This window comes from Exiguobacterium sp. s35 (assembly GCF_018617535.1).
Lineage (GTDB): Bacteria > Bacillota > Bacilli > Exiguobacteriales > Exiguobacteriaceae > Exiguobacterium > Exiguobacterium aestuarii.
On the sequence record NZ_JACSKI010000001.1, the window covers coordinates 403,583 to 518,925 of the forward strand.

The 115,343-nt window shown below is 48.5% G+C and carries 120 protein-coding genes, 1 riboswitch and 1 other annotated feature (2 of these 122 running past the window's edge); of the genes, 117 read left to right on the top strand and 3 right to left on the bottom strand.

Going from position 1 to position 115,343, the window contains the following annotated elements:
- The 22 genes from ftsZ to KNO75_RS02180 all read left to right on the top strand — a co-directional run.
- On the top strand, nucleotides 1–861 hold the 3' portion of the coding sequence (ftsZ, locus tag KNO75_RS02075) for a cell division protein FtsZ (protein ID WP_214691765.1). Its footprint begins 282 nt before the window's first position; the window shows 861 of its 1,143 coding nt (coding positions 283–1,143); its start codon lies beyond the left edge, outside the window; its stop codon occupies nucleotides 859–861.
- A 53-nt stretch (nucleotides 862–914) separates the two neighbouring features.
- Nucleotides 915–1,676: a peptidoglycan editing factor PgeF gene (pgeF, locus tag KNO75_RS02080; RefSeq protein WP_214819599.1), complete on the top strand. Its 762-nt coding sequence runs from the start codon at nucleotides 915–917 to the stop codon at nucleotides 1,674–1,676.
- Nucleotides 1,673–2,326, top strand: coding sequence for a YggS family pyridoxal phosphate-dependent enzyme (locus tag KNO75_RS02085; protein WP_214819600.1), 654 nt, complete (start codon nucleotides 1,673–1,675; stop codon nucleotides 2,324–2,326). Before pgeF ends, KNO75_RS02085 begins: the two co-directional genes overlap by 4 nt.
- Nucleotides 2,327–2,349: 23 nt before the next feature.
- Nucleotides 2,350–2,820: a cell division protein SepF gene (locus KNO75_RS02090; protein WP_214819602.1), complete on the top strand. Its 471-nt coding sequence runs from the start codon at nucleotides 2,350–2,352 to the stop codon at nucleotides 2,818–2,820.
- A 4-nt stretch (nucleotides 2,821–2,824) separates the two neighbouring features.
- Nucleotides 2,825–3,094 (top strand): YggT family protein, encoded by a 270-nt coding sequence (locus KNO75_RS02095; protein ID WP_214745583.1) that lies wholly within the window; start codon nucleotides 2,825–2,827, stop codon nucleotides 3,092–3,094.
- A gap of 3 nt (nucleotides 3,095–3,097) precedes the next feature.
- On the top strand, nucleotides 3,098–3,868 hold the full coding sequence (locus tag KNO75_RS02100) for a YlmH family RNA-binding protein (RefSeq protein WP_214819604.1): 771 nt from the start codon (nucleotides 3,098–3,100) through the stop codon (nucleotides 3,866–3,868).
- 19 nt (nucleotides 3,869–3,887) lie between these two features.
- Complete coding sequence (locus KNO75_RS02105; RefSeq protein ID WP_074034869.1) at nucleotides 3,888–4,436, top strand: DivIVA domain-containing protein; 549 nt, start codon at nucleotides 3,888–3,890, stop codon at nucleotides 4,434–4,436.
- Nucleotides 4,437–4,439: 3 nt separating this feature from the next.
- Nucleotides 4,440–4,659: a binding site (T-box leader), on the top strand.
- 53 nt (nucleotides 4,660–4,712) lie between these two features.
- Nucleotides 4,713–7,439, top strand: a complete 2,727-nt coding sequence (gene ileS, locus KNO75_RS02110; protein WP_214819606.1) for an isoleucine--tRNA ligase — start codon at nucleotides 4,713–4,715, stop codon at nucleotides 7,437–7,439.
- A gap of 57 nt (nucleotides 7,440–7,496) precedes the next feature.
- A complete protein-coding gene (gene lspA, locus KNO75_RS02115; RefSeq protein WP_074034865.1) occupies nucleotides 7,497–7,970 on the top strand; it encodes a signal peptidase II in 474 nt (157 codons plus the stop codon).
- Nucleotides 7,970–8,881 carry an RluA family pseudouridine synthase gene (locus KNO75_RS02120; RefSeq protein WP_214819608.1) on the top strand — a complete coding sequence of 304 codons (912 nt, stop codon included), beginning with the start codon at nucleotides 7,970–7,972 and terminating at the stop codon, nucleotides 8,879–8,881. The genes lspA and KNO75_RS02120 overlap by 1 nt, the downstream gene beginning before the upstream one ends.
- Before the next feature lie 176 nt (nucleotides 8,882–9,057).
- Nucleotides 9,058–9,615 (top strand): bifunctional pyr operon transcriptional regulator/uracil phosphoribosyltransferase PyrR, encoded by a 558-nt coding sequence (gene pyrR / locus KNO75_RS02125; protein WP_251126017.1) that lies wholly within the window; start codon nucleotides 9,058–9,060, stop codon nucleotides 9,613–9,615.
- A gap of 50 nt (nucleotides 9,616–9,665) precedes the next feature.
- Nucleotides 9,666–10,970 (top strand): uracil-xanthine permease family protein, encoded by a 1,305-nt coding sequence (locus KNO75_RS02130; protein ID WP_214819610.1) that lies wholly within the window; start codon nucleotides 9,666–9,668, stop codon nucleotides 10,968–10,970.
- Nucleotides 10,971–11,099: 129 nt separating this feature from the next.
- Nucleotides 11,100–12,014 carry an aspartate carbamoyltransferase catalytic subunit gene (locus KNO75_RS02135; RefSeq protein ID WP_214819612.1) on the top strand — a complete coding sequence of 305 codons (915 nt, stop codon included), beginning with the start codon at nucleotides 11,100–11,102 and terminating at the stop codon, nucleotides 12,012–12,014.
- The gene (locus KNO75_RS02140) at nucleotides 12,011–13,291 is read left to right on the top strand and encodes a dihydroorotase (RefSeq protein ID WP_214819614.1); all 1,281 of its coding nucleotides are present in this window, start codon (nucleotides 12,011–12,013) and stop codon (nucleotides 13,289–13,291) included. The genes KNO75_RS02135 and KNO75_RS02140 overlap by 4 nt, the downstream gene beginning before the upstream one ends.
- The gene (locus KNO75_RS02145; protein ID WP_214819616.1) at nucleotides 13,269–14,351 is read left to right on the top strand and encodes a carbamoyl phosphate synthase small subunit; all 1,083 of its coding nucleotides are present in this window, start codon (nucleotides 13,269–13,271) and stop codon (nucleotides 14,349–14,351) included. Before KNO75_RS02140 ends, KNO75_RS02145 begins: the two co-directional genes overlap by 23 nt.
- A 1-nt stretch (nucleotide 14,352) precedes the next feature.
- Nucleotides 14,353–17,556, top strand: a complete 3,204-nt coding sequence (gene carB, locus KNO75_RS02150; protein ID WP_214819619.1) for a carbamoyl-phosphate synthase large subunit — start codon at nucleotides 14,353–14,355, stop codon at nucleotides 17,554–17,556.
- The gene (locus tag KNO75_RS02155) at nucleotides 17,553–18,272 is read left to right on the top strand and encodes a dihydroorotate dehydrogenase electron transfer subunit (protein WP_214819621.1); all 720 of its coding nucleotides are present in this window, start codon (nucleotides 17,553–17,555) and stop codon (nucleotides 18,270–18,272) included. The genes carB and KNO75_RS02155 overlap by 4 nt, the downstream gene beginning before the upstream one ends.
- Nucleotides 18,269–19,195 (top strand): dihydroorotate dehydrogenase, encoded by a 927-nt coding sequence (locus KNO75_RS02160; RefSeq protein WP_214819623.1) that lies wholly within the window; start codon nucleotides 18,269–18,271, stop codon nucleotides 19,193–19,195. The genes KNO75_RS02155 and KNO75_RS02160 overlap by 4 nt, the downstream gene beginning before the upstream one ends.
- Nucleotides 19,170–19,874, top strand: a complete 705-nt coding sequence (pyrF, locus tag KNO75_RS02165; RefSeq protein ID WP_214819625.1) for an orotidine-5'-phosphate decarboxylase — start codon at nucleotides 19,170–19,172, stop codon at nucleotides 19,872–19,874. The genes KNO75_RS02160 and pyrF overlap by 26 nt, the downstream gene beginning before the upstream one ends.
- Nucleotides 19,858–20,484: an orotate phosphoribosyltransferase gene (gene pyrE / locus KNO75_RS02170; RefSeq protein WP_214819627.1), complete on the top strand. Its 627-nt coding sequence runs from the start codon at nucleotides 19,858–19,860 to the stop codon at nucleotides 20,482–20,484. The genes pyrF and pyrE overlap by 17 nt, the downstream gene beginning before the upstream one ends.
- 89 nt (nucleotides 20,485–20,573) lie before the next feature.
- Nucleotides 20,574–21,404, top strand: a complete 831-nt coding sequence (locus KNO75_RS02175) for a hypothetical protein (RefSeq protein WP_214819628.1) — start codon at nucleotides 20,574–20,576, stop codon at nucleotides 21,402–21,404.
- The gene (locus KNO75_RS02180; protein WP_214783850.1) at nucleotides 21,401–22,339 is read left to right on the top strand and encodes an FUSC family protein; all 939 of its coding nucleotides are present in this window, start codon (nucleotides 21,401–21,403) and stop codon (nucleotides 22,337–22,339) included. Before KNO75_RS02175 ends, KNO75_RS02180 begins: the two co-directional genes overlap by 4 nt.
- Nucleotides 22,340–22,391: 52 nt before the next feature.
- On the opposite strand, the gene KNO75_RS02185 is transcribed toward KNO75_RS02180, so the two are convergent.
- Complete coding sequence (locus KNO75_RS02185; RefSeq protein ID WP_214819630.1) at nucleotides 22,392–24,083, bottom strand: Rqc2 family fibronectin-binding protein; 1,692 nt, start codon at nucleotides 24,081–24,083, stop codon at nucleotides 22,392–22,394.
- 131 nt (nucleotides 24,084–24,214) lie between these two features.
- On the opposite strand from KNO75_RS02185, the gene gmk reads away from it, so the two are divergent.
- The 13 genes from gmk (at nucleotide 24,215) to KNO75_RS02250 (ending at nucleotide 38,104) form a co-directional block, all read left to right on the top strand.
- Nucleotides 24,215–24,862, top strand: a complete 648-nt coding sequence (gmk, locus tag KNO75_RS02190; RefSeq protein WP_031421596.1) for a guanylate kinase — start codon at nucleotides 24,215–24,217, stop codon at nucleotides 24,860–24,862.
- Nucleotides 24,862–25,071, top strand: coding sequence for a DNA-directed RNA polymerase subunit omega (gene rpoZ / locus KNO75_RS02195; RefSeq protein ID WP_015881337.1), 210 nt, complete (start codon nucleotides 24,862–24,864; stop codon nucleotides 25,069–25,071). Before gmk ends, rpoZ begins: the two co-directional genes overlap by 1 nt.
- 58 nt (nucleotides 25,072–25,129) lie before the next feature.
- Complete coding sequence (gene coaBC / locus KNO75_RS02200) at nucleotides 25,130–26,320, top strand: bifunctional phosphopantothenoylcysteine decarboxylase/phosphopantothenate--cysteine ligase CoaBC (RefSeq protein WP_214819632.1); 1,191 nt, start codon at nucleotides 25,130–25,132, stop codon at nucleotides 26,318–26,320.
- Nucleotides 26,317–28,641 carry a primosomal protein N' gene (priA, locus tag KNO75_RS02205; protein ID WP_214819634.1) on the top strand — a complete coding sequence of 775 codons (2,325 nt, stop codon included), beginning with the start codon at nucleotides 26,317–26,319 and terminating at the stop codon, nucleotides 28,639–28,641. The genes coaBC and priA overlap by 4 nt, the downstream gene beginning before the upstream one ends.
- 11 nt (nucleotides 28,642–28,652) lie before the next feature.
- Nucleotides 28,653–30,053, top strand: a complete 1,401-nt coding sequence (gene fmt / locus KNO75_RS02210) for a methionyl-tRNA formyltransferase (RefSeq protein ID WP_214819636.1) — start codon at nucleotides 28,653–28,655, stop codon at nucleotides 30,051–30,053.
- Nucleotides 30,040–31,371 (top strand): 16S rRNA (cytosine(967)-C(5))-methyltransferase RsmB, encoded by a 1,332-nt coding sequence (gene rsmB / locus KNO75_RS02215; protein ID WP_214819638.1) that lies wholly within the window; start codon nucleotides 30,040–30,042, stop codon nucleotides 31,369–31,371. Before fmt ends, rsmB begins: the two co-directional genes overlap by 14 nt.
- Before the next feature lie 4 nt (nucleotides 31,372–31,375).
- Nucleotides 31,376–32,461, top strand: coding sequence for a dual-specificity RNA methyltransferase RlmN (gene rlmN / locus KNO75_RS02220; RefSeq protein WP_074034829.1), 1,086 nt, complete (start codon nucleotides 31,376–31,378; stop codon nucleotides 32,459–32,461).
- A gap of 8 nt (nucleotides 32,462–32,469) precedes the next feature.
- Nucleotides 32,470–33,204: a Stp1/IreP family PP2C-type Ser/Thr phosphatase gene (locus tag KNO75_RS02225; protein WP_214819640.1), complete on the top strand. Its 735-nt coding sequence runs from the start codon at nucleotides 32,470–32,472 to the stop codon at nucleotides 33,202–33,204.
- Between the two features lie 5 nt (nucleotides 33,205–33,209).
- On the top strand, nucleotides 33,210–35,159 hold the full coding sequence (gene pknB, locus KNO75_RS02230) for a Stk1 family PASTA domain-containing Ser/Thr kinase (protein WP_214819642.1): 1,950 nt from the start codon (nucleotides 33,210–33,212) through the stop codon (nucleotides 35,157–35,159).
- A 43-nt stretch (nucleotides 35,160–35,202) separates the two neighbouring features.
- Complete coding sequence (gene rsgA / locus KNO75_RS02235; RefSeq protein ID WP_214794575.1) at nucleotides 35,203–36,090, top strand: ribosome small subunit-dependent GTPase A; 888 nt, start codon at nucleotides 35,203–35,205, stop codon at nucleotides 36,088–36,090.
- 3 nt (nucleotides 36,091–36,093) lie between these two features.
- The gene (gene rpe, locus KNO75_RS02240) at nucleotides 36,094–36,750 is read left to right on the top strand and encodes a ribulose-phosphate 3-epimerase (protein ID WP_214819644.1); all 657 of its coding nucleotides are present in this window, start codon (nucleotides 36,094–36,096) and stop codon (nucleotides 36,748–36,750) included.
- A 20-nt stretch (nucleotides 36,751–36,770) separates the two neighbouring features.
- Nucleotides 36,771–36,871: riboswitch (TPP riboswitch) on the top strand.
- Between the two features lie 73 nt (nucleotides 36,872–36,944).
- Complete coding sequence (gene thiT, locus KNO75_RS02245) at nucleotides 36,945–37,520, top strand: energy-coupled thiamine transporter ThiT (protein WP_214819646.1); 576 nt, start codon at nucleotides 36,945–36,947, stop codon at nucleotides 37,518–37,520.
- Nucleotides 37,517–38,104, top strand: a complete 588-nt coding sequence (locus tag KNO75_RS02250; protein ID WP_214794133.1) for a thiamine diphosphokinase — start codon at nucleotides 37,517–37,519, stop codon at nucleotides 38,102–38,104. Before thiT ends, KNO75_RS02250 begins: the two co-directional genes overlap by 4 nt.
- A gap of 57 nt (nucleotides 38,105–38,161) precedes the next feature.
- Here the strand turns inward: KNO75_RS02250 and rpmB are convergent, their stop codons facing one another.
- Entirely contained in the window at nucleotides 38,162–38,350 is a 189-nt protein-coding gene (gene rpmB, locus KNO75_RS02255; protein ID WP_015881349.1) for a 50S ribosomal protein L28, read from the bottom strand.
- Nucleotides 38,351–38,602: 252 nt separating this feature from the next.
- Here rpmB and KNO75_RS02260 point away from each other — a divergent pair, with 252 nt between their 5' ends.
- From KNO75_RS02260 to rnc, 11 genes are all read left to right on the top strand, one after another.
- Nucleotides 38,603–38,965 (top strand): Asp23/Gls24 family envelope stress response protein, encoded by a 363-nt coding sequence (locus tag KNO75_RS02260; RefSeq protein ID WP_015881350.1) that lies wholly within the window; start codon nucleotides 38,603–38,605, stop codon nucleotides 38,963–38,965.
- Between the two features lie 22 nt (nucleotides 38,966–38,987).
- Nucleotides 38,988–40,667, top strand: a complete 1,680-nt coding sequence (locus tag KNO75_RS02265; protein WP_214819648.1) for a DAK2 domain-containing protein — start codon at nucleotides 38,988–38,990, stop codon at nucleotides 40,665–40,667.
- A 63-nt stretch (nucleotides 40,668–40,730) separates the two neighbouring features.
- A complete protein-coding gene (gene sdaAB, locus KNO75_RS02270) occupies nucleotides 40,731–41,393 on the top strand; it encodes an L-serine ammonia-lyase, iron-sulfur-dependent subunit beta (RefSeq protein ID WP_214788903.1) in 663 nt (220 codons plus the stop codon).
- A 12-nt stretch (nucleotides 41,394–41,405) separates the two neighbouring features.
- A complete protein-coding gene (sdaAA, locus tag KNO75_RS02275) occupies nucleotides 41,406–42,293 on the top strand; it encodes an L-serine ammonia-lyase, iron-sulfur-dependent, subunit alpha (RefSeq protein WP_214788900.1) in 888 nt (295 codons plus the stop codon).
- A complete protein-coding gene (recG, locus tag KNO75_RS02280; protein WP_214821663.1) occupies nucleotides 42,280–44,310 on the top strand; it encodes an ATP-dependent DNA helicase RecG in 2,031 nt (676 codons plus the stop codon). Before sdaAA ends, recG begins: the two co-directional genes overlap by 14 nt.
- 85 nt (nucleotides 44,311–44,395) lie before the next feature.
- The gene (fapR, locus tag KNO75_RS02285; protein WP_214788894.1) at nucleotides 44,396–44,965 is read left to right on the top strand and encodes a transcription factor FapR; all 570 of its coding nucleotides are present in this window, start codon (nucleotides 44,396–44,398) and stop codon (nucleotides 44,963–44,965) included.
- Entirely contained in the window at nucleotides 44,962–45,951 is a 990-nt protein-coding gene (gene plsX, locus KNO75_RS02290) for a phosphate acyltransferase PlsX (protein WP_214788891.1), read from the top strand. The genes fapR and plsX overlap by 4 nt, the downstream gene beginning before the upstream one ends.
- 18 nt (nucleotides 45,952–45,969) lie before the next feature.
- Complete coding sequence (gene fabD, locus KNO75_RS02295) at nucleotides 45,970–46,890, top strand: ACP S-malonyltransferase (protein WP_214819650.1); 921 nt, start codon at nucleotides 45,970–45,972, stop codon at nucleotides 46,888–46,890.
- Nucleotides 46,883–47,623 carry a 3-oxoacyl-[acyl-carrier-protein] reductase gene (fabG, locus tag KNO75_RS02300; protein WP_214819652.1) on the top strand — a complete coding sequence of 247 codons (741 nt, stop codon included), beginning with the start codon at nucleotides 46,883–46,885 and terminating at the stop codon, nucleotides 47,621–47,623. Before fabD ends, fabG begins: the two co-directional genes overlap by 8 nt.
- Before the next feature lie 58 nt (nucleotides 47,624–47,681).
- Nucleotides 47,682–47,921: an acyl carrier protein gene (gene acpP, locus KNO75_RS02305; RefSeq protein ID WP_214788883.1), complete on the top strand. Its 240-nt coding sequence runs from the start codon at nucleotides 47,682–47,684 to the stop codon at nucleotides 47,919–47,921.
- Between the two features lie 123 nt (nucleotides 47,922–48,044).
- Nucleotides 48,045–48,761 (top strand): ribonuclease III, encoded by a 717-nt coding sequence (rnc, locus tag KNO75_RS02310; RefSeq protein ID WP_214693956.1) that lies wholly within the window; start codon nucleotides 48,045–48,047, stop codon nucleotides 48,759–48,761.
- A 40-nt stretch (nucleotides 48,762–48,801) separates the two neighbouring features.
- Here the strand turns inward: rnc and KNO75_RS02315 are convergent, their stop codons facing one another.
- A complete protein-coding gene (locus KNO75_RS02315) occupies nucleotides 48,802–48,996 on the bottom strand; it encodes a DUF1128 family protein (protein WP_214788880.1) in 195 nt (64 codons plus the stop codon).
- A 114-nt stretch (nucleotides 48,997–49,110) separates the two neighbouring features.
- Here KNO75_RS02315 and smc point away from each other — a divergent pair, with 114 nt between their 5' ends.
- The 71 genes from smc to KNO75_RS02670 form a co-directional block, all read left to right on the top strand.
- On the top strand, nucleotides 49,111–52,668 hold the full coding sequence (smc, locus tag KNO75_RS02320; RefSeq protein WP_214819654.1) for a chromosome segregation protein SMC: 3,558 nt from the start codon (nucleotides 49,111–49,113) through the stop codon (nucleotides 52,666–52,668).
- Nucleotides 52,665–53,690 carry a signal recognition particle-docking protein FtsY gene (ftsY, locus tag KNO75_RS02325; protein ID WP_214788874.1) on the top strand — a complete coding sequence of 342 codons (1,026 nt, stop codon included), beginning with the start codon at nucleotides 52,665–52,667 and terminating at the stop codon, nucleotides 53,688–53,690. Before smc ends, ftsY begins: the two co-directional genes overlap by 4 nt.
- A gap of 96 nt (nucleotides 53,691–53,786) precedes the next feature.
- The gene (locus KNO75_RS02330; RefSeq protein ID WP_214702252.1) at nucleotides 53,787–54,110 is read left to right on the top strand and encodes a putative DNA-binding protein; all 324 of its coding nucleotides are present in this window, start codon (nucleotides 53,787–53,789) and stop codon (nucleotides 54,108–54,110) included.
- Nucleotides 54,111–54,121: 11 nt separating this feature from the next.
- Complete coding sequence (gene ffh, locus KNO75_RS02335) at nucleotides 54,122–55,462, top strand: signal recognition particle protein (protein ID WP_214788871.1); 1,341 nt, start codon at nucleotides 54,122–54,124, stop codon at nucleotides 55,460–55,462.
- Between the two features lie 82 nt (nucleotides 55,463–55,544).
- The gene (gene rpsP, locus KNO75_RS02340) at nucleotides 55,545–55,820 is read left to right on the top strand and encodes a 30S ribosomal protein S16 (protein WP_015881366.1); all 276 of its coding nucleotides are present in this window, start codon (nucleotides 55,545–55,547) and stop codon (nucleotides 55,818–55,820) included.
- Between the two features lie 54 nt (nucleotides 55,821–55,874).
- Nucleotides 55,875–56,390 (top strand): ribosome maturation factor RimM, encoded by a 516-nt coding sequence (gene rimM, locus KNO75_RS02345; RefSeq protein ID WP_214819656.1) that lies wholly within the window; start codon nucleotides 55,875–55,877, stop codon nucleotides 56,388–56,390.
- Entirely contained in the window at nucleotides 56,380–57,096 is a 717-nt protein-coding gene (gene trmD / locus KNO75_RS02350) for a tRNA (guanosine(37)-N1)-methyltransferase TrmD (protein WP_214794116.1), read from the top strand. Before rimM ends, trmD begins: the two co-directional genes overlap by 11 nt.
- Before the next feature lie 114 nt (nucleotides 57,097–57,210).
- Complete coding sequence (gene rplS / locus KNO75_RS02355; RefSeq protein WP_015881369.1) at nucleotides 57,211–57,564, top strand: 50S ribosomal protein L19; 354 nt, start codon at nucleotides 57,211–57,213, stop codon at nucleotides 57,562–57,564.
- 82 nt (nucleotides 57,565–57,646) lie between these two features.
- A complete protein-coding gene (lepB, locus tag KNO75_RS02360) occupies nucleotides 57,647–58,189 on the top strand; it encodes a signal peptidase I (protein WP_074034770.1) in 543 nt (180 codons plus the stop codon).
- A 12-nt stretch (nucleotides 58,190–58,201) separates the two neighbouring features.
- Nucleotides 58,202–59,062, top strand: a complete 861-nt coding sequence (ylqF, locus tag KNO75_RS02365) for a ribosome biogenesis GTPase YlqF (protein WP_214788862.1) — start codon at nucleotides 58,202–58,204, stop codon at nucleotides 59,060–59,062.
- Nucleotides 59,063–59,103: 41 nt separating this feature from the next.
- Complete coding sequence (locus tag KNO75_RS02370) at nucleotides 59,104–59,856, top strand: ribonuclease HII (RefSeq protein ID WP_214819658.1); 753 nt, start codon at nucleotides 59,104–59,106, stop codon at nucleotides 59,854–59,856.
- 5 nt (nucleotides 59,857–59,861) lie between these two features.
- The gene (locus tag KNO75_RS02375) at nucleotides 59,862–60,716 is read left to right on the top strand and encodes a hypothetical protein (protein ID WP_353047546.1); all 855 of its coding nucleotides are present in this window, start codon (nucleotides 59,862–59,864) and stop codon (nucleotides 60,714–60,716) included.
- Nucleotides 60,713–60,973 (top strand): EscU/YscU/HrcU family type III secretion system export apparatus switch protein, encoded by a 261-nt coding sequence (locus KNO75_RS02380; protein WP_074034763.1) that lies wholly within the window; start codon nucleotides 60,713–60,715, stop codon nucleotides 60,971–60,973. Before KNO75_RS02375 ends, KNO75_RS02380 begins: the two co-directional genes overlap by 4 nt.
- A gap of 121 nt (nucleotides 60,974–61,094) precedes the next feature.
- Nucleotides 61,095–62,255: an ADP-forming succinate--CoA ligase subunit beta gene (gene sucC / locus KNO75_RS02385; protein WP_214788853.1), complete on the top strand. Its 1,161-nt coding sequence runs from the start codon at nucleotides 61,095–61,097 to the stop codon at nucleotides 62,253–62,255.
- A 12-nt stretch (nucleotides 62,256–62,267) separates the two neighbouring features.
- Nucleotides 62,268–63,185, top strand: coding sequence for a succinate--CoA ligase subunit alpha (gene sucD / locus KNO75_RS02390; protein ID WP_214788850.1), 918 nt, complete (start codon nucleotides 62,268–62,270; stop codon nucleotides 63,183–63,185).
- A gap of 50 nt (nucleotides 63,186–63,235) precedes the next feature.
- Nucleotides 63,236–64,030, top strand: a complete 795-nt coding sequence (dprA, locus tag KNO75_RS02395; protein WP_214815903.1) for a DNA-processing protein DprA — start codon at nucleotides 63,236–63,238, stop codon at nucleotides 64,028–64,030.
- Nucleotides 64,031–64,095: 65 nt separating this feature from the next.
- Entirely contained in the window at nucleotides 64,096–66,192 is a 2,097-nt protein-coding gene (topA, locus tag KNO75_RS02400) for a type I DNA topoisomerase (RefSeq protein WP_214788844.1), read from the top strand.
- Nucleotides 66,192–67,502, top strand: coding sequence for an FADH(2)-oxidizing methylenetetrahydrofolate--tRNA-(uracil(54)-C(5))-methyltransferase TrmFO (gene trmFO, locus KNO75_RS02405; protein ID WP_214794107.1), 1,311 nt, complete (start codon nucleotides 66,192–66,194; stop codon nucleotides 67,500–67,502). The genes topA and trmFO overlap by 1 nt, the downstream gene beginning before the upstream one ends.
- Nucleotides 67,503–67,686: 184 nt before the next feature.
- A complete protein-coding gene (locus KNO75_RS02410; RefSeq protein ID WP_214819662.1) occupies nucleotides 67,687–68,568 on the top strand; it encodes a tyrosine-type recombinase/integrase in 882 nt (293 codons plus the stop codon).
- A gap of 11 nt (nucleotides 68,569–68,579) precedes the next feature.
- Nucleotides 68,580–69,128: an ATP-dependent protease subunit HslV gene (gene hslV / locus KNO75_RS02415; RefSeq protein ID WP_214788835.1), complete on the top strand. Its 549-nt coding sequence runs from the start codon at nucleotides 68,580–68,582 to the stop codon at nucleotides 69,126–69,128.
- A complete protein-coding gene (hslU, locus tag KNO75_RS02420) occupies nucleotides 69,125–70,495 on the top strand; it encodes an ATP-dependent protease ATPase subunit HslU (protein ID WP_214788832.1) in 1,371 nt (456 codons plus the stop codon). The genes hslV and hslU overlap by 4 nt, the downstream gene beginning before the upstream one ends.
- Nucleotides 70,496–70,531: 36 nt before the next feature.
- Nucleotides 70,532–71,311: a GTP-sensing pleiotropic transcriptional regulator CodY gene (codY, locus tag KNO75_RS02425; RefSeq protein ID WP_214691812.1), complete on the top strand. Its 780-nt coding sequence runs from the start codon at nucleotides 70,532–70,534 to the stop codon at nucleotides 71,309–71,311.
- Between the two features lie 273 nt (nucleotides 71,312–71,584).
- Nucleotides 71,585–71,953: a flagellar basal body rod protein FlgB gene (flgB, locus tag KNO75_RS02430; RefSeq protein ID WP_214794100.1), complete on the top strand. Its 369-nt coding sequence runs from the start codon at nucleotides 71,585–71,587 to the stop codon at nucleotides 71,951–71,953.
- 3 nt (nucleotides 71,954–71,956) lie between these two features.
- A complete protein-coding gene (flgC, locus tag KNO75_RS02435; RefSeq protein ID WP_074034731.1) occupies nucleotides 71,957–72,385 on the top strand; it encodes a flagellar basal body rod protein FlgC in 429 nt (142 codons plus the stop codon).
- Between the two features lie 13 nt (nucleotides 72,386–72,398).
- A complete protein-coding gene (gene fliE, locus KNO75_RS02440) occupies nucleotides 72,399–72,680 on the top strand; it encodes a flagellar hook-basal body complex protein FliE (RefSeq protein ID WP_214788822.1) in 282 nt (93 codons plus the stop codon).
- A 22-nt stretch (nucleotides 72,681–72,702) separates the two neighbouring features.
- Nucleotides 72,703–74,274 carry a flagellar basal-body MS-ring/collar protein FliF gene (fliF, locus tag KNO75_RS02445; RefSeq protein ID WP_214794094.1) on the top strand — a complete coding sequence of 524 codons (1,572 nt, stop codon included), beginning with the start codon at nucleotides 72,703–72,705 and terminating at the stop codon, nucleotides 74,272–74,274.
- 5 nt (nucleotides 74,275–74,279) lie between these two features.
- The gene (gene fliG / locus KNO75_RS02450) at nucleotides 74,280–75,287 is read left to right on the top strand and encodes a flagellar motor switch protein FliG (RefSeq protein WP_031421657.1); all 1,008 of its coding nucleotides are present in this window, start codon (nucleotides 74,280–74,282) and stop codon (nucleotides 75,285–75,287) included.
- Nucleotides 75,271–75,996 (top strand): FliH/SctL family protein, encoded by a 726-nt coding sequence (locus tag KNO75_RS02455; protein WP_214794091.1) that lies wholly within the window; start codon nucleotides 75,271–75,273, stop codon nucleotides 75,994–75,996. Before fliG ends, KNO75_RS02455 begins: the two co-directional genes overlap by 17 nt.
- Nucleotides 75,983–77,302, top strand: a complete 1,320-nt coding sequence (gene fliI / locus KNO75_RS02460; protein WP_214794088.1) for a flagellar protein export ATPase FliI — start codon at nucleotides 75,983–75,985, stop codon at nucleotides 77,300–77,302. The genes KNO75_RS02455 and fliI overlap by 14 nt, the downstream gene beginning before the upstream one ends.
- Nucleotides 77,299–77,733: a flagellar FliJ family protein gene (locus tag KNO75_RS02465; protein WP_214788810.1), complete on the top strand. Its 435-nt coding sequence runs from the start codon at nucleotides 77,299–77,301 to the stop codon at nucleotides 77,731–77,733. The genes fliI and KNO75_RS02465 overlap by 4 nt, the downstream gene beginning before the upstream one ends.
- Nucleotide 77,734: 1 nt before the next feature.
- Nucleotides 77,735–78,304 carry a MotE family protein gene (locus KNO75_RS02470; protein WP_214819664.1) on the top strand — a complete coding sequence of 190 codons (570 nt, stop codon included), beginning with the start codon at nucleotides 77,735–77,737 and terminating at the stop codon, nucleotides 78,302–78,304.
- A 22-nt stretch (nucleotides 78,305–78,326) separates the two neighbouring features.
- The gene (locus tag KNO75_RS02475) at nucleotides 78,327–79,391 is read left to right on the top strand and encodes a flagellar hook-length control protein FliK (RefSeq protein ID WP_214819666.1); all 1,065 of its coding nucleotides are present in this window, start codon (nucleotides 78,327–78,329) and stop codon (nucleotides 79,389–79,391) included.
- Complete coding sequence (locus KNO75_RS02480; RefSeq protein ID WP_214691822.1) at nucleotides 79,363–79,791, top strand: flagellar hook capping FlgD N-terminal domain-containing protein; 429 nt, start codon at nucleotides 79,363–79,365, stop codon at nucleotides 79,789–79,791. The genes KNO75_RS02475 and KNO75_RS02480 overlap by 29 nt, the downstream gene beginning before the upstream one ends.
- A gap of 17 nt (nucleotides 79,792–79,808) precedes the next feature.
- Complete coding sequence (gene flgG, locus KNO75_RS02485; protein WP_074034702.1) at nucleotides 79,809–80,678, top strand: flagellar basal body rod protein FlgG; 870 nt, start codon at nucleotides 79,809–79,811, stop codon at nucleotides 80,676–80,678.
- A complete protein-coding gene (locus KNO75_RS02490) occupies nucleotides 80,678–80,896 on the top strand; it encodes a flagellar FlbD family protein (RefSeq protein WP_031421671.1) in 219 nt (72 codons plus the stop codon). The genes flgG and KNO75_RS02490 overlap by 1 nt, the downstream gene beginning before the upstream one ends.
- Nucleotides 80,889–81,341 carry a flagellar basal body-associated FliL family protein gene (locus KNO75_RS02495; protein WP_214788798.1) on the top strand — a complete coding sequence of 151 codons (453 nt, stop codon included), beginning with the start codon at nucleotides 80,889–80,891 and terminating at the stop codon, nucleotides 81,339–81,341. Before KNO75_RS02490 ends, KNO75_RS02495 begins: the two co-directional genes overlap by 8 nt.
- 9 nt (nucleotides 81,342–81,350) lie before the next feature.
- Entirely contained in the window at nucleotides 81,351–82,340 is a 990-nt protein-coding gene (gene fliM, locus KNO75_RS02500; RefSeq protein WP_214788795.1) for a flagellar motor switch protein FliM, read from the top strand.
- Nucleotides 82,337–83,455, top strand: a complete 1,119-nt coding sequence (fliY, locus tag KNO75_RS02505) for a flagellar motor switch phosphatase FliY (protein WP_214794079.1) — start codon at nucleotides 82,337–82,339, stop codon at nucleotides 83,453–83,455. The genes fliM and fliY overlap by 4 nt, the downstream gene beginning before the upstream one ends.
- Nucleotides 83,456–83,468: 13 nt before the next feature.
- Complete coding sequence (locus tag KNO75_RS02510; protein ID WP_074034690.1) at nucleotides 83,469–83,834, top strand: response regulator; 366 nt, start codon at nucleotides 83,469–83,471, stop codon at nucleotides 83,832–83,834.
- The gene (locus KNO75_RS02515; protein WP_214794076.1) at nucleotides 83,831–84,325 is read left to right on the top strand and encodes a flagellar biosynthetic protein FliO; all 495 of its coding nucleotides are present in this window, start codon (nucleotides 83,831–83,833) and stop codon (nucleotides 84,323–84,325) included. Before KNO75_RS02510 ends, KNO75_RS02515 begins: the two co-directional genes overlap by 4 nt.
- Nucleotides 84,322–84,987, top strand: a complete 666-nt coding sequence (gene fliP / locus KNO75_RS02520) for a flagellar type III secretion system pore protein FliP (RefSeq protein WP_074034688.1) — start codon at nucleotides 84,322–84,324, stop codon at nucleotides 84,985–84,987. The genes KNO75_RS02515 and fliP overlap by 4 nt, the downstream gene beginning before the upstream one ends.
- Before the next feature lie 11 nt (nucleotides 84,988–84,998).
- Complete coding sequence (gene fliQ / locus KNO75_RS02525; RefSeq protein ID WP_015881403.1) at nucleotides 84,999–85,271, top strand: flagellar biosynthesis protein FliQ; 273 nt, start codon at nucleotides 84,999–85,001, stop codon at nucleotides 85,269–85,271.
- Nucleotides 85,268–86,038 (top strand): flagellar biosynthetic protein FliR, encoded by a 771-nt coding sequence (gene fliR / locus KNO75_RS02530; RefSeq protein ID WP_214794074.1) that lies wholly within the window; start codon nucleotides 85,268–85,270, stop codon nucleotides 86,036–86,038. The genes fliQ and fliR overlap by 4 nt, the downstream gene beginning before the upstream one ends.
- A complete protein-coding gene (flhB, locus tag KNO75_RS02535) occupies nucleotides 86,035–87,129 on the top strand; it encodes a flagellar biosynthesis protein FlhB (protein ID WP_214819668.1) in 1,095 nt (364 codons plus the stop codon). Before fliR ends, flhB begins: the two co-directional genes overlap by 4 nt.
- Before the next feature lie 13 nt (nucleotides 87,130–87,142).
- The gene (gene flhA, locus KNO75_RS02540) at nucleotides 87,143–89,164 is read left to right on the top strand and encodes a flagellar biosynthesis protein FlhA (RefSeq protein WP_285800642.1); all 2,022 of its coding nucleotides are present in this window, start codon (nucleotides 87,143–87,145) and stop codon (nucleotides 89,162–89,164) included.
- Complete coding sequence (locus tag KNO75_RS02545) at nucleotides 89,165–90,226, top strand: flagellar biosynthesis protein FlhF (protein WP_214788776.1); 1,062 nt, start codon at nucleotides 89,165–89,167, stop codon at nucleotides 90,224–90,226.
- Nucleotides 90,205–91,044, top strand: coding sequence for a MinD/ParA family protein (locus KNO75_RS02550; RefSeq protein ID WP_214788773.1), 840 nt, complete (start codon nucleotides 90,205–90,207; stop codon nucleotides 91,042–91,044). The genes KNO75_RS02545 and KNO75_RS02550 overlap by 22 nt, the downstream gene beginning before the upstream one ends.
- 19 nt (nucleotides 91,045–91,063) lie before the next feature.
- A complete protein-coding gene (locus tag KNO75_RS02555) occupies nucleotides 91,064–93,061 on the top strand; it encodes a chemotaxis protein CheA (protein ID WP_214819670.1) in 1,998 nt (665 codons plus the stop codon).
- A gap of 12 nt (nucleotides 93,062–93,073) precedes the next feature.
- The gene (locus KNO75_RS02560; RefSeq protein ID WP_074034681.1) at nucleotides 93,074–93,505 is read left to right on the top strand and encodes a chemotaxis protein CheW; all 432 of its coding nucleotides are present in this window, start codon (nucleotides 93,074–93,076) and stop codon (nucleotides 93,503–93,505) included.
- Nucleotides 93,495–94,094 carry a chemotaxis protein CheC gene (locus KNO75_RS02565; RefSeq protein WP_214788766.1) on the top strand — a complete coding sequence of 200 codons (600 nt, stop codon included), beginning with the start codon at nucleotides 93,495–93,497 and terminating at the stop codon, nucleotides 94,092–94,094. The genes KNO75_RS02560 and KNO75_RS02565 overlap by 11 nt, the downstream gene beginning before the upstream one ends.
- Nucleotides 94,087–94,572: a chemotaxis protein CheD gene (locus KNO75_RS02570; protein WP_214794060.1), complete on the top strand. Its 486-nt coding sequence runs from the start codon at nucleotides 94,087–94,089 to the stop codon at nucleotides 94,570–94,572. The genes KNO75_RS02565 and KNO75_RS02570 overlap by 8 nt, the downstream gene beginning before the upstream one ends.
- A 12-nt stretch (nucleotides 94,573–94,584) precedes the next feature.
- Nucleotides 94,585–95,355, top strand: a complete 771-nt coding sequence (locus KNO75_RS02575; RefSeq protein WP_214788760.1) for a FliA/WhiG family RNA polymerase sigma factor — start codon at nucleotides 94,585–94,587, stop codon at nucleotides 95,353–95,355.
- Nucleotides 95,356–95,367: 12 nt separating this feature from the next.
- Entirely contained in the window at nucleotides 95,368–95,757 is a 390-nt protein-coding gene (locus KNO75_RS02580; protein ID WP_214788757.1) for a hypothetical protein, read from the top strand.
- A gap of 152 nt (nucleotides 95,758–95,909) precedes the next feature.
- Nucleotides 95,910–96,650, top strand: a complete 741-nt coding sequence (rpsB, locus tag KNO75_RS02585) for a 30S ribosomal protein S2 (protein ID WP_015881415.1) — start codon at nucleotides 95,910–95,912, stop codon at nucleotides 96,648–96,650.
- A gap of 117 nt (nucleotides 96,651–96,767) precedes the next feature.
- A complete protein-coding gene (gene tsf / locus KNO75_RS02590) occupies nucleotides 96,768–97,649 on the top strand; it encodes a translation elongation factor Ts (protein ID WP_074034676.1) in 882 nt (293 codons plus the stop codon).
- 110 nt (nucleotides 97,650–97,759) lie between these two features.
- On the top strand, nucleotides 97,760–98,485 hold the full coding sequence (gene pyrH / locus KNO75_RS02595) for a UMP kinase (RefSeq protein ID WP_214740153.1): 726 nt from the start codon (nucleotides 97,760–97,762) through the stop codon (nucleotides 98,483–98,485).
- Nucleotides 98,482–99,042, top strand: a complete 561-nt coding sequence (gene frr / locus KNO75_RS02600) for a ribosome recycling factor (protein ID WP_214788751.1) — start codon at nucleotides 98,482–98,484, stop codon at nucleotides 99,040–99,042. The genes pyrH and frr overlap by 4 nt, the downstream gene beginning before the upstream one ends.
- Nucleotides 99,043–99,126: 84 nt before the next feature.
- The gene (locus tag KNO75_RS02605; protein WP_214788748.1) at nucleotides 99,127–99,864 is read left to right on the top strand and encodes an undecaprenyl pyrophosphate synthase; all 738 of its coding nucleotides are present in this window, start codon (nucleotides 99,127–99,129) and stop codon (nucleotides 99,862–99,864) included.
- A 1-nt stretch (nucleotide 99,865) separates the two neighbouring features.
- On the top strand, nucleotides 99,866–100,663 hold the full coding sequence (locus tag KNO75_RS02610; protein WP_214819672.1) for a phosphatidate cytidylyltransferase: 798 nt from the start codon (nucleotides 99,866–99,868) through the stop codon (nucleotides 100,661–100,663).
- A 14-nt stretch (nucleotides 100,664–100,677) separates the two neighbouring features.
- A complete protein-coding gene (dxr, locus tag KNO75_RS02615; protein WP_214794051.1) occupies nucleotides 100,678–101,835 on the top strand; it encodes a 1-deoxy-D-xylulose-5-phosphate reductoisomerase in 1,158 nt (385 codons plus the stop codon).
- A gap of 3 nt (nucleotides 101,836–101,838) precedes the next feature.
- Nucleotides 101,839–103,089 (top strand): RIP metalloprotease RseP, encoded by a 1,251-nt coding sequence (gene rseP, locus KNO75_RS02620; RefSeq protein WP_214788740.1) that lies wholly within the window; start codon nucleotides 101,839–101,841, stop codon nucleotides 103,087–103,089.
- Between the two features lie 32 nt (nucleotides 103,090–103,121).
- Nucleotides 103,122–104,822, top strand: coding sequence for a proline--tRNA ligase (locus KNO75_RS02625; RefSeq protein ID WP_214819674.1), 1,701 nt, complete (start codon nucleotides 103,122–103,124; stop codon nucleotides 104,820–104,822).
- 70 nt (nucleotides 104,823–104,892) lie between these two features.
- Nucleotides 104,893–109,185: a PolC-type DNA polymerase III gene (locus tag KNO75_RS02630; protein ID WP_214819676.1), complete on the top strand. Its 4,293-nt coding sequence runs from the start codon at nucleotides 104,893–104,895 to the stop codon at nucleotides 109,183–109,185.
- Nucleotides 109,186–109,298: 113 nt separating this feature from the next.
- Nucleotides 109,299–109,775 carry a ribosome maturation factor RimP gene (rimP, locus tag KNO75_RS02635; RefSeq protein ID WP_214788732.1) on the top strand — a complete coding sequence of 159 codons (477 nt, stop codon included), beginning with the start codon at nucleotides 109,299–109,301 and terminating at the stop codon, nucleotides 109,773–109,775.
- Nucleotides 109,776–109,789: 14 nt separating this feature from the next.
- Entirely contained in the window at nucleotides 109,790–110,953 is a 1,164-nt protein-coding gene (gene nusA / locus KNO75_RS02640) for a transcription termination factor NusA (RefSeq protein WP_214691843.1), read from the top strand.
- On the top strand, nucleotides 110,950–111,225 hold the full coding sequence (gene rnpM, locus KNO75_RS02645; RefSeq protein WP_214788727.1) for an RNase P modulator RnpM: 276 nt from the start codon (nucleotides 110,950–110,952) through the stop codon (nucleotides 111,223–111,225). Before nusA ends, rnpM begins: the two co-directional genes overlap by 4 nt.
- Nucleotides 111,222–111,518, top strand: a complete 297-nt coding sequence (locus KNO75_RS02650) for a YlxQ family RNA-binding protein (protein WP_214788724.1) — start codon at nucleotides 111,222–111,224, stop codon at nucleotides 111,516–111,518. The genes rnpM and KNO75_RS02650 overlap by 4 nt, the downstream gene beginning before the upstream one ends.
- Nucleotides 111,519–111,539: 21 nt before the next feature.
- On the top strand, nucleotides 111,540–113,741 hold the full coding sequence (gene infB, locus KNO75_RS02655; RefSeq protein ID WP_214788721.1) for a translation initiation factor IF-2: 2,202 nt from the start codon (nucleotides 111,540–111,542) through the stop codon (nucleotides 113,739–113,741).
- Nucleotides 113,742–113,759: 18 nt separating this feature from the next.
- Nucleotides 113,760–114,107 carry a 30S ribosome-binding factor RbfA gene (gene rbfA, locus KNO75_RS02660; RefSeq protein ID WP_015881430.1) on the top strand — a complete coding sequence of 116 codons (348 nt, stop codon included), beginning with the start codon at nucleotides 113,760–113,762 and terminating at the stop codon, nucleotides 114,105–114,107.
- 43 nt (nucleotides 114,108–114,150) lie between these two features.
- Nucleotides 114,151–115,065: a tRNA pseudouridine(55) synthase TruB gene (gene truB / locus KNO75_RS02665; RefSeq protein WP_251126020.1), complete on the top strand. Its 915-nt coding sequence runs from the start codon at nucleotides 114,151–114,153 to the stop codon at nucleotides 115,063–115,065.
- 16 nt (nucleotides 115,066–115,081) lie between these two features.
- Nucleotides 115,082–115,343, top strand: the beginning of a protein-coding gene (locus tag KNO75_RS02670; protein WP_214794039.1) for a bifunctional riboflavin kinase/FAD synthetase. It continues 665 nt past the right edge of the window; 262 of the gene's 927 nt are visible here — the first part of the coding sequence; it begins with the start codon at nucleotides 115,082–115,084; the stop codon falls past the right edge of the window.

A 115,343-nucleotide genomic window follows, 5' to 3' on the forward strand; every position in this document is an offset into this window, starting at 1 on the left:
GGAGCGGATATGGTCTTCGTCACAGCTGGTATGGGCGGCGGAACAGGAACTGGTGCTGCACCGGTCATCGCTGAGATTTCAAAAGAAATCGGCGCGCTCACAGTCGGTGTCGTCACAAAACCATTCATGTTTGAAGGCCGGAAGCGCATGCAACACGCGCAACATGGGATTCAAGCGTTTAAAGAAAAAGTAGATACACTCATCGTCATTCCAAACGATAAGCTTCTTGAAATCGTGGAACGCAATACACCGATGATCGAAGCGTTCCGTGAAGCGGATAACGTCCTTCGTCAAGGTGTACAAGGGATTACAGACTTGATTGCCATCCCTGGTCTTATCAACCTTGACTTCGCTGACGTGAAGACGATCATGACGGAAAAAGGATCTGCACTTATGGGTGTAGGTGTTGCTACAGGTGAAAACCGTGCCGTTGAAGCAGCGAAGAAAGCAATCTCTTCACCACTTCTCGAATCTTCAATCGAAGGAGCGAAAGGTGTCTTGATGAACATTACAGGTGGGCTCAGCCTTAGCTTGTATGAAGTGACAGAAGCAGCTCAAATCGTTCAAAGTGCCGCAGATGAAGAAGTGAACTTGATCTTCGGTTCAGTGATCAACGAAAACTTGAACGATGAAATCATCGTCACCGTGATCGCAACTGAATTTGCTGAGGAAACACAAGGGGCGAACCCGTTCCTTCAGCAGCCGAAAAAACAGCCTGAGGTTGAGAACAAGGAACCCCAACCAAAAGCAAATGAAGCGGCTCAACAAGACGAAGGGAACTTCCATCGCCCAGTGTATGGAGGGGACGTCCCAGACGAGACGATCAACATCCCTGCGTTCGTGAGACAACGCCGTAACTAAACAACAAGGGGTGCCGTGACTCGGCATCCCTTTTTCTAAAAAAGGAGAAACCGATGCAACTGTTACATACATGGGAAACCGAATCGATTCGCTATCTTGCTTACGTGACGACACGGACGAACGGACACAATGCCGGAAACGTCGGTCTTCACGTCGGCGATGATATTGATGGAGTCATTCAAAATCGTCAATGGTTCTTTCAACAGGCGAATCTTTCGCTAGAAGACTCCGTTTGGGCCGACCAAGTGCACGGGATAACGGTCCAAAGCGTGGATTCAGCGGACAAGGGCAAAGGTGCATTTCGATATGACGAGGCGATTTCGCAAACAGACGGACTGATCACGACAGAAGAAGCATTGCCGCTCGCTCTCGTCTTTGCAGATTGTGTACCTCTCTTTTTCTGTGCGAAAGACCATGGAGTCATCGGTGTCGCTCATGCGGGTTGGAAAGGGACCGTCGGCAATATCGTCACGTCCATGATCCAAGCGTTTGAAGAATTAGGCATCGATGCGACAGAAGTGGAGATGCTCGTCGGTCCAGCGATTGCTGGGAATGAATATGAGGTCGATCGTCGAGTGCTAGATGCGGTTCAATCCGTTTCGCCGATTGCCTATCAAGAAGCCGTTCGACAGGATTCGGGCGACCACGCCTTGTTGTCACTCCAAACCGTCAATGAAGTATTGGCAAACGAACATGACACGTCCGTCATGCAATCGAATTTATCGACTGGCGCAAGCACACCATTTTTCTCGTATCGAGATGGAGAAACGAAGCGTCGATTTGCGGCAGTCATCGTCAAGGAGCGTAAATTGTGAGTATTTCAGATAACGTAAAGCAAGTTCAATCCATCATGGCAGCCCACGTTCAAGATGTGGAGCCTACTTTGATTGCCGTCACGAAATCGGTAGGCGTAGATGTGGCCAATGCTCTCTACGCAGAAGGAATTCGTGACTTCGGTGAAAATCGTCCAGATTCCTTACTTGAGAAAGTAAACGGCATGCCAGAAGACGCAAAGTTTCACTTCATCGGCACGTTACAGACACGTAAAGTGAGACAAATCATCGATCACGTGACAGCTATTCACTCATTGGACCGTTTATCACTCGCTGCAGAGATTGATAAACGAGCGAGCGAGACGATTGATTGTTTCGTTCAAGTAAATACCTCAGGAGAAGATTCAAAACATGGTCTTGAAATAGAGGAAGTTATGCCTTTCATCGAGAACTGTAAACAGTATCCTCATATTCGAATCATCGGGTTGATGACGATGGCACCGTTCACGGAAGAAGAGTCAGTCCTCCGTGAGACGTTCGGTCGTTTACGTCGATTACGTGATGAAGTGAACGTAAAAGGGTTTGAACACGCCCCCTGCACGGAGCTGTCGATGGGAATGTCAAACGATTATCCAATCGCGATTGAAGAAGGCGCATCGTTTGTTCGTATTGGTACCGTACTTGTGCAATAATATATCTTAAGGAGGAATCCGTTATGTCAATCAAAAACAAAATGAAAGATTTCTTTGGACTCGAGGAAGATCCGAACAGCACATACGAAGAAGAAGAGTTTGCCGTCGCAAACACATCAGCAACTTCTTCAACTGAAACAGCGGTCGTGAGACAAGAGGATCGCCCAAAATCAGCAAATAATCTCGTGGCATTGAATACGAAGAAGAAAGAACGCTCGAAAGTCGTATTGGCTGAACCACGTGTATTTGCTGAAGCGCAAGATATTAGCGATCAATTGAAAGAAAACCGTGCTGTCATCGTCAATCTTCAACGCATGTCAAAAGACCAATCACGTCAAGTCGTCAACTTCCTTTCCGGTGTCGTGTATGCGCTAGAAGGATCGATGACTTCGATTGGACATAACACGATTCTGTGTACTCCGAACAATGTCGAATTGACTGGTTCAATCTCAAACTTGATTTCGGAGGATGAACTTCACAGTAAAGGGTGGTAACTGAATGGAAAACGTAATCCCTGCCTTAGGCAATACGTTGAGAGACTTACTTGGTATTTATAGTTGGATTCTCATCGGCTATATCTTATTATCATGGTTCCCGAACGCGCGCGAATCGAAGTTCGGACAAATTTTATCGTTTTTATGTGAACCGTTTTTAGCACCGTTTCGACGGATTATTCCACCAATTGGTGGCATGCTCGATATCTCTCCAATCGTCGCATTGTTCGTGCTTCGGATGGCACAAGCCGGTATCACTGCCATTTTCGGGTGATGTATGAGCGTTTATGACCACTACAGACCAAGTGAACGGGCGTTCGTCGAACAAGTGTTGGACTGGGTACAACAAGTCGAGAACAGCTATGTATTGAAGTTGACGGACTTTTTAGATCCTCGTGAACAACAAATCGTCAAACAGCTTGTCGGTAAGCAGCTCGTCATTCACGACGATGGCGGGTTTGAAGGAGCTGAACGACGTCGGCTGATTTTGGCGCCAGAGTATTATGAGCTGAATACCGATGATTTTGAAATTGAGATTCGCCGTATCGAATATCCGACAAAATTTGTTGACCTGACACATCGACAAGTGACTGGAACTTTACTGAACGCTGGATTAAAGCGTCAAAAGTTTGGGGACGTCGTCCTGGAAGAGGAAATCGTCCAGTTTGCTACGACCCGCGAAGCCGTCGGGTTCATCGAAATGAACTTGGAGCGTGTCGGAAAAGCGAAAGTTCGCATCTCCTCTGTTGCGAAGGATGACATACTCGTCGTTCCGAAAACAGAGTGGATCGAGGGGTTCGGCATCGTGTCCTCTTTACGATTTGATACGGTTGTGAGCGAGGTACTCAACATATCTCGTCAGAAAGCTCAGGCGCTCGTGAAACACGGTGACTGCAAAGTGAATCATAAAGTCATTGAAGATCCGAGCTTCATGCTTGAACCAGATGATCTTTTATCCGTCCGTGGATACGGTCGTATTAAGATGATGGAGATCCTTGGTTCGACTAAACGTGAAAAGATTAAAATCCAGTATGGGACCATACGTTAAATTTTAGGAGGAAAGTCGAATGGCGTTGACACCGATTGATATTCATAATAAAGAATTCTCTTCCCGTTTTCGTGGGTACGACATCGATGAGGTCAATGAATTTTTAGATCAAATCATTAAAGAGTTTGAACTATTGATTCGTGAGAATCGACGGTATGAAGAACTTGTCAACGATATGCAAGCTCGCATTGACTACTTCTCCTCGATGGAAGATACATTGAACAAGTCGATCATCGTCGCGCAGGAAGCAGCGGAAGAAGTGAAGAACAACGCGCAAAAAGAAGCGAGCCTCATCTTGAAACAAGCGGAACGTGAAGCGTACGCTCGTGAAGAGGAAGCGGCCCGTAAAGAGCAACTTGCAGAACGCGAAGTCGTTCAAATGCTCAAAAAAGTCGAGTTGTATCGAACACGTTTCCGTGTCCTCGTCGACGCCCAAATGGAGCTCTTAAACAGCACCGAGTGGGAGACGATTGTCGGGGAGCCGCCTGTGCAGACGGTTCTTGACGATAGATCAGAACTTGCGTATAATGACCACGAAGTCACACAGAATGAAGAACAACATGGATAAATGATCAACACGTTGAGTAGGACGCGTCGATCGAGTCATACCTACGAAGCGACTTAGGGACGGTGAGAGCCTAAGAGAAAGACTCGAATCGGTATCCCCTATGAGTCGTCACGCTGAACCATAGTAAGCGTGACCGCCTGACCTCGTTATCGGTTACCGAGAGCGGTCTCATGAGAGTGAGACTAGTAGGGTGGTACCGCGAGTCAACCAACTCGTCCCTATCAGGGATGGGTTGGTTTTTTTTGTTTTCTAAAAAATGTTGATGGAGGAGTTTCGATGAACTACAAAGACACGCTATTAATGCCAAACACAGAATTCGCAATGCGTGGGAATTTACCAAAACGCGAACCGGCGATGCAAACAGAATGGGAAGACATGGACCTTTACAACAAGGTACAAGAAAAAAATGCAGGGAAACCACAATACATCTTGCACGATGGTCCTCCATATGCGAACGGTGACATCCACATGGGACATGCGATGAACAAAGTCTTAAAAGACATCATCGTGCGTTTCAAAGGAATGAACGGATATCAGTCTCCAATGATTCCAGGTTGGGATACGCACGGTCTTCCAATCGAGAACGCCCTTCAAAAAGCTGGCGTCAACCGTAAAGAGATGACGGTCGCTGAATTCCGTGAAAAGTGTGCAGAATATGCGATGGAACAAGTGAACTCGCAACGTGAGCAGTTCAAACGTCTCGGTCTTCTCGCAGACTTTGAAAATCCATATATCACGCTCCTTCCGGAATATGAGGCGGCACAAATCCGCTTGTTCGGAACGATGGCTGAAAAAGGATACATCTACAAAGGGAAGAAACCAGTCTACTGGTCACCGTCTTCGGAGTCGGCACTCGCAGAAGCTGAAATCGAATATTACGATAAAAAATCACCGGCCATCTACGTGGCATTCCGAGTTGTAGACGGAAAAGACACATTGACGTCTGACGATCACTTTGTCATCTGGACGACGACGCCTTGGACAATCCCGGCGAACCTCGGGATCGCAGTCAGTGATGAGTTGACGTACACGCGTATCGAACACGAAGGAAAAGGATATATCGTCGCAGAGACGCTCGTTGAAGAAGTGACGACAGCGCTCGGATGGTCTGACTATAAAGTGAGCGGTTCATGGAACGGTCGTGATTTTGAATATATGACGGCCCAACATCCATTGTATGACCGCACATCGCTCGTCATGCTCGGCGATCACGTCACAGCGGATGCGACTGGACTCGTCCACACGGCTCCAGGACACGGGGAAGATGATTATCGTGTTGGACAGGCTTACGGCTTGGATGTCCTTTGCCCGGTCGATGACCGTGGTTATATGACGGCTGAGGCGCCTGGTTTTGAAGGGTTGTTCTATGAAGATGCGAACAAACAAATCGGGATGAAACTTGAAGAGAACGGCTACTTGCTCAACTTGAAGTTCATCAAACACTCATACCCGCATGACTGGCGTACGAAAAAACCGGTCATCTTCCGTGCGACACCACAATGGTTCGCTTCCATCAAAGATTTCCGTGAAGATATGCTCCGTGAAATCGAAGAAGTGAATTGGGTTCCAGAATGGGGAATGACACGTCTTTACAACATGGTCCGTGACCGTGGGGACTGGGTCATCAGTCGTCAACGTGCATGGGGCGTGCCGATTCCAATCTTCTATGCAGAGGATGGAACGGAAATCATCACGAACGAGACAATCGACCACGTCGCGAACTTGTTCCGTGAGCACGGTTCGAACGTCTGGTACGAGCGCGAAGCAAAAGACCTTCTTCCTGAAGGGTTTACACATCCGAATAGTCCGAATGGCGAATTCCGTAAAGAACTCGATATCATGGACGTCTGGTTCGATTCAGGTTCTTCACACGCTGGTGTATTAGAGGAACGTGAAAACCTTCGTCGCCCGGCAGACCTTTACCTTGAAGGATCTGACCAATACCGCGGTTGGTTCAACTCGTCACTATCAACAGCTGTTGCGACGACGGGCAAAGCGCCATACCGAAACGTCTTGAGTCACGGTTTCGTCCTTGATGGGGATGGACGTAAGATGTCGAAGTCGCTCGGTAACACGATTGCGCCAAACGATCTCGTGAAGCAATATGGTGCTGAAATCGTCCGCCTATGGGTCGCGTCGGTCGACTATCAGTCTGACGTTCGCGCTTCGCACGACAACTTTAAACAAGTGTCAGAAGTATACCGTAAGATGCGTAACACGATCCGTTTCCTTCTTGGGAACTTGAACGGGTTTGATCCGTCGATGCGTGTCACATTCAAGGACATGCCAGAAGCAGACCGCTTCATGGCAACGAAACTCAAACAGCTACAAGCAAAAGTTGTCAAAGCGTATGACACGTTTGACTTCATGGCGGTGTATCATCTCGTTCATAACTTCTGCGTTAACGAGTTGTCATCGTTCTATCTCGACTTTACAAAAGATATCCTTTATATCGAGCGTGAAGACGATCTCCGCCGTCGTGCCGTTCAGACGGTCATGTACGATGCGGTTGTCCTTTTGACGAAGCTCTTGGCTCCAGTCCTTCCACACACTGCTGATGAGGCGTGGAAAGAGGTCCCTGGTAAGTCGGAAGCAAGCATCTTCTTGACAGATTTAGAAGAAGTGGATGCATTGACTGCTGATGAGCAAGCGTTGTTAGAGAAATGGTCGAAATTCCTCGTCTTCCGTGACGATGTCCTCAAAGCGATCGAAATCGCACGTGGCGAGAAATTGATCGGGAAACCGCTCGAGGCGAAATTGATTCTCGCACCGAAAGCAGAGACTGCCTCGTTATTGGAAACAATCGATAACGTCAGTCAGTTGCTTCAAGTATCACAAGTAGAATGGGCTGAGACGGCAGACGTCGATTATGCGACGACGAAAATCACAGTCAAGAAAGCAGATGGTGCCGCTTGTGCACGTTGTTGGACATACTCGACAGAGCTTGGACATAACGAAGAGCATCCTGAGCTTTGCCCACGCTGTGCATCAGTAATCGGTTAAGACGAACCGGAGTGGCGTCCCCACTCCGGTTTCTTAACGGCTTGAAAGGAGACGCATATGAAACGATACTACGGATTGGCCGTCATCTTGATTCTGCTCGATCAACTCACCAAATGGGTGGTCGTTCAGACGATGACAATCGGTCAATCGATTGAAGTCATCCCGAACTTGTTATACTGGACCTCTTATCGCAATAAAGGAGCGGCTTGGGGGATGTTAGAAGGACAGATGGTGTTCTTCTTCATCATCACGATTCTCGTCGTTGCGGGCCTTGTTTACTTCCTGCATAAAGAAGTGAACGGGTATCAACTTCTCGGATACAGTGTTGGACTGCTATTGGCCGGTGCAATCGGTAACTTTATCGATCGCCTGTTCCGCGGTGAAGTCGTCGATTTCGTTGATACGTATCCGTTTGGCTACAACTTCCCGATTTTTAACGTGGCCGATATGGCGCTTACGTTCGGGGTCATTTTAATGGTCATCGGGATTTTATTTGAAGAAAAATTACACAAAGAAAGGGGACAATCGTAATGGAATCCTATACTTTTGTCGCCGATGAAAAGGCAAGGATCGACAAGTGGGTGAGCGACCGTGGAGAATGGTCACGCTCACAAGTACAAGAATGGATTAAGACCGGAGCACTTCTCGTCAATGGGAGTGCCGTCAAACCAAACTATAAGCTCCAAGTGGGCGATGAAATCGAAGTGAACGTCCCGGAAGCGGTTGAACTCGAAGTGTTACCTGAACACATTCCCCTTGAAATCGTATTCGAAGATGAAGATATGATTGTCGTCAATAAGCCACGGGGGATGGTCGTACATCCGGCTGCCGGTCATACGTCTGGGACGCTTGTCAATGCGCTTCTCGGACATTGTGATGACCTTTCAGGCATCAATGGCGTCAAGCGCCCTGGAATCGTGCATCGAATCGACAAAGACACGACAGGTCTCCTTATGGTCGCTAAAAATGACTTGGCTCATGAATCACTTGCGAGCCAGTTGAAAGATAAAACGATCAAGCGTGAATACATCGCGCTCGTTCACGGTGAACTCGTTCACGAACTCGGGACGATTGAGGCACCGATTGGTCGCGATACGAATGACCGTCAGCGTATGACCGTGACAGACAAGAACGCGAAAGAAGCGGTGACGCATTTCCGCTTGCTCGAGCGCTATAAAGACTTCTCGCTCGTCGAGTGTAAACTCGAGACAGGTCGTACACACCAAATCCGTGTGCACATGCGCTATATCGGGCATCCGCTCGCAGGCGACCCGAAATATGGACCACGTCGGACAATTGATTTAGGCGGTCAAGCCCTACATGCGGCGACGCTCGGTTTCCACCATCCACGTACGAAAGAATGGATGGAATTTGAGGCACCACTTCCAGAAGACTTTAAGGCAGAACTTGCAAAGTTAGATAAAATCGAGAAAACTCGTTGACTTCTGTCACGTTCCGATTTATAGTCTAGGAAGCATAACACCTTTAAACCCAGTCCAGAGAGGCTGTGAAAGGATTGTGACCGCGGTCACACTAACGTCAATTCAACCCGGCATCAGACTGCCGTTTTTGATGAAGACTCCCTTTCCAGCCGGACGAGGGAGTCTTCTTTTTTTGAATGAAGCATGAAAGGAGGAGTGACGTGAAACAGTCAGTCATTTTAGATGAGTCAGCCATCCGTCGCGCTCTGACACGAATCGCTCATGAAATCATCGAGCGGAACAAAGGAATCGACGATGTCGTCCTCGTCGGGATTAAGACGAGAGGCGAGACGCTCGCTGACCGACTCGCACGCCGGATCGAAGAGATTGAAGGCAAGCCGGTCGCACTCGGGAATCTCGACATCACGCTTTACCGGGATGACTTATCGAAGAAGTCGTTAGACCCAGAAGTGAAGGCAACAGAGTTGCCGCATGACATTAATGGGAAGACCGTCGTCCTCGTCGACGACGTCCTATATACCGGTCGAACGGTCCGTGCCGCAATGGACGCACTCGTTGACCATGGTCGCCCAGACTATATCCAACTCGCGGTCTTGATTGACCGGGGACATCGGGAGCTTCCGATTCGACCTGATTTCATCGGGAAGAACGTTCCGACATCGAAGTCCGAGCAAGTCGTCGTCCGACTCAGTGAAGTCGACACGGCAGATGAAGTGACAATCAATCAGCAATAATCTTAAAACCTTTAAGGTGGTCCAGAGAGGCCAGGAAGGAGAAATTCAATATGAAACAACCCGTTCTACACATCCACGAGCGTCCAGCTCACTTTCCACAATGGCTGTTATTCAGTCTTCAACACGTTTTCGCCATGTTCGGAGCGACGATTTTAGTCCCAATCTTAACAGGATTAAATACATCGGTCGCCCTCGTCGCTTCCGGAGTGGCCACGCTCTCATTCTTAGCGATTACTCGCTTCAAAGTTCCAACATACCTCGGTTCAAGTTTTGCCTACATCGCTCCAATCATTGCGGTCAGTCAGCAATGGGGTGTCGAAGCCGCACTGTTCGGCGGAATCATTGCCGGCTCGGTATACGGTGTCGTCTCCTTGATCATCTATAAGACAGGCGTCAACTGGTTGCTCCGGTTGCTCCCGCCAGTCGTCGTCGGACCGGTCATCATGGTCATCGGGTTGTCGCTCGCGCCGGTCGCCATCGACATGTCCATGAATCAAGACGGAGCCTACAACGGAACGTTCATGACAATCGCACTCTTGACACTTGGAATCACGATGCTCGCCATGACAAAACTGAAAGGGGTTTGGGGAGCGGTTCCAATCCTTTTCGGAATTGTCGGAGGCTACGGGATTGCCGCAGCATTCGGAATCATCGATTACTCACCAATCCAACAAGCAAGCTTGTTCCAACTCCCTGACTTCACGATGGTGTTCGTCGACTACATGCCGATGTGGCAAGTCGGTGCACTCCTTGCCATCGTACCAGTCGCACTCGTTACGATGACGGAGCATATCGGTGATCAAATGGTCACATCTAAAATCATTGGACGAGAGACGATGAAAGATCCTGGCCTCCATCGCACGCTACTCGGTGACGGGGTAGGGAAAGCTGTCGCATCCGCACTCGGTGGTCCACCATGTACGACATACGGTGAAAACAACGGAGTCATGGCCATCACACGCGTATACAGTGTCTACGTTATCGCTGGAGCGGCGCTCATGGCCATCAGCTTCGGATTTCTCGGTCATATCGAGGCATTCATCTCAACGATTCCGAATCCGGTCAAAGGCGGCATCTCGATTCTCTTGTTCGGGGTCATCGCGTCGAACGGACTACGGACGATGGTGGAGAGCAACGTCGATTTGGCAGAAAAACGCAACTTGATCATCTCATCGGTCATCCTCGTCATCGGGCTGGGTGGTGCAATGATTCAACTCGGCAGCTTCCCGGTACAAGGGATGGCGCTCGCGACGGTCGTCGGGATTCTCTTAAACGTCATCTTACCGAAAGAAGAAGTCGATACGATGGTGGAAGTCAGCACAACTGAAGAAACGAAACAAGCAAGTAACTTTTAATTCGATCCCGTGAGGTCGGCAAAGTGAAGGCTCGTTTATTTGGGTGTACCTTGCCCAAATGAAGGCGTCCCTTCACATCGGTGAAGAGACGCCTTTTCTCTTTGCCTCTAACAAAAGGAGGAGACGAACATGAATACGATGCAAACGAATGTCAAACCAGTCAAACACTTCGTCAGCTTAGATACACTCTCGCTCGATGAGATCATGGGCATGATTGAAGAGTCATTGCGCTATAAACAAGGGGACCTACCCCCACTATTTGACGGGAAAACGGTCGCAAACCTGTTCTTTGAAAACTCGACGCGTACGAAAAATTCGTTTCAAATGGCCGAGCGACACTTGAACATGCAAGAGATTCCGTTCGATGTGACGACGTCATCGGTCACGAAGGGAGAGACATTGTACGACACATGCAAGACGCTCGAAGCGATTGGAGTTGACGCACTCGTCATCCGACACCCAGAAGCAGGATACTACCATGAACTCGTTGAGAAGTTGAACATCCCAGTACTCAATGGGGGCGACGGGAGTGGCGAACACCCTTCCCAATCACTACTCGACCTCGTCACAATCTTTGAAGAGTTCAGAACGTTCCAAGGATTGAACGTTGCCATCTGTGGTGACCTCGTTCATAGTCGCGTCGCTCGATCGAATGCGAATGTGTTGAAGCGTCTCGGGGCAAACGTTGTCGGATGCAGCCCAGCCTCATGGTGGGATGATTCAATGGGGCTTGAGCGTAAAGAACTTGATGATGTGTTGGCAGAAAGTGACGTCATCATGCTGTTACGGGTTCAGCACGAACGTCATATCATGGGAGACATTTTCTCGAAAGAGGAATATCACACACGATATGGACTGACCGTCGAGCGAGTCGAGCAGATGAAAGAAGGAGCCATCATCATGCACCCGGCACCGGTCAATCGGGATGTTGAGATTGCGGGCAGTTTGATCGAACATGAACGCTCTCGCATCTTCCCGCAAATGAAGAACGGCGTCTATGCCCGCATGAGCATCTTAAATCGAGCATTAGGAGGACAACAATGATACTTCAAAACGCGACATGGTATGACAACGGGACAAAACGCACGACAAACATCCTCGTGAAAGACGGGAAGATTGAATCGCTTGACTATAACGGGTCGACAGCCGGAGAAGAGGTCGTCGATGCGACAGACTACCTACTCGCACCAGGACTTGTCGATGTTCACGTCCACTTGCGTGAACCGGGAGGCGAAGCGAAAGAGACAATCAAAACGGGAACGATGGCGGCAGCGGCGGGCGGATTCACGACGATCTGTTCGATGCCGAACACGCGACCGGTACCAGATGATCGCGTAACGATGGACGCGCTCCTCCAAAAGATTGAGCAAGATGCGGTTGTCCGTGTCCTTCCATACGCTGCCATCACGAAGCGACAGCTCGGTGAAGAACAGGTCGATATGGAATCCCTGGTGGATGCATTCGCCTTCACCGATGACGGGGTCGGTGTTCAATCAGCGGCGATGATGCGACAAGCGATGCGTGAAGCGAAGCGATTGAACAAGGCGGTCGTCGCGCACTGTGAAGACAATACGCTCAAAGCGGGAGCGGTCCACGAAGGGAAGTTCAGTGAGGCACACGGGATTCAAGGGATTCCAAGTCTTGCAGAGAGTATCCATATCGCCCGAGATGTGCTGATTGCCGAAGAAACGGGCTGTCACTATCACGTGTGTCACGTCTCATCGCGGCAATCGGTCCGTGTCATCCGAGATGCGAAGCGGGCAGGTATTCAAGTGACGGCAGAAGTGACCCCACATCACCTCGTCCTGAGCGAAGACGACATCCCAGGGCTCGATGCCAACTTCAAGATGAACCCACCGCTCCGAAGCGAGGACGATCGACAGGCACTTCTTGAAGGATTATTCGATGGAACGATCGACATGATTGCGACAGACCATGCCCCGCATACGGCAGAGGAGAAAGCGCAAGGCATCGAGCGTGCACCATTCGGGATTACCGGATTTGAGACAGCGTTCCCGCTTCTATACACGACGTTCGTGAAGACAGGCATCATGAAAGAACATCAGTTGATTGACTGGATGACGAAGCGTCCGAGCGACGTGTTCGGATTATCAAGAGGTGAACTGAAGGTTGGGGCGGATGCCGATTTGGTACTAATTGATACAGAAACGACACGGGTGGTGGATCCGTCGACGTTCTACTCGAAAGGAAAGAACACACCATTTACAGGGAAACAACTTGTCGGATGGCCGGTCATGACGATGGTCGGTGGCGAAATTGTATATAAGGGGCGATTTGATGAAACGAACATTATGGCTTGAGGATGGAATGAAATTTGTCGGTAAAGGATTCGGGGCACCAGCGGATACGATGGGGGAAGTCGTCTTCCAAACAGGAATGACCGGTTATCAAGAAATTTTGTCGGATCCGTCATATTGCGACCAGATGATCGTGTTGACGAACCCGTTGATCGGAAACTACGGGGTCAATCGTGAAGACTTCGAAACGACAGTTCCGATGGCAAAAGCATTGATTGTGAAAGAGGCTTGTGACACACCGTCAAACTTCCGTTCTACGGCGACGCTGGATGCGACGCTTACTCGCTTCGGCATCCCAGGGTTATCCGACATCGACACGCGTATGTTGACACGTCACTTACGGGCACAAGGTGTCATGCGAGGTGTCCTCGTCGATGGTGAGTTGACATGGGACGAAGTACAGTCTCGCTTTAACGAACTGTCTCCGAACGACCAAGTCGCACGCGTCTCGACGAAACGGACGTATGTAAGTACGGGTACGGGACCACGGATCGCGTTGATTGACTTCGGGGCCAAACTTGGCATCATGCGCGAATTGATGAAGCGAGACTGTGAGGTCATCGTCTTCCCACACGACGCCACCGCAGAAGACGTGTTGCGGTATGAGCCAGATGGCATCATGTTGTCGAACGGACCTGGGGATCCGAAAGACGTCCCGACAGCGATTCCACTCATTCAACAACTCATGCCGACGACACCGATATTCGGGATTTGTCTCGGTCATCAACTGATTGCGCTCGCGAACGGAGCGAACACATTCAAACTTCCGTTCGGACACCGAGGTGCGAACCATCCTGTCCTTGAGTTAGAGACAGGCGCCGTGACGATCACATCTCAAAACCATGGATATGCGGTAGAAGAGGCATCGTTACTCGATACAGCGCTCATCGTGACACATCGTGCGGTCAACGACGGGACAATCGAAGGAGTGAAACACCTGCATCATCCGACATTCTCGGTACAGTATCACCCTGAAGCAGCACCAGGACCGTTTGACGCCAACGATTTATTTGACCGTTTCATGCAACTCGTTCAAGAAAACAAACAGAAAGTGGGAATTTGACATGCCAAAACGACCAGATATTCAGAAAATCCTTGTGATCGGATCAGGACCGATTGTGATCGGACAAGCAGCAGAATTTGATTATGCTGGTACACAGGCATGTCTTGCCTTGAAAGAAGAAGGCTATGAGGTTATTCTTGTCAACTCGAACCCGGCGACGATTATGACGGACCCGACGACGGCGGATCGCGTGTATATCGAACCACTCGAACCAGAATTCGTCGAGCGGATCATCCGCCAAGAACGCCCTGATGCGCTACTCGCGACACTCGGAGGTCAGACGGGATTGAACTTGGCCGTCGAACTTGATAAACGAGGTGTGTTACGCGATTGTGGTGTGGAATTACTCGGAACAAAATTATCGGCTATCGAACAGGCTGAAGACCGTGAGCAGTTCCGTAATCTCATGTTCGAACTCGGGCATGGCGTTCCTGAGAGTGAAATCGTCCATACGCTCGATTCTGCTTGGGGATTTGCGGAGCGTATCGGCTATCCGATCATCATTCGACCTGCTTACACGCTCGGCGGAACCGGTGGAGGGATTGCCCATGACCGTGAATCGTTCGAGCAAATCGTCGAATCTGGTTTGAAGGCGAGTCCAGTGACGCAAGTGTTGCTAGAGAAGTCGATTGCCGGGATGAAAGAAGTCGAGTTTGAAGTCATGCGAGACTCGAGCGACCAGGCCATCATCGTCTGTGCGATGGAAAACTTTGACCCGGTCGGTGTCCATACAGGAGACTCAATCGTATTCGCACCGACTCAGACGTTGTCGGACCGCGATTATCAGATGCTTCGTAGCGTCTCGCTCGATATCATCCGGGCACTCGGGATCGAAGGAGGATGTAACATCCAGTTCGCACTCGACCCAGATAGCTTCACATACTACGTCATCGAAGTGAACCCACGCGTCTCGAGAAGCTCGGCGCTCGCATCAAAAGCGACAGGCTATCCGATCGCCAAACTCGCTGCAAAAGTCGCTGTCGGCTATAAGTTGTCAGAACTGAAAAACCCGGTCACCGAGACGAGTTACGCATCATTTGAGCCAGCACTTGATTATGTCGTCGCCAAAATCCCTCGTTTCGCTTTCGATAAGTTTGAGTCCGCGGATCGCCGCTTAGGCACACAAATGAAAGCGACGGGTGAAGTCATGGCCATCGGTCGAAACTTAGAAGAGGCGCTGTTAAAAGCCGTGCGCTCGCTCGAACTTGGGATGGAGGAATTATATCTCCCGCAACTCCAGGACTTGAGCACAGAACAGCTCGAGCATGGTCTCGTTCATCCGACAGACGAGCGCTTGTTCATGGTATATGAGGCTCTTCGCCGCGGATACACGGTAGAAGCGCTTCATCAATTGACGAAGATTGATCGTTTCTACTTACACAAACTGAACCATATTTGGCAGACCGAGCAACAGCTCGCATCGGAGCCATTGACGTCAGATCGTTTACTCGACGTGAAGCGACTTGGCTTCAGTGACGTCGCCATCGCCCGAATCCTAGAGACAGACGTTGAGACGATTCGTTCGCAACGTCACGGATGGAACATCCGCCCTGTGTATAAGATGGTCGATACGTGTGCGGCAGAATTCGCATCGGAGACGCCATATTTCTACGGAACATATGAAGTGGAGAACGAAGCGGTGAAGACAGACCGCCCATCGATCCTCGTCCTCGGATCAGGCCCGATTCGAATCGGTCAAGGTGTCGAGTTCGACTATGCGACCGTTCATTCGATTCAGACGATTCGTGACGCCGGATATGAAGCCATCATCATCAACAACAACCCAGAGACGGTCTCGACAGACTTCTCCATCTCCGATCGTCTATACTTCGAGCCATTGACGACGGAAGATGTGTTAGAAGTCATCGATAACGAGAATCCGCTCGGCGTCATCGTTCAATTCGGTGGACAGACCGCGATCAACTTAGCGGCATCGCTCGAAGCGAACGGCGTGAAAATTCTTGGGACGTCATTAGAAGACATCGATCGCGCCGAAGACCGGAAGGCGTTCGAAGCAACCTTGTCAGCTGAACGATTGGCCCAACCACCAGGGAAGACAGCGACGAACGTCGAAGAGGCGGTTGCATGTGCGAATGAACTCGGTTACCCGGTACTCGTACGACCATCTTACGTACTCGGGGGACGGGCGATGGAGATTGTATATGAACAGTCAGAGCTCGAGCGTTACATGCGAAACGCCGTCATCGCCTCGAAAGATCGTCCGGTTCTCATCGACCGCTATTTAACGGGAATTGAGATTGAAGTCGACGCGATTTGTGACGGGACGGACGTCTATATCCCAGGCATCATGGAGCATATCGAACGTGCCGGCGTGCACTCTGGCGACTCAATCGCAGTATATCCGCCACAACGCCTCAGTGATGCGTTGAAGCAAAAAGTCGTCGACTACACGATCAAGTTAGCGAAAGCGTTCCGCATCAAAGGGCTTCTCAACATCCAGTTCGTCTATGCAGATGATTTGTACGTCATCGAAGTAAACCCGCGTGCGAGCCGAACGGTTCCGTTCATCTCAAAAGTGACAGGCTTACCGGTCGCACGAATTGCGACACAAACAATTCTCGGAACGAGCTTGAAAGAACTCGGTCTAGGAACTGGCATCCATCCCGAGTCAGACAGCATCTCTGTCAAAGTGCCGGTCTTCTCTTTCGCCAAATTAAAAGAAGTCGATCCGTCGCTTGGACCTGAGATGAAGTCGACAGGGGAAGTCATGGCAACAGACCGGACCCTTGAAAAGGCACTCTATAAAGGTCTTGTCGCAGCAGGAATGAACATCGCCTTAAAAGGAAACGTCCTCATGACAATCGCGGATCACGACAAGGATGAGGCGATTGCCTTAGCCAAACGATTTGACCGTCTCGGCTTCCGTCTCATGGCGACGAGCGGTACAGCAGATGGACTAGAAGCGGAGCAGATGCGCGTCCGTCGGGTCGGAAAGATTCAAGAATCAGGTGAAACGATGCTCAGCGTGATTGAGCGCGGCGAAGTCGACTTGATCATCAATACGACGAGTCGCGACGCACTCGTGACGAAAGACGGCTTCTTGATTCGCCGTACGGCCGCCGAGCAAGGCACAGTGTGCCTCACGTCGCTCGACACGGTCGAAGCGCTACTACAAGTCATTGAAAGCCTGTCGTTCCAAACGGTCAGCATTCCGGCATTCACGAAGTTCGGGGTGATGGTATGAGACGTGACGTAACCATCATCAGCAATCGCCAAATCGCAAAAGCGACGATGGAGATGAAAGTACGTTGTCCTGGGGTGGAAATCGCCCCTGGGACGTTCTTTCACATCAAGACGTCCGGTTTGTTACGTCGACCGTTGTCGGTGGCGAACGTTGAAGGAGAAGAAGTCACATTTTTATATAAGGTGATCGGAGAAGGGACTTCCGAGTTGGCAAGCAAGCGTGTTGGGGAGACGCTTGACGTCCTCGGACCACTCGGGAACGGGTTTCCGCTTGCACAACATGGGAAACGGATTGTCCTTGTCGGTGGTGGAATCGGGGTACCTCCCCTTTACTACGTCAGACGTTGTCTACATGAGATGGGGATTGAGACGATTGCGATTCTTGGGTTTGATTCAAAAGAGAGCGTCTTTTATGAAGAAGCATTTCAAGCGCTCGGGGAAACAATCATCACGACCGTTGACGGGAGCTACGGGGAACGAGGATTTGTAACGGGACCACTCGCACGCATCGATGCGGACGTGTTATTCAGCTGTGGTCCGGAACCGATGTTGAAGGCGGTCGCCGCTTCACCGATTCCGGAGCGATACGTCTCGATTGAAAATCGAATGGGTTGTGGCATTGGCGCTTGCTTTGCTTGCGTCTGCAAAGCACCGGAAGGTTATGTGAAAGTATGTAGCGATGGACCGGTATTCAATGCGGAAGAGGTGCTGTTATGAGACTACATGTCGAGTTACCAGGACTCCAGTTGAAAAATCCGATCATCCCGGCTTCCGGATGTTTCGGATTCGGGGAAGAGTTTGCCAAACTATATGACCTCTCCATCTTAGGCGGCATCATGATCAAGGCAGCGACAGAAGAGTCACGATTCGGAAATGCGACGCCACGTGTCGCAGAGACGGCGCAAGGGATGCTCAATGCGATCGGCCTTCAAAATCCAGGGGTCGATGCAATCATCGAGGAGAAATTGCCATTCCTCTCCACTTTCGATACAGAGATTATCGCCAACGTCGCCGGGTCGACGCCAGACGAATACGTGGAAGTCGCACGTCGCATCAGTGCGGACCCGACCATCAAAGCCATCGAGCTGAACATCTCATGTCCGAACGTGAAGTGTGGGGGGATGCAGTTCGGGACGGATCCTGTGATGGCTGCGGAATTGACGAGACTCGTCAAAGCGGCTTCAAGTAAGCCGGTCTATGTGAAGCTGTCCCCGAACGTCACGTCGATCACTGACATGGCGCGTGCGGTCGAAGCGGCTGGGGCGGACGGCTTGACGATGATCAATACGCTCGTTGGGATGCGAATCGATATTCAGACAGGGCAACCGATCTTGGCGAATCGAATCGGCGGATTATCAGGTCCAGCCATTAAACCGGTGGCGGTCCGGATGGTATATGAAGTCGCGCAAGCGGTCGATATTCCAATCATCGCGATGGGCGGGGTTCGGACGGTCGACGACGTTCTCGAATTCATTTATGCGGGAGCGTCCGCCGTTGCAGTCGGTACCGCAAACTTTGAAAATCCATACGTATGTCAAGAAATCATCGAGGCATTACCGGCACGACTCGATTCACTTGGAATCAGTCATATATTGGACGTGAGGGGGAAAGCATATGCACAACTTGTATCTCGCCCTTGACGTGGAGACACGCGATGAGGCGCTTCATTTATTAAAACCGTTCCCGGACCGTCCTGCTGTCAAAGTGGGGATGGAACTGTTTTATCGGGAAGGTGGACGCTTTGTAGAAGAGTTGGTCGACCGCGGATATCCGGTCTTTCTCGATGTGAAAGTACATGATATTCCAGAGACGGCACGTCGCACGATGCGTCAAATCGGAAAGCTTGGAGTCGCGATGACGAACGTGCATACGCTAGGCGGTGAAAAGATGATGCGCTATGCGTTGGATGGGCTTCGCCAAGAAAATGACACGACCCGTTTGATCGGTGTCACCCAATTGACATCCACGGATGAACAGATGATGCAGACGGAGCTCGGGATAACGGATCGACTTGATCAAGCTGTCATCCGTCAGGCATCGCTCGCTAAGCAGGCGGGACTTGATGGTGTCGTCGCATCCGTTCAGGAAGCGAAGATGATTCATCAGGAACTCGGTGACGCGTTTATGACGGTCACACCTGGGATTCGCCTCGGTCAAACCGATGACGACCAAGTACGTGTCGCGACGCCGCGTGAAGCGAGACTGGCCGGTGTTCATGCAATCGTCGTCGGTCGCCCGATCACACGCGCAAATAATCCGTTAGCCATGTATGAACAATTTATGATGGAATGGGGACAATCATATGAAACAAATCGCTGAAGCATTATTACAAATTGAGGCTGTCACATTATCACCGACGGAGCCATATACATGGTCGAGTGGGTTGAGAAGCCCAATCTATTGTGACAACCGATTGACGCTCAGTTATCCTGACATCCGTAACATGATCATCGATGGATTGGTGGACGCAGTCGAATCAGCAGAAGTCGATGTCATTGCAGGAACAGCCACAGCCGGTATTCCTCACGGTGCTTTACTTGCCGACCGTCTCGGTCTTCCATTCATTTACGTCCGCTCGAGTGCGAAAGGACATGGGAAAGGGAATCAAATCGAAGGGAAACTCGATAGCGGGGCACGCGTGCTTGTCATCGAAGATCTGTTGTCGACAGGTATGTCGAGTATCGATGCAGCCCATGCGATTCGTGAAGCGGGTGGTGAGGTTATTGGCATTCAAGCCATCTTCTCTTACGGATTGCCGATTTTAGAGAAGAATTTAGCGGATGCAAATCTCAGTGCCACTTCATTGACGACATTCCTTGAATTGGTCGAATTTGCGGAATCGACAGGGAACTTAACCAAATCAGAGATTCACTCTCTTCGCGAGTGGCAACAAGACCCTCGTGCCTGGAGTGACCTCGTCACGTCTTAAGAATCCACCTTCGGGCGGATTCTTTTTCAATTCGGCATATGTCATACTTCATGGTAAACTGATGAAAGTGAACTAAAAAGGAGAGGCATATGGCGTATTCAAGAAGCAAAGAAAAAACATGGAGCGCACGATTTCGTGCGATCCCAAAACATCGTAAAATCGCCTTCGGTCTCGTCTTGACGGTCATTCCAACGCTCTTTCTCGTGAATTTATTCGTATTCAGCCATTTGTTGGCGTTAGGGGACCAGTATGAAGATCGATACCAAATGAAGAAGTTACGACTTGAGACGTATCATGGGAATGTCGAGTTCGTGCGTAGTACAAATGAAAAAGTACAAATCGAAGTGGTGCAGACCAATTCGAAAGAACGACGGATCAAAGTCAAATCGGTCGGCGATACCATCTATGTCGTCGAGCGGTATGGGTGGTTCAGCTATTTCGGCAGTCGGGCCAGTGATGAACCGTCCCGCTATAAGCTTCGCGTTGCCTTACCGAGCTCGATGACCTCGGTTCATCTCGGAGCTGAACAAGTGACCGGGCAAGGGTTAAACGTGAAAACGATTGTGATGAATGCGAACGCTGTCAATTTGAAGCAAATTGATAGTGATCGTCTGCGAATTGAGACGAAGAGTGATACGACAATCGAATCCGCACGTCTCGTAACGGGAGATATCCGCTCCTATCGTCATGCGACCATCGCAGACGTCGTCGTGAACCAGGCGATGACGGTTCAAACGGAGGCGGGGACGCTTAGTTATGCGCCAAAACATGCGACAGGGCAAGTGAATGTAACGACGGCTGGGAAAATTTCTAGTAGCGACCGTTACGATGAAGTCGAACCAGGTGTCTATCAGTTGTCGACATCGAATCGACCTGTCGTTGAGTTGATTTCTGAGACAGGGAAGGTCGAACTGAAATGAATGGAAAACGCTACATCCCGAAAATCGGGCTTCGTACGTTAAAGACCGGGATTGCTGTATCGATCACCGTCGCGATCTCGTGGTATGTATTCGGAATTTATTCTGGAATGGGTGCGATTGCAGCCGTTGTGGCGATGCAACCGACCGTCAAGCGCTCGTCTAAAATCGTGTTCAGTCGTATTTTTGGAACGGTCGTTGGTCTCATGTGTGGGCTTTTCATTGTCTATTTGTTTGGCGTCAATCCCATCTCCATTGGTCTAGCGGTCATCGTGTCGCTCACGCTCAATACGACGTTCGATAAGACACACATGTCGACGTACGCGGCGTTCGCCATCGTCATGATGTTAGAAAACCCGACTTCGGATTTCTTCCATTATGCATGGACACGCTCGTTGTTGACGGCAGTCGGTGTATTCGTCTCACTCGGTGTGAACTATGCGTTCTTGCCACCGCGGTATGAAGATCGTTTGTTGAGCGAGGTCAGAAAGACCTCATCTTATTTGTTCCACCATTGGCGTGAACTCGTCGGTTCCCCGGCGGAACTATTAGAGACGCGTGCCCGCATCCTCGGTCATCAGGAGTTGCATATGATGCTTCAAGAGGATATGAAAGTGACGAACGTGAAATTAAAGTATATGACAATCAAGCAGTATCGCTTGCTCATTCATCTCGAAGACAAGCTCGTCTTATTGCTAGAAAGTCTAGCCGAGCATCGGGAAGCCTTCTTACTCATGAGCGAGGAAGAACGTCAGGCTTTCGAATCGGAGTTCTTATATTTGCTCGCGCACCATCATGATATTCTCTATACGTGTGATAAACCGTATTCGCTCTTTAGGTTGCCGCACGAAGATTTATCTGTTTCAGAAATTTTACACGGGCATTTGCTCGATTATCATGAACAGCTCGAAGCGTTTAAGCATGACCCGAAAGCATGAGTCAAGTTGTTCCCTTACAAAAAACCCGCCATCAGAACATGGCGGGTTTCGTTTATGACTGTTTCAGCGACTTCATCAATTGTTCATCTGGCGTCACGTAGACGGTCTGTTGATCCGTATAGATGACAAACCCGGGTTTGGCACCGCTTGGTTTTTTCACGTAGCGGGCGCGCGTGTAATCGACAGGCACGCCGCTCGATGCGCGTGCTTTCGAGAAGTAGGCAGCGACCGATGCGGCTTCAAGAAGCGTCGTCTCATCGGGTTCCGTGGAACGAATGATGACGTGAGAACCCGGAATGTCTTTGACGTGTAGCCAAATCTCGTCACGACGTGCGAACTTGAACGTCAGATGGTCGTTTTGGGTATTATTCTTCCCGACAAAGAAATCTGTCCCCGTCGAAGACATGTACGCTTCAAGTGAAATCTTTGGATTCGCTTTTTTCTTTTGACGTTTTTGACGGATGTATCCTTCTTCGGCGAGCTCTTCCCGAATCTCGAGCAGGTCAGAAGGTGAGGCGACATCGAGCTGGGCGGTGAGCGTCTCCAAATAGTCGATTTCCGCTTCGTTTAATTCGAGCTGTTTTTTCACTTCGACTTTGGCAACTTTTAATTTGTTGTACTTCTTATAATATTGTTGCGCATTCTCGTTCGGCGTTTTGAGCGGGTCGAGCGGAATCGAGATGGTCGCACCCTCTTCATCGTAGTAATCGACGACTTCAGCGACACGCATCCCTTTTTCAAGTTGGAACAAGTACGTCGTCAACAACTCGCCAAACTTTTGTAACTCGTCCGCTCGTTCTGTCGCCTTTAAGTCCTCTAAGAGACGGCGGCGCTTCAACAAGTTCTTTTCGAGTTCGGATTTCAAGAGACGCTCGACATCGTGGGCTTGTTGTCTGACGCGGTCACGGTTCGCTTTCTCATAGAAGAAACGGTCGAGCACTTCTTTACTCGATGCATATGTTTCTTCGGATACGATTTCTCCTGCCGTCAATACGATCGGGGCGAAACGTTCCTTTCCAGAAGCGAGTTGTTGGAAGACGTAAGGTCCTTCGAGTTGACGCAATACGTTCTCGAACGCTTGTTGAATCGATTCACGATTTGGCATCTTCGCGAGGTGCACGACTTCTTGAGCGATTTGAGGGCTGACCCCGGCGAACGTGGCGACGATCTGCTTGTCCAGTTTGCCGGCATTCCAGTCGATTCGCTTCAACCCTTCCGTCAAATCAGACAACGGGTCGAACTTATGTTGTTCTGGCGGGAGGAGGTATTCACTACCCGGCATGATCGTTCGATACGTGTTTTGCGAAGGCGGGAGGTGTTTGATCGCATCTAATATTTTCCCGTCTTCTGTCGTTAAGACGACGTTCGAGTGACGTCCCATCAACTCGATGTAGACTTTTTTCGATTCTTCATCACCGAGCTCGTTTCGAGAGCGGACGGAGATGACGATGACACGGTCACGGCCGATTTGTTCGACCGCCGTGATAAATCCGCCTTCTACATGTTTTCGTAGCATCATGCAGAACATCGGCGGTTCTTGCGGATTTTTAATCGGTGTATCCGTCAATTGTAGACGGGCATACATCGCGTTTGCTGATATGAGTAGTTGCGCGTTCTGTCGGTTCGAACGAATTTGGAGCATCAAATCGAGAGAATACGGTTGATGTACTTTGTTGATTCGCCCTCCGACGAGCGATTGTAATTCTTGTACGACACGATATGTCATTAATCCATCATAAGCCAATGATCTCATCACCTTTGTTCATTTTCTGTCTCTACGTTATCAGAAAAACAGAAAATATGGTACGATGGAGTAGGAAATCCGAACTTCTTCTTGCCGGGACAATTGATTGACTGCTATTATAATTAAATGTGATGTTAGAAGATGGAGGGCTTGCAGTGAATTTTAAAGAACGAGGATTATTAATCGTTTTGTCTGGACCGAGCGGTGTCGGAAAAGGGACCGTTTGTCGTGCTCTTCGCGAGGAAGAGGATAATAACCTTCAATATTCGGTGTCGGCGACGACCCGAAAGCCACGTGAAGGGGAAGTCGAAGGAGTGCATTACTTCTTCAAATCGAGAGAAGAGTTCGAACGCATGATCGAACAAAAAGAATTGCTCGAACACGCCGAGTTCGTCGGCAACTATTACGGGACGCCTGTAGAGTGGGTGCGTGAAACGCTCGAAAGCGGCCAAGATGTCATTCTTGAAATTGAGGTGCAAGGGGCGTTCCAAGTGAAGGAACTTCTCCCGGAAGCCGTCTTTTTATTCTTGGCACCACCAAGTCTTCAAGAACTTCGCAATCGTCTAATCGGACGAGGCACGGAGTCTGAAGAAGTCATCAAGCAACGCCTGCTCGTCGCGCGTGAAGAAATCGAGTTGATGGACGCCTATGATTACGTCGTCACGAACGACGAGGTCGACAAAGCCATCGATCGAATTAAAGCGATCGTGACAGCTGAGCATTGTAAACGTGAACGTGTTGCGTCACTCTATAAAAAAGCCATGATGGAGGTCATTTAATGTTATACCCTTCGATTGATGCCTTACAACGTACTATCCCGTCAAAATATACGATCGTTACGGTCGCTGCGAAACGGGCGCGTCAGATTCAAGATGGAAAAGCACCGAAAGTCGCCGAGCCAAAATCATATAAGCCGGTCGGTCAAGCGTTAGAAGAACTATTTTCGGGTGATACGACAATCATCGTGAACGAAAAAAACAACGGATGAAGTGTGACCCAAGTCGTTTGCGACTTGGGTCTCATTGTCTATAAGGGGGAGTTTGGGAATGGTGAAGGATCGTACTATTTTGTTATGTGTGAGTGGTGGCATCGCCGCCTACAAGGCGTGTGCGCTCACATCGAAATTGGTTCAAGCCGGAGCGAATGTTCGCGTCGCGATGACGAAGTCGGCAGAACAATTCGTGGGTCAGGCGACCTTCCAGGCGCTCAGTCGAAATCCGGTCTATACCGATGTGTTTGAAGAGCATGATCCAACAAAGATTGCACATATCGATGTCGTCGACTCGAGTGACTTAATCGTCGTCGCTCCTGCGACAGCAAACATGATCGCGAAATTAGCGAACGGGATTGCAGATGACTTCATTACGACGTCGATCCTAGCGGCGAAGTGCCCTGTGATCGTTTCACCGGCGATGAACGTGAACATGCTCGAACATCCTGCCACACAGCGGAATATCGAAACATTAAAATCTTACGGCTATCAGTTGATCGAACCAGGCGTCGGTAACTTGGCATGTGGCTGGATTGGTGGTGGACGTCTACCGGAACCAGAAGATTTGGTGCGCATCATCGAAAGCCAGTTCGTCCCGAAACTATACCTCGGAAAAGAAGTATTGATTACGGCTGGTCCGACGGTAGAACGCATCGACCCCGTCCGTTACTTATCAAATGACTCGTCAGGAAAAATGGGTGTTGCGCTCGCAGAAGTAGCACGTGATATGGGTGCCCGTGTCACCCTCGTTCACGGTCCGCTTCAAGTCCCTGTACCAGACGGTGTGACGGCCATTCCCGTCAAATCGAGCGAAGAAATGTTGCAGGAAGTGACAAGTCGTTTCGATTCACTCGACCTCGTCGTGAAGTCGGCGGCAGTCGCGGATTATCGTCCAAAAACGGTCCATGCAGAGAAACATAAAAAAGTGCATGGTCCACTGACGATTGAACTCGAAGAAACGACAGACATTCTCAAGACACTCGGTGAACGAAAGACCCATCAAGTGTTAGTCGGCTTTGCTGCGGAGACGGAACGACTCGAAGAACATGCGGCAGCGAAACTGAAGAAAAAGAACGTCGATTTCCTCGTTGCAAACGATGTATCCGGTAGTGACGTCGGATTCGGTGCAGATGATAATGAGGCTGTCCTGTTCCACGCTGACGGGACGACGCTTCAACTTCCGAAACAGTCGAAGAAACAGTTGGCGTTCGAACTGCTCACACACTTTAAGGAAGCGGTCCAATGATTGCCCACGTCCATGTTGATGCACCGGTGATCACGATTGATCGTCCGTTTGATTATGAAGTACCTGAACAGTTCGAATCCTTGATTGAGCCGGGGATGCGTGTCTCCGTTCCATTCGGTTCACGCCGTCTGTTAGGAATAGTCGTCGGCACATCGGACGGGACGAGAGATGGATTGAAGCCGCTCGAAGCCTTATTAGATGAAGAATCCTCACTCACGGATGAGCTGCTCGACTTGTCCATCCATGTGAAGGAGACGACGCTATGCTTCCGTTCTTCTGCACTCCTTGCGATGCTACCAGCAGCGCTAAAAGTTAGTTACGACAAAGAAATTAAAGAGGGGCATGTGCCTGAAGGTGTTCGTCTCGGGACACATTTATCGGAATATCCGAAAGACATTCAGTCGGTCATTCTCGGACTTGCTAAAAAAGGGGAGCTTACCCTCGCTCCCGTTCTAAAAGAAAAGAAAACAGTCAAAACAGACATCATCGTCGAACTGCTCGATCCGACAGTCGTCTCGAAACGTGCGAAAAAACAACTAGAAGCGATTCAAGCGTTAGAAGAGACGCCACGTATGTATTGGTCGGCATTACGCCAAATTGGCTTAACTCGTCCGCAACTTCAAAAGCTCGAAGATCTCGGGGCGGTGCGGTTGACCGAAGTGGAATTGAATCGTGACCCGTACGCGACGATTGAACAAGTACAGGAATCGGTGCAGTTAAACGATAGTCAGGCGAACGCGGTCCAGGCGATTCATGAGGCGGATGCAGGCGAGACGTTACTTGTACACGGTGTGACCGGTAGCGGAAAGACCGAAGTGTATTTAGAATCGATTGGGCAAGTCATTGATGAAGGCAAGCAGGCCATCTTGCTCGTGCCGGAAATCAGTTTGACACCGATGATGGTAAAACGTTTTAAACGTCGCTTTGGTGAACGCGTCGCAGTCTTACACAGTGCCCTTTCCAAAGGAGAGAAGTATGATGAGTGGCGTAAAATCAAGCGGAAGGAAGTCGACGTCGTCGTCGGTGCTCGTTCGGCCATCTTTGCGCCGCTCGACCGTCTCGGTCTCATCATCTTAGATGAAGAGCATGAGACGACATATAAACAAGAAGAGAATCCTCGCTATCATGCGCGTGATGTCGCTATCTGGCGGTCCCGCTATCATGGGTGTCCCGTCGTGTTGGGGAGTGCGACACCTTCGCTCGAGTCATACGCCCGGGCGCAAAAGGGTGTGTATCGCTACTTACACTTGAAAGAACGGTACGGTGGAGAAATGCCACCGGTCCACATTATCGATATGCGCCGTGAACTGGCAAAAGGCAATACGACGATGTTCTCTGAGGAATTGTTTAATGGAATCCTCGACCGGATCGAGAAAAAAGAGCAATGTGTCATTCTGTTGAATCGCCGTGGGTTTACGACATTTGTCATGTGTCGGGACTGTGGGGAAGGAATGACCTGTCCGCATTGTGCGGTCAATTTAACGTATCATCAATATGGTGATCGATTGAAGTGTCATTATTGTGGCTACGAAGTCGGCATGCCGTCAACGTGTCCATCGTGTAACAGTAAGAAAATCAAACAGTTCGGATCAGGCACCCAGAAGATTGAGACGGAGTTGTTGAACCGAATTCCGGAGGCGCGCATCATCCGAATGGACCAAGATACGACGTCGCGGAAAGGATCACACGAACAATTGTTACGACGCTTCGAGGAAGGAGAGGCCGACATTTTACTCGGCACCCAAATGATTGCCAAAGGGCTCGACTTCCCAAACGTCACACTCGTCGGGGTACTCGCGGCAGATGCGACGCTCGGGATGCCTGATTTCCGTGCGACCGAGCGGACGTTCCAACTTGTCACCCAAGTGGCAGGGAGAGCCGGTCGTGGAAAACTTCCAGGTGAGGCGTTCGTCCAAACGTACAATCCGGACCATTATGTCATCGAGACAGCGAGTGAACACGACTATGAGACGTTCTTCGCAAAAGAGATGGGTCTTCGTCAAGTCGGGAACCATCCGCCGTATTGGTTTTTGACGCTCGTCACATTCTCGGCAGAAAACCCGCTCGTCGCCAAGGCGGAGGCGGAACTGTTCGCATCAGACTTTTTACAGGCACAAGTGGAGAACAGCCGCTTGAACGGTCCGATGCCTGCCCCGTTATCAAAATTAAAGAATGCGTATCGTTATCAGGTGTTCATTAAAACGAAACAACCTGAAACGCTCTACGCGGAGTTAGCTCGTCTTCAACAAGCAAGAGCGAAAGCGATCAGTAAGAAAGAATATCAAATGAGTATCGATGTGAACCCATACGTATTCATGTGAGGTGGAGAGACATGTATAAAGTAGTAGAAGTACCGAACGATATATTACGCGTAACATGCGAACCGGTAACGAAGTTCGATAAAAAATTGCGTCAAACGGTCGACCGATTGTTTGATACGATGTATGAGTATGACGGAGTCGGTGTTGCGGCACCACAGGTCAACTTGAATCAGCGACTTGCTGTCGTCCATACCGATGATGAGACGGGTCCTCTCGTCTTGATCAATCCTGAAATCATCGAGACGTCAGGACGTGAGGTCGGACTCGAAGGATGTTTGAGCATCCCGGGCGAATTTGGATTCGTGGAACGTCATGAGTCGATTGTCGTCAAAAATCAGGACTTGAAAGGGCGCACGCATACGATTCAAGCGAGCGGCTTCTTCGCCCGGGCGATTCAGCATGAGATGGATCATTTAGATGGCGTCTTATTCACAGATAAGCTAGCGGTTCCAAACTCTGGAAAAGACAAACGGATCGTCTTCATGGGAACTCCGACATTTGCGGTATCTGTACTTGAGCGACTGCTCGAAGAAGGATACAATGTCGTAGGTGTCGTCTCGCAACCGGATAAACCGGTCGGGCGAAAACGTGAACTGAAACCAACGCCTGTGAAAGAGTGTGCACTCCGTCACGGCATTCCTGTCTTGCAACCTGAGAAAGTTCGCACGGATTATGCAGAGATTTTAGCGTTGCGTCCGGATCTCATCGTCACGGCAGCGTATGGTCAAATCGTGCCGACCGCATTACTCGAGGCACCGTCTCACGGAGCAATCAATGTCCATGCCTCGCTACTTCCGAAATATCGTGGAGGTGCCCCGATTCATCAAGCCATCATCGATGGTGAATCGGAAACAGGTGTGACAATCATGTATATGGTCGATAAATTGGACGCAGGTGACATGATTGCCAATACGATTGTTCCGATTGAAGAAATGGATACGGTCGGAACGTTATTTGATAAACTGGCTGTAGCAGGAAGCGATCTTCTCATCCGTACACTTCCAGCTTTCTTAGAAGGATGGATTGAAGCGGTCCCTCAAGATGAGCGGGATGTGACGTTTGCACCGAACATCAGCCGTGAGCGCGAACAAATCGACTGGGGTATGGGTGGGGAAGCCATCTATAATCACATTCGCGGGATGAATCCATTCCCGACTGCCTATTCGATTCTTGACGGCGAACGCGTGAAATTGTTCATGGGAGAGAAGACGACGGGTACAGGTCAACCTGGAGAAGTCGTTCGACTTGAAGAAGACGGATTCGTCGTGGCGACTGGGAATAGTGTTGCCATTAAAGTGACGGACTTACAACCAGCAGGGAAAAAACGAATGGATGGTGCGACCTTCATGCGTGGAGCTGGACAGAAGTTGCGTGTTGGTGACCGATTAGGAGGAACTCATGAACGTACGTGAAGCAGCGCTTGATACGCTGATAAAAATTGAACAAGGCGGCGCGTATTCAACGATTGCCGTCAATGATGCATTAAAACAAAAGAAAGTCGCTCCAAAAGATGTCGGCCTTTATACCGAACTCGTTTATGGGACACTCAGTCGGAAAGGAACGTTGGATTACATCTTAAACGATCGAATCCGTTCGCCGAAGAAGCTCGATAAGTTCGTCCTTCCGCTTCTTCGGATGAGTGTATATCAACTCTTTTACCTCGATAAGGTGCCAGATCGTGCCGTCTTACACGAAGCGGTCGAAATCGCGAAAAAACGAGGACACCATCTCGGAACGAGCAAATTCGTGAACGGGGTGTTACGTAACGTTCTCCGTGAAGGGTTCCCTGATTTTAGCGAGTTGACAGATGCGGAAAGAATCTCGATTGAACATAGTCATCCGAAATGGCTCGTTTCCGATTGGATTGACCTATATGGGGTGGAAACAGCAGAAGCCATCTGTCAATTGAACAATGAGCCGGCTCCTGTCACGGTTCGCGTCAACCGTAAACGAGCGTCTGTCGACGAAATGATGAACCGGTTGGCCGACTTAGGTGTTTTGACGTCACGCTCTGAACTATCAAGCGACGGACTCGTCGTCGAATCGGGCAACGTCCATTCGACCCCGTTCATTGAGGAAGGCCTCTTATCGATTCAAGATGAGAGCTCGATGCTTGTCGCAGATGCCCTCGGTGTGTCGAAAGATGATCAGATTTTAGACGCATGTGCCGCCCCTGGTGGGAAAGCGATGCACACGGCAGAACGGATGGAGAACGGTTCGCTCACAGCACTCGATTTACATCCACATAAAGCGAAATTGATCGACCAGCAAGCCAAACGTCTTCACATCAATGGAGTGACCGCACTTGCCCTTGATGCTCGTCTGGCGGGTGAACGGTTTGAAAAAGAGAGCTTTGACCGTATTCTTCTGGATGTTCCTTGTTCGGGTCTTGGTGTCATTCGTCGGAAGCCAGATATCAAATGGACGAAAGACAAATCCCAGTTAGAAAACTTACCGAAGATTCAACGACAAATCATTGATGCCGTATTGCCACTGCTCAAACCAGGTGGTACGCTTGTTTACTCGACATGTACGATTGATCCGTCCGAAAACGAGGCGCAGGCTGACTATGTATTGTCAAAAGGATTGGTGTGGGACGAGACGCTAAAAGAACGTCTCCCGCAATCTGTTCGTCCGATCATGGAATCGGACCGTGCTGAATTAAAACTATTACCGACGACATTCGGGACCGACGGCTTCTATATCGCCGCATTTAAGAAAGAGGTATAAAACAATGAATCCAAAAGCAGTAGAAAAGAATCCACTTTTAGGCGCAAAACCGTCACTTTATTCGTTGACGTTCCCTGAACTTGAGGCGTGGGTCGTTGAAGCAGGAGAAAAATCATTCCGTGCGAAACAATTATATGACTGGATGTACGTTAAACGTGTCACGTCATTCGACGATATGACGAACGTTCCAAAGGCACTTCGTGACCAATTAGAAGAATCGTTCCAACTGACAACGTTGAAGGAATTGGTCAAACAAGAATCGCAAGACGGTACAATCAAATTCTTATTCGAACTTCAAGATGGCTATTCAATTGAAACCGTTCTTATGCGTCACGAATACGGGAACTCCATTTGTGTCACGACACAAGTCGGTTGCCGGATTGGCTGTACGTTCTGTGCCTCAACACTCGGTGGGTTGAAACGTAACTTAGAAGCTGGTGAAATCACGGCACAAGTTCTTGACGTACAGCGTGCTCTAGACGCGACAGGCGAACGTGTTGACTCAATCGTCGTCATGGGAATCGGTGAACCGTTTGATAACTATGATGAGTTGATGCGTTTCTTACGCACGGTCAACCATGATAACGGCCTTAACATCGGTGCCCGTCATATCACGGTATCAACGAGCGGAATCGTTCCAAAAATTTATAAGTTTGCTGATGAAGGTATGCGCATCAACTTCGCCATCTCTCTTCATGCGGCTTCGACAGAACTACGTACACGTCTCATGCCCATCAACCGTGCGTTTGACTTGAACAAGTTGATGGATGCCGTCCGTTACTATACGGAGAAGAGCGGTCGTCGCATCACGTTCGAATACGGATTGTTTGGTGGCGTCAACGATACGGAAGACCATGCCCACGAATTGGCTGACTTGTTGAAAGGCATCAAATGTCACGTCAACTTGATCCCAGTCAACCACGTATTGGAACGCGACTACGTACGCACACCGAGAGCTCAGATCTTTGCCTTCGAAAAAGTGCTCAAAGACCGCAATGTGAACGTGACGATTCGTCGCGAACAAGGTTCGGATATCGATGCTGCTTGTGGGCAACTTCGAGCGAAGGAGCGCGAACAAGAAACGAGGTAATCAGAAAGATGGAATTAGCATTTCGAACAGATCGTGGACAAGTACGCACACAAAATGAAGATGCAGTTTTAATCTTAGGCGATGCCTTTTCAGGAATTGCGCTCGTTGCCGACGGAATGGGTGGACATGCAGCGGGAGAGGTCGCGAGTCAAATCGTGATTGAAGAGTTTCGGCGGGCTTTCCCGTCTCTCCCGTCGACCCCTGTCGACATCGAACAATGGTTCCGCCATCACATTCACTTGGCGAATGAACAAGTGTTGCAGTTTGCGAAACAGTCGAATCTCGTCATGATGGGAACGACTGTGGCGGCCGTTTGTTGGAACGGTGAGACGGTTGTCATCGTTCATATCGGCGATAGCCGTGTCTATGCCCTGCAAGCGAACGAATTAAGACGTCTTACAGAAGACCATTCTTACGTCAACGTGCTCAAACAGCTCGGTGAATTGACGGAAGAAGAGATGCGCGTTCATCCGAAGCGAAATGTCATCACCCGAGCAATCGGTTCAAGCGAACAAGTCGAACCTGACGTGCAAGTGCTCGCTGACCCTGAGTTTGAAGTGATTTTAATTTGTACGGATGGATTGACGACACATCTGACCGATGGGGCGATTCAACACGTTTTACAACAAGCTGTATCGGCTGATCAAAAAGCAGATCAACTGATTGCGGAAGCCAACCAATTGGGAGGGAGCGACAACATTACGGTCGCCCTCGTTCAATTCACTGATAGAAAGAGAGGATGAATCCGATGCGAAGCGGAGAACGAATCAACGATCGTTATCGGATCGAACAACAAATCGGCAGCGGAGGCATGGCAAATGTCTACCGGGCTCATGACGAGATTTTAAACCGAACCGTCGCCATCAAGGTGTTGCGATCTGAATTCTCACATAACGAACAATTTATACGTCGGTTCGAGCGAGAAGCCCATGCGGCTACGAGTTTGAACCATCCGAATATCGTCGCAATCTACGACGTCGGCGATGAAGATGATTTATACTATATCGTCATGGAGCACGTCGATGGCGTGACGTTAAAACAATATTTGCAGGAAGAATACATATCTGTCGATGAGGCGTTGCGCATCATGGGACAGATTTGTGATGCGATTGACCACGCCCATGCGAACCGAATCATTCACCGGGATATCAAACCACAGAATATGATGATCGATCAGCATGGAAACGTGAAGGTGACCGATTTTGGGATTGCTGTGGCGATGTCGAATGCGACGTTGACGCATACGATGTCTGTCCTTGGCTCTGTCCATTACTTCTCACCTGAGCAAGCTCGTGGGAAATTTGCGGATGAAAAATCGGACATTTACTCGCTCGGTGCGGTCCTTTATGAATTGTTGACAGGTCGTGTACCGTTCATCGGCGAGACGCCGGTCGCTGTTGCGCTTCAACATTTGCAAGATGACCCGATTCGACCGATGGACTTAAATCCGAATATCCCACAAGCGCTTGAGAACTGTGTCATGCAAGCCTTGTCAAAATCACCTGGTGCTCGTCATGCATCGGTCGCAGCCTTTAAAAAAGATTGCATGACCGCGTTGATCCGCGAACGAGCCAATGAACCGAGACGACTCTCGGCAAATCAAGACGAGTTCGACCAAACACTCGTCATGGCGCCGGTCATGCCTGAAGAAAAACAAGATGTACCGGTGACACCGCCCCCGGTCACACCACCAAAGGAACAGGAGCCAAATGAGGCACCGGTTAAAAAGAAGAAACGCAAATGGTGGATTTGGATATTACTCGTCATTCTCTTAATTGGGGGAAGCATTGCGGCGTATGTGGTCGCCGACGAAATGTCGCGCGCCGTCGTGCCTGATGTCGTCGGCATGAGTATCGGGGACGCGACGACAGAACTCGAGGCTTCTGGATTTGTCGTCGAAGTGACAGAACGTGCGAGCGATGATATTGCGGAGGGTGAGGTCATTTCGCAAAATCCGCAAGAAGGACGTAAACCGAAACGCGGCACGACTGTGACGATTGTCGTATCGGCCGGAAAAGAGACGGTCGAGATGCCGAACGTGGAAGGTCTTTCACAGACTGCCGCTGAGCGTATGCTAAAAGACTTGGCATTCAGCGATCTTGAAATCAAAACCGAAGCTTCTGAAACGGTAAACAGTGGGGATGTAATTTCACAATCGGTTGACCCAGGTGAAGAGGTCGTTCCTTCAGAGGTGACGGTCACGCTCGTTGTGTCGACAGGTAGCAACAAAGTGGAACTATCTAACCTTGCCGGGTATACGTTCGACGAAGCATCTATTTATGCTGAACAGAACAAATTGAAAATCGTGAAGAAGGATGAATTTTCGACAAGTGTTCCAAAAGGTCAAATCATCCGTCAACTTCCGACAGCCGGGACGGCAGTCGACCCGGGAACGGAGCTCACGGTGATTGTATCGGAAGGCGTCGAACCGACCGATATCTCGATTGAACGTGAAGTGAGTGTTGAAGTCGAGCAACCGGATAAGGATAAGAAGCCGAAAGCGGTCGAAGTCGTCATTCGTACGGTTGACGCACGTGGTGAAATTGAGGTACTTCGTGATCAAATCACAGAGACGACAACGTACTCGTACACGCTAGTCATTGCCCCTGACGAAGTCGGGACAGCAACGATTGAAGTTGATGGTGAGATTGTTCGAACGGATTCAGTCACATATGCGCAAGCCGAAGAGGCACAATAAAGAGGTGACGGTGTCGTCACCTCTTTTTTAAAAGGAGGTAGTCATAATGAAAGGAACAATCATTCGTCTTCAAGGCGGGTTTTATGATGTGATGACCGAGGCGAATCAAGAGATTCGTTGTCGGGCAAGGGGGAATTTTCGAAAACGCAATATCTCACCTGTCGTCGGCGACGATGTGGTGATTCAAGATCAAGAAGATGGGACCGGCTATATTCTTGAAGTGGAAGAGCGCCAAAACCATCTCGTTCGGCCACCGATTGCGAATATTGATCAAGCGTTCCTCCTCTTTTCAGTTAAGGAACCAGCGTTTTCCTATCATTTGCTTGACCGTTTTCTCATTCTCATTGAATCGAAGCAAATTCATCCAATCATCGTATTGACGAAGATGGACTTGCTCGATGAAGGTGAAGTCGAACCGATTCAAGTGGCGATTGCTCGCTATCGGGCGATTGGGTATGACGTGATCGAAACGTCGACGGAGCATGGGCACGGTGTTGATGAAGTGCGCAGTCTATTCAAGGGAAAAACGAGCGTCTTCGCCGGTCAGACCGGTGTCGGGAAAAGTTCGTTACTCAATGCAGTCGCGCCAGAACTCGAGTTGGCGACAGGTGCAATCTCGAAATCGCTCGGACGAGGAAAACATACGACACGTCACGTGACGTTAATCCAATTGGCGGATGGTCTCGTTGCCGATACACCTGGTTTTTCAAGTCTAGAGTTTCCTCAGGAACTTGAGACAGATGAGCTCAGATGGTGCTTCCCCGAATTCGTGGAACGCCATGACGATTGTAAGTTCCGGGGATGTGTCCACGTTAATGAACCAGGATGTGCCATCAAACAAGCGGTTGAAAATGGCGAAATTGCTTCAACAAGGTACGAAAATTATGTTACCTTTATGGAGGAGTTAAACGATCGAAAACGGAGGTATTGACAGATGATTAAAATTGCACCATCTATTTTAGCTGCCGATTTTGCCAACTTGGAAGCTGAAGTAAAAGCCGTTCAAGAAGCAGGGGCTGACTATATCCATTTTGACGTGATGGACGGGCAATTCGTACCAAACATCTCGATTGGTCTACCTGTTCTCGCGAGCTTGCGTAAAAAATCAGACATGGTACTCGATGTACATTTGATGATTGACCAACCAGAACGCTACGTTGAAGATTTCGTGAAAGCCGGTGCGGACATCGTAACCGTACACGTGGAAGCGACGAATCATTTGCATCGTGTCTTACAGCAAATCAAAGCGGCAGGTGCGAAATGTGGGGTCGTCTTAAACCCACATACACCACTTTCGACGATTGAACACGTACTCACGGACGTTGATATGGTGTTGCTCATGACGGTCAACCCAGGATTCGGGGGTCAGGCGTTTATTGAATCGGTCGTGCCAAAAATTTCAGCGCTTAGCCAACTTCGTCAAGACCATCAACTTGATTTTGAGATTGAAATCGATGGTGGTGTGAACGCAGAAACGGCAAAACGTTGCATCGATGCTGGAGCTGATGTGCTTGTGGCAGGATCAGCCATCTATAGTCAATCGGATTATAAAGAAGCCATAGATAGCATTCGTGGCGCATCTCGTGTATAATCGACGGTAGAACAACAAGATAGAGTCGCAAGGGGTGTCACATCATGTGGCTGAGAGGCATACGCTAACCCTTTGAACCTGTTCCGTTCACACGGACGTAGGGATGTGGCGAAAATGCACGTTGCGAATTCAAGCAGCATGGCGTTTACGTCATGCTGCTTTTTGTCGTTCAAACAAATAAAGGAGGAAGAAGGATGAAATCACGTTTCAAATTACAAGCGCTCATTGAAATTTCATTGTTTGCGGCGCTCGGGCTTATTTTTGATTTGCTCATTCCATATCGTTTACCACAAGGTGGGTCTATCAGTTTAGCGATGCTCCCGATCTTTGTCATGGCGTTCCGTCACGGGCTGAAGGGTGGTCTTGCGACAGGCGCGCTCGTCGGGACACTTCAACTCTTGTTCGGAGCATACATTTTCACACCTGTACAATTCTTGCTCGACTATACGGTCGCATATGGCCTCGTCGGTATGGCCGGGGTATTCGCAGGGCGAGTGAAACATGCTGCGAGTCAAGGTGCGACAAAGACGCTTGCCATCTATTTAGTGCTCGGGGCATTGCTCGGGTCGATTTTACGATACGCAGCGCACGTCATCTCGGGTATCGTCTTCTTCGCTGAATACGCAGAAGGTCCGGTCGTGGCCTACTCGCTCGGATATAACGCCACGTATATGCTCCCATCCTTTGTCATCTCGGCCATCGTGTTAGTACTTCTCTTCACGACAGCACCACGTTTCACGCGTGTGGCGACACGGGATATCCGTCAATGAACGTACTAATCGTCGCGGCGAGTCCGGCACCTATTCCGGACTTACCGCGTGATGCCGATTTTGTGATTGGTGTGGATGGTGGATATCAAAGACTGTTAGATGAAGGAGTTGTACCAGACGTCGTGGTGGGAGATTTTGATTCGTTCGATGGGACACCACCTGATCAAGCGTTACGCTATCCTTCGGAGAAAGATGTGACAGACTTAGAAATTGCATTGGAGTTAGCAAGAGAACGGGGAGCAACACGAATCGATGTGTATGGGGCTCTCGGGGGACGGATCGATATGACGTTTGCGAACGTAGGCTTACTGGAGTCCTATCCGGAGATGCACCTTCATGATGAAGGGCAAACGGTCTATCTTGTAAGAATAGGAGACTATACCATTCCGAAACGGGACGGTCACTATTTGTCTTTCATGCCATGGAAGACAGCTACGATTTCCATTAAAGATGTCAAATATCCACTTGACCATCATGACGTGACGAGCGGAGAGGCGCTGACGATCTCAAATGAATGGTCTACGGATTCTGCCCGGTTGACGGTCCATCAAGGGACCGTTCTCGTCATGATTGTCAAAAAATGAGCACAAAAAAATCCCATCGGCGAATGCCGCTGGGATTTATTCGTTCGTGTATAAGTATTATACGCGTTCAACGAGACCTGATTTAAGTGCGCGAGCTGAAACCCAAACGCGTTTCGGTTTACCGTCAACGAGAATACGAACTTTTTGTACGTTTACACCCCAAGTACGTTTTGTCTTGTTGAGTGCGTGCGAACGGTTGTTACCTGATTTAGGTGATTTACCTGTTACGTAGCATTTACGTGCCATGCGTTTCCCCTCCTTTTTTATGTGGGTTCGTCCTAATAGACACTCGTTTATATTAGCACGGCTTTTTTCCCGATGCAACTAGAAAATCGTACCATGACAAGAAAAAAACTTGACATTACTCTCAAGGATTTGAATAATGAATGAGGTTATCGCGTTAATTGACCGAGTTTCTGGAGCAGGTTCTTTTAATAACTAGGTACTTATTGTAGAATGTACATTAGGAATCATTCCGAATAAAGGAGGCTACTCCATATGGCAATTGAAATGAAGACAACATATGGCAATATTGACATCACAAGTGACGTCATCGCGACACTCGCAGGTGGTGCAGCGATGGAATGCTTCGGTGTGGTCGGCATGGCTTCACAAGCACAATTGAAAGACGGCATTGCTGAATTGTTAAAACGTGAAAATTACGCGCGTGGTGTCGTCGTACGTCAAGAAGACGAAGACGTACATATCGACATGCACATCATTGTAAGCTACGGGACGAAAGTATCTGAAGTCGCATACAACGTGCAGAGCCGAGTCAAGTATACGCTCGGAGAAACTTTAGGATTAAACGTTTCGTCGGTAAATATATTCGTTCAAGGCGTTCGTCTGACGAATGACTGACGAAAACGGAGGAGGATTTGGTGTGGGTTTAAAACGTTTAGATGGATTGGCGCTCTCAAACATGATCGCGAACGGAGCGGCCAACTTGAGCCAAAACGCAGATTATGTAGATTCGCTTAACGTCTTCCCGGTTCCAGACGGAGACACGGGGACGAACATGAACTTGACGATGACGTCGGGCGCGAAAGAAGTAGCGGCGATGAACTCATCAGATATCGCAGAGGTGTCATCAAAGTTTGCACGTGGACTACTTATGGGAGCACGCGGAAACTCGGGTGTTATTTTAAGTCAGTTGTTCCGTGGATTCGGTAAAGCTGTTGAAGGAAAAGCAGAACTGACAACAGTTGATTTTGCAGAAGCGCTCAAGCGCGGTGTCGACACGGCATACAAGGCGGTTATGAAACCGGTTGAAGGAACGATTTTGACGGTTGCTCGTGAAGCGGCCGACGAAGCGCTCCTTGCGTCAGAGTCGACAAGTGATTTCACTGAATTTATGAAACGCGTCATCGAAGAAGCGAAAGCATCGTTAGACCGTACACCGGACTTGTTGCCGGTATTAAAAGAAGTCGGCGTCGTCGACTCGGGCGGTCAAGGACTTCTCGTCATCTACGAAGGTTTCCTTGCTAGCCTTGAAGGCAAAGAGCTCGAGAAACCACATGCTCCTGTCATGGATGCGTTGATCGAGGCAGAACACCATGCGCATGCGGCACAAGGGTTCATGTCTACAGAAGATATCGAATTCGGTTATTGCACAGAGATCATGGTTCGTTTCCAAGACGAAAAGTTAAAGGATGCACCGTTCAATGAAGATGCGTTCCGTAACGAATTGTCTGAACTGGGAGATTCTCTCCTTGTCGTCGCGGACGAAGAACTCTTAAAAGTTCACGTTCACGTTGAGACACCGGGTGAGGTCATCACGAAAGGTCAACGTTTCGGTGAACTCGTCGCCGTTAAAATCGAGAACATGCGTCAACAACACTCGACCATTCTCGAAGAAGAACATGGTGCGAATCAACACGGTGTTCAACAGGCAGAGAAGCCGAAAGCACCATTTGCGATCGTCACGGTAGCAATGGGTGAAGGCGTCAGCGAATTGTTCCGTTCACTCGGGGCGGCACATGTCATCGAGGGCGGTCAAACGATGAACCCATCAACAGAAGATATCGTCAAGGCGGTTGAATCTGCACATGCGGAACACGTCTTTATCTTCCCGAACAACTCAAACATCATCATGGCTGCTGAGCAAGCAGCGTCTGTCGCACCATGCGGCGTCTCTGTCATCCCGACGAAGACGGTCCCACAAGGTCTTGCGGCAGCAATCGCCTTCAACCCAGAGGCGGATGTCGAGATGAACGAACAAGCGATGAAGTCAGCTGCCGCGACTGTGAAGTCCGGACAAGTGACATATGCTGTTCGTGACACGAGCATCGATGGTGTGGAAATCAAGAAAGACGAGCACATGGCAATTGCAGAGAAGAAAATCGTTTCTTCCTCAACGTCGAGCCTCGAAGCGGCTAAAAAGTTGGTCGATGCACTTGTCGAAGCAGATGATGAAATCATCACGATTTTAACTGGTGAAGGTTCATCTGAAGCAGACGTAGAAGCGTTGACGTCATATATCGAATCTGTAAATGATGAGATTGAGATTGAAGTACACGACGGCAAACAACCGCTTTACTCTTATATTTTTAGTGTGGAATAAGCTGTTTCAAGTCCCTACCTTCTGTATAATGAAGGTAGGGATTTTTGAAAGGGGGAAAATTAGGTGAAATATCGTAGTGTGTTTGACATCATTGGTCCTGTAATGGTCGGGCCATCGAGTTCGCATACAGCAGGTGCCGCGCGCATCGGGCTGATGGCAGGGAAATTATTCGGAAGAACGCCACGCACCGCACGCATCACGTTTTATGGATCGTTTGCGGACACGTATCGTGGTCACGGTACGGATGTCGCGATTGTCGGTGGAATTATGGGGTTTGATACGTTCGACCTGCGAATCCCACAAGCGTTAGACATTGCCCGTGAAAAAGGAATCGAAGTCATCTTTGAGACGAGCGATTTGTTGACGGATCATCCGAATACAGCGCGTGTCTTGCTCGAAGACGAGTTCGGTACGTTTGAAATCGTCGGGATCTCAATCGGTGGGGGAACGATTGAAATCACGGAACTGAATGGATTCCCGTTAAAGTTGACAGGTGGGGGACCTGCGCTCGTCGTCTTGCATCATGACCGATTCGGGGCAATCGCCGCAGTGACAGGTGTCTTGGCGAATCATCAATTGAACATTGGACATATGGAAGTGAGTCGTCACGAAAAAGGAATGCAAGCCTTGATGGCCATTGAGATTGATGAAACGATTCCTGCTGAAGTGTTAGCAGAGCTAGAACGGTTACCGCAGATCGAACGGATCGCTATTTTTGGGGAATAAGGAGAATGTGAGATGTTTAAATCAGTAGAAGAGTTAGTGACGATGGCAACAGAACGAGGTATCCCGATTTCTGAGGTGATGATTGAACAAGAGATGCACGTCAGACGCTCGAGCCGGGAAGACATCATCGGGATGATGGACCGTAACCTCGAGGTCATGGAAGAAGCGGTCGAACGTGCGCTTCAAGGTGTCACATCGGTGACGGGATTGACGGGGAACGATGCCGTACTCATGCAAGATTATATACGTTCAGGCAAATCACTTGCCGGAGACCTTATTTTAGATGCCGTGTCAAAAGCAATCGGGACGAACGAAGTGAATGCGGCGATGGGACGAATTTGTGCGACACCGACTGCGGGGAGTGCGGGCGTCGTGCCAGGAACGTTATTCGCGGTGAAAGATCGCCTCGAGATGGACCGCGATGCCATGATTCGCTACTTGTTCACGTCAGGAGCGTTCGGGTTTGTTGTGGCGAACAACGCTTCGATTTCAGGAGCGGCAGGGGGATGCCAGGCAGAAGTCGGTTCAGCGACCGGAATGGCAGCAGCAGCGATTGTCGAAGCGGCCGGCGGGACACCGGACCAGTCGGCTACGGCGTTTGCAATCGCCCTTAAAAACATGCTCGGCCTTGTCTGTGATCCTGTGGCAGGACTCGTTGAAGTGCCGTGTGTGAAACGGAACGCCATGGGCGGTGCTAATGCCATTGTCGCAGCGGACATGGCCCTCGCGGGAATCACATCGCGTATTCCTTGTGACGAAGTCATCTCAGCGATGCATGAAGTCGGTCAAATGATGCCGACTGCGTTGAAGGAGACGGCTAAAGGTGGATTGGCGAATACGCCGACGGCTCGTCGCCTCGAACGAAATATTTTTGGAGCGAAAGAAGATGCAAAACAATGAACGGCTGACGACTCTGAAAGGAGTCGGGCCAGAGATGGCCAAAAAACTAGAAATGATGGGACTTGTTCGAATCGAGGACGTGCTAGAGCACGTCCCGTTTCGTTATGAGAATTATAATAGTGGGACCGTAACGACCGCTGTTCACGGGGACCTCGTCAAATGGAGTGGGACGGTACAAGCAGAACCACTCGTTCGGTACTACAGTAAAGGGAAGAACCGCCTTCAGTTTAGATTATTGCTAGAAGAACGGTATGCAGTCCAAGTGACGATGTTCAATCGGGCGTTCTATAAGGATAAGTTGACGATTGGCGAAACCGTCACGGTCAAAGGGAAATGGGATATGAATCGGATGACGATCAGTGCGACCGACCTCGAATTCGGTGCACCGTCAGGCGGCCTTCAGCCCATCTATTCGTTACGAGCCGGACTCACGCAAAAAAACTTTAGTCGAATCGTCAAGTTAGCTTTCGAACAAGTGACGGACCTCCCGGAACGGGTGCCACAGTCCATACGAGACAGGTATCGACTAGAGGACCGAATGAACATGCTTCGCGGGATGCATTTCCCGGATAAGGTGGAGACATATAAGCAGGCGAGACGGAGCTACGTATACGAAGAGTGTCTCATGTATCAATTGAAATTGCAGGCGTTTCGGAAAATGGAGCGGTCAGGAAACGGTCGGGCCCTTCAACTCGATAAGCCTCAATTGAACGAATTCGTCAAACGACTCGCATTCCCATTGACGGGAGCTCAAACACGGGTCATCCGTGAAATCGTGTCCGATCTCGAAAAGCCAGAACGGATGAATCGATTGTTGCAAGGGGATGTCGGGAGCGGGAAGACCGTCGTTGCCGCGATTGCCTTGTATGCGACCGTCATGGCTGGGTATCAAGGCGCATTGATGGTACCGACCGAAATTTTAGCCGAACAGCACGCGACATCTTTACAGGAATTGTTTGAGCCGTTTGGCATCACCATCGCCCTCTTGACGAGCTCGGTGAAAGGAAAAGCCCGGGAGGCGCTTCTGACTGCGATTCGATCCGGTGATGTCGACATCATCGTCGGAACGCATGCCCTCATTCAAGGACCGGTCGAATTTTCGAATTTGCATTTGGCGATTACAGACGAACAGCATCGATTCGGTGTCGAACAACGGAAGAAACTTCGTGATAAAGCCGAATTTGCGGACGTCTTGTATATGACAGCGACCCCGATTCCGAGGACACTTGCAATCAGTGCGTTCGGAGAGATGGACGTCTCGACGATTGATGAGATGCCAAAAGGCCGAAAACCGATTGAAACATATTGGGCGAAGCAAGACCAAATCGACCGTGTTCATTCGATGGTCGATCGAGAGCTGACGCTTGGCCGTCAAGCCTATGTGATTGCACCACTCATCGAGGAGTCGGATACGCTCGAAGTCGAAAGTGCGACAGCTTTATATGAACTGTTGAAAGAACGGTTCCCAAACTATGCCGTCGGTTTGATGCACGGGAAGCTATCGAGCGCAGAAAAAGACGACGTGATGAAATCATTTGCCGACAATGCGACACAAATTCTCGTGTCGACGACGGTCGTCGAAGTCGGGGTAAACGTTCCGAACGCTTCACTCATCATTATTCATGACGCTGAGCGCTTCGGTCTCGCACAACTGCACCAGTTGCGAGGACGTGTCGGTCGTGGTGCCCATCAGTCCTTCTGCATCCTCGTCGGGGATCCGAAGTCAGATGTTGGAAAAGTTCGACTGAAAACGATGACGGAGACGAATGACGGATTCGTATTGGCGGAGAAAGATTTAGAGTTACGTGGTGCCGGTGATTTCTTTGGTACCGCCCAAAGCGGGCTGCCTAGCTTCCGGGTCGCCGATCCGGTTCTCGATTTAAAAGTGATGGAAGTAGCGATGCGTGACGCCGTGGCACTTCTCGGAAGCGATGCGTTTTGGCAGGACGCCCAATATGAAGGGTTACGTGGCTATTTGAAACAACTCGACCTCCTCGTAGGGGAAAGGTTAGAATAATACTTGAAAATGACGACTAAAGAATATATACTGCTATTAGTACCAGGTATTAAGTTCTTTAGCGATTAGTTTAGGAGGGAACTGAATGCGGGTACCTAAGAAAGAGCGGCAACGCTTGTTACAAGAAACGATTGAGCGCAACCCGTTCATCAAAGACGAGGAACTGTCAAAACAGTTTTCCGTCAGCATCCAGACGATTCGTCTCGATCGGATGGAATTAAAAATTCCAGAAGTGAGGGAACGAATCAAACATGTGGCTTCTGAACACCTCGATGAAGTCAAATCGCTTTCAATGAGCGAGGTCATCGGTGATATGATTGACTTGAAACTCGATGACTCTGCGATTTCTGTCCTCGATATCGAAAAAGAACACGTCTTTAGCCGCAATGAGATTGCTCGTGGACACGTCTTGTTCGCGCAAGCCAACTCGTTAGCGGTGGCGCTCATCAATGATGAATTGGCGTTGACCACTAAAGCGGAGATCCGATTTAGTCGCCAGGTTCATCTTGGAGAGCGAGTCGTTGCCAAGGCTCGTGTGATTAAGCTAAGAGGAGACGGAAGAACAGACGTCACAGTCGAAAGTTATGTCGGCGAGGAGCGCGTCTTTGAAGGCGACTTCACGATTTACCGACGTGGTGAGGAGGAACAAGCATGAAATTAGCAATTGATGCAATGGGTGGCGACCACGCACCGAAAGCAATCGTAGAAGGTGTGAAACGGTTCGTCGAACAATATCCGAACGAGCCGATGGAGCTCTTTTTAGTCGGTGACGAGGTGAAAATCGCCTCTTACGGACTTGACGATCCTCGTGTGACGGTCGTTCCAGCTAGTGAAATCATTACAGGAGAGGACGAGCCGGTTCGAGCGGTCCGCCGTAAAAAGGACAGTTCGCTCGTCGTAGCGGCCAATCTCGTCAAAGAAGGTAAAGCGGATGCTCTCGTGTCTGCTGGAAACACTGGCGCCTTGATGGCTGCATCTCTCTTCATCATCGGACGAATCCCAGGAATCGAGCGTCCGGCATTATCTCCGACGTTCCCTACATATACAGGTAGTGGTGTCGTCGTGTTGGATGTCGGAGCGAATCCGGATGCGAAAGCCGAACATCTTGTGGATTATGCGATCATGGGCTCACTCTATGCCGAACATGTTCGTGGCATCAAAACACCGCGTGTCGCTCTTCTCAATATCGGGACAGAAGCCGGAAAAGGAAATGCGCTCACGAAAGAAGCGTTCCCCCTCCTTGAACAGGCCCCTGTCCACTTTGTCGGGAATGTCGAAGCGCGTGAAGCGATGTCAGGAGACGTGGACGTCATCGTGACAGAAGGATTTGCCGGAAACATCTTGTTAAAAGGTGTAGAAGGATCCTCAGCAATGCTTATGAAGATGATGAAAGAACAATTCACGAGCAATCTTGTATCGAAACTTGCCGCTCTCATCTTAAAACCGAAATTAAGACGATTGAAAGAAACGCTTGATTATCGCGAACATGGGGGAGCCGGTTTATTTGGGATCAATGCGCCTGTCATCAAGGCGCACGGATCGAGTGACGCACTCGCAATGATGAGTGCGTTGAAACAGGCGAAAATCATGGTAGACCACGATGTCGTCGATAAAATCAAGCGTGCCAAAGCGATAGACTAAGCGAAAGCAGGTGAGGACATGGGGAAAGTAGCATGGGTGTTCCCGGGACAAGGCTCTCAAGCCGTCGGAATGGGACAGACATTTTTAGACCAACCTGAAACTCTTCAGGCAATCGGGCGTCGACTCGGATTTGACCTTCTTGAAGTCATGTCTGCTGGGTCGAAAGAAGACCTCCAAGAAACAGAAGTCGCACAACCGGCAATCGTGGCGCATGCCTCGTTACTGGCACAAGCCTATGCGGCAAATGGTGCGACACCAGATGTCGTCATCGGACATAGCGTAGGAGAGTATGCTGCGCTCGTCTCGGCAGGGGTCATCGATTTAGAAGAGGCGACCGTGCTCGTTCGAGAACGTGGTAATTTGATGTCTTCAGTGAAAGACGGGACGATGGCGGCAGTTGTCGGCATGACCGATCTTCAAGAAGCGCTTCATATCACTGAAAAAATTAGTGCGAGTGGGGATTTGGTACAAATCGCTAACTTGAATTGCCCTGGTCAGTTTGTCATTTCCGGGCATATCGATGCTGTCGAACAGGCAGGTGTAGAATTGAAAGCAGCCGGCGCGAAACGAGTGTTACCGTTAAACGTCTCCGGTGCGTTCCACAGTTCATATATGATGCCGGTGGCGACACGTTTCCAGGATGTCCTTGCCTCATCACCGTTCACAGAGGCGTCTGTCGATTTCATCTCGAACGTGGATGCGGTTGTACATCGCGATCCTGAACAGTTAAAAGCGTTGTTGACGAAACAACTCTATTCGTCAGTGCGCTTTGAAGAATGTGTTCGAAAAGCGATTGCAGACGGAGTGGACACGTTCATCGAGTTCGGTCCATCGTCACCCCTTTCAGGGTTGATTAAGCGAATCGATTCGAACGTTTCGATTCAAAAGGCGACCACGCTTGAAGAAGTCGCCTCGTTAGGAGGAGAAGTTCGTGCATGATCAAGTAGCGATCGTGACTGGTGCGTCCCGTGGAATCGGTGCGGCCATCGCGAAACGTTTAGGGGAAGACGGCTTCCGTGTCGTCGTGAACTACTCGGGTAGTGAAGAGAAGGCAAACGCCGTCGTGGCAGCCATCACCGAAGCAGGCGGAGAAGCCATTGCTGTGAAGGCAGATGTCTCAGACGCAGACGACGTCAAAGCACTCGTCAAGACGGCAGTCGATACGTATGGACGCGTCGATTGTCTTGTGAACAATGCAGGGATTACACGTGATGGGTTACTCATGCGTATGAAAGAGGCAGATTTCAATGACGTCTTATCGACGAATTTGAAAGGGGCATTCCTCACATCGCAAGCGGTGACACGTCCGTTGCTCAAATCAAAATCAGGGCGTATCATCAATATCGCCTCGGTCGTCGGCATCACTGGGAACGCGGGACAAGCAAACTATGCGGCCGCAAAAGCAGGGTTGATTGGATTGACAAAATCTGTGGCACGCGAACTCGCAAGTCGTCATGTGACGGTCAATGCCGTTTGTCCTGGTTTCATTCAAACCGACATGACCGATGCCTTGACAGATGCGCAGCGAGACGCTACACTCGAGCAAATTCCGTTCAACCGTTTCGGACAAGTGGAAGATGTAGCGAACCTCGTCTCATTTTTGGCGTCTGAACAGGCTGCTTACGTGACTGGCCAGACGATTGCCGTCGATGGCGGCATGACGATGGCATAAAAGAGAACTTTACCAATAGACAGACATTTAATATACTTACCTTTGGAGGGATTTTATCATGACAAAAGAACAAATTTTAGTAGACGTACAAGAAGCAGTAGCAGAGAAACTCGGAAAAGACGTTTCTGAGATCACGGCAGAGAAATCGTTCAAGGACGACCTTGGCGCTGACTCGCTTGAAGTAATGGAAATGGTGATGGACCTCGAAGACAAATTCGACATCACGATTGAAGACGAAGACGCTGAGAAACTTGCAACTGTTGGCGACGTAGTCGCATACATCGAAACAAAAGTGTAATCAAGCCATCCCACCGCTCGGTCCCGAGTGGTGGGCTTGTGCTTATTCATGGAGGGAACTATGACAAAAGAAAAACGGCGGTTTGACCGTCAAGGATCGGCGCAACGGCGTCGACGTCAGGAAATGGAACGAGCACGCATCTTAGAGTTATTCAAGTCATTAGAAGAGCGTTTAGACGTTCAGTTTTCAAATCACGACTTGCTCATGCAGGCGTTCACGCATTCATCTTATGTGAATGAGCAGCGTGGGTTGCGAAAAGACAATGAACGCTTAGAGTTTTTAGGGGATGCCGTATTAGAATTGACCGTATCCCGGTTCCTATATGAGACTTATCCGGAGCGCTCCGAGGGGGAATTAACAAAGTTACGGGCGGCGATTGTTTGTGAACCGTCACTCGTGAATTTTGCGGAGGCCTATGCCTTCTCTGACTTTATCTTGCTTGGAAAAGGTGAAGAGTTGACTGGTGGACGAAAACGTCCGGCATTACTTGCCGATGTCTTCGAATCCTATATCGGTGCTCTTTATTTAGACCAAGGGATTGAGGCAGTCGAACGATTCCTCGCCGAAGCGGTTTTTCCGAAAGTCTTAGCCGGAGTATTTGAAGAACAGACTGATTTCAAGAGCCAGTTGCAGGAAAGCGTGCAACGTGAAGGGTTAGGTCCGGTCACTTATGAGATCATCGAAGAGCGCGGACCGGCACATAGCCGAGAATTTGTGGCTCATGCACGTCTCAGCGACGATATTGTCGGTGAAGGGGTCGGGCGTTCTAAAAAAGAAGCGGAACAATTGGCAGCGAAAGAAGCGCTCATCGCTTTTAATCGGCGATACGCAGATTTATAAACAAAAGGAGTGGACCATTCACCATGGTTCCACTCCTTTTTCATGTCAATTGACCGAGCTCTTCGACGATTCCGTCGACTTCTGATAAAGAGAGGGAAGAACGTGTCATCACGTACTCATAAATCTCTTTCACCGCTGATGGGTCAGCCTCATTATATTCTTCCGCTTTGATCGCACCGCGGTTAATAATGTTCATCTTATCCAAAATCGCTTCAATCATCTGTTCATTCGTCATCTGTATTCCCCTTTCTACAGTTCTTTTAAGAATAGCATGATTCTGGCATTTTGACGAACTGTTAACTGTGGTAAAATATACAGATGAATGCTTACTGCGGATAGGATGGTCACGATGCACTTAAAACGAATCGAACTCGCTGGCTTTAAATCATTTGCCAAGCGAATTGAATTAGATTTCCGTCCCGGCGTCACGGCTGTAGTAGGGCCGAACGGGAGCGGGAAATCCAATATATCGGACGCTGTTCGCTGGGTACTTGGAGAACAGTCGGCCAAATCACTGCGCGGTGCCAAGATGGAAGATGTCATCTTTGCCGGAAGTGAAGGTGAGAATCACCGAAACGTCGCCGAGGTCACACTCGTCCTCGATAATCGCGACGAACAGTTACGTCTCCCTTATGAAGAAGTGAGTGTGACCCGTCGCGTGACCCGGAGTGGGGACAGCGACTATTTTATGAATAAAAAACCATGTCGTCTAAAAGACGTGATTGATTTGTTTTTAGACACAGGTCTTTCCCGCGATGCATTCGCCATCATCGGGCAAGGGCGGGTCGAACAAGTCATTTCCGGGAAACCGGAAGATCGCCGGGCTGTCATCGAAGAGGCGGCGGGAGTCCTCAAGTATCGCCAGCGTAAAAAACAGGCTGAGCGTAAATTACAAGATACGGAGTTGAACTTATCTCGTGTCGACGACATTTTATTTGAGTTGGCTGACCGGGTAGAACCCCTTCGCGAACAAGCAGCGCTTGCTCGGGAGTATAAAGTGGCAAAAGCCCGTCATGACGAGCTTGAAACGGGTATTATGGGTGCCGAAATTCAAATGCTTCAACAAGAAATCGAGCAGGTGACGGTACGTCACACAGAATCCATTCAGCAATTGTCTAACTCCGACCGTTCGGTACAGAACCTTACCGAAGAACGTAGTCAACTCGAGGCGACACTTTCGACACTTCGTGACGAGTTGGCTGAATTGAATCAAAAGGAGCGCGAACAGTCGACGTATGTCGAGCGTTTGACGGGTGACATCAAGCTCGCAAAAGCCCAAGAAGAGCACGGTGCCGAGATGAAAGACCGTCTCTTGCGTCAACGTGAAGAAGTAAAAGCTGAGATGGCAGAGCTTGAGACACGGTTGCAGACCGTTCGTGATGAATTGTCTCAAAAAGTAGATACGTTGCGCCAAACGACTGAGGCGAGAGATGCGCTTCAACAACAATTGACAGCCGCATCGCGTGATTTCAATTCTGAAATCGAAGCGTTACAAAGTGAAGCGTTCGAACTCGCGACCACGCGAGCGACAATCAGTAACCAACAAAAGCGGGAACAACGGGATATCGATGTCGCCATCGAGTCGAAAGAACGACTTCTTCGTGAGAATAAACATCGTCTCGATGACCGTTCTTCACAAGAAGCGACACTGTTAGCGGCGCAAAAACAGTACGAAGAGGTACAAAGTCGTTTTGAACAATTGACTGATAAAGAGGCGGAACTTCACGATCAAGAAACGACGATCCGTGAGAAATTAACGCGGGCGGAGACGTCTTACTATGATCTCGAGCGTCGTCGTCAAAAAACAGAAGATCGGATCGAAATGCTCGAACGGATGAAGCAATCGTATGAAGGTTATTTCCATGCGGTCAAGTTCGTGTTGAAAAATCGTTCTGCAGGTGTGCTCGGTGCCGTCGCTGAACTCATTCGTGTTCGTCCTTCGTATGAAGCAGCGATCGAAACAGCTCTCGGTCAGACGCAGCAACATGTCGTCGTCACAGACGAGACAGTCGGTCGCCGTGAAATCGATCAATTGCGAAAAGCGAACGCGGGTCGTGCGACGTTCTTGCCGCTGACGACGATCAAGCCGAGATTCGTACCGACCGAAGTGATGCATCGCCTCGAATCGATGAATGGGTTTGTCGGTGTGGCGTCCGATTTGGTCGAGACGGACGAATCGTTTGAGACGTTAAAACAATCACTCCTCGGTGCGGTGCTCGTCGCGGAGACGTTAGAAGTCGCGAACCGAATGGCACAGTCGACCGGATATCGTTTCCGCGTCGTCACACTCGAGGGAGACATCGTGAACGTCGGCGGTTCGATGACAGGTGGTAGTCGTAAGCAAGGTGTGGCTTTGTTTACACAATCGCGTGAACTAGATGACTTGAAACAAGGATTGACACAAGGTCTTGCCATGCTCCATGAGCAAAAGCAACGTCTTCAAGAGTATACGGAAGCATTGACAACGATTACTCAAGCACTATCGACACTTCGAGACGAAAAACGTACCGTCGAAGTCACGCTTCGAGAGGTCGAGGCTACTTACCGCACTGCTGAACGTGCCTCACTCGATGCCAAATCACAACTTGAACTGTTCGATCACGAGATGATGCGCTATGAACGGACGATTGAGACGTCGACAGCCGAGCTCGAACGATTGACGAAAGCCTTGGCAGATACGGACAAAGAGCAAGCGGATATTCGTGTCCGTCTAGAATCGCTCCGTGCCGAACAGTCAAAAAGTGCCGAGAGTACGGGGCAACTCGAAACGGCGCTTCGCCAAAACGAACTCGACCTGCAACGCCATACGCTCGAAGAAGAACGTGTTCGATATGAATTGGAGCGCTTGACGACTGAACTTAATCGTCTACAGGAACGAAACAATCAGATGGAGCGTGAACTCACGCGCCTCGATAGTGGAGAAGTCGTTTCATCTGCTGAATTAGAAGCGACGCTTACCACGGCCAAGCTCGAATTCAACGAGATTCAAGAGTCGCTACAAGCAATGGCAACAACGCTCAAGTCGAATGAAGAAGCGTACCGGATCATGCGTCAGCGTGTCGACCAGGCGACGGAAGCGCGACGACAGGCAGAAGCGGTAGTCCGAAAACTAGAGACGGCGAAGCAAGAGTTCGAATTGAAGCGACAATGGAAGCTCGATGCGTTAGAAGAACAGGGTCTTGTCGCAGAACTCTTACCAGCGCTCGAGATTCCTCTTGATGAAGCGAAAGAAGAGTTTAAATTGCTCGTTCGTCAAATTGAGGAAATCGGACCGGTCAATCTGAATGCAATCGAAGAGTTTGATAGCGTTCACGAACGCTTTACGTTCTTGTCTGAACAGCGAGATGACTTGGTCAGTGCAAAAGAAGATTTGTATGAGATCATCGCCGAGATGGACCGTGAAGTGACACGTCTCTTTAAAGAAACGTATACGAACGTACGGGCACACTTTAAACAGACGTTCACCGAGTTATTCGGTGGAGGTGAGGCCGACTTAAAACTTGTTGATGAATCGGACTTGCTGAACACAGGAATCGAGATCGTTGCCAAACCGCCTGGCAAAAAGCTACAGACGCTCAGTCTATTGTCTGGTGGAGAACGCGCACTCACAGCGATCGCCTTATTGTTTGCGATACTGAAGACGCGTCCGGTACCGTTCTGTGTCCTCGATGAGGTCGAGGCGGCTCTTGATGAGGCGAACGTACACCGGTTCGGGGAATATATTCGCACGCTATCGATTGATACGCAGTTTGTCATCATTACGCACCGAAAAGGCACGATGGAAGCGGCGGACACGCTTTATGGCGTCACGATGCAACAGAACGGGGTGTCCGAAGTGTTATCGGTCGAACTGTCTGAAGCAAAACGTGTCGTAGAAATGGATGAAGAGATGGAGGAATCACGTTGAGTTTTTTCAAGAAATTAAAAGAGAAATTAACGACATCTACCCAAGAGGTGTCACAAAAGTTTACAGACGGGTTGACGAAGACACGTGACGGGTTTGCGAGTGCCGTCAACGACCTCGTCTATCGTTTCCGCGAGGTGGATGAGGACTTCTTCGATGAACTCGAAGATTTGCTCATCCAAGCGGATGTCGGCGTCACGACGACGATGGATCTTGTCGAAGATTTGAAAGAAGAAGTGAAACGACGCAACTTAAAAGACCCGGTCGCAGTTCGGGATGCACTCGTTGAAGTAGTAGCGAAACGCCTCCAAGAAGACGAATCAGACCGCGAACTGAATATGCAAGATGGACTTACGGTCATCTTGTTTGTCGGTGTGAACGGGGTCGGGAAGACGACGACAATCGGAAAATTGGCGCATCAATTGAAGTCGGAAGGTCGTAACGTCATGCTCGCGGCAGGGGATACGTTCCGTGCAGGGGCAATCGAACAACTCCAAGTTTGGGGAGAGCGTGTCGGCGTTCCTGTTATCCGTCAAACGGAAGGATCAGATCCGGCTGCTGTCGTATACGATGCCGTCCAATCCGCGAAGTCGCGTAACATGGACGTCCTCATCTGTGACACGGCGGGACGTCTTCAAAATAAAGTGAATCTAATGAAAGAACTCGAAAAAGTGAAGCGTGTCATCGAACGAGAAGTTCCGAACGGTCCGCATGAGGTCTTGCTCGCATTAGATGCAACGACAGGACAAAACGCCATGATTCAAGCGAAAGCGTTCAAAGAAGCGACGAACGTGAGCGGAATCGTCTTGACGAAGCTCGACGGGACGGCTAAAGGTGGGATTGTGCTCGCGATTCGAAATGAACTCGACATCCCGGTCAAATATGTCGGTCTTGGTGAAAAGATGGACGATTTACAAGAGTTCGATCCAGAACAGTTCGTCCTAGGGTTATTCGGGGACGTTTTCGAAGAGAAGTCAGAAGACGACTCGACTGAAAAAGAGGACACAAACAAAGACCTCGCCTAAGTTTTGCTGTTAAGAAAAAAACTTGACAAGTACTAGGCACGGCTGTACTATAGGTAGTTGTAAAGGGATTTCACTTAACATGTGGAGGTGAAAGGTTTGACGCTCGAAAAAACGAATCGCATGAACTATCTCATCGATTTCTATCAAGCGCTCCTCACACCGAAACAGCGCAACTATATGTCTCTTTATTACCTAGATGACTACTCGCTCGGAGAGATAGCGGAAGAGTTTGAAGTCAGCCGTCAAGCGGTCTACGATAACATAAAGCGTACAGAAACGATGCTTGAACAGTACGAGGAAAAGCTCGCTCTATTCGAAAAATTCGAACAGCGTCAGCAACTTCTTCAGACCCTCAAACGTCAAGTCGAGCTCACGGATGACGTGAATGCCACGATTTCTGCGCTTGAGAATTTAGAGTAGGGGGCTGGAGCATGGCATTTGAAGGATTATCAGAACGGTTGCAAGCGACGCTTTCAAAGATGCGTGGTAAAGGGAAAATCTCGGAGACTGATGTCAAAGAGATGATGCGTGAGGTTCGCCTCGCCTTACTAGAAGCCGACGTCAACTTTAAAGTGGTCAAGCAATTCGTCAATGACGTGAAAGAGCGTGCGGTTGGTCAGGATGTCATGAAATCATTGACGCCAGGTCAACAAGTCGTCAAAATCGTTCACGAAGAGTTGACGAATTTGATGGGAAGCGATGTCGTCCCGATCTCATTTAGTCAGAAACCACCGACAGTCGTCATGATGGTCGGGCTACAAGGGGCAGGTAAGACGACAACGACCGGGAAGCTAGCGAACTTGATTCGTAAAAAGCATAACCGCAGTCCACTTCTCGTCGCGGCGGATATTTATCGTCCGGCGGCAATCAAGCAGCTCGAGACACTCGGGAAACAACTTGATTTACCGGTCTTCTCACTTGGCGATCAAGTGAAGCCGGAAGAGATTGTGACGAAAGCACTCGAGTACGCAAAAACAAATCATCACGATTTCGTGTTGATCGATACGGCGGGTCGCCTTCATATCGACGAGACGCTCATGGGTGAGCTCGAAAATGTGAAGACGATTGCCAAACCAAATGAGATCTTCCTTGTCGTCGACTCGATGACAGGTCAAGATGCGGTCAATGTGGCCGACAGTTTCAATGAGAAACTCGGAATCACCGGGGTCGTGCTCACAAAGCTCGACGGAGATACACGAGGCGGGGCAGCCCTTTCGATCAAGGCAGTCACGGGAGCGCCGATTAAGTTCGTCGGTCTCGGAGAAAAGTTGGATGCCCTCGAACCATTCCATCCAGAGCGCATGGCGTCACGGATTCTTGGAATGGGGGACGTGCTCTCGCTCATTGAAAAAGCCGAGACACAAATGGACCAAGACGCAGCGAGAGAGCTAGAAAGCAAAATTCGCGACGCGTCATTCACGTTCGATGATTTCATTGAACAGTTGGGTCAAGTGAAAAACATGGGCCCGATTGATGAATTACTTTCGATGTTACCTGGTGCAGGTAAGATGAAAGGGTTGAAGAACGTCCAAATCGACGAGAAACAACTCGATCACGTCGAAGCGATTATTCGTTCGATGACGAAACATGAGCGTTCCAACCCGGAAGTGCTCAATGCGAGTCGTCGGAAACGGATCGCAAAAGGGAGCGGTCGCTCGATTCAAGAAGTGAACCGTCTCATCAAACAGTTCGATGACATGAAGAAGCTGATGAAGCAAATGTCAGGACAAATGAAAGGGAAGAAAAAGGGCTTAGGTCTTCCGTTCTTCTAACAAAAACTTTTGTCAGTCGGACAAAAAAGCTGTATACTATAAAAGTTGTCAATTCTTAAACACATGATGGAGGTATATTACCATGGCAGTTAAAATTCGTCTTAAGCGCATGGGCGCAAAAAAATCACCTTTCTACCGTATCGTTGTAGCAGACTCACGTTCACCACGTGACGGTCGCTTCATCGAGCAAGTTGGTCACTACAACCCGGTTGCAAAACCAGAAGCTGAAGTTCGCATCAACGAAGAACTCGCTCTCAAATGGTTGGCAGACGGCGCGAAGCCATCTGACACAGTACGTAACTTGTTCTCTAAAGCAGGGATCATGGAGAAATTCCACAACGCGAAAAACGCGAAGTAATGATGTGGCCGACCTTTTCTGAGGTCGGCCTATTTTGTTGAGGAGGGAACGCGAATGGATTGGTTATACGTTGGGAAAATCGCCAATACGCACGGCCTTAAAGGGGAAGTAAAGATTTTGGCGGCGACAGACTTCCCGGAAGAACGATTTAAAAAAGGAAATACGTTGTTCCTTGACGTGGACGGAACGAAACAAGAGATGACGATCACGACATATCGTCCGCATAAACAGTTTCATCTCGTCACGTTCAAAGGATTTGAAAACATCAACCTCATCGAGAAATATAAAGGGTTGAAGTTGTACGTCCATGCCGAACACGTGCACAATCTCTCGGAGAATGAATATTACTATCACGAGATTATCGGTTGCGAGGCGATTGTCAATGGCGAGGCGATCGGGGTAATCGATGATATCTTTGAGACAGGTGCGAACGACGTATGGGTCATCAAACGACCAGGCAAGTCGGACGCGCTCATTCCTTACATCGAATCGGTCGTGAAAGAGATTGACGTGGAAGCGAAACGGGTCGTCATCACCCCAATCCCTGGAATGATTGACGATGAAGATTGATGTGTTGACGTTATTCCCGGACATGTTCAAGTCGCTCGACCATTCCATCGTCGGCCGAGCGAAAGCGCTCGGACAAGTGGATATGTCGTTCATCAATTTTCGGGATTTTTCAACGAACAAGCATCATAAAGTCGATGACTATCCGTACGGAGGAGGGGCGGGCATGTTGCTCACCCCACAACCAATCTTTGATGCATTTGACTCGATCGAAGCGAAGTCACCACGTGTCATTCTCACGACGCCGACCGGAAAGCCGTTCAATCAACAGATGGCGGAAGAATGGGCCCGTGAAGAGCATCTGATCTTTTTGTGTGGACATTATGAGGGATTCGACCAGCGCATCCACGATGAACTGGCGACGGACGAAGTGTCCATCGGCGATTTCGTTTTGACGGGTGGGGAGCTCGCGACGATGGTGATGATTGATGCGACGGTGAGACTGCTCCCGGACGTCCTTGGTGATCAGGCGAGCCACGAAGACGATTCGTTCTCGACCGGTCTCCTTGAGTATCCGCACTACACACGCCCTGCGGAATTTCGCGGGTTGAAAGTGCCGGACGTCCTCCTGTCTGGAAATCACGCTCGTATCGAGACGTGGCGACGCGAGCAATCGCTCGCGAGAACGTATCGACGTCGTCCGGATTTACTCGAGCAAATCGAGCTGACGGAAGACGATAAAAAGTTTCTTCAATCGTTGCGCGATTGAGAAATATATGCTATGTTTGAGCATGTGGGTTAAACCCATCGATTACCGATGTTCCGCTATTGGATGCTTGGGCATATGAAGATATGAACATTGAAGAAAAAGGAGATATGATTCATGAACACACAAAAACTGTTCCGTGAAATCACAGAAGAACAATTCAAATCGGACGTACCTGCTTTCCGTCCTGGTGACACAGTCCGTGTCCACGTTAAAGTTGTAGAGGGAACGCGTGAGCGTATCCAGATCTTCGAAGGCGTTGTTATCAAGCGTAAAGGTGGCGGCATCAGCGAAACATTCACAGTCCGTAAGATTTCTTACGGCGTAGGTGTTGAGCGTGCATTCCCGCTTCACTCACCACGCGTTGCGCAAATCGAAGTAGTACGCTACGGTAAAGTTCGCCGTGCGAAACTTTACTACCTCCGTAACCTTCGCGGTAAAGCAGCACGTATTAAAGAAATCCGTCGTTAAGATGGGAATTAAGCTTGTCGCTTGCGACAAGCTTCTTTTTTTCTAGTACAATAAGTTCAAATGGATAGAGGAGTGAGTGAAGTTGAAAGAAGTGTTTAGTTGGCTAAAGGCCATCGTTGTCGCTCTTGTCATCGCGTTCGTCATCCGGACGTTCATCTTCGTTCCTGTCATCGTTGAAGGGGAGTCGATGATGCCGACACTCCACAATGCGGATCGAATGATCGTCAGTAAAATTTCGAACTATGTTGGTGAGCTAGACCGAGGCGATATCGTCGTATTCCATGCGACAGAATCAAAAGACTATATTAAACGTGTCATCGCCATCCCAGGCGACACGCTCGAATATCGAGATGACGTGCTCTATATTAACGGTGAAGCGGTTGAAGAACCGTATTTAGACGAGTTCCGCGCACAGATGAACGGGTTCCCGTTGACGGAGAACTTCACGCTTGAACAAGTGACAGGCGAGTCAGTCGTTCCTGAAGACTCATACTTCGTCATGGGAGATAACCGTCAAAACTCGAAGGACAGTCGTGAAATCGGATTTGTGTCGAAAGAGGAGATTGTCGGCAAGACGAACTTCATCTTCTGGCCGCTCGACGATGTTGGCACGGTAGAAGATTAAGGTGGTGCTTTTTTGGCAATTCAATGGTTTCCTGGCCACATGGCCAAAGCAAGAAGACAAGTTACTGAAAAATTAAAATTGATTGATGTCGTCATCGAGCTCGTGGATGCACGTGTACCGCAATCGAGCCGCAACCCGATGGTCGACGAGATTACGGCTGGTAAGCCAAGACTCATCGTCTTGAACAAGGCAGACATGGCCGACCCGGCCGTGACGGATGCATGGTTACGCGCCTTGAAGAGTGAGGACGTTGAAGTCGTCGCAGTCGATGCGAAGCATAGCAAAGGCTTGAAACAGCTCATCACAGGTGCTCAAAAGTTGATGAAAGAAAAACATGACCGCATGCGTGAAAAGGGACGTAACCCTGGACCGATTCGTGCGCTCATCATCGGGATCCCGAACGTCGGGAAGTCGACACTCATCAACCGTCTTGCCGGGCGTAACATCGCCATCACAGGTGACCGACCTGGCGTGACGAAGCGTCAGCAGTGGATCAAGATGAAGGGCGGCGAGATGGAGCTCTTGGATACGCCAGGGATTCTCTGGCCGAAATTCGAGGACCAGCTCGTCGGGTATCGTCTAGCCGCGACAGGCGCGATTAAAGATGAGATTCTTAACTTGGACGATATCGCCTTGTATACGGTTCGTGAGTTGCATGCTCGTTATCCGGAACAATTAAAGGAACGATTCAAGCTCGAAACGTTACCTGAAGACGGCGTGGAGCTCCTTGAGATGATCGGGAAGAAGCGCGGTTTGATCAGTGGCGGTTATGTCGACTTTGAAAAGGCAAGCGAACTGCTTTTGAATGAACTACGACATGAGAAAATCGGACGGATCTCGCTCGAGACACCGGCTGACCATGAAATGGCGTAAAGCCCTGTGTAAACAGGGCTTTTTTGAATAGGAGGAAGACCGTGACGATTCAACAGATTAAACAACAACTAGAGGACATCCGATATGAAGAATGGGTACAACTCTTTCCCACCCTGTCACAAGACCCCCGAGCGGGCGTACAAACGTTGCTTAAGCAAAAACAGCGCCAATTCGAACGAGTTCAGGCGCAACGGGTCGATTTCGAACGTCGGATGGCGTATGAGCGTGAATGGAAGGCGGACGGGTTCACTCGAATTGTCGGGGTGGATGAGGTCGGACGGGGCCCCCTCGCGGGACCCGTCGTGGCGGCCGCCGTTCTATTGCCGGAAGGGTTTTATATTGCAGGATTGGACGACTCGAAGAAAATGTCGAAAACGGCTAGAGACGCGGCGTATGATCTCATCATGGAAGTCGCGGAAGTCGGTGTCGGAATCGTCGAGCCTGCGGTAATCGATGACATCAATATCTATGAAGCGACGAAGCTTGCGATGATGGAGGCGATTCGTCAAGTCGGTGAGGTCGATGCCCTGTTGATCGACGCCATGAAACTCGATCTCGATCTTCCCCAACAGTCTCTAATCAAGGGGGACACGCTGAGCGTATCGATTGCAGCGGCGAGTGTCGTTGCTAAAGTCGTCAGGGACCGGATGATGGAAGAATACGACCGTACGTATCCTGGCTACGGGTTTGCCAACAACGCTGGTTATGGGACGGAGGCACATTTAGAAGGCTTGAGACGTCACGGGGTGACGCCGATCCATCGTCGTACATTCGCCCCGATAAAGCACATGTGAAAGGAGTGGTAGCGTTGCGGATCGATCATCAAGGAGTCTTACCGTTCAAAGTGACCGAACAGACGTCGCGACCGCTTTTACTCGGAAATACAATTGTCGGGAAAGTGTTACAACTTCTGCCCGGGAATGAGGCGGTCATGCAGTTGCCGCAAGGAATCTTCCGGGTCGGCGTCAATGCGAACGTCAAAGAGAGCGTGACGTATAAAATGGTCGTCACGGATGTCGAGCCGAAGCTTGTCTTGAAAGTCGTCCCACAAGCATCAGAATCACTTACAGCTGCCAAGTCGCCTCTCCAGGCGTTAGGCGAACAGCTCGCCCGTTTCATTCGGGAACCGATTCCGACACCAGAATCGGTCAAGACAGCCGGGAAAGCGATGCTAGAGAGCGGGACGGGGTCTGATGTAAAGACGCTCGTCGGCGAACTGTTCAAAGCGAAAGGCGAGCCGAAATTCGAACAGTTTGTGCGAGCTCAGGAAGCGTTTAACGCGACCCAAAGTCCACCGTTCGTCGCACAAGCATTTCACATACCGCAACTAGGTCCGTTCGAGCACGTTCAACTTCGTTTAGAAGCACCGAAGCGAGAGGCGATCGATTCCGACCATGCCCGCATCGTCTTGTTTCTCGAAACACCACGTTTTGGCGAAACAGGAATCGATGTATTGATCCAAAAACGGTACGTGTCCGTTCGGGTATTTAATGAGACTCACGATTTAAGTCCATACGTTCGTACATACGAACCGCTTCTAAAAGAAGGGTTGAAACGTGTCGATTTTGATTTGTCTTCATTTTCATACGAAGCAAAGCGTGAACGTGTACCCGAAACATTTGCGCCTCTTGGAAAGGTGGATCTCCAAATATGAACGATCCAAAGAAAGCAATCGCACTCTCTTATGAGCAATCGATGGATGCCCCGCACGTCGTGGCGAAAGGGACAGGCATCGTCGCTGAGCGGATGCTTGAGATTGCCCAGGCGAACGGAATCCCTGTTCATGAGGACCCGGCACTCCTTTCCTTACTCTCAGCCTTAAACATCGAAGAGCAGATTCCAGAGGACGTCTATCAGGTCATTGCCGAACTTTTTGTGTTTCTTTATCAGATGGAACAAGATAAAATTTGATTTGTCTAGGGTTATATGTGAAAAAAAGATGAAAACTTAAAGCAAGAACGATAGACAGCGCTTTCAGTTTTTCGTTACAATAGACGTGCCGATATTAAAGGGGACTAAGGGGGAAAAACATATGAATATCCATGAGTATCAGGCGAAAGAATTGTTAAGAGAGTTTGGGGTAGCCGTTCCGACGGGTTATCCAGCCTTTACTGTTGAAGAAGCTGTAGCAGCTGCTGCCAAGCTTGACGGTGATTTGAAAGTTGTGAAAGCACAAATCCACGCAGGTGGCCGCGGTAAAGCAGGTGGCGTCAAACTTGCGAAGACAGATGAAGAAGTGAAGCAATACGCTTCAGAGATTCTCGGGAAAACGCTCGTGACACACCAAACAGGTCCGGAAGGAAAAGTTGTCCAGCGTCTCTATATCGAAGAAGGTTCTGCGATTGACCAAGAATTTTACTTAGGACTCGTGCTTGACCGTTCGATCGGCCGAATTGTCATCATGGGTTCATCTGAAGGTGGTATGGACATCGAGGAAGTCGCTGAACATACACCTGAGAAGATTCATAAAGAGATTGTCGACCCGGTTGTGGGATTGCGTCCATTCCAAGCGCGTCGTCTCGCATTTAAAATGGAAGTCCCGACGAAACTTGTGAACAAGTTCAGTGACATGGTCATGAAGTTGTACAAAGTTTACGTCGAGACAGATTGCACAATCGCAGAAATCAACCCACTCGTCACGACGAAAGACGGAAACGTCATCGCGCTTGATGCGAAGTTGAACTTCGATAGCAACGCACTCTATCGTCATTCAGACATCCTATCACTTCGCGATACGACGGAAGAAGATCCACGTGAAGTCGAGGCATCTAAACATGACCTCAGCTACATCGCGCTTGACGGAAACATCGGTTGTCTCGTCAACGGTGCTGGCCTTGCGATGGCGACGATGGATATCATCAAACATTACGGCGCTGAACCCGCTAACTTCCTCGATGTAGGCGGCGGTGCGACAAAAGAAAAAGTAACGGAAGCTTTCAAATTGATTTTGTCAGATGACCAAGTCAAAGGAATCTTCGTTAACATTTTCGGTGGAATCATGAAGTGTGACATCATCGCAGAGGGGATTGTCGCAGCGACGAAAGAAATCGGACTCGACTTACCACTCGTCGTTCGCTTAGAAGGAACGAACGTTGATGCCGGGAAGCGCATTCTCGATGAATCTGGACTTGCGATCACGACAGCTAGCTCGATGGCTGACGGTGCGGAAAAAATCGCAGCACTTGTTCGATAAGGGGGAAACGACATGAGTATTTGGGCGAATAAAGATACGAAAGTCATCATTCAAGGGATTACAGGGAAACAAGGTTTGTTCCATGGTGAACAAATGCTTGCGTATAACACGAAATTAGTCGGTGGTGTCACACCAGGTAAGGGTGGCACGACGGTCCTCGACAACGTTCCAGTCTTCAACACGGTATCTGAGGCGGTCGAGGCGACGGGTGCGAACGCATCAATCATCTACGTACCACCAGCTTTCGCTGCTGACTCGATCATGGAAGCAGCGGACAGTGGGATTGAACTCATCATCTGTATTACAGAAGGCATTCCTGTAGTGGACATGATTCAAGTGAAACGCTATCTCGAAGACAAACCGGCTCGTTTGATCGGACCGAACTGTCCTGGAATCATCACGCCAGGAGAAGCAAAACTTGGAATCATGCCTGGCTATATTCATACGAAAGGGCATGTCGGAATCGTGTCACGTTCTGGAACGCTCACGTATGAAGCAGTTCATCAGTTGACGACGGCAGGAATCGGTCAATCGACAGCTGTCGGAATCGGTGGAGACCCAGTCAATGGAACAAACTTCATCGATACGCTTAAAGCGTTCAACGATGATGAGGACACGAAAGCTGTCATCATGATCGGGGAAATCGGTGGAACGGCTGAAGAAGAGGCGGCTGAATGGGTGAAAGCGAACATGACGAAACCGGTCATCGGCTTCATCGGCGGACAGACGGCTCCTGAAGGCAAACGTATGGGACACGCTGGCGCGATCATCTCAGGTGGTAAAGGGACGGCTGCTGAAAAAATCAAGACATTGAACGCGAATGGGATCGAAGTAGCTGAAACACCAGCTGTCATCGGTGAAACGTTGATTCGTGTCTTGAAAAAAGAAGGTCTATACGAAGCGTGTGTCACGGGTCAACCGACGACATAAGAATCATGAGGGATGCTTGCATCCCTCATTTTTTTAAAGGGGAGATTGTGATGAATCAAACAATTGCTCGGTTTGCTGCTGCGCGCATTCCTGTTGAATTCGTGCATCATTATTTGAACGGGACGTTAGACACACATCGCACTCAATTTTCTACACATGTTTGGAAGCGAGCCAGTTTGGCTCTTCGCTCAAGCGAATTGTATACTCATTTTGTCACATGGGAAGATGAGTCTTTCCCAAAGCGATTGCTCGAGATTCCAAACCCGCCATACTGTTTGTTTTACGATGGGGATTTAGAGGTACTACAAGAAAGAACGACCGCAATGGTCGGAAGTCGTGAGTTGAATCGGATCAGTCAATCGTTAGTGCGACACTATCACTCTTTAATAGAAGAAACTATTTCGGTTTCGGGCGGAGCGCTTGGCATTGATGGTCTCGTGCACGAGCATGCTTTAAATAAAAATTGTCCGACCGTGGCGGTGCTCGGAGCTGGACTGAACAATCTCTATCCAGCAGCGAATCGAAATATGCTCTTGCGAATTCCGAAGCAAGGAATTCTCTTGAGTGAATATGCCCCGAACACACCTGTTCAAAAATTTCAATTTTTGGAAAGAAATCGATTGGTGAGTGGTCTAGGTGATACACTCGTCGTCTTACAGGCGAGACGAAAGAGCGGGACGATGAACACGGTCGGACACGCGCTAGAGCAGGGAAAGACGGTCTTCGCGGTACCGGGTTCACCGCTTGATCCTCTAGCGGAAGGACCGAATCGATTGATTGAAGAAGGGGCGATTCCATTGACGAATTCCGATCAAATTATTCGAGATCTCAGGATTGTACGTTGACAAACCGGTGAGAACATGAATATTATGGTAGGGATTTAAATGACCTCTAAAAGGGGAGCAGATGTATGGCAAAATATTTGGTGATCGTTGAGTCACCTGCGAAAGCAAAAACAATTAAACGTTATTTAGGTCCGAATTATATGGTCAAAGCTTCGATGGGACACGTCATCGACTTACCGAAGAGTCAACTCGGTGTAGACGTCGAACATGACTTTGAACCGAAGTATATTACCATCCGTGGTAAAGGACCGGTATTAAAAGAATTGAAGACAGCGGCGAAAAAAGCCACAAAAATCTTTCTCGCGGCCGACCCCGACAGAGAAGGGGAAGCGATTGCCTGGCACTTGGCTCGCGCACTCGGCGTAGACGAAACGACGGAATGTCGCGTCGTCTTTAACGAGATTACAAAAGATGCGATTAAAGAATCATTCAAACATCCACGTAAAATCAATCATGACCTCGTCGACGCGCAACAAGCTCGACGTATTTTAGACCGCCTCGTCGGATACGGGATGAGTCCTCTATTATGGAAGAAAGTCAAAAAAGGATTGTCTGCCGGACGAGTACAATCAGTTGCCGTGAAGATGATTATTGACCGTGAACGTGAAATCAATGCGTTCGACCCAGAAGAATATTGGACAATCAAGCTCGACTTGAATCACGATGGGGAAACGTTTGAGACTTCATTTTACGGAAAAGATGGGAAGAAAATGGAATTGAAGTCTGAAGAAGACGCTCAAGCCGTTCTTGACGCCATCAACGACGAATTTAAAGTCATCGACGTGACGAAGAAAGAACGAAAACGAAACGCTTCGTTGCCGTTCACGACAAGTTCGTTGCAACAGGATGCGGCACGTAAATTGAATTTCCGTGCGAAGAAGACGATGATGCTCGCCCAACAATTGTATGAAGGGATTGACCTCGGTAAGAAAGAGGGGACGGTCGGTCTGATCACGTATATGCGTACAGACTCGACACGAATCTCGGACTTGGCGAAGGGAGAGGCGAAAGAGTACATCGAATCGACATTCGGTGAAGAATACGTCGCCTCACAGAAGCAAAAGGAAAAGAAAGCGGCAAACGCACAGGATGCGCACGAAGCGATTCGTCCGACTTCAGCACTCCGTGACCCTGCTTCTTTAAAACCTTATTTGTCTCGTGACCAGTTGCGCCTTTATAAATTGATTTGGGAGCGTTTGATCGCAAGTCAAATGGCGCCAGCAGTGCTCGACACTGTCAAAATCGACGTCGAATCGAACGGGATGATCTTCCGTGCGAATGGCTCGACCGTCAAATTCCCAGGTTTCATGAAAGTGTATATCGAATCGAAAGACGATGACATCGAAGATACGAATCAAGAGAAAGAGGGCTTGTTACCACCTCTTGAAGTCGAAGATACGGTCAGCTTCGAAGCGATTGAACCGAAACAACACTTCACGCAACCACCGCCACGTTATACAGAAGCACGACTCGTCCGAGCGATGGAAGAGCTCGGTATTGGTCGCCCGTCGACGTATGCGCCGACACTCGATACAATCCAACGCCGTGGTTATGTCGTCTTAGAAGAGAAGAAATTCCTTCCGACAGAGCTCGGTGAACTCGTGATTGAAATGATTGACGAATATTTCAATGACTTCATCACCGTTCAGTTCACGGCAGACATGGAGACGCTCCTTGACTCGATCGAGCATAAAGAAGTCGAGTGGACAGAAGTCGTGGCCCCGATTTATCGTTCATTCGAGAAGCGCTTAAAACGTGCAGAAGAAGAGATTGAGAAAATCGAAGTAAAAGATGAACCTGCAGGAATTGACTGTGAAGTATGTGGTTCGCCGATGGTCATCAAAATGGGACGATACGGTAAGTTCATGGCTTGCTCGAACTTCCCGAACTGTACGAACACGAAGCCAGTTCAAGTTGAGATTGGTGTACCTTGCCCAGACTGTAAGGACGGACAAATCGTGGAACGTCGAAGTAAAAAAGGTCGCCTCTTCTATGGATGCTCGAACTATCCAGAATGTGAGTTCGTCTCATGGGACAAACCAGTTGCGAAACCGTGCCCGGTGTGCGACAGTTTGATGGTCGAGAAGAAAATTAAAGACGGCGTGAAATATCAATGTACGAACTGTACCCATACCGAGGTACATCAGCAAGAGGAGGATTAATGTTGCAACAACGTGTAACTGTAATCGGGGCCGGATTGGCCGGCTCCGAAGCGGCTTGGCAACTCGCCAAGCGTGGCATTCAAGTAGATTTGTATGAAATGAGACCGGTACGTCAAACGCCGGCGCACCACACGGATCAATTCGCGGAGCTTGTTTGTTCGAACTCACTCCGTGCGAACGGTCTTCAAAACGCGGTCGGTGTTTTGAAAGAAGAGATGCGAACGCTTGACTCACTCATCTTGAAGGCGGCAGACACGGCAAGCGTCCCAGCTGGTGGCGCACTCGCTGTCGACCGTCATGAATTCGCTGGGTTCATCACCGAGAAACTGAAGAACCACGAGAACGTCACAGTGCATACTGAAGAACTAAAAGAAATTCCTGAAGGGATTGTCATCGTCGCGACTGGCCCACTGACATCTCCAGATTTGTCGGCATCGCTCAAAGCGTTCACAGGTGAAGATTATCTTTACTTTTACGATGCGGCCGCTCCGATTCTAGACGGAGATACGATCGATCGTGATAAAGTGTATTTGAAGTCGCGTTACGATAAAGGTGAAGCTGCTTACCTGAACTGTCCAATGACGGAAGAAGAGTTTGACGTGTTTTATGAGGAACTGGTCAAAGCAGAAGTCGTTCCACTGAAAGAGTTTGAAAAGGAGATTTACTTCGAAGGATGTATGCCGTTTGAAGTAATGGCCCAGCGTGGGAAGAAGACACTTCTATTCGGACCGATGAAGCCGGTCGGTTTAGAAGATCCGAAGACAGGTAAACGTCCTTATGCGGTCGTACAGTTGCGTCAGGATAACTCGGCAGGAACGCTTTATAATCTTGTCGGTTTCCAGACGCATTTGAAATGGGGCGAGCAGAAACGTATCATCCGTCTCATTCCTGGACTTGAGAATGCAGATATCGTTCGTTATGGTGTCATGCACCGCAACACGTTCATCAATTCGCCGAGCTTGTTGAAACCGACGTATCAAGCACGCACGCGAGACACACTCTTCTTCGCTGGTCAAATGACAGGCGTGGAAGGTTACGTGGAGTCAGCGGCATCTGGATTGTTGGCAGGAATCAACGCAGCGAAGATGATCGCAGGAGAAGAGCTCGTCGTGTTACCACGTGAAACGATGCTCGGTTCGATGGCACACTACATCACGACAGCTGACGGCAAGCATTTCCAGCCGATGAATGCGAACTTCGGATTGGTCCCAACGTTAGAGGACGCTCCGAAGAAAATGAAAAAACAAGAACGGTATGAGCGTTACGCCAACCGAGCTTTAGAAACGATTCAGCAGTTTAAGGACCTTTGAACAAGAGAGCCATTTTTTGGCTCTTTTGTTTTGAAATAAAATTTCAATTGTGTATTTTGTTTCATACTTTGAAAATTTTCAGATTATTGAACGACTATCTATTGTCACCATACATTCTGTATGCTATGCTAATTTCGATTTGACGAGAACATGCGTTTTTACGTGTCATCGAGGAGGCGATAAAATGGGATTCTTAGAGGATCGACAATCATTTTTACGCTACTGCCAAATTGAACGTCGACTGTCTCCTCATACGAAACGCTCCTACGAGCAAACGCTCGACCAGTACGCCGCATATTGCCAATCGACGCATCAAGATCCCTACGATGCACAGACGGCGCGGCGTTATTTATATGTCCTTTATGAGAAACAATTGGCCACATCTACGGTGTCTCAGAAAGTATCTTGCCTTAAACAGTTCGGGAAGTATATGGCAAGAGAGCACGGGGGAGAGCCCTTGTTTCATGACCTGACTTCACCGAAAAAGCGACAATCCTTGCCGACGTTCGCCGTCCCGACCGAGGTCGAACAATTATTAGAAGCGGCATCTGAGCAAGATGATCCTTTTTTACAGGCGAGAGACGTCGCCATCGTCGAAGTGTTGTATGGAACGGGCATCCGCGTCGCTGAGCTTTGTGGGATGAACCTTTCTTCCTTTGACGAAGTCTTAGCTTTCGTTCATGTGATGGGCAAAGGGAAGAAAGAACGGTACGTTCCGATTGGTCAATATGCCGTACAATCATTGAAACAGTACATCGAAATACGTAAAGACGTCGGACTCCCGACAGAAAACGCATTATTTTTGAGTCAAAAAGGGAATCGGATGACAACAGACCAAATTCGGTATGTCATGAAGCGCTTGAGAAAACAGAGTGGGGTACATAAGCCGTTGACCCCGCACTCGTTGCGACATAGTTTTGCAACGGACTTATTGGAGCGGGGAGCTGACTTGCGCGCTGTCCAAGAGTTGCTCGGTCATGAGTCGTTGTCCACGACCGGACGCTATACCCACGTATCGACAGAACGACTACGTTCGATTTATCAAGCGACACATCCAAGAAAGTAGGAGGTTACGATATGTTTCATGCAACAACGATTTTTGCAGTTCGACACAATGGCCAATGCGCGATGAGCGGAGATGGCCAAGTTACGTTCGGGAATGCCGTCATTATGAAAAACAAGGCGAAGAAAGTGAGACGCCTGTACGGTGGTAAAGTCGTTGCCGGTTTTGCAGGTAGCGTAGCCGATGCTTTCACATTGTTTGAGAAGTTTGAATCGAAACTTGAAATGTATAACGGTAACTTACCGCGTGCCGCGGTCGAGCTTGCTAAAGAGTGGCGCGGTGATAAAATGTTGCGACAGCTCGAGGCTCTATTGATTGTCATGGACGCGGAACATTTGTTGCTCGTCTCTGGGAATGGAGAAGTCATTGAGCCAGACGATGGCATCCTTGCAATCGGGTCAGGAGGGAACTATGCACTCGCGGCAGGACGCGCGCTCGTCCGCCATTCTGCTGAGAAGTCAGCAGAAGAGATCGCGAGAGCCGCTCTCGAAATTGCCGGTGAGCTTTGCGTGTATACGAATGATCAAGTCATTGTAGAAACGATCGGAGGCGTTGCTGAATGAATCGAGAGTTGACACCAAGACAAATCGTATCGGAACTAGACAAGTTCGTCATCGGACAAAAGGACGCCAAACGGGCTGTGTCGATTGCCTTACGTAACCGTTATCGTCGCCAGAAATTGAGTGCGGACCTTCGCGACGAAGTCACACCGAAAAACATTTTAATGATTGGTCCAACAGGGGTAGGGAAGACCGAAATCGCCCGCCGTTTAGCTAAGTTAGTCGGAGCACCATTCGTCAAAGTGGAAGCGACAAAGTTTACGGAAGTTGGTTACGTCGGTCGGGACGTGGAGTCAATGGTTCGAGATCTTGTCGAAGCGTCCGTTCGTCTCGTGAAAGAAGAGAAGAAAGAAGACGTCAAGGAGCCTGCAGAACGAGCAGCGACAGAGCGGTTGTTAGACGCCTTGCAAGGGAAAGCGAAAGCTGCACCGAGTGCTTCAAACCCGTTTGAGGCACTGTTCGGTGGACAGACCCAACAACCAGAATCGACAACCGATACGTCAAAAAATGATCGGGCACAACTTCGCCGTCTTCTTGAACTTGGTGAACTTGAAGAACGGGTCATTGAAGTCGAGCTGGAAGAAAAGCAGACGATGGATTTGTTCCAAGGACAAGGGATGGAAGGGTTGTCGAACCTTCAAGATATGCTCGGACAAATCGTTCCGAAGAAACGGAAGCAACGTAAGTTGACTGTCCGTGAAGCAAGACCGCTTCTCGTGGCGGAAGAAGCTGAAAATCTTCTAGATTTGAATGAAGTGCATGACGAAGCGGTTCAGCGCAGTGAACAGATGGGAATCATCTTCGTCGATGAAATCGATAAGATTGCGACGAAGTCACAAGACCATGCTGGTGTCTCTCGTGAAGGTGTGCAGCGCGATATCCTTCCGATTGTCGAAGGGTCTACGGTCGTTACGAAGTACGGACCTGTCAAAACGGATCACGTTCTCTTCATCGCAGCCGGTGCGTTCCATATGGCGAAGCCGTCTGATTTGATTCCGGAGTTGCAAGGTCGCTTCCCGATTCGCGTCGAATTGAATAGTTTGACGGAGGAAGACTTCGTCAAAATCTTAACTGAACCATCTCAGGCGTTGATCAAGCAATACACCGCATTATTAGAGTCGGAAGAAATAACGGTCCGATTCACGCATGAAGCGATTGAAGAAATTGCGAAAATTGCGACGCATGTTAATCGCGAGACCGATGACATCGGCGCACGTCGACTCTATACTATTATGGAGCGTGTGCTTGAAGATCTTTCATTTGAAGCGGCAGACATGCCACAAACAAGCGTGGAAATCACCCCCGCTTACGTACAAGCTAAAGTCGGGTCAATCGCAGATGACCGAGACCTCAGCCAATATATTTTATAAGATTCTGTATGCACATACAGGGAGGAAATAGACATTATGAACTTACTAGACAAAACTCGCCAATTAAACACGATGCTTCAACAAGAAGCGAGTGCGCACGTTGACTTTAAAGAAATGGCGGATAAAATGCGTGAAGTACTTGAATCCAATACGTTTATCGTAAGCCGTCGTGGTCGCCTACTCGGCTTTGCGATCAAACAACAGATTGAGAACGACCGCATGAAAGCATTCTTGGTGGACAGACAGTTCCCAGAACCGTATGCTTCTAACTTGTTTAATGTGAAAGAAACAACAGCGAATATCGATATTGATAGCGAATATACGGCGTTCCCTGTCGAGAACCACGATTTATTCCTAAACTCGAAGACGACGATTGTCCCAATCATCGGTGGTGGTGAGCGTCTAGGTACGCTCGTGCTAGGTCGACTGGCAAACGAATTCACAGAAGATGACCTCGTCCTCGCAGAATATAGTGCGACGGTAGTTGGAATGGAAATTCTTCGTGAGAAGGCGGCAGAAGCAGAAACGTCAGCCCGTAAGAAGGCCGTCGTTCAAATGGCGATCAATTCACTATCGTATTCTGAGCTCGAAGCGATTGAACATATTTTCGAAGAGCTTGGTGGGAACGAAGGGTTGCTAGTTGCTTCCAAAATTGCCGACCGTGTGGGAATCACTCGTTCTGTCATTGTAAATGCACTGCGCAAATTAGAAAGTGCGGGCGTCATTGAATCACGTTCTTTAGGAATGAAAGGAACGTATATCAAGATATTAAATGACAACTTCTTGTTTGAGTTACAAAAACTGAAATCAAACTGAAATACAACTTTCGATGTGCATTTTCCATTGAAAACACTTTAATTTGGGACTTTGTTCCTAAAAAACCGCTTTCCTCTTAAAGGGAGCGGTTTTTTTTAGTACAAAAGTAATCATTTTCAGAATTTGTCGTTAATTCGACAAAAAGATGCGAACCCATTTACCTATGTTTTAAAAAATATCTTTCAGAACTGTTACAGATTTGTTTCAATGAAATAGTGGAATTTCCAAATCAGGTATATATCAGTAGTTACCATATGAAAGTGAGTGAGCACCATGAATTGGATTGGTAGTGACTATCAATTATTGAAACAAGCCATCAATCATTCAGTCCTCAATCAGAAAGTAATTAGTCATAATCTTTCGAATATCGATACCCCAAACTTCAAAGCGAAGCAAGCCGTATTTGAACAGACGCTTCAAAGTGAGATGCGTCTCAAACTCCAAGGCGGACGTCCGAGTGATTCGACGCAGTCTACTGTCGTCGATCGAGCTGGTGGGGCGATGCGAAGTGATGGCAACAACGTCGACTTAGATTATGAGATGAGTGAACTGGCCCGTAATCAACTCCAGTACGAGGCGATGATGGAACAATTAAATCGTAGACTCGGCGGATTAAAATCTGTCATTCGAGGAGGTCGTTAATCGATGGGGATGTTTGATAGTTTTCATATTTCAGCTACAGCGTTAACGTCTCAACGTTTACGAATGGATACCGTTTCAGCAAACATCGCCAATGCCCAGACGACGAGAGGGAAACTTGTCGATGGAGAATGGCAACCGTATACGAGAAAGATGACAGTGTTACAGGAAGCACCTTTCCGTAAGCAGCTAAATGCAGTCAATGGCGGAGTTCAAGTGGCTCAAATCATCGAGGACGATGCTCCTTATAAACTTGCCTACAATCCGAGTCATCCCGATGCGGACGAGCGTGGGTATGTCCAAATGCCAAACGTTGACTTACTAAAAGAAATGGTCGACCTGATGGGCGCGACCCGTTCTTATGAAGCAAACATTGCCGCGATGAATGCATCAAAAGCGATGCTCGTCAAAGCGATGGAGATTGGAAAAGGATAAGGAGTGACGAAGGATGCAAATTAACCCAATTCAATTGATGAGCCCAGAGATCACACCATCAATGAAGAAAACGAACCCATCTCAATTTGGGTCATATTTGAATGAAGCGATGAATGCGTTGAACGAAACACAACAAGCGACAAGTCAAGCCCGAAAAGATTTGGCTGTCGGAAAAGCTGACCTTCATCAAGTCATGATTCAAAGTGAAGAGTCGTCGATTGCGATGCAACTTGCCATCGAGGTGAGGAACAAGGCCGTTGAAGCCTATCAAGAAATGATGCGAATGCAAGTTTAATTGTAGAGGATGACAAGTTGCGATGAATGAACAATTAAAAGAACGATTCAAATCGATGACCGATGCGCTGAAATCGATGCCGGCGAAGCGGAAACTCGTATGGGGAATCTCCATTGCGATCATATTGATCGCAGCACTCGTACTCACATTCTTCCTATCTAGACCGAACATGGCTCCTCTATACACGAACCTATCTGCACAAGAAGCGGGTGAAGTGACAGAGAAGCTGACTGCGGACGGTGTGAAGTCGGAAATTAAAGCTACTTCGAACGGGGTCAGTGTATATGTTCCGAATGAAATGGTCGACCAGTTGAAAGTTAGCCTTGCGGCAGCCGGGATCCCGAAATCTGGGTCAATCGACTACAGTTTCTTTAGTGAAAATGCCGGTTTCGGAACGACGGACCGTGAAATGGCGGTCATCGAACGAAGTGCGATGCAGACGGAACTTGAGCGACTCATCACCCAAATTGAAGGAATCAATCAAGCGAAAGTCATTATTTCGCTTCCTGAGAAGTCCGTCTTCTTAGCGGAAGATCAAGGAGAGCCGACAGCTTCGATTGTGTTAAATATCGGGGCCGGAACCAATTTAGAACCGAACACGGTCAAAGGTCTCTATCATTTGATTAGTAAAAGTGTTCCAAACTTGAAGCCTGAAAACATCTCGATCATGGACCAATACTTCACGTATTATGACCTCGATCAGACAGTCGTAGCAGGAGGATCTTCTTCTGATCCGTTGGCACTGAAGCGTCAAGTTGAAAAAGATGTCCGTCAACAAATTCAACAGATGTTATCTGTCCTTCTCGGAGAGCGGAGCGTCCTCGTCTCTGTCACAGCAGATATCGATACGACCCAGACGGCCGAAGAGCAAAACCTCGTCACGCCAGTCAACGAGGAAAACATGGAAGGCATCGTAACGTCAGCTGAACGAATCGCCGAGGCTTACACGGGTGGTACGGGGACGGCGACAGAAGCGACCGGAACCGGTGAAAATGACACGATCAACTTCCCTGCTGCTACAGGGGATAGCACAGAAGAAAGTGAAAAAAACCATGAAATCATCAACTATGAAGTAAATCGCATCACGAAACAAATTCAAAATGCACCGTATACGATTCGCGACCTTGGGGTGCAATTGATTGTTGAACCACCAGATGGTGCAACGAGCATTGACCCACAGCTCGAAGGGGATCTCGAGACGATGATGTATTCGATCATTCGGACATCATTAGCGAAGACGGATGAAGCGATTACAGATGCGGAGCTTGAACAAAAAGTTGTCGTTGTATCGCGACCATTCGCTGAAGCAGAAGAAGTGGCAACAACGGAGCAACCTACCCCATGGTGGATGTACGCCTCAGCAGCTGGAGCGGTCGTTTTGCTTGCTCTCATCTTCTTCGCCATGCGTAGACGTAAACAAGAAGTGGTCGAAGAAACGAACGAGTGGGAAGTTCCATATGAAGATGAAGTACCTGACCTAGACCTCGAAGAACGAGGCGAAGGGGCTGTGAAGAAGAAACAGTTAGAAAAATTAGCTGAAAGTAATCCAGAAGAGTTTGCTAAACTGCTTCGTACTTGGATGTCTGAGGAGTGAGTAACGTGAACTATGCCAAACAATCGAATCGAGAAAAAGCAGCGATGCTCATGATCTCGTTAGGTCCAGAAGTGGCAGCGAATGTTTATAAACATCTTTCGGAAGAAGAGATGGAGCAGTTGACGCTTCAAATCTCTGCTCTCAAAAAAGTGTCCCCAGAAGAGAAAGAGAGCATTCTTGGTGAGTTCCATGAACTCGCAATGGCTCAAAGCTATATTACCCAGGGTGGAATCGGGTTCGCCAAAACAGTTCTTGAAAAAGCAGTCGGTGAGGATAAAGCGATGGCATTGATTCATCGTTTGACGTCGACGTTACAAGTTCGACCGTTCGAATTCGCACGAAAAGCCGATCCGAAACAGTTACTGAACTTTATTCAGAATGAACATCCACAGACGATTGCACTCATATTGGCACATTTGGAGCCAGTCAAGTCTGGTCAAATCTTATCCGAGCTCCCTCCTGAAATTCAATCGGAAGTTGCGAAACGGATTGCGACGATGGACCGACTCAATCCAGATGTCATTCATGAAGTTGAACAAATCCTTGAAAAGAATCTCTCGCAGACAGATATGCAGGATTATGCTCAATCGGGTGGTATCGAGGCAGTCGTCGAAGTATTGAATGGTGTCGATCGGACGACGGAACGTACAATTCTCGATGCACTTGAAATCGAGGACCCGGAACTCGCAGAAGAAATCAAGAAGCGGATGTTTGTCTTCGAAGATATCGTCACACTCGATTCTCGGGCAATTCAGCGGATCATTCGAGAAGTGGCGAACGACGACTTGTTGCTAGCGCTCAAAGTGTCGTCGGAAGAAGTAAAACAAATTATCTTCAAAAATATGTCTCAACGGATGGTCGAAACGTTCAAAGAAGACATGGAATTTATGGGACCTGTTCGATTGCGTGATGTTGAAGAGGCACAAAGTCGAATCGTTGGAATTATTCGTCGCCTAGAGGATGTTGGTGAAATCGTAATCAGTCGAGGTGGAGGAGATGACATCGTTGTCTAATGTGATCAAACGTCAACGCGCGACATCGCATATTCCTCAACGGATTGAATCGAAACGATTGGAATCATCCATCCCTGATTCAACTGAGAGCATCGACCATCATCAAGTGATCGAGTCGCGTTATGAGAAGTTAAGACAAGACGAAGATGCGTTCCAGCAGTTTCAGTTAACCGAAATGGAGAGACTAGAACACTTAAAGCAAGAAGCGTTTGAACAGGCACGTTCGGAAGGTTATGAAGCAGGTCTCCTTCAAGGAAGACAAGACGGATATGCAGAGTTTGAGGACATTACGACGCGTTTGAACTCTGTTTCCACCGAACTCGAACAACTGTTTCAGGAAAAATGGAAACAGGCGGAAGTTTCACTCATTGACTTAGCGATTGCAGTAAGTGCTCATGTGACGACGGACCTTGTCCGAAAAGACGAGGCGTTGTTTGCGGCGATGATCCAAGAACAGATGGCTCAACTCATCGATGCGGAAGCATTGACGATTTACGTTCATCCGACTCGGCTTGCTTCAATCCAACGATTTGAATCGATGTGGCGCGATGAAGAGACGCCACCATTAAAATATCGTGGAGATAGTTCTTTAGATGAAACGTCTGTGCGGATTGAGTCACCACATCGAGGAAATGAAATCGATCTTTCGTATAGCTTCGAGAGAATCCAAGCCAAAATCGAGGAGGTTTTAGCGGATGGCGCTTATTGAGCAGGTCATCAATACGATCAAACAGTCTACGGATGGCGAGTTTACTCGCAAAATCGGTCGAGTGTGTCGGGTCGTAGGATTGATGATTGAGTCAAATGGACCGAGTGCATTTGTCGGGGAGCGATGTTTCATCATGCTCCCTTCAAATGAGACGGTCGAAGCGGAAGTGGTGGGCTTTAATGAAGAGCGCGTCCTTCTTATGCCATACGGTGAAACAACGCAGATTGCACCTGGTTGTTTAGTGAAAGGTACCGGGAAGATGCTCCAAGTCCCTGTTGGTGAGGAACTGATTGGACAAGTGCTCGACGGTCTGGGGCGTCCGCTTTCGGGAGACCGACTCGTAACTGGTAAGCGGTATGACGTCCAGCGAAAACCGCCTAACCCTTTGAATCGTCCCCGGATTTTAGATGCCTTGTCGACTGGCGTTCGTATGATCGATGGGTTGCTGACTGTTGGGAAAGGGCAACGTGTCGGACTATTTGCTGGTTCTGGGGTAGGGAAATCCACGTTACTCGGGATGATTGCCAAGCGCTCTTCGGCAGATATTAACGTCATCGCCTTAATCGGAGAACGTGGTCGAGAAGTAAAAGAATTCATTGAAAAAGAGCTCGGCCCAGAAGGCATGGCCCGGTCTGTCGTCATTGTAGCGACGAGTGACCAACCTCCCCTCGTCCGATTGAAAGGTGCTTACACCGCAACCGCAATCGCCGAGTACTTTCGAGACCAAGGTAAAGAAGTGGTGCTCATGATGGACTCGGTGACACGATTTGCGATGGCTCAACGTGAAATCGGGCTCGCGACTGGTGAACCACCGACATCGAAAGGGTACACACCTTCTGTCTTTGCGATGCTCCCTCAATTATTAGAACGAAGCGGTACGGCAGCAACCGGATCGATTACAGCGTTCTATACAGTACTCGTTGATGGTGACGATATGAACGAACCGATTGCCGATGCGGTGCGTGGGATATTAGACGGACACTTCGTTATGGACCGAGCGCTTGCAAACCGTGGACAGTTTCCCGCCATCCACGTGTTGAAGTCAATCAGTCGTGTCATGAACCAAATCGCTTCTCCAACACATCGTGAAGCAGCACAAACGTTTCGTAGTTGGCTAGCGACTTATATCGATGCCGAGGATTTGATTAACATCGGCGCATATAAAAAAGGTTCGAACCCAGCGATTGATACGGCAATCGAGAAATATCCATACTTACTGACATTTTTAAAGCAATCGATTGATGAAGATGCTGCATTCCAACAAACGATGGCTCATTTGTCAGACATCGCGCGAGGTGAATCATGAACAGACTCATTCTAGAACGAATCATGCCAATTGCTGAACATGAGAAAGAAGATGCCGCTACTGAAGTAAGAGGGTTGAAAGCAAAACTCGAAACGGAGATGGAAGCGTTGTATGATCTTCTCCTCATGTATGAATCGTTGATTAAACATCAAGATGAACAGCAAGGACGTATTGATTTACTCATGTCTCAGTATCGAGAAAAGACGCGTGAGCAAGTAAAACGTCAAATCGAAACACAACAGCTCGTCGTTCAACAAGCGCGCAATCGTTATCACGCATCACAAGAACGCTTGCTCGGAAAAGTAGTGGAAGAAAAGAAATATGTGACACTTCATGAAAAGGTCAGTTTAGAAGAGATGACAGCGGCAAAACTCACAGAGCAATTAATGATGGACGAACTCGCTGTGATTCATCATGGGAAAGGGAAGTAGCATGGCAAAAGAGAACAATAAACGAGGCAAACAAATGATTGTGGCGTTAGTCCTCATCCCAGCAATCTTCATCTTGGTTGGCGGAATGGTCGTCATGAACTACGCGATGGACCGTCCACTTTTATCCGTACCATTCCTACCAGTTAGTGAGGATGGAAATACAGCAGAAACACCGAAGACATCTGAGACGAAAGTAAACGTGACAGGGATCGACAGTGACGCCACGAACCGGTTGAAAGCAGCAAACAGTGAGATTGAAAAACTTCGAAATGAAAATGTGGAACTGACGAATGAAGTGAAAGCGCGACAAGAAGAAATCACCGATTTAATTCGGGAACGTGACCGACTCGTCTCCGAGCTAGCGGCAGCCACAACAGAAAAAGAAACCACTTCTGACATTGTCAGTGTGTATGAAGAGATGTCCGCCAAACAAGCGGCGGCCATTATGGGGGAACTAGAGAGTCCACAGGTGGCGGAATTGCTTAAAGAATTATCACCAAAGCAACAGGCGGATATTTTAGGGCGGATGAATGCGCAGCAGGCTGCGGTTGTGACGCAGCTTCTCCAGTGAACATGGGAAAGGAGGACACACATTGAATATCGCATTATTATCACAAGCGATTCAAGGTTCGATGGCACGTACCGAAGCGACAGATGGGAATTCACAAGGAACGGGCGGCTTTTTAAGTCTCCTCTCGGCGATGCTCGCACCAATGCAAGGATCCGGAGAGCAGACAGCGCTTCCTCAACTTGAAGAAGGTGCACTCCCTGAAGAGTCAGTCGACTTTGAAAAAGTGGCACAGGAACTCGAAACGTGGTTTCAAAAACCTGACACATTGAATTGGCTAAAATCACTTCCGCAAGATGCGTATCGGACGTTTATGGATGCATATGTAGGTGTACTCGGACAATTGTCTACGTCATCTGGAAATGTTGATTCAGCGCTCCCAATCGTTGCTCAGGCGGTCGCAACAAGTAGTGACATCGTGCAAAAGACGGATTTGTCTGCAAAAACAGGGTTGACACAGACTGTGCCAAATCAAGAACTTGGGAAGCACGTTCAAACGATTCAACGGGTGGTCACACAGTTTAATGGACCAGCCGGCAATATGAAGGAAGTTCCCGTTCTACCACAAGTTGAAACCGTGAAAGTGGCGAAAGCGCTCCCTCAGGCAAGTGGTGTTGACTGGTTACCGAAAGGATTAAACTGGTCGCGACCACAAATTGATGTAGAAACCGTCATGTACGCCTCAAAAGGTTCCTTACCTGAAAACTTACAGGCGAGAATTGAGTCCGCGCTTCAAAAAGCACCGTTTTCGAGCGGAGCGGACGGTTCGAAAGTGTTTACGGTACGTCTATATCCAGAACAACTCGGTGAGCTCGTCGTCAAGCTTGAACGACATAACGGGGAACTCGTCGTCAAATTGTTCGCAAGCAATCAAGAGGCGAAACAATTGCTTCAGTCACAAGTTCAGCAGTTGCAACAAACGTTAACGCCTCACTCCCAAAACGTTCGGGTCGAGGTCAACTTGACACAACAAGCACTCGACACGAAGTCGGCGTTGCCAGATGGCTCCGAGCAACCGGAACAGGAGCAATCGCAGGAACAACCAAAAGGAGGGTCTGAGGATGACGAGCATCCAACCGAAGACGAATGATTTTACACTGCCAGACCAGTCACTTCCAAAAGCGACAAATCAATATGACAAAGACATGTTTATGAAGTTGCTGCTCGCTCAAATTGCGAACCAGGACCCAATGTCGCCGATGGAAGACCGTGAGTTCATCGCTCAGATGGCTCAATTCTCTTCACTTGAACAGATGCAAACGATTTCGAAGCAACTCGACTCTGTGCTGGTCGACCGCCATATGGCTTCGATTTCCGAATTTAGCAGCATGATTGGTAAAACGATTGACTACAGTTCGGAATCGAGTGAAGAAACGACGAAAGGCTCGGGTCGTGTCGTCTCGATTTCTCGATCTGATTTAACTGGATACATGGCCGATCTTGAAGACGGCACATCGGTCAGCGTGTACGACATCACTTCCATCAAATAAGTATAGGAGGAATTATTATGTTAAGAGCAATGTACTCAGGGATCAGTGGTCTGAAGAACTTCCAATCGAAATTAGACGTCGTCGGGAACAACATCGCCAACGTCAACACGTTCGGTTATAAAAAAGGTCGTGTCACGTTCAAAGACCTCGTCAGTCAACAAGTCGGTAGTGCGTCAGGCGGTAATGGGGCGACGGCCGGAGGGATTAACCCTAAAGAGGTCGGTCTTGGTGGAACGATGGCGACTGTCGATAACGTCTACAACCAAGGAGCGATGCAAAATACGGGACGTGCGTTAGACGTCGGTATTTCAGGAGAAGGTTTCTTCGTCACAATCGTCAACGGTCAAGCGCAATACACACGTGCCGGTAACTTCTATACGGACAACAACGGTGACTTGGTAACAGGTGAAGGAACTTACTTGTTAGGAACGGGTGCGAAACCTGCGGCTAACCTTCCTGCGCCGAACTTGACTGGAAATATTCCTGACGTCGTAGCTGGATCGACGGCTTACGGTAAAATCTCAATTCCAACAGACGCACGTTCATTGTCAATTGGAAAAGACGGTCAAGTGAGCTATGTCGACGCAGCCGGTGCGTTGCAGACGGCAGGTTATATCGTGACGGCGAACTTTAGCAACAACGCTGGTTTATCGAAAGTCGGCGCCAACAACTTCTTGCAATCACAAAACTCAGGTGATCCACTCATCGGAGCGGCCGGTGATTTAGGGCGAGGTAACCTCGTTTCGGGCGCACTTGAAATGTCGAACGTCGACCTTTCTGAAGAATTTACAGAAATGATTGTGGCACAACGTGGTTTCCAGGCGAACACACGAATCATTACAACATCGGACGAGATTCTTCAAGAGCTCGTTAACTTGAAACGCTGATGATTCGCGTCACAGCATTTCGGGGTGAGGAGTTCGTGCTCAACGCTTTGCTGATCGAAACAGTGAAAGCAGAGCCTGACACGATAATCCAACTGTTTAATGGCAAAACGTATCTCGTGAAAGAAACGAAAGATCAAATCATTGAACGAACTGAAGCCTTTTACCGCTCAATCGGTTTAGTCGGAACGATGTTCACAAGAGGTGAAGAAGATGAGTGAAGAAGAAAAGAAAAAAGGTGGCGGCCTGAAAGTTGTTATCATTTTACTAGTCGTCTTACTCGTCATGGGCGGAGCCGGTTTCATGACGTATAAGTACGTTTTCGGTGACAACGTCACAGCAAAAACGAAACCGGTCACCGCTGAAGAGTTGGCGGAGCGAAGTTTCATGACCGACGACATGACGACGAATATTCAAGATGAGCGTTTCATCAACGTTCAATTCACGATTGTCACAGATTCGCTTGAAACAAAAGAGAATCTAGAGCTGCGCAAGTTTCAAGTGCATAATGTCATTCTTGGTGACTTGGCCGGGATGACAAAAACACAGTTGGCAACGAAAGAGGATATGCAAAAGTTTGAACAGACATTACGAGAACAACTTAACGGACTGCTTGAAGAAGGTGAAGTCCAACGCGTCTATATGACGAAGAAAATTATTCAGTGAGGTGGCATCATGGGAGAAGTACTGTCTCAACAAGAAATTGATGCCTTACTATCTGCACTAAGCAGTGGGGATGTCGAAGCGGATTCCTTTCTCGCGCAAGAAGAAGAAAAGAAGGTTCGGCAATATGACTTCAAACGAGCCGTTCGATTTTCTAAAGATCAAATTCGAAGCCTGACTCGGATTCATGAGCATTTCACACGTATGTTGACGACGTTTTTCTCGGCACAACTTCGCACTTATGTTCAATTCACCGTCAACTCGGTCGAACAACTACCGTACGATGAATTCATTCATTCTATCCCGAGTATGACGATGATTAACTTGATTGAAGCGCCGCCGTTAAACGGAAGATTCATCATCGAAGTCAATCCGAACATCTCTTATGCGATGCTCGATCGTCTACTTGGTGGACCGGGTGTGGAAATGGACAAGATTGAGTCGTTCACAGAGATCGAGATGCGAATTTTGACGCAATTGTATAAACGTGCCTTTTCAAGTTATGGAGATGCATGGGAGTCAATTGCAGAAATCAAGGCAGAAATGGCTGCTGTCGAAGTGAATCCGCAGTTCCTTCAACTCGTTTCACCTAACGAGACGGTCGTCCTCATCTCCATTGGAGTGACGATTGGGGAAGTGAGCGGGACGATTAACGTTTGTCTTCCGTTCGTGACAATTGAACCTGTCTTGTCGAAACTTTCGAGTCATTATTGGATGCAGGAAGCGAATCGTCGGAATGCGAGTCAATCGAGCAAAGAGCCACTCAAAGCCCAGTTGATGAACTCGACGGTCGAGGTTGTCTCACTACTCGGAGAGACGACAATTACGTTCGGCGATCTGCTGCATCTTGAAGTTGGGGATTGTTTGGCACTCGATCAAGTGGCAAAAGAGCCTCTATCCATCATGGTAGGGGAAAATAAAGTATTTAAAGGGCAAGTCGGTGTGAGCGGGAAGCGGATGGCGGTTCAAGTGCTTCACCGTGTGAAGGAGGAAGAGCAATGAGTGAAATGCTGTCACAAGATGAAATTGACGCGTTACTACGTGGAACAAGTGACAATACGCCGACGCCAAAGGCGGAAAACGAAGAGCATTTAGATTCGATGGAAAGCGATGCTCTCGGGGAAATCGGAAACATTTCGTTTGGAAATTCGGCAACGGCTTTGTCAACGTTACTACAGCAAAAAGTAGAAATCACGACACCGGTTGTCAGTGAAGTGAGAATCGAGGAGTTGCGTGAGCGTTATCCTACGCCACATGTCGCATTACGTGTTGGGTATACGGAAGGGATAAAAGGGGAGAATGTCCTCGTTTTGACTCGCGAAGATGCCGCTATTATCTCTGACCTCATGTTAGGTGGGACAGGGGAGAACGTCGATCCTGAAAGCCTTGATGAGATTCGCTTATCAGCCGTTCAAGAAGCGATGAACCAAATGATGGGCGCAGCCGCGACATCTTTATCGACGGTGTTTTCGAAGAAAATTGACATCTCTCCACCACTTGTCGAGGTGTTTGACGCAACAAAAAATCAAACGATTATCGATCGTCTTGAACTTTGGGAAACGATGGTGCTCATTGAGTTCAATCTCAAAGTAGGTACATTGATTGATTCCACAATCGTTCAAATTGCTCCAATTCAATTCGGAAAGCAATTAGTCGATGAATTGATGAAAGCGACCGGTGAAGCACAAACGGCAGTGGAGCCTGTAAAAGAACAACCGAAAGCCGAGGCCCCGAAACCTCAGCCGCAAGCTCAACCGCAGGCGCAACCACAACCGGAAAAGCAAAAATCGATGCCAGAGGTCGCGGTAAGCCAAGCAGAATTCATGCCGCTCCAATCACCAGCTCCACAAGAGTCTGTACCGGCAAACCTAGGGCTATTATATGACGTGCCGTTAAACGTGACAGTCGAACTAGGCAGAACGAAAAAATCTGTCCGGGAAGTACTCGAGTTATCACAAGGTTCCATCATCGAGCTCGACAAGCTAGCTGGCGAACCGGTTGATATTTATGTCAACCAACAACGAATTGCTAGAGGAGAAGTTGTCGTGATTGAAGAAAACTTTGGGGTACGTGTAACAGAAATTATTCAACCGCATGAGCGGATTGGAATCGTCTAAGGAGGAATTTAGAATGAGTGCAAAAGTATTAGTAGTAGATGACGCAGCGTTCATGCGCATGATGATCAAGGATATTTTGACAAAGAACGGATATGACGTAGTAGGTGAGGCAGAAAACGGAGCTGACGCGGTCGTGAAGTATCGTGAGCTCACACCGGATCTTGTCACACTTGATATCACGATGCCAGAGATGGATGGTCTCGCGGCATTAAAAGAGATTCGCAGCTTCGACTCGAATGCAAAAGTCATTATGTGTTCGGCAATGGGGCAACAAGCGATGGTCATCGATGCGATTCAAGCAGGTGCGAAGGACTTCATCGTTAAGCCGTTCAACGCGGAACGTGTCATCGAAGCGGTCTCTAAAACGGTCGCACAATGAAGAAATGGTGGTTGATTATTCTCCTCGTGGTCGGACTTTTTGTTCCGGCCACGGTTGAGGCCGCCACCGTAGACCAACAATTCGAGCAAAAACAGACAGAAGAATTGGAAAGTAACGTTCCAACGACAGCGTCAACGATTGGGAATGGCGTGAAAGTCGTGTTGAGTCTCGTAGTCGTGGTCGGCGGTTTTATCGTCTTGATGCGTTGGCTCGGTTCCAAAACACAAGGTGTGAAAGCGACTCAGCATATGAAACACCTCGGAGGCGTCCCACTCGGAAAGGACCGTTCCGTCCAACTTGTGAAACTCGGGGATCAAGTCTATGTCCTCGGCGTCGGGGAATCGATTCAATTGATTGATCGACTCGATGCGGAAGCGATGGATGAAGAGCAGTCAGAGCCTTTATCACTCCGAACGACGAATTCGAATGCATTTTTAGATACCTTTAAGAAACAACTTGCTCAATTAGAAGAAGTGAGGAAGAAGTCATGACAACGTTTGAGCAATTAATCAATTTAGAGACACCAGACAGTACGTCAACTTCGATCAAACTCTTGATTTTATTGACGTTATTGACACTTGCCCCTTCTTTTTTAATTTTGATGACATGCTTCACACGTGTCGTCGTCGTACTATCTTTCATTCGACCGGCGCTCGGTACACAACAAACACCGCCAAACCAGTTGATTGTCGGATTGGCTTTGTTCATTACATTGTTCGTCATGTCTCCCGTTCTCTCTGATTTGAATGAGAACGCGTTAAAACCTTATCTCGATGACAAAATCTCACAAGATGAGGCGTTTGATGAAGCGAGCGGGACGATGAAAGAATTCATGTCGAAATATACAAGACAGGAAGATTTGCAACTGTTTTTGAAATATGGGAACTACGAGCAACCTGAATCACTTGATGATGTACCGCTTCTCGCTCTCGTTCCGGCTTATGCGATTAGTGAGTTGAAAACGGCTTTCCAAATCGGATTCATGATTTTCTTGCCATTTTTAATTATCGATATGGTCGTCGCAAGTGTGCTCATGTCGATGGGGATGATGATGCTACCACCGGTCATGATCGCCTTACCGTTTAAATTATTACTATTTGTATTGGTCGATGGCTGGCACTTGATTGTGGAATCATTGCTTAGAAGTATGTAGGGGGAACGGACATGACACAAGAAATGGTCATTTACTTGGCAACAGAGAGTGTGTGGACATTATTAAAAATTTCAATGCCGTTGCTGCTCATCTCACTGATTGTCGGTCTCGTGATCTCGATTTTACAGGCCACGACTCAAATTCAAGAACAGACGCTTTCGTTTGTTCCAAAAATCATCTCGGTCTTCATCGGTCTTGTCATTTTTGGACCGTGGATGCTTCAACAAATTGAGGGGTTCACACGATTGATTTTTGAGCTGATGGTCGAGGTTGCGTCGAAATGAACGCAGTTGACTTCATCAGTATGTACGGTCTGACGTTTGCGCGACTCTCTGGCTTTTTTGTCAGTGTCCCATTGTTCTCGACGAGACAGTTGCCGGTCATGCACCGGGTAGGCTTCAGTGCATTTTTAGCGTATTACGCTATGTTCACCATCACCGAGCCGATTCAAATGACGAATGGGTTTGTGCTTCAGGTCGTGTATGAGGTCATGATTGGGCTTTTACTCGGTCTATTGATTAACATTCTCTTTTTCGCTCCGCAAATTGCCGGAGGGGTCATCGACCTTCAACTTGGACTCGCGATGGCTTCCGCATACGATCCGATGTTTGGCGGACAGTCACCACTAATTGGACGATTTTATTATATTTTTACGCTGTTCATTTTATTGACGAGTAATTTACATTTACTCCTGATTGACGGCATTTATTACAGTTTTCAAATCTATCCACCTGGTCAACCGATGATTAACTTCACGGAAGCCTCACTCATGATGGCAGTGAAAGTGGTCACGATGACGATGATGGTCGCCTTGCAATTGGCCTTGCCGATGATGGCATCTTTATTGCTTGTCGATTTGGCACTTGGTTTTTTAGCAAAATCGGCGCCACAGTTCAATATCTTTGCAATCGGCTTTTCCTTCAAACTGATTGCCGGATTTGCCGTCATGGTCTTGTTGATGGGATTGACACTGACAGGTATTAGTCAGTTCATTCCGTTATTACAAGACGTGATGCACGATTTTATGCTCATACTAGGAGATGCCTCATGAAGAAGCCTCTATATCCTTTATCGGTCAATTTGCAGTTTTTTGCAGGTGAAAAAACAGAAAAAGCGACACCGCGTAAACGAGAGGATTCACGAAAGAAAGGGCAAGTCGCCAAATCCGCTGATTTGACGGGAGCATTCGCGCTCTTTGCCATGTTTCTCATGCTGTCATTCTTCGGACCGATGATTGGGCAACAGTTGCTCTCATTAGTCGGAGATTTACTCAGCCCCCAATACTTACTGTTCAATATATCTGAGGGCATGTCAGGGATGATCATCGACTTGATGCTTCGAGTCGGACTGATTTTGGCGCCATTCTTTATCGTCGCTGTCGTGTTTGGGATTCTCATCAATTATTTACAAGTTGGAACGCTTTTTTCCTTAGAAGCGATCCAGCCAAAGCTCGAGCGAATCGACCCGATTAAAGGGGTGAAACGTATCGTCAGCATGAAAGCGGTCGTCGAATTTTTAAAGTCCTTATTCAAATTTTTAATCATCCTGACAACCGCTATCGCTGTCCTTTGGCAAAACCAAAAAGAATTGTCCCGGATGGCCATCGAACAGATTCGAGAATCCATCGTCGCGCTCGCAGGGATCACGATTGAACTTGGTCTCTGGGTGAGTGTCGCATTGCTCGCACTCGCATTACTCGACTTTTTTTATCAACGATTTGATTTCGAAAAATCGATTCGAATGTCAAAGCAAGACATAAAAGACGAGTATAAAAACTCAGAAGGTGACCCGCTGATCAAATCCAAGATTAAGCAACAACAACGAGAAATGGCGATGCGACGCATGATGCAAGAAATTCCGAATGCCGACGTCGTCATCACGAACCCGACCCATTACGCGGTCGTCATCCGCTACGATGATACGAAAGACTTTGCCCCGCTCGTTGTGGCAAAAGGGGTCGACCGAGTCGCCTTTCATATTCGAGATGTCGCAAAAGAGCACAATGTGGCGATTGTTGAGAACAAGCCGCTTGCACGGGCGCTATATGCGCAAATCGATATCGGAGAAGTGGTAGACGAATCGTTCTATCAAGCGATTGCGGAAGTGCTCGCATTCGTCTATCAAATGAAGCAACCGTCTTGAGGAGGAGTATGTGTTGGCAGTAAAAGCGAAAGACTTTGCAGTTTTGATTGGTGTCTTGATGATTGTCATCATGCTGATCATCCCGTTACCGGGCTTTTTATTAGATTTTTTAATCATCGTAAATATTTTAATCGCCCTCATGATCTTACTAGTGGCGATGAATGCCAGAGAAGCGCTCGACTTCTCCGTATTCCCTTCCCTCTTATTGATTGTGACGTTGTTTCGTCTCGGTTTGAACGTATCGACGACCCGTTCGATTCTCTCAAACGGTTACGGAGGGGAAGTCATTGCGACGTTTGGTGATTTCGTAATCGGAGGAAATGTCCTTGTCGGATTCGTTGTCTTCCTCATTCTCGTCATCATTCAGTTCGTCGTCATCACAAAAGGTGCCGAGCGTGTATCTGAGGTATCTGCCCGCTTCACGCTCGATGCGATGCCAGGGAAACAGATGGCCATCGATGCTGACTTGAACTCCGGACTAATTGACGACAAGGAAGCGCAGATGCGTCGCCGTAAAATTCAAAGCGAGGCCGATTTTTATGGTTCGATGGATGGGGCATCCAAGTTCGTCAAAGGGGATGCCATCGCTGGTATCATCATCGTGACGATTAACTTGATCTTCGGAATCATTATCGGTGTCGTTCAAATGGGATTACCGGTCGGAGAAGCGTTCACAACGTTCTCGCTCATGACAATCGGGGACGGACTCGTCAGTCAAATCCCAGCACTCTTGATTTCAACGGCAACCGGAATTATCGTGACCCGTGCCGTCTCGGACGGCAATTTAGGAGAAGATGTGATCGACCAGCTTGGTCAAAACCCATCGCTTCTCTATATCGCCGGCGCCATCGTCTTCATGCTCGGTTTCGTGTCACCACCACTTATCCCGGTGACGATGATCATCGCAGGTACGGCCTTCTTCGGAGCCTATACGATGCGACGCAACATCCGGCAGGCGACGGAGGATCCAATCATGGAAGAAGAGCCCTCGACAGCTCCGACGGAATCTGTCGTCTCGCTCTTACAAATCGATTCGATTGAATTCGAATTCGGGTACGGATTGATCCCACTTGCGGATGAGTCGCAAGGCGGTGACTTGTTGGACCGTGTCGTCATGATTCGTCGTCAACTCGCGCTCGAGCTCGGATTCATCTTGCCGACGGTTCGGATTCGCGACCATTTACAGCTTTCGCCGAACGCGTATCGCATCAAGGTGAAAGGAAACGTCGTCGCAGAAGGTGAGTTGTTGCTCGACCATTACTTGGCGATGAGCCCAGGGATTGAAGACCCGGAAGTATACGGGATTGAAACGACGGAACCGGCATTTGGTCTTCCGGCCCTCTGGATTGATGAGGAGACACGGACGCGAGCAGAAATGAGTGGATATACCGTCGTGGATCCGCCGTCCGTTGTCGCGACACATCTGACCGAAACGCTGAAGAAACATGCTGCCGATTTACTCGGTCGTGAAGAAACGAAACAACTCGTCGAGCATTTGAAGGAAACCCATCCAGTTCTCGTTGAAGATGTAACGCCTTCAGTGCTTTCAATCGGTGAAATTCAAAAAGTGTTACGTCACTTATTACAAGAAAATGTATCGATTCGAAACTTACCTCTTTTGTTCGAGACAATGGCTGACTACGGGAAAGTGACAAAAGATGCAGAAATCCTCGGTGAATATTGCCGTCAAGGGTTGTCACGCCAACTGACCGACCAAGTCAAACCACCTGAAGGTCCATTGTATGTGGTCACGTTAGGTGGTCAGACGGAACAGACCGTTCAAGACGCCGTACAAAAGACGGAGTTTGGGAACTACTTGGCACTCGACCCAGAGCAGGCGCGCGACATTATCGAGCGCACAGGAGAACAACTGTCGATGTTTGAACGGTATGGAGCGTCAGCGGTCATTTTATGTTCACCGACGATTCGACTATTTGTTCGACAGTTGCTTGAACGATACTATCCAGATGTTCCCGTATTGGCATATAACGAATTACTCAGTTCCGTTGAAGTGAAAAGTATTGGGGTGATTTAAATGCAGATTAAAAAATTTACAGCGAAAACGATGGCTGAAGCGATGACGAAAGTGAAGCAAGAGTTAGGTGATGAAGCGGTGATCCTAAATTCACGGCAAGTGAAGACCGGATGGTTCGGTTTATTCGCTTCGAAACAAGTGGAAGTCATCGCTGCACTTGAAAAAGAGCAAACGGTCACGAAACCTAGACAGTCTGTATCGGTTCAAACAAAGCCGATTCAAACGGTATCACCTCAAACACCACCAGCACCTCGTATGGTAGGAGGAGCGGCGCCAAGACTCCATACGTCACTACAACATGTCGAAGCGTTACTTTCGACGGAGTCGTTCGCGGAAGAATCGTGGGAAGAGACGTTGAACGAGCTCTACTATACGACGAAGTCTGTAGAAGCGGCTGAACAGTACGTGTATGAACAAGTCAAATCGTCCTTCGGCGAGCCACCTGAGGCGAAACGTTATGTCATGGTCGTCGGACCGACCGGCGTCGGTAAAACGACGACACTTGCCAAACTAGCTGCGCATTTCAAGTTGAAAGAAGGCAAGACAGTCGGGTTGATCACGACTGACACATATCGAATCGCAGCCATCGAACAGTTGAAGACGTACGCTGAAATTATGAGTATCCCCGTCGAAGTGGCATATGATTTCCATGACTTTAAGCGGGCAAAGCAATTATTTGCCCGAAAGGACATCGTGTTGATCGACACGGCAGGTCGCAACTTCCGAGATCCTGCGTACGTGGAACAGTTTCACGAACATCATGACTTTACGGAAACGAGTTTATCGCTCGTGTTAAGTTTGACATCAAAAATGAAAGATATGGATATGATCTACTCCCAGTTCGAGTCACTCCCACTCAGTTCGCTCATCTTCACAAAAGCAGATGAGACGAGTGACATTCACGCGATGTATCGAATGGTGAAAAAGAGCGGTCTTCCTGTCGCATGGATGACGGACGGTCAAGAAGTGCCGGATGATTTGATTCGTGGAGATGCGGATGCGTTGACGAAACGACTGTTTGAGAAAGAAGGGTGGACAAGATGGACCAAGCAAGGCGTTTAAGAGCAATCAATGATGTCCATCCGACGACCATCGCCTTTGCGAGCGGGAAAGGCGGTGTCGGAAAGACGAACGTATGCGTGAACACGGCTATCGCTCTTTCAGAGCTCGGAAAGCGGGTATTGATTGTCGATTTTGATATCGGGATGGCCAACGTCCATATCTTGATGAATGCAATGAAGTCGAGAACGATGATGGAGTCCGTAAAAGCTCGTATTCCATTGGCTGCAGCTGTTCAGAAAAATGTGCATGGTGTCGATATATTACATGGAGGGAGTGGACAAGACCAACTCGTCCATCTCTCAGAAGATGACATGCAATTTCTCATGCGAGAACTCGAAGTACTGACCGCATATGATTACGTCCTCTTTGATATGGGCGCCGGGGCGACGGATACCTCGCTGCAATTTATTGCAGGGTGTGATGAAATGTTTTTGATTTTAACGCCGGAACCGACCTCGCTCATGGACGGATACGCATATACAAAACTAGTGCATCATCAATATCCAGACTTACCGCTGGGTGTCATCGTGAACCGAGCCCAGTCTGGAGAGGAAGCACTACAATGTTTCGAACGGATGGAAGTCGCATGCAAGCAGTTCTTAAATAAGACGATTCGATTCCTCGGATTTTTACCAGATGACCCTTCAGTCAGAAAGGCAGTCATCGCCCAAGTCCCGTTTTATCAATACAATCGAAAAAGTGATATTAGCTGGCGGCTCGAACGAATTTTGACAACGCTTACGGGAACGCCTCCGAAACCACGTCACTTGATGGACCGTTTGATGGGGAACTTACGGAAACAGTGGAACCGAGTATAACGACAGGGAGGCAAATGAGATGGACGTGAACGAATACTTAGGGTTGTTTTTAGATGAATCCCAAGAACATATCCAATCAATCAACACACAGTTACTTAAGCTAGAACAATCGGGTGGGGCGGATGTCGTTCAAGAGATTTTCCGATCTGCGCATACGTTAAAAGGGATGTCCTCGACGATGGGGTACGAACACGTCGCCAATTTGACGCATGAGATGGAAAGCGCACTCGACCTCGTGCGTGGCGGAAAAAAGGAAAGCAACCAACTGCTGTTGGATACGATGTTCATCGCTATGGAACAGATGGAGGACATGATTGCTGACATTGAGAACGGCGGACGAGGTGCGAACGTGGATGTTTCTGAAACGGTCGCTGCCTTCCAATCGTTCATCGGTGGAAAAGAGGTCGTGGTCACAGAGGTAAAAGAGTCAAATACATTCGAAGTCGACCTTTACACGAATTCGGTCATCGAACAGGCGAAACAGACAGGATTCGAGGCCTATCAAATCACCGTGAAATTATCAGACGCTGTCGTCCTGAAAGCAGCTCGGGCGTATATGGTGTTCGATCGTCTCCAAGAATTGGGCGAAGTCGTACGCACGAACCCGGAGACAGAGGAAATCGAGCAAGAGCAATTCGATTTGTCGTTTGACGTCTTATTCCTATCACAAGAGGCAACGGAAGTCATTGAACATGCCATCGCCCAAGTGTCGGAAGTGGAACGTGTCGAAGTCAATGTGTTCACAGGAACGTCAGAAAGCGAACCAGAAGTCGCAGTGACAGCCGAAGTGGTAGTACCAGAACCAGTGGTACAGAAAGCCTCAGACCAAGAAGAAAAAGAAACAAAAGATACGAAGGAACAAGTGGCTGCACAGGCTCAAGCGAAAACGATTCGCGTCAACTTAGAACGAATCGATCGTCTCATGAACTTGTTCGAGGAATTCATCATCGATCGTGGACGTTTAGAACGACTCGCTGATGAGGTGGGTCAACCAGAATTGAACGAAACCGTTGAAAAAATCAAACGAGGTACGAACGAACTGCAATCTCTCGTGTTGACACTACGGATGATGCCGATTGAGCAAGTGTTCAATCGCTTCCCACGCATGGTTCGCTCGGTCGCAAAAGAAATCCACAAGAAAGTTCAATTGGATATTTCGGGTGCGGAGACAGAACTTGATCGTACGGTCATTGATGAGATTGGAGACCCGCTCGTTCACTTGATTCGTAATGCGATCGATCATGGAATCGAACGCCCTGAAGTTCGCGTGAAAGCAGGCAAACCGGAAAAAGGAATGCTCGCCCTTCGCGCTTATCACGGCGGCAACCGTGTCTTTATCGAGATTGAGGATGACGGTGCGGGGATCAACGTTGACAAAGTTCGTGCAAAAGCATTGGAACGTGGCGTGATTTCAGATGAAGAGGCGACTGTGATGTCTGAGAACGAGTTGGCGATGTTAATCTTCGCTCCAGGCTTCTCGACAGCTGACGTCGTGACGGACCTTTCAGGTCGCGGTGTCGGACTCGATGTCGTGAAAAATAAAATCGAGTCACTCGGTGGTGTCGTTTCGTTAGAGACGGTTGCAGGACAAGGGACGAAATTCCAGGTAAGTCTGCCACTCACCCTCTCGATCATCTCGGCCATGCTCGTACAAGTCGGTGAGGAATCGTATGCGATTCCGTTGTCATCGATTCTCGAGACGACTTTGCTTGATGAAGCGGACATCTTGACGGCGCACCGCGAGCGTGTCTTTGATTTCCGTGGCCAGTTGGTTCCGCTCGTCTATTTAAAAGAAATGTTCGGAATCGAATCGGAGACGAAGTCGCAATTCCCGGTCGTTGTCGTTCGAAAAGGGAACAAACTTGTCGGTGTCGTCGTCAACGATTTGATCGGCCAGCAAGAAATTGTCATGAAACCGCTCGGTACGTATCTTGAAGGGATTCCTGCTATCTCAGGTGCGACCATTCTCGGTGACGGTCGCGTCGCGCTTATCGTAGATAGTAACGATCTCTTTTAAGGAGGAATATAGATGGAACAGAAATGGGTAGTCTTTTCACTTGAAGAAAATACGTACGGAATCGATGTACAATCGGTCCGTTCAATCGAGCGACTTCAGCCGATCACACGCGTCCCGAACGCCCCGTCACACGTGAAAGGGGTCATCAATCTTCGGGGTGTCGTCACACCGGTCATCGACCTTCGTTTGCGCCTCGGTTATGAAGAAATCGAACCGACGGATGAGACGCGTATTTTAATCGCATCATTGAATCAAGGGGATGCGGGCTTCATCGTCGACCGCGCAAACGAAGTGGTTGAAAGTGATGAAGTGCGGATTGAACCGATTCCTGAATCGAGTCGCGACATGATTTCAGCACACTTGACAGCCATCGCTAAAGGAGAAGACAAACTCTTCTCACTTCTCGATGCGAATGCGTTGTTTGAGGAACAGTATGCTGAGTGAGTTTGAGCAAGACTTGTTAAAGGAACTGGGAAATATAGGGTCTGGTCATGCGGCTACCGCGTTATCCGCCATGTTAGCCAAACCGGTGAATATCACGGTCTCCTCGGCTGAGATGGAGCCAATCTCGTATTTGCCTGATCGAGTGGGTGGTCCGGAGCGACATGTCGCTTCGGTGCTACTCGAGTTAGACGGTGAGATACGCGGCATGATTCTCATTTTGTTTGCCGTCGAGGACGCCGAACAGATGGTATCGACACTCATTGGGATGCCATTCTCGTTCCAATCAACTGATGAGCTAGGGATATCGGCTTGGGAAGAAGTCGGGAATATTATGAGCGGTGCTTATGCCCGGGCACTTGGTGACTGGCTACAGACACCAATCATGATTCAAGTGCCGGCAACGGCAATCGATATGGCTGGGTCAATCGTCGAGTTTGTCGTGACATCGGTTCAACCTGAAGAAGATGCCGCATTGTACATCGACACGACATTTATGATTGATCAAAAAGTAAGCGCTGGGCATGTGTTGTTCCTACCGACACATGGTTCGCTCAAACGTATTCAAGAACGGTTGCTCGGCAATGGCTGACGTATTAAAAATCGGCATCGCCGAATGGAAACAAACGACAGCGCCGAATCGCCTCCGTACAGCTGGACTCGGGTCGTGTGTTGGAGTCATTTTATATGACACTCGTCTCCAATTGGCGGCAATGGCGCATGTCATGTTACCCGACTCGACCATTGCTCGGAAGAATCAAACGATTGAAGTAGGAAAATATGCAGACACAGCCATCGACACGCTCGTCCGTTCTCTTAAACGAGAAGGAGCGACGCGGTTACAAGCCAAAATGGCAGGTGGCGCTCAAATGTTTCAATTTAAATATGAGAATGAAGCAATGCGAATCGGAGAACGGAACGCCGAGGCGATTCGCCAAGCATTAAAAGTTCATCGGATTCCGCTCGTGGCCGAAGATTGTGGCGGACATAACGGACGAACGATCGAATTCGATGTAGCGACTTCGATTTTATCGATTCGGACGGTGAGCGTAGGCACGAAAGAACTATAAGGGGGGATCGACATGACGACTCATCTTACACAGTTGTGGGATCGCTGGAATACGGACCGTGATATGGATACAGCAAACGAACTACTAGCACATTACGAGTTTCTCATCCACTACCACGTACAACGGATGATCGTGACGCTTCCAAAAAGCGTCGAACGCGACGAATTGAAAAGTTTGGGTTACATGGGATTGTACGATGCCCTTATGAAATATGATCCAGAGCATAACAATAAATTTGATACGTACGCTGCCTTTCGGATTCGGGGAGCCATCATCGATGGGTTGCGAAAAGTAGATTGGTTGCCTCGTTCGGTTCGGGAGAAAGTAAAAAAAATCGACCACGTGGCAGAACAGCTTGAACAATCGTTACATCGCGCCCCGACGAAGCATGAGCTAGCAGTCGCCTGTGACCTTCCTGTTTCTGAAATTGAACGGACGATGGCAGAAGGGTATTTTGCCAATATGCTGTCGATTGATGAGGCTGTGACGTTACAAGAAGAAGGCAAAGTGATGTCTGTCACGTATTTCGACCCAGACTCTGAAAAACCGGAAGATACCCTACTGCAACAAGAGTTAATTGATGTGCTCGCGACAGAAGTCGACCATTTGTCCGAAAAAGAGCGGCTCGTCGTATCGCTATTCTATTTTGATGAACTGACATTGACCGAAATCGGTGAAGTGCTCGAACTGTCCACCTCTCGCATTTCTCAAATCCATTCAAAGGCGTTGAAGACGTTAAAGCAGGCACTCGGACGGTCGTATTTAGAAGAAAAGACATCGTAAGGAGATGAACAAGTGTATATTGTATATGTGATCACGGCTTGTTTGGTTGCTTACGGTTTTTTATTCGGGTACCGTCAAGTCCAGGCGTTACAAGAACGGGTTGAGCGACTCGAACGAGAGAAACAGGAGACGGAGACGTTGCTTCTCTCGTTCATGGAGTCGATGAACGATCTTGTCACGAAAGAACCCGTAGAGCGTAAAGCGGACGTTCATCAGGAGGATGTGTCCGTACCTGTTGAAACAAAAGCGGATGTCGTGTCAAACGACTTAGATGAAGACAAGTCAAAACCGTCAATTGACGTAGATGATGTGTTATTGCGGCACTCGGTCCGAGATGCTGCCCGCATTCTTGGAAAAGGGGAAGGTGAACTCGCGCTATATGCGAAACTTCGCAAAAAGTGAGAGTTGCCGGATTTCGTGACATATGCTATAGTAGTTCTCGGTGTTAAACACATCACACACGTCTCGGGATGGTATTCCTCGGTGCCGAAAGGTCGGAATACAACAATGAACGAGGCGGAGGACTTTTTTAAACCACAAGGAGGAAATTTATCATGGCAGTAATTTCAATGAAGCAATTGCTTGAAGCTGGTGTACACTTCGGTCACCAAACACGCCGTTGGAACCCAAAAATGGCGAAATACATCTTCACAGAGCGTAACGGGATCTACATCATCGACCTTCAAAAAACGGTCAAAAAAGTAGACGAAGCTTACAACTTTGTTCGTGAACTCGCGGCAGAAGGCGGAAACGTCCTCTTCGTAGGTACGAAAAAACAAGCTCAAGATACAATCAAAGAAGAAGCAATCCGTTCTGGTATGTTCTTCATTAACGAACGTTGGTTGGGTGGAACACTCACTAACTTCTCAACAATCAAAAAGCGTATTAACCGCTTGAAGCAACTCGAAAAAATGGAAGAAGACGGCACGTTCGAAGTACTTCCTAAGAAAGAAGTCATCATCTTGAAAAAAGAAATGACTCGTCTTGAGAAGTTCCTCGGCGGAATCAAGGATATGCCTGGAGTGCCTGACGCCCTCTTCATCGTTGACCCACGTAAAGAGCGTATCGCAATCGCGGAAGCTCACAAATTGAACATCCCAATCGTTGCGATTGTCGACACAAACTGTGACCCAGATGAAATCGACTACGTCATCCCAGCGAACGACGATGCAATTCGTGCAGTTAAATTGCTCACTTCGAAAATGGCTGATGCTATTATCGAAGCGAAGCAAGGTGAAGAAGAAGTTGCTGAAGAAGCTGTAGCGACAGAAGCTGAAGCTACAGAAGCTGAGTAATCAGTGAGACAATAGGTGATAAAGGGAAAGCCTTTTATCACCTTTTTTTAGGACAAGTATTCAAAAAGCCTCGTGCTTTTTCTTAAAATTCGTTAGTTTTACAAGGAGGAATTTCCGATGGCAGTTACAGCAGCAATGGTAAAAGAACTTCGTGAAAAAACAGGAGCAGGAATGCTCGATTGCAAAAAAGCACTCGTTGAAACAGACGGTGACATGCAAGCAGCAATCGACTTCCTTCGCGAAAAAGGAATCGCTAAAGCAGCAGCAAAAGGTGATCGTATCGCCGCTGAAGGTTTGACAGCAGTAGCAGTTGAAGGCAACAAAGCTGTGCTCGTCGAAATCAACTCAGAAACAGACTTCGTTGCGAAGAACGAGAAGTTCCAAACACTCGTAAACAACGTAGCGAAAGCAGTACTCGCTTCAGGCGCAACAACTGCAGAAGCAGCACTCGCAGCTGACTACGAAGCAGGCAAAACGCTTGAAACGTATATCCAAGAAGAAGCTTCTACAATCGGAGAGAAAATTTCACTCCGCCGTGTAGCTGTTCTTGAAAAAGCTGACGATGCTGTATTCGGTACGTACCTCCACATGGGTGGTCGCATCGGTTCTGTCGTTGTAATCGACGGCACATCTGACGAAACAGTTGCAAAAGACGTAGCGATGCACGTTGCAGCAGCACGTCCACTTTACGCGACACGCGACGAAGTATCAGCTGAAGAAATCGACCGTGAGAAGAAAGTCTTGACTGAGCAAGCTCTTAACGAAGGCAAGCCTGCTAACATCGTTGAGAAAATGATTGCTGGTCGCATGAACAAGTACTTCGAGGAAATCTGCCTCGTAGACCAAACGTTCGTAAAAGACGGCGACTTCAAAGTTGGGAAGTACGTAGAATCTAAAGGCGGGAAAGTCAACTCGTTCGTACGCTTCGAAGTAGGAGAAGGTATGGAGAAACGTGAAGAGAACTTTGCTGAAGAAGTTATGAACCAACTTAAAAAATAATCTGCGTCATCGCATATGATGCAACCAAAATTGGGAACACGTCTGTATAACCTTGAGTTAGTTCGTTAAGGGAGCGTGTTCCCTTTTTTCAAGCAAGAGGAGGCAAAGTTATGGAACCGAAATATAAACGAATTGTGTTAAAATTGAGTGGAGAAGCGCTCGCTGGAGATCAAGGTTATGGGATTGACCCTAACATTGTAAACTCAATCTCAAATCAGATTAAAGAATTGATCGAGATGGGTGTAGAAGTGGCCGTTGTTGTAGGTGCCGGAAACATTTGGCGTGGAAAGACGGGTAGTGAACTTGGAATGGATCGGGCAAACGCAGACTATATGGGAATGCTCGCGACCGTCTTAAATTCACTTGCTCTTCAAGATAGCCTTGAAACGTACGGTGTCCAAACGCGCGTCCAGACATCAATTGAAATGCGACAAGTTGCTGAACCATACATTCGTCGCCGTGCGATGCGTCATCTTGAAAAAGGTCGCGTCGTCATCTTTGCAGCAGGGACAGGGAACCCATACTTCTCAACGGATACGACAGCTGCACTTCGCGCTGCTGAAATCGAAGCCGATGTTATTTTAATGGGTAAAAACAATGTCGACGGCGTCTATTCTGCCGATCCAAAATTGGATGCCACTGCAGTGAAATATGATACGTTGTCTTACCTTGATGTCCTAAAAGACGGACTTCAAGTCATGGACTCAACGGCAACCTCGCTCTGTATGGACAATCACATTCCATTGATTGTATTCTCATTGCTTGAAGAAGGTAACATTAAACGTGTCGTACTCGGAGAACATATCGGGACGGTAGTAGGAGGAGTCAATTCATGAGTGTCAAAGAAGTATTGAAAACAGCTGAAGAAAAAATGGAAAAAGCGCACACATCACTTAAACGTGATTTTGGTACGCTTCGCACTGGCCGCGCCAGCGCATCGATTTTGGATCCTGTTCAAGTTGATTACTATGGCGTTCCGACACCACTTAATCAAGTGGCAAACATCAATACACCGGAAGCGCGTTTGCTCTTGATTCAACCGTGGGATAAATCAATGGTTTCAGAAGTGGAAAAAGCGATTCAAAAGGCAGACCTTGGATTGTCTCCATCTTCTGACGGAACAGTCATCCGTTTGGCGATTCCTGCTTTGACGGAAGAGCGTCGTAAAGAATTGGTTAAAATCACGAAGAAATATGCGGAAGAAGCGAAAGTCGCTGTTCGTAACGTTCGCCGTGACGCAAACGAAAACTTGAAAAAACTCGAGAAAGATGGCGAGTTAACAGAAGACGATCTCCGCGGATATGCAGATGACGTTCAAACGTTGACGGATTCGTATATCAAGAAGATTGATGAATCTGCAGCAACGAAAGAAAAAGAAATCATGGAAGTGTAATCACGGAAGTGGTATACCAAAAAGCTGTGTGGGGACCCTTTTTCTGAGAGGGTCCTTCTTTCATACAATCAGGAGGATAACAGAATGTTTAAATGGGTGAATCCTAAAACAAAAGTCGAGGCGGAGTTAAGTGTTCCTGAGCACGTAGCCATCATCATGGATGGAAATGGACGTTGGGCCAAAAAACGTGGTCTCCCTCGCATCATGGGTCACCGAGAAGGGATGAAGTCAATCCGCGAAGCCGTTCGGACAGCGCAAGAACTCGGGATTCAATCACTGACGCTTTACGCGTTCTCAACGGAAAACTGGACTCGTCCGGAAGAGGAAGTCTCGTTTTTAATGAAATTGCCAAAGCAGTTTTTAGAGACCGATTTGAAAGAGCTTCATGAACAAAACGTTCAGGTGCTTGTCGCTGGTGATACGACAAAACTACCTCGCGAGACGCGTGAGGCTGTCGATCAGGCGAGAGAACGCACCGCTACAAACACGGGATTGAAACTCGTCTTCGCGCTCAACTATGGTGGTCGGGATGAACTCGTCCAAGCGATGCGTAGCATTGCCGAAGATGTACAATCTGGTATGCTTATACCAGACGCTGTGGATGACCAGTTAATCGGTGAACGACTCATGACCCACGTTCAAGATGTGGACCTCATCATTCGCACAAGCGGTGAACAACGACTTTCAAACTTTTTATTGTGGCAAAGCGCATATGCTGAACTCCATTTCACGGAAGTATTGTGGCCGGAATTTAAGCGTGAGCATTTTGTAGAAGCGATTGAATCTTACAACGCGCGCACGCGTCGTTTTGGTGGGGTGTAACATGAAGACACGAATTATTACAGGACTTTGGGCAGGAGCAATCTTTATTACCGTGATCGCGCTCGGTGGTAACGCCTTTGTTTCATTAATGGGGATTCTCGCTCTCATTGGCTTGAGCGAGTTTACGTTGATGCGAAAACACAAGCTGCTGGCATTCCCATTTTTAGTGACATCACTTCTTGTCGCCTTTCCTTTCGTTTTATTATTGCTGGAGACACAAATCGTTACAGATGAAATGCCATTCACAATCGAACAGTGGCTCGTGCTAGGCCTAGTTTTATTACTGTTTTGGACGGTTGTCACAAAAAATCGATTCACCTATGAAGATGCCGGGTTCTACTTCGTATCCGCTGTCTACTTGGTCGTCGGTTTCTCGAGCTTCGCACTAGTACGACTGTCTGAAGACGGTTTATCAAAAGTGTTGCTCATCTTGTTTATGATTTGGGCGACAGATTCAGGGGCTTATTTCACGGGGAAGGCGTTCGGGAAAGCAAAACTTTGGCCATCCATCAGTCCGAATAAGACGATTGAAGGAGCAATTGGTGGGATCGTATCTGCCGTTGTCCTCGGGGTCATTTTCGTGTGGATCGATCCGATTCTACCGATATTGGAAGTCATCATTTTAGCCATCGTCGTAGCCGTCGTCGGACAGCTCGGTGATTTGGTGCAATCCGCGTATAAACGCCAGTTCGGAGTTAAAGACTCTGGTCATCTATTACCTGGTCACGGAGGAATCTTAGATCGATTTGATAGTATGATTGCGGTCTTTACTGTTATTTGGGTGTTTAATCTGCTATGAGAAGGAGTGTCGAGATGAAGCGAATTAGCTTAATTGGGGCGACAGGTTCGATTGGCGTGCAGACATGTGACGTCATCGAACAGCACCCCGATCTGTTTGAACTTGAGGCGTATGCATTCGGCACGAACGTCGATGTCGCCACGGAATGGATTAATCGACTTAGACCTAAATATGTGTCGGCGACAAGTATCGAGGTACTCGAACAACTGAAACCACGCCTTACATATGAACCTTTATACTTCATTGGTCCTGAAGGGCTCAAAGAGTGCGCGACTGCAGAACGAGCTGATATCGTCGTGACGGCGGTAGTGGGAGCGGTTGGCCTCGAGCCGACGCTTGCTGCCATTCAAGCAGGGAAAGATATTGCGCTCGCCAACAAAGAAACACTCGTTACAGCAGGACATCTCGTCAAAGCTGCTGTGAAAGAACATGGGGTTAAACTTTTACCGGTCGATAGCGAGCATTCTGCCATCTACCAATGTTTGAATGGAGAACGTAGAGAAGATGTTTCAAAAATCATTTTAACGGCGTCTGGCGGAAGTTTCCGTGATCGTTCACGAGAAGAATTAGCTGACGTGACGGTTGAAGATGCATTGAATCATCCGAACTGGTCGATGGGGGCGAAGATTACGATCGACTCCGCGACGATGTTCAATAAAGGTCTTGAGGTGATCGAGGCACACTGGCTGTTCGATATCGACTATAATGATATTGAAGTCATCTTGCATCGTGAATCGATCATCCATTCGATGGTTGAATTTAAAGATGCGGCTGTGATGGCACAGCTTGGAAACCCGGATATGCGGGGCCCGATTCTTTATGCGCTCTCAGAACCGAAGCGGCTTGAAATTGAGGGGAATAAGCGGTTAAACTTGAAAGAAATCGGAAAGCTACATTTTCAAGAGGCAGATTTCAATCGTTACCCGGCTCTCCGGTTAGCGTTTGAAGCAGGAAGAATTGGCGGTTCCATGCCAACCGTCCTGAATGCGGCCAATGAGATGGCAGTGGACTTGTTCTTGAACGGTCACATCACGTTCTTAGAAATTGAACGACTCGTTGAAGAAGCAATGGCTCAACATGAAGTGATTGCCGAACCGACGCTATCGCAAATTCTAGAAGTCGACCGAGCAGTACGTCAACAGATTCAGCAAGGAATTGAAGGTGGGGAATAAATCATGACGACTTTTATCGCCATCGTTCTGATGTTTGGAGTTCTCATTTCGGTACACGAATGGGGACACCTCGTCATGGCGAAACGGGCAGGCATTCTCTGTCACGAGTTTGCAATCGGATTCGGTCCAAAAATTGTTTCATTCCGTAAAAATGAAACGCTCTATACCATTCGTCTCTTACCAATCGGTGGCTATGTCAAAATGGCCGGGGAAGATTTTGAGCCGATTGAAGTACGTGCAGGTCAACATGTCGGACTTCGTTTAACCGAACAAGGCACTGTCGATCGTGTCTATTTTCAGCCGGACACCGCTACGGATGTTCAAGTTGTCGGTACCGTTGATAAATTTGACGCGACACATGAGTTGAAAGTACAGCTCCTCATCGATGAGGAGGTACGTGTCTATTCGTTAGAACGGGATACACTTCTTGTCGACCAAGGGATGGAAATTCAAATCGCACCGTATGACCGCACGTTCGGTGCCCAATCGGTATGGAAGCGTGTCTTGGCGATTGCAGCCGGTCCAGCGATGAACTTCGTCTTGGCGTTTATCTTGCTCATCATCGTCGGTCTCGTTCAAGGAACGCCGACGAACGATGGTCAAATCGGTACCGTTCAACCTGATTCGGCCGCCGATGAGGCTGGTTTGATGAGTGGGGATGAAATCGTATCGATTGAAGGGGAACCAATCACAGATTGGCTCGACTTACGTACCGCATTAGCGGATCGTGCTGACACACCAACAGACGTCACATACGTCCGTGATGGTGAGGAAGCGACGGTCACAGTCACACCACAGGCGGTTGAACAAAACGGCGAAACTGTCGGGATTCTTGGTGTCACGAACGCGTTGGAACGTTCACCAGTTAAAGCTGTGACGACAGGTGCCGAGACGACGTGGACGATGTCCACGCTCATCTTCTCAGCCGTCGGTGATTTGGTGACGGGTCAAGTCGGTGTCGATCAATTGGCAGGACCTGTCGGAATCGTACGTATGACAGATGAAGTGGCAGCGAGCGGTTTGATCATGCTGTTGAACTGGACAGCACTTCTTTCCGTCAACCTAGCTATCTTCAACTTGCTCCCGCTTCCTGCATTAGATGGAGGACGATTGATTTTCCTCCTATTCGAAGCGGTGCGCGGGCGTCCAATCGATCCGAAAAAAGAAGGATTCGTTCACTTTATCGGGTTCGCATTATTGATGATTTTAATGTTGATTGTCACCTGGAACGACATTCAATCATTCTTCAAATAAGCTGTTTGTAGAGAAGGGAAACGTTGAACTGTATGAAACAATCTAGATTGCTCATGCCTACCTTGAGAGAAGTACCGGCTGACGCGGAAGCCGTCAGTCATCAACTTCTCGTCCGTGGAGGATTCATTCGTCAAAATGCGGCTGGAATCTATTCCTATCTTCCACTCGGACATCGCGTGTTACACAACATTCAAACGATCATCCGTGAAGAGATGAATCGTGCCGGTGCGCAAGAATTATTGATGCCTGCCATCCAACCGGCAGAACTTTGGGAAGAGACAGGACGTTGGGGCATCTATGGTCCGGAGTTGATGCGATTGACTGACCGTCATGACCGCCGCTTCGCCCTCGGTGCGACGCATGAAGAATTAATCACGTCCATCGTACGAGACGAACTGAACTCGTATAAAAAACTCCCAATGAACCTGTATCAGATTCAAACGAAGTATCGTGATGAACGTCGTCCGCGCTTCGGTTTACTTCGCGGACGTGAGTTCTTGATGAAAGATGCATACTCATTCCACGCGACGCAAGAAGATTTAGATGAAGAGTATACAAACATGTATAACGCGTACTCACGTATCTTTGATCGTACCGGTCTCAAATATCGTCCGGTCGTCGCAGACTCAGGTGCAATCGGCGGGAAAGACACGCATGAATTCCAAGCGCTTGCTGATATCGGGGAAGACACGATTGTCTATACAGATTCGTCGAACTATGCAGCAAACATTGAAATGGCAGAAACACTCGATTGTTATGAGATGCAACAAGCTGACGTACGTCCACTCGAAAAAGTGGACACGGAAGAAAATCGTACGATTGAAGACGTAGCGAAATTCCTGAACGTCGATCCGAAGACGACGATTAAATCTGTCCTATTCAATGTTGATGGAGAGACAGTGATGGCAATCGTCCGTGGCGACCATGAAGCAAATGAAGTCAAAGTGAAAAACGCACTCGGTGGACTCGATATTCAACTTGAAGACGAAGCGAAAATTGTTGAGCTATTCAATTGTGCGCCAGGTACGCTTGGACCAATCCATGCGCCGGTTAAAGTCGTTGCCGACTATGCGGTCAAGTATCTTGTAGATGCGGTTTGTGGAGCGAATGAAGCAAACACGCACTTCACAGGTGTGAATGCCGAACGTGACCTCGCAGAGATGACGTATCATGATTTACGTTTTGTCGTGGAAGGCGACTTGGCACCTGACGAATCGGGTCCAGTCCGTTTCGCACGCGGAATTGAAGTCGGACAAGTCTTCAAACTCGGGACACGTTATTCAGAAGCAATGGGGGCGACATTCCTGAACGAAGAAGGTCGCGCTGAACCACTCATCATGGGTTGCTACGGAATCGGTGTGTCACGGACGCTCTCAGCAATCGTGGAGCAACATCATGACGACCGTGGAATCATCTGGCCACGAAACGTGGCGCCGTTCGATCTTCATTTGATTGCCATTAACGCAAAAGACGAGACGCAAGTTGAACTTGCAAACCGTCTTTATGAAGAACTCGGTCAAACGTACGATGTCTTGTTCGATGACCGAAAAGAGCGCGCGGGCGTCAAATTCGCCGATGCGGACTTGATTGGCCTTCCGATTCGCGTCAACGTCGGAAAGAAAGCTGGCGAAGGAATCGTTGAAGTAAAAGTTCGAGCAACAGGTGAAGTGATTGAAACGTCAATCGATGAATTGAACGAAGTCATCACTTCAAAATTTAGCGAAGTTCATTAATGGATGAAGGTGACAGCGTAAGCGGTCACCTTCATTTGTCGAATTGGCATAAAGGGGGAAAGACGGACCCGTGGAAGCAAATCAAAAAATGCAATTATTGTTGAGTGATCTTGGCATCACGACAGAGACAGACCTATTCGACCAAGCAGAGCTCTCACGACTCGTCGTCAATAAAAAACGACGAACGTGGACGTTTTATTTTACATTTCCAACAGTCTTACCGTACAACGTACATCAATTGTTCATGAGTCGGTTAGAAAATCGTTACGCGACGTTCGCAGATGAAGTGTATGCTCGGTTCACGACAGCAAAAGGTGGAAGTGAGCAGGACTATATCGATTACTGGCCACGCATCGTCAGTGAATTGAGCCAAGTGTCCGGTGCGATGCGAAGCTACTTCGGATCGGTGTCACCACGATTTGAACAAAACAAACTGTTGATTCCGGTGCGGTCCGGACCTGAGGCAAGCTATGTGGACAAAGAACTCTGTCAAGAGGTCCAAGCGCTCTATAGCGCTTATGGCTTCACGAAAAAACCGTGTCAGGCACATTTCTCTGAAGATGCGGAGGCTAGTCAAGCTTTACGTGAACAAGTCGTTCAAGAGGACATCGAGCAGGCGAAGATGGCGCTTGCGGCACAGTTCGCCAAAGCGACGGAATCAAACGATGAACCAATCACAGAAATTCGAATGGGTGCACTCATCAAAGATGAAATCGTCCCAATCAAGACGATTGTTGAAGAAGAACGTCGCGTCGCGATTCGTGGTCTCGTCTTCTCTGCGGAGCGGAAGGAATTGAAGAGTGGGAAAAAGCTATTCACCTTCAAAATGACGGACTATACGGATTCGCTCATCGTGAAAGTATTCGCGCGCGATGATGATGACGACCGGATGCTCAGTGCCGTCAAAAAGGGCATGTGGATTCAAACCGCAGGACGGGTCGAGGATGATTCGTTCATGCGTGAACTATGCATGATGGCGTCACAACTCCAAGAAGTAAAAGTCGAGCCGCCTCGAGATGAGTGGGAAGGTGAGAAGCGGGTCGAACTCCATACCCATACGCAGATGAGTCAAATGGACGCGGTTACGAACGTGTCCGCGCTCGTTGCACGTGCTGCGAAGTGGGGGCACCGTGCGATTGCCATCACTGACCACGCTGGTGTCCAAGCGTTCCCGGAAGCGTATTATGCCGGGAAGAAAAATGACATCAAAGTGCTATACGGAGTCGAGGCAAACGTCGTCAACGATGGCGTCCCTGTCGCCTATCATGCGAGTGATGTGTCGTTAGACGATGCGACATACGTTGTCTTTGACGTCGAGACGACCGGACTTTCTGCCGTCTACAATAAAATCATCGAGCTTGCCGGTGTCAAAATCAAGGACGGGGAAATCATCGATCGCTTCGAGGCGTTCGCTGACCCGAAACACGCGTTGTCGGCGACGACGATCGAATTGACTGGAATCACGGATGATATGGTTCAAGGACAGCCTGACCCGGAAGTCATCACGAAACAGTTCGTCGAATGGTGTGGTGACAGTATTCTCGTCGCCCATAACGCATCATTCGATATGGGCTTCCTCGAGGCGACACTCCGGAGCGGAGGACATGAACCGGATGATTACCCGGTCATTGATACACTCGAACTAGCTCGTACGTTGATGCCGACACTGAAAAATCACCGATTGAATACACTCGCAAAGCGATTCGATATCGAATTGACCCAACATCACCGTGCGATTTATGACGCCGAGGCGACAGCCTATTTGTTGATGAAGCTACTCGACCTCGCCAAACAGATGTTTGAGATGACGACGCACCGTTCGTTGAACGCAAAAGTTGGGAGTGACGTGTCGAAAATTCGTCCGTTCCATGCGACGATTTATGCGAAAAACAAAAAACCGGGGCTTCGTCACCTATACGAACTCATCTCACTCTCCCATATCGATTATTTATATCGAATGGCACGCATGCCACGTTCAGAACTCGTGAAACGTCGTGAGGGACTATTGATTGGTTCAGCTTGTGACAATGGTGAGATCTTTGACGCTGCTTTGAACAAGTCGGATGATGAACTCGAGAAGATGATGTCATTTTACGACTTTATCGAAATCCATCCACCTGCGCTTTATCACCATTTGATTGATAAAGAGATTGTCGCAAACGAGATGGAGCTCCGAGAAATCATTAAGCGAATCATTCGCGTCGCCGAGAAGGCCGAGTTACCGGTATGTGCAACGGGAAATGTGCACTATTTGGACCGGTCTGACCGGTCGTATCGTGAGATTTTGATTCGTACCCAAGGTGGAGCGAACTTTATTAATACACGTAAAGAGTTGCCACACGCCCATTTTCGGACGACGAAAGAAATGATGGAAGAGTTCAAGTTTTTAGGTGAAGACTTGGCACGTGAAATCGTCATCACGAACCCGAACGCGATCGCCGATCAAATCGAATCGATTCAAATCATCCCGGATGACTTGTATACGCCTAAGATTGAAGGGGCGGATGATGAAGTTCGGAATATGAGCTACGACATGGCTCGTTCGATTTATGGTGACGAGTTGCCTGAAATCGTTGAAGCACGTCTAGAAAAAGAATTGAAGTCGATTATCGGTCACGGATTCGCGGTCATTTACTTGATTTCACATAAACTCGTTAAAAAGTCGTTGGATGACGGTTACTTGGTCGGTTCGCGTGGGTCGGTCGGGTCTAGTCTCGTCGCCACGATGACGGAAATCACTGAAGTTAACCCGTTGCCACCACACTATGTTTGTCCAAACTGTCAGCATTCACACTTCTTCAACGACGGTTCGGTCGGTTCGGGATATGACTTACCGGATAAAGAATGTCCGGAATGTGGTACGTGGTACAAAAAAGATGGACATGATATTCCGTTCGAAACGTTCCTTGGATTCAAAGGAGACAAAGTACCGGATATCGATTTGAACTTCTCGGGTGAATACCAACCGCATGCCCACGCCTATACAAAAGTATTGTTCGGCGAAGAGTATGTGTATCGTGCTGGAACAATTGGAACAATCGCGGATAAGACGGCGTACGGATATGTGAAAGGTTATGCGACCGAGAACGACAAGATTTACCGAAACGCAGAAGTCGATCGGCTCGTTTCTGGAGTCACTGGCGTGAAACGGACGACGGGGCAGCACCCGGGTGGGATTATCGTCGTCCCGGACTACATGGACATCGCGGATATCTCGCCGATTCAGTATCCGGCGGATGACAACTCGTCAGAATGGAAGACGACACACTTTGACTTCCATTCGATCCATGACAACTTGTTAAAGCTCGATATTCTCGGACACGATGACCCGACCGTCATCCGGATGTTACAAGACTTGTCAGGGATTGATCCGAAGACGATTCCTACAGATGATCCGACGGTTATGAAAATCTTCTCGTCTCCAGAAGTACTCGGGGTGACGCCAGAACAGATTGAGTCGAAGACCGGTACACTCGGGATTCCTGAGTTCGGGACGAAGTTTGTTCGTCAGATGTTAGAAGAGACGAAACCGTCCACCTTCTCAGAACTTGTTCAAATTTCAGGTCTGTCTCACGGGACGGACGTTTGGCTCGGGAATGCGAACGAATTGATTTATAACGGAACATGCGAACTGAAAGATGTCATCGGTTGTCGTGATGACATCATGGTTTATCTGATCTATGCAGGACTCGAACCATCCTTCGCTTTCAAAATCATGGAGTCCGTCCGTAAAGGGAAAGGTCTCACGGATGAGATGGAGTCGGAGATGCGGGAGAACGATGTGCCGGAATGGTATATCTCATCTTGTAAGAAAATCAAATACATGTTCCCGAAAGCGCACGCGACGGCGTACGTCTTGATGGCCGTCCGAATCGCATATTTCAAAGTGCATCATCCAATCCTATACTATGCGACGTACTTCACTGTTCGCGCTGGAGACTTTGACTTGTCTGCGATGATCAAAGGTCCTCAAGCCGTCCGCAAAGCGATGTCGGATATCCGTGAGAAAGGGTTCGATGCAACCGCGAAAGATAAAGGGTTGCACACGGTACTCGAACTTGCGCTCGAGATGCTTGAGCGGGGCATGAAGTTCCAAAATATCGACTTGTATCGTTCGAGCGCGACTGAGTTCTTGATTGAGGACAATACGTTGATTCCTCCTTTCAATGCGGTCGATGGACTCGGGACGAATGCGGCAAAAGCCATTGTCGAGGCGAGAGAAGAAGGACAGTTCCTCTCGAAAGAAGATTTGCGTAAACGAGCAAAGCTGTCGAAAACGGTCATTGAGACACTTGATACGATGAAATGTCTTGAAGGCTTGCCTGATGAGAACCAACTCTCATTCTTTGATTTTGGGGTGTAAGTTGCGATTTGTCGGGAAAATATGATATATTGGTATCGAACAAAGTTGGATACTACGACGGAAAGGAGTAGGGAACCCTACTCCTTTCTTGTATGTAAAAGCCAGAAGGAGGGATGAGAGTGTCCAAAATAACAGAAGTCGTTGAATCGATTGCGTTGCCAATCGTCGAACGAGAAAACATGGAATTGGTCGATGTGGAATTCGTAAAAGAGGGTCCAGACTATTTCTTGCGCGTTTATATCGATAAACCAGGGGGCGTCGATTTAGACGATTGCGTCAATATCAATGAACAACTCTCGGAAAAACTGAACGAAACCGATCCGATTGAACAGGCTTATTATCTTGATGTCTCGAGTCCTGGTGCGGAGCGTCCGCTGAAAAAGCCGAGCGATTTCGAACGTGCAGTAGGCAAAAACGTCTACATGAAAACGTTCGCTCCGATCGATGGTGCCAAAGAGTTTGAAGGAATTTTGACGGCATATGATGGGGAAACGGTCGTGATCGAGACACGCATCAAGACAAGAAAAAAAGCGGTATCGCTACCGGTAGACAAAATTGCACAAGCCCGCTTAGCGGTCACGTTTAGTTAAGGAGAGGGAAGAAGATGGGTCCACAATTACTCACTACAATCGATCAGATTGCCAAAGAAAAAGGAATTGATAAAAATATAATTATCGACGCTCTCGAACAAGCGCTCATTTCTGCTTATCGTCGAAACGTCGCAAACCCGAACGAGCATGTGAAAGTCGAGTTCGACCAGGTGACAGGAGATATCCGTGTCTACGCACTTTTAGAAGTTGTAGAACGTCTCACACAACCAGACCAACAGCTCTCGCTTGAAGAAGCACATGAAATCGACCCGAACTATGAGCTCGGTGATTTCCATAAAGAAGAAGTCACACCAAGTGATTTCGGACGTGTTGCGGCGATGACTGCGAAACAAGTCGTCACACAGAAAATGCGTGAAGCTGAACGCGAACGAATCTACAACCACTTCGCTGACAAAGAAGATGAAATCATGACAGGGATTGTTGAGCGTTTTGACCCGCGCAACTTGTATATCGGTCTTGAGAATAACATCGAAGCGGTCCTTACTCCGAACGAACAAATGCCGAACGAATCGTATCAGATTCATGACCGTATCAAAGTATACGTGACAAAAGTCGATTCGACGACAAAAGGTTCTGGTGCTGCGATTCAAGTATCGCGTACGCACCCGGGACTTTTACGCCGTCTCTTCGAACTTGAAGTACCAGAGATTTCAAACGGTACAGTCGATGTCATGTCTGTGTCACGTGAAGCAGGAGACCGTTCGAAGATTGCCGTACACTCGGATATCGTTGACCCGGTCGGCGCATGTGTCGGACCGAAGGGACAACGCGTCCAAACAATCGTCGACGAATTGAACGGGGAAAAGATTGATATCGTTCGTTGGTCTGAAGACCCGAAAGAGTTCGTTCGAAACGCACTTAGCCCGGCGCAAGTCGTTGCCGTTTATGTCAATGAGCCTGCAAAATCGACAACGGTTGTCGTACCTGACTATCAATTGTCACTCGCAATCGGAAAACGTGGTCAAAACGCGCGTCTCGCTGCGAAGTTGACTGGTTGGAAAATCGACATTAAGAGCGAGACAGATGCGGAAGCGCTCGATTTGTTCGATACGTTCGCTGAAAAAGTTGAATCAGAGCCAGAAATTGTTCAAAATGAAGTTGAACAAGACTTATCAGATGCTTCAGTTGAAACAGCTGTGGTGAAAGAAGAGGAATGACCATGAAGCAAAAGAAACTTCCTTTGCGCAAGTGTGTGGTCACACAAGAAATGCTCCCGAAGAAAGAATTGATTCGTGTCGTTCGAACGCCTGAAGGTGACGTAGTCATCGATCAGACCGGTAAAGTGAACGGTCGCGGTGCCTACTTATCAAAAGATCTCGATGTCGTTCGTCAAGCAGAGAAAAAACGGACGCTCGATCATCATTTGAAAGTAAAAACGAGCGATACCTTGTATGAACAGTTGAAAGCTGTCGCAGGTGACGAATCATGAGTAAGTGGGAATCATTGTTAGGCCTTGCCGCTCGAGCAAGGAAAGTAACGATGGGAGAAGAGTTTGTATTAAAGGATGTGCGAGCGGGTCGTGCCAAGCTCGTCATTCTAGCCGGAGATGCAGGTGACTCGACGAAAAAACGAGTCACCGACAAATGTGCATCTTATCAAGTGCCGTTGATTGAAGTGAGTGATCGCTATACAATCGGGGCCGCGCTTGGGAAAGATATGCGTGTCGTCGTATCGGTGACAGAATCCGGATTTGCGAACAAGCTTAAGCAACTTCTCTCTTAACTATTAACGGAGGTGGATGCTTTGGGAAAACGCGTCTATGAATTTGCAAAAGAACAGAATGTAACGAGTAAACAAGTCATTACTCAATTAGAAAAATTGAACAAACCGGTGAAAAACCATATGGCCGTTCTCGATGATGAGACAGTCAAGCAGTTGGACCGCGTGTTCAATCCAGAAAAATATCGTGCCGAGAAGCAAGCGGAAGCGAAAGCTACTTCAACTTCGAACGAACCGAAACAAGAGAAAAAAGAACAAGCACGTCCGCAAGCGGCACAACAAAACCGTGGCGGTCAAAACAATCGCGGTGGTCAAAATCGTAACGACAACCGTAACAACGACCCACGTAATAAAAAACGTGGAAAAGGGAAAGGTAAAGGCAAGCCGGTAAAAGCGGCAGTGCCACAAGAAGCCGATCCAAACTCGAAGACAAGTCAGCGTAAAGCGGCTCGTCTCGCACAAGAAGCAGAGATGGGGAACGTCATCAAGTATGACGACGTGCTCAGTGTCTCTGACCTTGCAGAAAAAATGAACAAAAAGCCGAACGAGATCATCATGAAGTTGATGGGTCTTGGCGTAATGGCGACAATTAACCAGACGCTTGACGACGAAACGATCGAATTGCTCGCTTCTGAGTTTGGCTTTGAAGTAGAAAAAGAAGTCGTCGTGGACGAAACAGACTTCGAAACAGTTGAGATTGACTTCTCACAATATGATCTTGAAGAGCGCCCAGCGGTCGTCACAATCATGGGTCACGTCGACCACGGTAAAACGACACTTCTTGACTCGATTCGTAACACGAAAGTCGTCGCAGGTGAAGCAGGTGGGATCACGCAACATATCGGTGCGTACCAAGTCTCTGTAAACGATAAGAAAATCACATTCCTCGATACGCCAGGTCACGCGGCGTTCACAACGATGCGTGCACGTGGTGCGGAAGTGACAGATATCGCCATCATCGTCGTTGCGGCTGACGATGGCGTCATGCCACAAACGGAGGAAGCGATTTCGCACGCGAAAGCAGCGAACGTTCCGATCATCGTTGCGGTCAACAAAATGGACAAAGAAGGGGCAAACCCTGATCGTGTCAAACAAGAATTGACGGAGTTCGGTCTCATTCCTGAAGAGTGGGGCGGCGAAACGATCTTCGTTCCGATTTCTGCCATCAAAGGTGAAGGAATCGATGAGTTGCTCGAGATGATTCTTCTCGTATCTGAAGTCGAAGAATATAAGTCGACGCCAGACATGCCAGCTCGTGGATCAGTCATCGAAGCGAAGCTCGACAAAGGTCGCGGACCTGTCGCAACACTTCTCGTTCAACACGGTACGCTTCGTATCGGTGACCCAATCGTCGTCGGTAGCACGTTCGGTCGCGTCCGTGCGATGGTTAACGACATCGGTCGTCGTGTGAAACAAGTCGGTCCATCGACACCGATCGAAATCACAGGTTTGAACGATGTGCCACAAGCCGGTGACCAGTTCATCGTCTTCGAAGATGAGAAGAAAGCACGTGCCATCGGGGAAAAACGTTACCAACGTTACCTCGAATCACAACGCCGTGAATCAGCGAAAGTCAGCCTTGACGACTTGTTCAGCCGGATTCAAGAAGGTGAAGTGAAAGACTTGAACGTCATCATCAAAGCAGACGTACAAGGTTCAGCTGAAGCATTGGCTGGTTCACTTCGCAAGATTGATGTAGAAGGCGTTAAAGTCAATATTGTTCACCAAGGTGTCGGTGCAATCACAGAAGGTGACGTCATCCTCGCATCAGCGGCGAACGCTGTCATCATCGGTTTCAACGTTCGTCCTGACGGTAACGCCCGTTCAATGGCGGAACAAGAAAATGTTGAAATGCGTCTCCACCGCATCATCTACAACGCGATCGAAGAAATCGAGAGCGCGATGAAAGGGATGCTTGACCCTGAGTTCGTCGAAGAAATCACAGGTCAAGTCGAAGTCCGTGATGTCTTCAAAGTATCGAAAGTCGGTACGATTGCAGGTTGTTATGTGACTGAAGGTAAGATCACACGTGACGCTGGTGTCCGTGTCATTCGTAACGGAATCGTCGTATATGAAGGCAAGCTCGATACGCTTCGCCGCTTCAAAGATGACGTGAAGGAAGTTGCGACTGGATATGAGTGTGGAATTAAAGTAGAGAAATTTGATGACATTAAAGTAGAAGATGTCATTGAAGCGTTCGTCATGAAAGAAGTCGAACGTAAATAATGTGAGGAGGGATCACGTATGAAAATTCGTGCCCAACGTGTTGCCGAGCAAATGCGTAAAGAGATTACAGACGTCTTGTTACGGGAAGTGAGTGACCCACGCACAAAAAACGCTACAATCACGAGTGTTGACGTGACAGGGGACTTACAACAAGCAACGGTCTATTATACGGTGCTCGGTGATGAGGAAGATGTGAAAGCAGAAACGCAAGCAGGTCTCGACAAAGCGAAAGGATTTATCCGTCGCGAAATCGGGAACCGCATCCGTCTTCGTAAAACACCAGAAATCTCGTTTGAATACGATTCATCGGTCGCATATGGTAGCCATATCGATTCATTGATTCGTGATTTGAACAAAGATCAATAACTTGAAAGGGGAGACATCGTTCTCCCTTTTTTTGTATGGAGGGATGAAATTGGAACCGAACGGAGTGCTTGTACTCGATAAGGACCGTGGCATGACGAGTCATGACTGTGTGTTCAAATTACGAAAATTGTTTCAAACGAAAAAAGTCGGTCACACGGGTACGCTTGACCCGGAAGTGACAGGTGTGTTGCCAATCTGCTTAGGACGCGCAACGAAATTATCTCGTTTTATAACTGACGAAGGTAAGCGTTACGTGGCCGAGGTGACGATTGGCACCGCTACGATGACGGAGGATGCGCATAGTGAGGTCGTGGAGCAAAAGGACGTCGCACCGAATGGGTTGGATGAAGCTCAGATTGATGAAGCGATGCGTCAATTAATTGGGACGATTGAACAAATCCCACCGTATTATTCGGCTGTCAAAGTAAATGGGAAGAAATTGTACGAGTATGCCCGAAAAGGACAGACTGTAGAACGCCCACGTCGGATGGTAGAGATTCACCGTCTAGAACGGACGAGTGGATTGACGTTTGAAGAAGGAGTATGTCGTTTCCGAATGGAGATCGATTGCGGAAAAGGGACGTATATTCGTACACTTGCCGTTCAAATCGGGGAGAAGCTGGGTTACCCTGCCCATATGAGCGAACTCAGACGGACGAGTTCTGGGTCATTCGAGGAGGCACATGCCGTATCGCTTGAAACGCTACAGGCACTCGAGACTGTCGAAGAACGAATGGCGCATGTCATCCCGCTCGAGGATGTCATCAAACGTTGGCCTGCCATCACGATCCCAAAGAATCGGGAACGCTATATTCGCAATGGTGGGAAGTTGAACGGCGTTTCGCTCGAATTTGAGTTATTTACTGTCTATAATGAAGAAGGAATCCCTCTTGCTTTATATCGAAGACAAGATGGAACGACAGACGCTACAGTCGAGGTCATGCTGGCCATCGACTAAGGGGGAAATTGACAGTATGGAAACAAGACATCTCACCTATCCTGAAACACCTGACCTGTATCCATCGGTCATGGTGCTTGGTTTTTTTGATGGTGTTCATAAAGGACATCAAGCCGTAATCAATCATGCCAAACGCGTGGCAGCGGAACATAACCTTCCGGTGACGGTCGTTACGTTCGACCCACACCCGAAACAAGTGCTTTCGAACAAACCGGACGCGGTCCGTTATATCACACCTTTATCTCGGAAATTGAAGCGAATCGAAGCGCTCGGTGTCG

Coding starts and splice junctions, on each gene's coding strand:
- pgeF (WP_214819599.1), top strand. CDS start 915: ATGCAACTGTTACATACATGGGAAACCGAATCGATTCGCTATCTTGCT.
- KNO75_RS02090 (WP_214819602.1), top strand. CDS start 2,350: ATGTCAATCAAAAACAAAATGAAAGATTTCTTTGGACTCGAGGAAGAT.
- KNO75_RS02095 (WP_214745583.1), top strand. CDS start 2,825: ATGGAAAACGTAATCCCTGCCTTAGGCAATACGTTGAGAGACTTACTT.
- KNO75_RS02100 (WP_214819604.1), top strand. CDS start 3,098: ATGAGCGTTTATGACCACTACAGACCAAGTGAACGGGCGTTCGTCGAA.
- KNO75_RS02105 (WP_074034869.1), top strand. CDS start 3,888: ATGGCGTTGACACCGATTGATATTCATAATAAAGAATTCTCTTCCCGT.
- ileS (WP_214819606.1), top strand. CDS start 4,713: ATGAACTACAAAGACACGCTATTAATGCCAAACACAGAATTCGCAATG.
- lspA (WP_074034865.1), top strand. CDS start 7,497: ATGAAACGATACTACGGATTGGCCGTCATCTTGATTCTGCTCGATCAA.
- KNO75_RS02120 (WP_214819608.1), top strand. CDS start 7,970: ATGGAATCCTATACTTTTGTCGCCGATGAAAAGGCAAGGATCGACAAG.
- pyrR (WP_251126017.1), top strand. CDS start 9,058: ATGAAGCATGAAAGGAGGAGTGACGTGAAACAGTCAGTCATTTTAGAT.
- KNO75_RS02130 (WP_214819610.1), top strand. CDS start 9,666: ATGAAACAACCCGTTCTACACATCCACGAGCGTCCAGCTCACTTTCCA.
- KNO75_RS02135 (WP_214819612.1), top strand. CDS start 11,100: ATGAATACGATGCAAACGAATGTCAAACCAGTCAAACACTTCGTCAGC.
- KNO75_RS02140 (WP_214819614.1), top strand. CDS start 12,011: ATGATACTTCAAAACGCGACATGGTATGACAACGGGACAAAACGCACG.
- KNO75_RS02145 (WP_214819616.1), top strand. CDS start 13,269: ATGAAACGAACATTATGGCTTGAGGATGGAATGAAATTTGTCGGTAAA.
- carB (WP_214819619.1), top strand. CDS start 14,353: ATGCCAAAACGACCAGATATTCAGAAAATCCTTGTGATCGGATCAGGA.
- KNO75_RS02155 (WP_214819621.1), top strand. CDS start 17,553: ATGAGACGTGACGTAACCATCATCAGCAATCGCCAAATCGCAAAAGCG.
- KNO75_RS02160 (WP_214819623.1), top strand. CDS start 18,269: ATGAGACTACATGTCGAGTTACCAGGACTCCAGTTGAAAAATCCGATC.
- pyrF (WP_214819625.1), top strand. CDS start 19,170: ATGCACAACTTGTATCTCGCCCTTGACGTGGAGACACGCGATGAGGCG.
- pyrE (WP_214819627.1), top strand. CDS start 19,858: ATGAAACAAATCGCTGAAGCATTATTACAAATTGAGGCTGTCACATTA.
- KNO75_RS02175 (WP_214819628.1), top strand. CDS start 20,574: ATGGCGTATTCAAGAAGCAAAGAAAAAACATGGAGCGCACGATTTCGT.
- KNO75_RS02180 (WP_214783850.1), top strand. CDS start 21,401: ATGAATGGAAAACGCTACATCCCGAAAATCGGGCTTCGTACGTTAAAG.
- gmk (WP_031421596.1), top strand. CDS start 24,215: ATGTTAGAAGATGGAGGGCTTGCAGTGAATTTTAAAGAACGAGGATTA.
- rpoZ (WP_015881337.1), top strand. CDS start 24,862: ATGTTATACCCTTCGATTGATGCCTTACAACGTACTATCCCGTCAAAA.
- coaBC (WP_214819632.1), top strand. CDS start 25,130: ATGGTGAAGGATCGTACTATTTTGTTATGTGTGAGTGGTGGCATCGCC.
- priA (WP_214819634.1), top strand. CDS start 26,317: ATGATTGCCCACGTCCATGTTGATGCACCGGTGATCACGATTGATCGT.
- fmt (WP_214819636.1), top strand. CDS start 28,653: ATGTATAAAGTAGTAGAAGTACCGAACGATATATTACGCGTAACATGC.
- rsmB (WP_214819638.1), top strand. CDS start 30,040: ATGAACGTACGTGAAGCAGCGCTTGATACGCTGATAAAAATTGAACAA.
- rlmN (WP_074034829.1), top strand. CDS start 31,376: ATGAATCCAAAAGCAGTAGAAAAGAATCCACTTTTAGGCGCAAAACCG.
- KNO75_RS02225 (WP_214819640.1), top strand. CDS start 32,470: ATGGAATTAGCATTTCGAACAGATCGTGGACAAGTACGCACACAAAAT.
- pknB (WP_214819642.1), top strand. CDS start 33,210: ATGCGAAGCGGAGAACGAATCAACGATCGTTATCGGATCGAACAACAA.
- rpe (WP_214819644.1), top strand. CDS start 36,094: ATGATTAAAATTGCACCATCTATTTTAGCTGCCGATTTTGCCAACTTG.
- thiT (WP_214819646.1), top strand. CDS start 36,945: ATGAAATCACGTTTCAAATTACAAGCGCTCATTGAAATTTCATTGTTT.
- KNO75_RS02250 (WP_214794133.1), top strand. CDS start 37,517: ATGAACGTACTAATCGTCGCGGCGAGTCCGGCACCTATTCCGGACTTA.
- rpmB (WP_015881349.1), bottom strand. CDS start 38,350: ATGGCACGTAAATGCTACGTAACAGGTAAATCACCTAAATCAGGTAAC.
- KNO75_RS02260 (WP_015881350.1), top strand. CDS start 38,603: ATGGCAATTGAAATGAAGACAACATATGGCAATATTGACATCACAAGT.
- sdaAA (WP_214788900.1), top strand. CDS start 41,406: ATGTTTAAATCAGTAGAAGAGTTAGTGACGATGGCAACAGAACGAGGT.
- recG (WP_214821663.1), top strand. CDS start 42,280: ATGCAAAACAATGAACGGCTGACGACTCTGAAAGGAGTCGGGCCAGAG.
- fapR (WP_214788894.1), top strand. CDS start 44,396: ATGCGGGTACCTAAGAAAGAGCGGCAACGCTTGTTACAAGAAACGATT.
- plsX (WP_214788891.1), top strand. CDS start 44,962: ATGAAATTAGCAATTGATGCAATGGGTGGCGACCACGCACCGAAAGCA.
- fabD (WP_214819650.1), top strand. CDS start 45,970: ATGGGGAAAGTAGCATGGGTGTTCCCGGGACAAGGCTCTCAAGCCGTC.
- acpP (WP_214788883.1), top strand. CDS start 47,682: ATGACAAAAGAACAAATTTTAGTAGACGTACAAGAAGCAGTAGCAGAG.
- rnc (WP_214693956.1), top strand. CDS start 48,045: ATGGAACGAGCACGCATCTTAGAGTTATTCAAGTCATTAGAAGAGCGT.
- KNO75_RS02315 (WP_214788880.1), bottom strand. CDS start 48,996: ATGACGAATGAACAGATGATTGAAGCGATTTTGGATAAGATGAACATT.
- smc (WP_214819654.1), top strand. CDS start 49,111: ATGCACTTAAAACGAATCGAACTCGCTGGCTTTAAATCATTTGCCAAG.
- ffh (WP_214788871.1), top strand. CDS start 54,122: ATGGCATTTGAAGGATTATCAGAACGGTTGCAAGCGACGCTTTCAAAG.
- rpsP (WP_015881366.1), top strand. CDS start 55,545: ATGGCAGTTAAAATTCGTCTTAAGCGCATGGGCGCAAAAAAATCACCT.
- rimM (WP_214819656.1), top strand. CDS start 55,875: ATGGATTGGTTATACGTTGGGAAAATCGCCAATACGCACGGCCTTAAA.
- trmD (WP_214794116.1), top strand. CDS start 56,380: ATGAAGATTGATGTGTTGACGTTATTCCCGGACATGTTCAAGTCGCTC.
- rplS (WP_015881369.1), top strand. CDS start 57,211: ATGAACACACAAAAACTGTTCCGTGAAATCACAGAAGAACAATTCAAA.
- KNO75_RS02380 (WP_074034763.1), top strand. CDS start 60,713: ATGAACGATCCAAAGAAAGCAATCGCACTCTCTTATGAGCAATCGATG.
- sucC (WP_214788853.1), top strand. CDS start 61,095: ATGAATATCCATGAGTATCAGGCGAAAGAATTGTTAAGAGAGTTTGGG.
- sucD (WP_214788850.1), top strand. CDS start 62,268: ATGAGTATTTGGGCGAATAAAGATACGAAAGTCATCATTCAAGGGATT.
- dprA (WP_214815903.1), top strand. CDS start 63,236: ATGAATCAAACAATTGCTCGGTTTGCTGCTGCGCGCATTCCTGTTGAA.
- topA (WP_214788844.1), top strand. CDS start 64,096: ATGGCAAAATATTTGGTGATCGTTGAGTCACCTGCGAAAGCAAAAACA.
- trmFO (WP_214794107.1), top strand. CDS start 66,192: ATGTTGCAACAACGTGTAACTGTAATCGGGGCCGGATTGGCCGGCTCC.
- KNO75_RS02410 (WP_214819662.1), top strand. CDS start 67,687: ATGGGATTCTTAGAGGATCGACAATCATTTTTACGCTACTGCCAAATT.
- hslV (WP_214788835.1), top strand. CDS start 68,580: ATGTTTCATGCAACAACGATTTTTGCAGTTCGACACAATGGCCAATGC.
- hslU (WP_214788832.1), top strand. CDS start 69,125: ATGAATCGAGAGTTGACACCAAGACAAATCGTATCGGAACTAGACAAG.
- codY (WP_214691812.1), top strand. CDS start 70,532: ATGAACTTACTAGACAAAACTCGCCAATTAAACACGATGCTTCAACAA.
- flgB (WP_214794100.1), top strand. CDS start 71,585: ATGAATTGGATTGGTAGTGACTATCAATTATTGAAACAAGCCATCAAT.
- flgC (WP_074034731.1), top strand. CDS start 71,957: ATGGGGATGTTTGATAGTTTTCATATTTCAGCTACAGCGTTAACGTCT.
- fliE (WP_214788822.1), top strand. CDS start 72,399: ATGCAAATTAACCCAATTCAATTGATGAGCCCAGAGATCACACCATCA.
- fliF (WP_214794094.1), top strand. CDS start 72,703: ATGAATGAACAATTAAAAGAACGATTCAAATCGATGACCGATGCGCTG.
- KNO75_RS02455 (WP_214794091.1), top strand. CDS start 75,271: ATGACATCGTTGTCTAATGTGATCAAACGTCAACGCGCGACATCGCAT.
- fliI (WP_214794088.1), top strand. CDS start 75,983: ATGGCGCTTATTGAGCAGGTCATCAATACGATCAAACAGTCTACGGAT.
- KNO75_RS02465 (WP_214788810.1), top strand. CDS start 77,299: ATGAACAGACTCATTCTAGAACGAATCATGCCAATTGCTGAACATGAG.
- KNO75_RS02470 (WP_214819664.1), top strand. CDS start 77,735: ATGGCAAAAGAGAACAATAAACGAGGCAAACAAATGATTGTGGCGTTA.
- KNO75_RS02480 (WP_214691822.1), top strand. CDS start 79,363: ATGACGAGCATCCAACCGAAGACGAATGATTTTACACTGCCAGACCAG.
- flgG (WP_074034702.1), top strand. CDS start 79,809: ATGTTAAGAGCAATGTACTCAGGGATCAGTGGTCTGAAGAACTTCCAA.
- KNO75_RS02490 (WP_031421671.1), top strand. CDS start 80,678: ATGATTCGCGTCACAGCATTTCGGGGTGAGGAGTTCGTGCTCAACGCT.
- KNO75_RS02495 (WP_214788798.1), top strand. CDS start 80,889: ATGAGTGAAGAAGAAAAGAAAAAAGGTGGCGGCCTGAAAGTTGTTATC.
- fliM (WP_214788795.1), top strand. CDS start 81,351: ATGGGAGAAGTACTGTCTCAACAAGAAATTGATGCCTTACTATCTGCA.
- fliY (WP_214794079.1), top strand. CDS start 82,337: ATGAGTGAAATGCTGTCACAAGATGAAATTGACGCGTTACTACGTGGA.
- KNO75_RS02510 (WP_074034690.1), top strand. CDS start 83,469: ATGAGTGCAAAAGTATTAGTAGTAGATGACGCAGCGTTCATGCGCATG.
- KNO75_RS02515 (WP_214794076.1), top strand. CDS start 83,831: ATGAAGAAATGGTGGTTGATTATTCTCCTCGTGGTCGGACTTTTTGTT.
- fliP (WP_074034688.1), top strand. CDS start 84,322: ATGACAACGTTTGAGCAATTAATCAATTTAGAGACACCAGACAGTACG.
- fliQ (WP_015881403.1), top strand. CDS start 84,999: ATGACACAAGAAATGGTCATTTACTTGGCAACAGAGAGTGTGTGGACA.
- fliR (WP_214794074.1), top strand. CDS start 85,268: ATGAACGCAGTTGACTTCATCAGTATGTACGGTCTGACGTTTGCGCGA.
- flhB (WP_214819668.1), top strand. CDS start 86,035: ATGAAGAAGCCTCTATATCCTTTATCGGTCAATTTGCAGTTTTTTGCA.
- KNO75_RS02545 (WP_214788776.1), top strand. CDS start 89,165: ATGCAGATTAAAAAATTTACAGCGAAAACGATGGCTGAAGCGATGACG.
- KNO75_RS02550 (WP_214788773.1), top strand. CDS start 90,205: ATGGACCAAGCAAGGCGTTTAAGAGCAATCAATGATGTCCATCCGACG.
- KNO75_RS02555 (WP_214819670.1), top strand. CDS start 91,064: ATGGACGTGAACGAATACTTAGGGTTGTTTTTAGATGAATCCCAAGAA.
- KNO75_RS02560 (WP_074034681.1), top strand. CDS start 93,074: ATGGAACAGAAATGGGTAGTCTTTTCACTTGAAGAAAATACGTACGGA.
- KNO75_RS02565 (WP_214788766.1), top strand. CDS start 93,495: ATGCTGAGTGAGTTTGAGCAAGACTTGTTAAAGGAACTGGGAAATATA.
- KNO75_RS02570 (WP_214794060.1), top strand. CDS start 94,087: ATGGCTGACGTATTAAAAATCGGCATCGCCGAATGGAAACAAACGACA.
- KNO75_RS02575 (WP_214788760.1), top strand. CDS start 94,585: ATGACGACTCATCTTACACAGTTGTGGGATCGCTGGAATACGGACCGT.
- rpsB (WP_015881415.1), top strand. CDS start 95,910: ATGGCAGTAATTTCAATGAAGCAATTGCTTGAAGCTGGTGTACACTTC.
- tsf (WP_074034676.1), top strand. CDS start 96,768: ATGGCAGTTACAGCAGCAATGGTAAAAGAACTTCGTGAAAAAACAGGA.
- pyrH (WP_214740153.1), top strand. CDS start 97,760: ATGGAACCGAAATATAAACGAATTGTGTTAAAATTGAGTGGAGAAGCG.
- frr (WP_214788751.1), top strand. CDS start 98,482: ATGAGTGTCAAAGAAGTATTGAAAACAGCTGAAGAAAAAATGGAAAAA.
- KNO75_RS02605 (WP_214788748.1), top strand. CDS start 99,127: ATGTTTAAATGGGTGAATCCTAAAACAAAAGTCGAGGCGGAGTTAAGT.
- KNO75_RS02610 (WP_214819672.1), top strand. CDS start 99,866: ATGAAGACACGAATTATTACAGGACTTTGGGCAGGAGCAATCTTTATT.
- dxr (WP_214794051.1), top strand. CDS start 100,678: ATGAAGCGAATTAGCTTAATTGGGGCGACAGGTTCGATTGGCGTGCAG.
- rseP (WP_214788740.1), top strand. CDS start 101,839: ATGACGACTTTTATCGCCATCGTTCTGATGTTTGGAGTTCTCATTTCG.
- KNO75_RS02625 (WP_214819674.1), top strand. CDS start 103,122: ATGAAACAATCTAGATTGCTCATGCCTACCTTGAGAGAAGTACCGGCT.
- rimP (WP_214788732.1), top strand. CDS start 109,299: ATGAGAGTGTCCAAAATAACAGAAGTCGTTGAATCGATTGCGTTGCCA.
- nusA (WP_214691843.1), top strand. CDS start 109,790: ATGGGTCCACAATTACTCACTACAATCGATCAGATTGCCAAAGAAAAA.
- rnpM (WP_214788727.1), top strand. CDS start 110,950: ATGACCATGAAGCAAAAGAAACTTCCTTTGCGCAAGTGTGTGGTCACA.
- KNO75_RS02650 (WP_214788724.1), top strand. CDS start 111,222: ATGAGTAAGTGGGAATCATTGTTAGGCCTTGCCGCTCGAGCAAGGAAA.
- rbfA (WP_015881430.1), top strand. CDS start 113,760: ATGAAAATTCGTGCCCAACGTGTTGCCGAGCAAATGCGTAAAGAGATT.
- truB (WP_251126020.1), top strand. CDS start 114,151: ATGAAATTGGAACCGAACGGAGTGCTTGTACTCGATAAGGACCGTGGC.